The following is a 115343-nucleotide window of genomic DNA, read 5'->3' on the forward strand; positions in this document are numbered from 1 at the left end:
AGGGCCGCCCGGGACAGCGTCGACAGGGGGGCGCCGGGGCGGTGCCAGTCGATGACGGCGGCCTCGCGCTCCACCACCGTGATCCGTCCCCAGCGGGGGTCGGCCGCGGCGTGCGCCAGGCTGAAGCCGACGCCCAGGCCGCCGATCAGGAGGTGTCCGCCGTCCCGGTCCAGCGCCGCCGCGGCGGCGTCCACGAGCAGTCGCTCGGACCGGCCGTCCGAGGTGTCCATCAGGAAGCAGCCGTTGGCGATGATCTGGAGCAGGTCGCCGTGGCGGCGCAGGACCACCTCGCCGTGGGGGCCCGTGCGGCGGTCCAGGACCTCCGGCTCCTCCGTGGGGCGGTGCGGGGGAAGGCTGTAGTGGTGCGGCATGCAGGCCATTGTGGCCCGGTCGGCGCCGGGCGCGGCCGGATGTCGCCGAACGGGTTCCGCTCTCGGCGAACCCGTCGCCGTTCGCCCGGGGAACAAACGGCACCCCCCATGCATTGAGTCAACACAGCTCAACTTGAATGCCGAAGGGGAGATCATGGCTGCTGAGTCTGTTGGTTCCAAGGGCACCGCGCTGTCGCTGCCCGTGCTGCCCCTCGACGACGAGGTCGTGCTGCCCGGCATGGTCGTGCCGCTGGACCTGAACGACGCCGACGTGCGCGCCGCGGTGGAGGCCGCCCAGGCCGCCGCCCGCTCCGCGCCGGGCAAGCCGCGGGTCCTGCTGGTCCCGCGGATCGACGGCACCTACGCCGGCACCGGCGTCCTCGGCACCGTGGAGCAGGTCGGCCGGCTCGCGGACGGCGACCCCGGCGCCCTGATCCGCGGTCGCGAGCGGTTCCGCATCGGCGCCGGCACTACCGGACCGGGCGCCGCCCTGTGGGTCGAGGGCGTCCGCGTCGAGGAGTCCGTGCCCGAGCCGCTGCCCGGCGCCGTCACCGAGCTGATCACCGCGTACAAGGCGCTGGCCACCAGCTGGCTGCGCAAGCGCGGCGCCTGGCAGGTGGTGGACCGCGTCCAGCAGATCGAGGACGTGTCCCAGCTCGCCGACAACTCCGGCTACTCCCCGTTCCTCACCGTGCAGCAGAAGGTGGCGCTGCTGGAGACCGCCGACCCGGTGGCCCGGCTGAAGCTCGCCGCCGAACAGCTCCGCGAGCACCTCGCCGAGCAGGACGTGGCCGAATCCATTGCCAAGGACGTCCAGGAGGGCGTCGACAAGCAGCAGCGCGAGTTCCTGCTGCGCCGGCAGCTCGACGCGGTCCGCAAGGAGCTGCGCGAGCTGAACGGCGACGCCGACGGCGAGGCCGAGTCCGACGACTACCGGACCCGGGTGGAAGCCGCCGACCTGCCCGAGAAGGTCCGCGAGGCCGCCCTCAAGGAGGTCGACAAGCTGGAGCGGGCCAGTGACCAGTCCCCCGAGGGCGGCTGGATCCGCACCTGGCTGGACACCGTCCTCGAACTGCCGTGGAACGAGCGCAGCGAGGACCGGTACGACATCGAGGGCGCCCGGGCGGTGCTGGACGCCGAACACGCCGGCCTCGCCGACGTGAAGGAACGCATCACCGAGTACCTCGCGGTGCGCAAGCGGCGCCAGGACCGGGGCCTCGGGGTCGTGGGCGGTCGGCGCGGCGGTGCGGTGCTGGCCCTGGTCGGCCCGCCCGGCGTCGGCAAGACCTCGCTCGGCGAGAGCGTGGCGCACGCCATGGGCCGCGAGTTCGTCCGGGTCGCCCTCGGCGGCGTCCGGGACGAGGCCGAGATCCGCGGCCACCGGCGCACCTACGTCGGTGCGCTGCCCGGCCGGATCGTCCGGGCGATCAAGGAGGCCGGGTCGATGAACCCGGTGGTCCTGCTGGACGAGATCGACAAGGTGGGCTCCGACTTCCGGGGCGACCCGGCGGCGGCGCTGCTGGAGGTCCTGGACCCGGCGCAGAACCACACCTTCCGGGACCACTACCTGGAGGTCGAGCTGGACCTGAGTGACGTGGTGTTCCTCGCCACCGCCAACGTCCTGGAGGCCGTCCCGGAGGCGCTGCTGGACCGGATGGAGCTGGTCCGCCTGGACGGTTACACCGAGGACGAGAAGGTCGTCATCGCCCGGGACCACCTGCTGCCGCGCCAGCTGGAGCGGGCGGGCCTGAGCGCCGAGGAGGTCACCGTCGACGAGGGCGCCCTGCGCAAGCTCGCCGGCGAGTACACCCGCGAAGCGGGCGTGCGCACCCTGGAACGGGCGATCGCCCGCCTGCTGCGCAAGGTGACCGCCCAGCACGAGCTCGGCGAGCGGGAGCTGCCGTTCACCGTCACCGACGGGGAACTGCGCGGGCTGCTCGGACGGCCGCACCACGTGCCCGAGTCCGCCCAGGACCCGGCCGAGCGGCGGACCGCGGTGCCCGGGGTGGCCACCGGCCTGGCCGTGACCGGCGCCGGCGGCGACGTCCTCTACGTGGAGGCGTCCCTGGCCGACCCGGAGACGGGCGCGGCGGGGCTGACCCTCACCGGTCAACTGGGCGACGTGATGAAGGAGTCGGCGCAGATCGCGCTGAGCTTCCTGCGCTCGCGGGGCGCCGAACTGGAACTCCCGGTCGGCGACCTGAAGGAACGGGGCGTGCACATCCACTTCCCGGCGGGCGCGGTGCCCAAGGACGGGCCCAGTGCGGGCATCACCATGACCACCGCCCTGGCCTCGCTGCTCAGCGGACGGCAGGTGCGCACGGACGTGGCGATGACCGGCGAGGTCTCGCTGACCGGGCGGGTGCTGCCGATCGGCGGGGTGAAGCAGAAGCTCCTCGCCGCGCACCGGGCCGGCATCACCACCGTGGTGATCCCGAAGCGGAACGAACCCGACCTCGACGACGTGCCCGCCGAGGTCCTGGAGAAGCTGGACGTCCACCCGGTGACGGACGTCCGTCAGGTCCTGGAGCTGGCGCTCACCCCGGCGACCCGGACCGCCGCCGAGGGGGTCCCGGTCGCGGCGTGACGACGCGCCCGGCCCCCGAGGCGGCCGAACGGCCCCTTCCCCCGCGGGAAGGGGCCGTTCGGCCGTCCGGGGTCAGCCCGTGGCGAGGGCCTGCACCCGGTCGAGGGCGCCGTTGAACCGGTTGTGGTCGCCGACCGTGGGACCGGTGGAGGTGTACTGCCACATGGTCTGCACGGTCCAGCCCGCCGGGAGCGGCCCGATGGCCGCCGCGTACCGGGCGATCCACAGCGGGTTCACCGCCCCGAAGGCGGCGGAGTCGCCGGTGCACTGCACCCACCAGTTGGTCGCGGTGTAGATGACCGGGTCCCGGCCGGTGCGGTGGCGGTAGCGCTGGGTGAAGTCCCTGATCCAGGTCACCATCTGGGTGGGCGTCTTGTCGTAGCAGGCGTCGCCGTACGGGTTCCACTCGATGTCGAGGACGCCCGGTAGGGTCCGTCCGTCACGGGACCAGCCGCCCCCGTTGTCCACGAAGTAGTCGGCCTGGGTTGCGCCGTTCGTGGTGTCCGGGGTGGCGAAGTGGTAGGCCCCGCGGACCATGCCCACCGCGTACGAGCCGTTGTACTGCTGAGGGTGGTACGGGTTCTTGTAGTACGTGCCCTCCGTCGCCTTGACGTAGGCCCAGCGCACCCCGCTGTCCCACAGCGTCGACCAGGCCACGTTGCCCTGGTGACTGCTGACGTCCACCCCCTCCGTCTGGACCACCCGGCTCTCCGGCGGCGTCCCGTGCCGGCCGTCGTGCGCGAGGACGCCCATCCCCATGTACGCCGAGCCGCGCGGCGGCACGGCCGGTGCGACGGACTCCGCCGCGGGCTCCGGGTGCTCCGCGGGGCCGTCGGGTTCCGTGGGCGCGGCGGGGACGGGCTCTCCGGCGGCGGCCGGCGCGCCCGGCTCGTCGGCCGGCGGTCCGTCCGCCGCGCCCGCCGCCGGGGCGGGCAGCAGGACCCCCACCGTCAGCAGCAGGGCGGGCAGCGGACGCCGCACCCACCGGCGGGCGCGGGAACGGGAGCCGGAGCGGGGACGGAACGGGGTAACGGGTCGGTGCACGGCGGGGCCTCCAGTCGGACCGGGGAGAACGGGCTGGAGTTCCAGGAGTACGGCGCCGGCCGCCGGTCCGCGCGTCGAGCGCGGCGGGGGAGCGACCCCGGGAGCGGGACTGCGAAATACTGGGCGGGGCCGCGGCGTCGCGGCGCGGCCCGGGAGCGGGCACGAGCACGGACACCGGGAACGGGGACACGGGGCATGGGAACGGGTGTGGACGAGAAGCGGAAGGGCGCGCCTCCCGGGGACGCGGACGGCGCAGCCGCGACGGCGGGGGGTTCCCCCGGCGTCGCGGACGCCGCGGAGCGGGTGCGGGCGGAGTTCCCGGCGCTCGAACGGGAACTGACGGTGTTTCTGCGGCGGGCGCGGGCGGCCTCCGGGGAGATCGCCCGGGCCGTGCACCCGGAGCTGGAGCCGGGCGCGTACGGGCTGCTGGTCCGCCTCGACGAGAGCGGGGTGCTGCGGGCGACCGACCTCGCGGGGTACGTCGGGGTCGGCAAGGCGACCATGAGCCGACAGCTCAAGGCCCTGGAGTCGCTGGGCCTGGTGAGCCGGGAACCGGACCCCGCCGACGGTCGGGCGTCGTTGATCCGTTTGACTGACACCGGACGGACCCGGGTGCACCGGGTCCGCGAGGCGCGCCGCGCCCGGTACGTCAGCCAGCTGACCGACTGGTCCCCCGCCGAGGTCGCCGAGCTGGCCCGGCTGCTGCACCGGCTGAACGAGTCGACCGCGGGCTGAGAGCGGGCGGTCGGGGCGCCGCCGGGAGGTCGTCGACCTCCCGGAGGGGGACCGGTTGCTGCGGGCCGGGCAGCGGTACCCGTTCGCCACGGAGTACGACCCGGACCACCGCTTCCACACGGTGATCCCCGTCCACGGCGACCGGCTCGTTCCCGAAGGGGAAGCCCCGGCGCCGGGCGTCGCGGACGTGAACGGTGACGGGCGGTCCACGACGTCCGAGCGGTGGGAGATCGCGGTGCGGGACCAGACGGACCCGTCGGCGGCGCCCACCGAGCCGGACCCGACCCGGGAACCGTTTCCGGCCCCCTCCTGACCGGGACCGTCGAACGGCCTACAGCACCACGTACCCGGCGGTCGCGTCGTCGTGCTGCTTGCCCGCGGCGGGGCGGCCCCCGGCCGTCTCGGCGGCACGGACCTGTTCCAGCAGCACCCCGGGGCCCTGCTTGGCGAGCACGTCCAGGCACTCCGTCCAGTCCCCGAGCCCCAGTCGCTCCACCCAGCGGGAGGCCCCGTCGGTCAGCGCCGCGAGCGAGCGCACCGTGGCGCGGGGCCACTGGCCGGCGACGGCGCGCGCGGCCACCTCCGGGTCGGCGGCGGCGGTGAAGAAGCCGCCCTCCTTGTTGCGCAGCAGGGCGTCGGTGGCCTCGGCGGAGCGCAGCACCTCCCGCGGCGCGCGGTCGAGCCGGTCGTCCAGCACGGCCTGGACGACCCCGTCGACGCGTTCGGCGAGCAGCACGGAATCGGACAGCACCAGGTACTCGATCCGGGCCGTGTCCCACCGCGCGAGGACCACCGTGGCTTGCGGTGTTCGCACGTGAGAAAGGTCACAAGTCTGACCGTGCGCATTCGCAGTCCTACGGATTGCGTGCGAAAGGACCTCCCGCAGCGTCAGATCAGGGTGCAAAACGGACAGTTCGCCGAGCGCTCCGCCGAGCCGTGCGGTGAACCAGGGGACGCCGTGCACGCATCCGTCCTCACCGGATGGCGGAGTGACGCCGTCGAGGACGACCAGCGTGCCGCCTTGTCCGCAGGCGGGTGAAGCCGCAGAGACGAAGTCCTCGTTGGGGCGGTCGGGGTCACCGGGGAGGGTGGCGAATTCGATGCGCATCGGGCCAGTCTGCACGAGCCGCCATCGATGCCCACGAATCGGTGGCCGGGGTGACGCAGGGGTGAACGGGGGTCAACGGTGCGCCGGTAGTGATGCCGGAGGCGCTGCCGGATTTGTGGAAAAATGATCTGTTCCGTCGAAACGCGGTGGGGCATCCTGCCAAACCCTGCCGATCACGTCCAACCGGCGCACCACATCCCCCGGGTGACCCGTGCCAGGGGAACTTGCCGCTCAACTCCCGGTCGATGTTCACTCCTTCGGGTGGCGGGTCCGGCGATGCGCAACCACTCTTCACCGGCGCTGGAATGGTCGGGTCCGAATCCGGCGGACCCCGGTGGGCTGAAGGTCCGTCACCCGGAGCCATGCCTGCCGGAACCAGTGGGTAGTCGACTCAGAATGCGAGCACCGGTGCAGAAGATGCGGCCTCGGCGCAAAGGCGGGCGGACGGCCTCGGAGCGGGGCGCGGTTCCGTCCCCGTCCGGTCCACCCGGGGCGCCGCCGCGGGACCCCTCCGGCACGTCGGACCCCGCGCCCCCCGCGGGCAGCGGCGTCCCGACGGTGCCCGAGCCGCCTGACGGGGGCTCACCACCCGGTCCACCGGGCAAGCGGCGCGCCCGGGTCCGCAACCGACTCCTGATCTCGGTCACCGTCGTCGCCGCCGTCGTCGCGGGCGCCGGCGCGCCCGCGCTGCTCACCTCCGCGGGCGAGCTGCGCGAGGCGCAGTCCCTGGTCACCGACGCCGAACACGCCCGCCGGGGCAGCTCCCTGGCCCATGCGCTCGCCGAGGAGCGCGACGAGGTCGTCGCCTTCATCGCCGCGGGCCGCCCCGAGGGCAAGAGACTCTCCGAGCAGCGCAGCGCCCGGGTCGACCGCCGGGTGCAGGAGCTGCGCCCCGACGCCCCCGCCGCCCTGCGCGAACAGTTGGACGCGGTCGCCGCGGCCCGCCGTGCGGCCCTCACCGGCAAGGGCAGCGCCCTCAAGGCCCACGAGGCGTACGCGGAGGTCATCGCCGAGCTGCACCGGCTCGCCGAGGACGTCGCCGAGCGCACCCCGCCGTCCGCGGCCCCCGGCGCCCGGGCGCTGACCGACCTCGACCGCGCGGTCGAACAGGCCTCCGCGGCGCGCGGGCTGCTGGTCGCGGCCCTGAGGGTGCCCCGCTCGACCACCACCCAGATCAACCCCGTCACCGGGGCCGTCGAGACCGTCATCGAGGACACGGGCGCGGACGCCGCCAAGCGACTCGAACTCAGCACCGCGGGTCAGCTCGCCCACCACCGCTCCCGCGCCGCGCTCGCCGACTTCCGCGAGGTCGCACCGACCGCGGACCTCGCCTCCTACGACGCCACCGTCAACGGCGCCGAGGTGACCTCCGCCGAGCGCCACCTGGGCCGGCTCACCGACGAGGCCGCGTTCAGCGCCGCGGACGCCGCGCTCGATCCCGCCGAGGTGGCCGCCGCCCTCGCCTCGCGCGTCGACCTGATGCGGAGCGCCGAAGCCTCCCTTGCAGAGGCCCGCCTCGCCCGCCTGGAACGGCTGCGCGACGACGCCGTCACCGACCTGGAGATCCGGGTGGCCCTGCTCGGGGCGCTGTTGCTGGTCGCGGTGGGCGTCTCGATGGGCACGGCCCGGTCGCTGACCCGGCCGCTCGCGGTGCTGCGCCTGGGCTCCGCCCGGCTGGCCGCCGACCCGGCCGCCGAGGAACCCGTCGCCTTCACCGGGCGCAACGACGAGTTCGCCCAGGTGGTGCGCTCGGTCAACGCCCTGCACGCGCACGCCCTCGCCCTGCACGAGCGGCTGGTGACCCTGGAGGACGACCGCAAGCACCTCATCGGCGAGCGCACCACGATGGCCGACCGCACCGCACGGCTGCGCACCGAACTGGCCGAGGCCGCCGGCCAGCTCGAACGGGTCCGGCACAGCATCCAGGGCACCTTCGTGAACCTCGCGCTGCGCACCCTCGGCCTGGTCGAGCGCCAGCTCGCGGTCATCGAGGGTCTGGAGGAGCGCGAGCAGGACCCGGACCGGCTCGCCACCCTCTTCCGCCTGGACCACTTCGCCACCGTGATGCGCCGGCACAGCGAGAACCTGCTGGTGCTCGCCGGTGCCGACCACGGTCACCAGCACCCGGGGCCGGTGCCGCTGGTGGACGTGGCGCGGGCCGCGGTCAGCGAGATCGAGCGGTACGAACGGGTCCGCATCACCTCGCTGCCCCCGCACGCGCACATCGCCGGGTTCGCCGCCGACGACCTCAGCCACCTGCTCGCCGAGCTGATGGAGAACGCGACCTCCTTCTCCCCGCCGGAGACCTCCGTCGAGGTCTCCGGCTGGCTGCTGGAGAACGGCGAGGTAATGCTCTCCGTCCAGGACGAGGGCATCGGCATGGCCGCCGAACGGCTGCGGGAGCTGAACGTCCGCCTCTCCGAGGCCGACGCCCGGGACCGGATCACCGGGCCCGAGGCGGAGGAGGGCCTCGGCCTCGGGCTGTACGTCGTGGCCCGGCTCGCCCACCGCCACGGGGTGCGGGTCCAGCTGCGCGAGCAGAAGCAGGGCGGGGTCACCGCCGTCGTGGTGCTGCCCAAGGGGATGCTGGCCGCCGAGCCCGCCGCGGCGACGGCACTCCCGCCGCCGGTGCCGCGGACCACCGGGGCCGGGACGACGCTGCGGCTGCCCGGCTCGGAGGCCGAGGCCAACGCCAACGTGCTGGGGAGCCGGGCGGACCAGGGCGCCCCGGATCCGCTGATCACCGCGGCCGAGGAGGCCGTGCGCCGAGCCGGTGCGGCGGCGGAGCGGGCGATGGACGGACCGTCGACGCATCCCGAGGCTCCCCCCGGGACCGGCGACCGGCCCGTCGAGACACTCGCCGAGACGACGATGGAGCTGACGCTCCCTCCGGTTCCGCAGCCTCCCGGGGCGCACGGCTTGGGAGGCGACCCGGTGGGGCGCGCCGGTCGGGGCCCGGGACACCACACACGGGCCCGGGACGAAGCCCCCGGTGTGACGACGGCGCCCGATTCGCCGTCCACGCCGGCGCGCGATGCACGAACCGCGCCGGCGCACACACCGTCAGAACCGCCTGCCGCGCACCCCGTGCGCCCGGCCGACGGGACCACCGCGTCCGCCGTTCAGGGGGACGCGCCCGCGAGGACACGCCTGACCGACAAAGGGCTGCCCAAGCGGACACCTAGGATCAGTGAGCCCGTGACCGTGGCCCAGCCCAGAGGAGGGGGCGTCGACGCCGACGCCCTGCGGCGCAAGCTCGGGGGCTTTCACCAGGGGGCCGCAGCCGGTCGCCGGGACGTCGCCGCCGAGATCGGCGGGGCACCGGCGGGACCGTCCGGAGGCGGCGGAGGAACACAGGGGGACACAGTCGAGGAGGGAAGCAGTTGACTGCGCCCAGCACATCGTCCGGTACCACCACCACTTCGCCCCGCACCGCCCCGCCGGGCCGCACACGCCCCGGCGGCGGCGCCGCGGGGGACGGAACGGCCCGGGGGCACGGGCTGAGCCCCGAGGCCCGCAACCTGCACTGGCTGCTGGAGAACCTGGTCGAGGAGGTGCCCGGTCTGCTGTCGGTGGCGGTCGTCTCGTCGGACGGTCTGCTGTTGCTCTCCTCCGACCCCCGGCACGCCGAGGACGCCGGGCGGGCCGGAGCCGACCGACCCCAGGGGCCCCGGGGCTCCTCGGCCGACCTCGCCACCATCGTGTCCGGGCTCGGCAGCCTCACGCTCGGCGCCGCCAAGCTGATGGACGGCGGCGGGGTGAAGCAGACCGTCATCGCCATGAGCGGGGGCAGCCTGATGGTGATGTCCATCAGCGACGGCTCGCTGCTCGGGGTGCACGCCACCGCCGACTGCGACATGAGCATCGTGGCCTACCACATGGCCCTCTTCGTGGGCCGTGCCGGCCATGTGCTCACCCCCGAACTCCGCAGCGAACTGCGGCAGTCGATGGAGGCGCGGCCCGCGGTCGAGGAGTGCGCCGAGGTGCCCCGCCCGCGGGGCCCGCAGGACTTCGGCTCCCACACCGCCGGGAGCGCCCAGTGACCGCTGCCGGTCCCCCTCCCTCCGTGTCCTCCCACCCGGCGGACCCGGCCGGCCCGGGTGCCGGGCCCACCGGCAAGCTGCCGGTGCGGGGCGCCGACAAGCGTCCGGCGCGGGTGCGGCCGTACTCCCTGACCGGGGGGCGCACCCGGTTCGGGCACGTGCTGCTGGTGGAGACGTTCGTCGCCGCGCTGGAGGCGCCCGAGGAACGGCGGGAGCTGCCCAACGGCTCGCTGGAGACCCGGGTGATGCCCGAGATGCGGGCCATCGTCGAACTCTGCCGACGGATGCGGACGGTCGCCGAGATCGCCGCACTGCTGAAGATGCCGCTCGGCGTGGTGAGGGTGCTGCTGAGCGACCTGGCGGATCAGGGCAAGATCCGTGTATATGGAACCGGTCACGGCCCGGGACAGCCGGACCGCGCACTGCTGGAAAGGGTGTTGAGTGGACTCCGTCGCCTCTGAACCGTTGCCGTCCGCCGAGGTCGACGACGAGCCCCTCAAGGCGTGGCAGACGGACCGCACCCGGGCCCCGGTCGCCACGAAGATCGTCATCGCGGGCGGCTTCGGGGTCGGCAAGACCACCCTGGTCAAGGCCGTCTCGGAGATCGAACCCCTCCAGACGGAGGCGTTGATGACCGAGGCCAGCGCCGAGACCGACGACCTGTCGGCGACCCCGCAGAAGACCACCACCACGGTCGCCATGGACTACGGCCGCATCACCCTCGACGACGACCTCGTCCTGTACCTGTTCGGCACGCCCGGGCAACAGCGGTTCTGGTTCATGTGGGACGACCTGGTGCGCGGCGCGATCGGCGCGGTCGTCCTCGCGGACACCCGCCGGATAGCCGACTGCTTCCCCGCGCTCGACTACTTCGAGAGCTGCGGACTGCCCTACGTGGTCGCGGTCAACCACTTCGACGGCAGCGAACGCTTCGACGAGGAGGACGTGCGCGACGCGCTCACCGTCCCCGCGCACGTCCCCATCCTGATCATGGACGCTCGGCGCCGGATATCCGTCGTCGAAACGCTGCTGGCCCTGGTTCGCCAGGCCCTGGAGTACAGCCCCGCCTAAAGCCGCCGGTGCCGGAAGCGGGCAACCCCCGCTCCGTCCCCGGACGTTCCGTGGTCCAGAGGTTCAACAGGAGAACGCTCGTATGCGGAGAATACTGATAGTCGGAGCCGGCCAGTCCGGACTCCAGCTCGCCCTCGGCCTCCAGTCCCGGGGGTACGAAGTCACCCTCATGTCCAATCGCACGGCTGACGAGATCCGGTCCGGTCGGGTCATGTCCACGCAGTGCATGTTCCACACCGCGCTCCAACACGAGCGCGACCTCCAGCTCAACTTCTGGGAGTCCCAGGCCCCCCGCATCCAGGGCCTCGGCGTCTCCGTCGCCGGTCCCCCCGCGGACGGCACCGAGGACGGCCCCCGCTCCCGCGCCGTCGACTGGGTCGGCCGACTCGACGGACACGCCCAGTCCGTCGACCAGCGGATCAAGATGGCCGGCTGGATGGACACCTTCGCCCAGCGCGGCGGACAACTCGTGATCCACGGCGCCGCCGTCTCCGACCTCGACTACTTCGCCCGCACCTACGACCTCGTACTCGTGTCAGCGGGCAAGGGTGAACTGGTGTCGATGTTCGAACGGGACCCGGAGCGCTCCCCCTACGCCGAGCCCCAGCGGGCCCTGGCCGTGGCCTATGTGCACGGCCTCGGGGTGCGGCCCGAGCACCCCGACTACGACGCGGTGCGCTGCAACCTGGTGCCGGGGGTCGGCGAACTGTTCGTGATGCCCACGCTCACCCTCTCCGGGCGGGCCGACATCCTCTTCTGGGAAGGGCTGCCCGGCGGCCCCGCCGACGTCTTCCGGGGCGTCCGGGACCCCGCCGAACACCTGGCGCTCACCCTGGAACTGATGGAGCGCTACACCCCCTGGGAGTACGCCCGGGCCACCAAGGTGGAACTGACGGACGCCCACGCCACCCTCGCCGGCCGGTACGCGCCCACCGTACGCCGCCCGGTCGGCACGCTGCCGGGCGGCGGCCGGGTGCTCGGCGTCGCCGACGTGGTCGTCGCCAACGACCCCATCACCGGTCAGGGTTCCAACTCCGCCGCCAAGTGCGCCGCCTCCTACCTGGCGTCGATCGTCGAGCACGGGGACGCCGAGTTCGACGAGGCGTGGATGCAGTCCGCCTTCGACCGCTACTGGCAGACCGCGCACCACGTCACCCGGTGGACCAACGCGATGCTCGCGCCGCCGCCGGACCACGTGCTGGGCCTGATCGGCGCGGGCGGCCAGCTCCAGCCGGTGGCGGACCGGATCGCCAACGGGTTCAACGACCCGGCCGACTTCGACGACTTCTTCTTCGAGCCGGACAGGGCGGACGCCTACCTCGCCCAGGTGGCCGGCTGACCCCGCCGTCCGGCCGGTGCCGGGTCGCCGACGTCCTCGTTAGGGTCGGGGCGTGAGCAGACACGTTCCCTTCCGACGCCTGCACAACTTCCGCGACGCCGGCGGCCACCGCACCTCCGACGGCCGCACCGTGCGGCTGCGGACGCTGTGGCGGTCCGACTCGCTGGGCAAGCTGTCCGCCGACCCCCCGGGGTCGGCGGACCCGGACGGCGACTGGCAGCGGTTCCTCTCCCTGGGCGTGCGCACGGTCATCGACCTGCGGTACCCCTGGGAGGTCGAGGCCCGGGGACGGGTGCCCGCGCACCCGTCCCTGACCTACCTCAACCTGAGCGTCGAGCACCGCCCCTACGACCAGGAGGCCCAGGGCCCGGAGGTCGAGATCGGCCCCTACCTCGCCGAACGGTTCCTGGAGGTCGCCGAGGACGGGGTCGGGGAACTGCGCACCCTGCTGACGACCCTGCGCACCGGCGAGGGCCCGTTCGTCGTCCACTGCGCCGCGGGCAAGGACCGCACCGGACTCGTCACCGCGCTGGTCCTCGCCCTGCTCGACGTCCCCGAGGACCGGATCGTCGACGACTTCGCCCGCACCGGGCTCGCCACCGGGCGCCTCCTCGACGACTGGCGCGCCGAGCACCCCGGGCGCGAACCCCGCTGGCCCGGCTACGGCCGGGCGCCCGGCGAGGTCATGGCCCGCTTCCTCGCCGGACTCACCCGGCGGTACGGGTCGGCGCGGGGGTACGCGGAGCAGCGGCTCGGGGTGACCGAGGAGCACCGCGCGGCGCTGCGCAGCCGCTTCCTGGAACCGGTTCAGCTGGTCGCGGGGGCCGGGCCGGAAGCCCCGTAACCCGCGTCGGAGCCGTCCCGGGCCCCCGCCGGCAACGGCGGCGGCAGGTAGGCGGCCAGCGGTGCGGCCCCGGGGTCGGGCCGGACCGCGCCCAGCACCGGGTTGGCCGTCAGCGGCGAGACCTTCACCTTCGCGCCCGGCCGGGGGGCGTGCACCACCAGCCCCCCGCCCAGGTACAGCCCCACATGGGTGGCCCCGGGGAAGTACACGACGAGGTCACCGGGGCGCAGCCCGTCCAGCGGCACCCGCGACAGCCGGTCCCACTGCTCCTGACTGGTGCGCGGCAGCGTGCTGCCCGCCGCCTCCCAGGCCCGGGAGGTCAGCCCCGAGCAGTCGAAGGAGGCGGGCCCCTCGGCGCCCCAGGCGTACGGCTTGCCGATCTGCGCCACCGCGTACCGCAGGGCCACCGCCCCGCCCGCCGAGGGCGTGCGCTCCGCGGCGGGCGCTCCGGGTGCTCCGCCCGCGGGCGGAGCCTGGGTGGGAGCGGAGCCGGTGGCGGCGGTCGCCTCCAGCCGGCCGAGCGCCGCGAGTTGCTCCGGGGTGAGCGAGGCCAGCAACTCCTCGACCTCGTCCAGCCGTTCGCCGACCGCGTCCCGTTCCCGGGCGTGCCGGTCGGCCACCGTCTGCTGTGCGTCCAGCGCGGCCCGGGCCCGGCCGGCCAGCACCGCGGCGGACCGTTCGTCGGCGGTGAGCCGGGCGATGGCCGCCACCCAGTACCGGGCCGCCCGGTCCCTCAGCTGCCCCTCGGTGAGCAGCCGATCGGGGTCACGGGCCGTCAGCAGCCGGAGGTAGGGGGCGAACGGGTCGCCGCCCCGGTACTGGTCCCTGGCCAGCGATCCGGCGACGGTCCGGCTCCGGTGCAGCTCGCCGCGGGCCTCGGCGAGGCGGGCCTGGAGGGTGCCGACCTCCTGCTGGTGCCGTGCCAGCTCCGCCGCGGTGGCCCGCAACCGGTCGGCGGCGTCGTCCGCCTCCCGGAAGAGCCGTTGCAGGTCGGCCAGGAGCACGGAGACCGGCCGCTCGGGCGGCTCCGGCACCGCGGCGGCGGTGACCGGGCCGAGGGACGCGGTCAGCGTCCAGGCGGCGACCGTCGCCACCGCCGCCCTGACCGCCCGCACCGCACGCCTTCCTGACATCGCGTCACCTCCGGCCCGGGGGCGCCCCGTGCGCCCCGCAGGGGGAGCCTGCGGGCGTCCCTCGCCCCCCGCGCGCCGGACTGGGCGGAAAGGAGCAGTGCGGTCACCCGGAGTCGGTACCCGGCCCCCGGCGCCGGACGGCCGGCTTGCTCCAGGGCCACCGCGGGCCGACCGGGCCGCCGTCGGGGTCGTACTCGTACTTCCACCCCCGGTGCAGGACCAGGCGCCGGCCCCCCTGCACGGCGACCCGCCGGTAGACGAGGACCGTCGGCGGCTCGCCGTCCGCGCCCGGCACGGGCACCTGGTAGACCTTCGGGGGGTGGCCGGTCGGGCCCACCAGGACCGGGAGCACCCGGCCGTCGAGGGGGCCGCCGACGAACGGGGTGTCTTCGCTGCGCACGTCACGCAGTGTCGCATCCGCCCGGTCCGTCCCGGGCGACCGCCCGTTCCCGATCACCTCTTGTGACTGTTTGACCACTTGAGTTGCACATTTCCGATGAAGAAGGGCAAGAAACGGAAAACCGCTGACCAGGTGACGGCAAGGCTTGCGGAAAGCCGGGCAAAGGCCGGGAACCCGGGGGTGATCAACTGGCACCATGACGCGCATGAACGAAGCCGCCGCCTCCGCGGACCGCCGCGCAGCCGCCCGCGACAGCATCGACGCACTCGCCCTCGGCGACGCCTTCGGCGAGCGGTGGTCCCCGCTGCTCCGCGAGCGCCCGCAGGCCGTCGAGGAGATCCGCGGCCGTCGGATGCCGCGCGAGAAGGAATGGCCCTGGACCGACGACACCGCCATGGCCCTGGCGGTGCTGCGGGTCCTCGACGCGCACGACGCGATCGACCCGGTGGCCCTGGCCACCGCCTTCGGCAGCGCCTACGCGGCCGATCCCGACCGCGGCTACGGCGCCGGGATGAGGGAACTGCTGCCCCGCTACGTCGAGCACCCCGGGACCTGGCGCGAAGCGGCCGCCGCCCTCTTCGACGGCCGGGGCAGCCTCGGCAACGGGGCGGCGATGCGGGTGGCACCGCTCGGTGCCTGGTTCGGCGACGACCTCGACCGCGTCGTCGTCGAGGCCGAGCGGTCGGCCCTGGTCACCCACGCCCACCCCGAGGGCGTCGCGGGCGCCGTCGCCGTCGCGGTGGCCGCCGCCCTCGCCTCCCGGGCCCGACTGACCGTCGCCGCGGTCGCCGAGCGCACCCCGCCCGGCGCGGTCCGCGACGGGCTGCTCGCCGCCGACCGCCTGCCGTTCGCCACCGAACCCCGGCGGGCCGCCGAGGAACTCGGCAGCGGGGTCCTGGTCCGCGCCGACGACACGGTGCCGTTCGCCGTGTGGGCCGCCGCCCGCCACCCCGACGACCTGGTCGCAGCCCTGTGGGCCACCGCCGAGGGCCTCGGCGACTCCGACACCACCTGTGCGATCACCGCGGGCGTCGTGGGCGCCCGCACCGGCACCGTCAGCGTCTCCGAGGCATGGCGCAAACGGCGCGAGGCGCTCCCGGAGTGGGTCGGCGTGCCCACCGCGCCCTGACCCGGCGACCAGCCCCTACGCCTCCACCGGCATCCACCACGACAAGCTCGACCTCCCGGTGCCGTTCCCGGTGCACGTCGACCTCACCGCGCTCCACCCCCGCCGTCCCGGGACCGCCTGACCTCGGACGCCAGGGCCGCCGCCATCACGGCCCGGGCGATCGGGGCCGCGTCGCCGCCGCCGCTGATCTCCCCGCGGACCGCCGAGGCGTCCTCCACCACCACCGCGACCGCCACCGCCGGTCGCGGGCTGTCGTCGCCCTGCGCCCAGGAGACGAACCAGGCGTAGGGCACGCCCGCGTTGCCCACCCCGTGCTGTGCGGTGCCCGTCTTGCCGCCGACCGTCGCGCCCGGGATCGCGGCCCGCGTTCCGGTGCCCCCGGTGACCACCCCCTCCATCAGCTCCCGCAGCTGTGCGGCGGTGCGCGGGTCCATCGCCTGCCGGGCCGGGCGGGGCGGGGCCGTGCGGACGGTGCTGCCGTCCGCGGTGGTGGTGCGCTCCACCAGGTACGGGGTGCGGGCCGTGCCGCCGTTCGCCACCGCCGCCGCGACCACCGCCATCTGGAGCGGGGTCGCCCGGGTGTCGAACTGGCCCACCGAGGAGAGCGCCAACTGGGCGGTGTCCATGTGCCGGTCGAAGGTGCTGGGCGCCACCGCGAACGGGAGGCGCACCGCCGGCTCGTTGAAGCCGAAGTCCCGGGCCGCGCCGACCATCCCGGCCAGTCCCACCCGGGCCCCGAGCCCCGCCAGGACCGTGTTGCACGACCAGGTGAACGCGTAGCGCAGGGAGGCGCCCGCGCAGCCGTCCACCGCGTTGGTCAGCTCCTTCGTGGTGCCCGGCAGCCGGTACGGGTCGGGGACCGAGGTCGGCTCGTCCAGGTCCCGGACCACCCCCGACTCCAGCGCCGCCGCGGCGGTGACCACCTTGAAGGTGGAGCCCGGCGGATAGGTCTGCCGGACCGCCCGGTTGAGCATCGGCTGGTCCGGGTCGGCGTTCAGTTCGCGCCAGGCCCGGTCGACCGCCGGACCGTTGCCGGACAGCACTCCCGGGTCGTAGGAGGGCGAGGAGACCAGCGCCAGCACCCGGCCGCTGTCCGGTTCCACCGCGGCCACCGCGCCCTTGCGGCCGGCCAGCGCCCCGTACGCGGCCCGCTGCGCCGCGCCGTCCACGGTGGTGACGACCCGTCCGCCGGGGCTGCGCGAGCGGGTCAGCTCCGGCCAGAAGGGCAGCGGGGCGAGCAGCGGATCGGTGCCGGCGAGGGTGCGGTCCTCCGCGTGCTCCAGGAAGGTCGTCCCGTACGTCTGGGAGGAGAAGCCGGTCACCGGGGCGTAGAGCGGGCCGTTGCGGTAGGTGCGTTCGTGGCGCAGGTGCTCGTGGGTGTCCTTCGAGCCGGTGACCGGTTCGCCGTCCACCAGGATCGCGCCGCGCGGCTGGGCGTAGCGCTCGATGGCGCCGCGACGGTTGGCCGGGTCGTCGTCCAGCGCGCCGGCCTCGACGAGCTGCACCCGGACCGCGTTGACCAGCAGCGCGGCGAGCAGCAGCAGGCACACCACGCCGGCGTGCCGGGCGCAGCGCCGCAGGGTGCGCGGGGGGCGGCCCGGCGCGGTCACGGCGTCGGCTCCGCGGGGACCGGGCGGCGGGCGGAGTCGCTCAGCCGGATCAGCAGGGCCACGATGATCCAGTTGGTGACCACGGAGGAACCGCCCTGGGCGAGGAAGGGCATCACCATGCCGGTGAGCGGGATCAGCCCGGTGACGCCGCCGGCGATCACGAAGGACTGGAGGGCGAGGATGGTGGAGAGCCCCACCGCGAGCAGCAGCCCGAAGGGGTCCCGCAGGGCGAGGCCGGTGCGGAAGCCGCGCTCCACCACCAGGGCGTACAGCAGGATCAGCGCGGACAGTCCCGCGAACCCCAGCTCCTCGCCGGCGGTCGCCAGGATGAAGTCCGACTTGGCGGCGAAGCCGATGAGGACGGAGTCGCCGAGGCCGAGCCCGGTGCCGGTGAACCCGCCGGCGGCGAACGCGAAGAGCGACTGGGCGAGTTGACCCGGCCCTTCGCCGGCCTCGATGGAGGCGAAGGGGTGCAGCCAGTCCTGGACGCGGGTGTGCACGTGCGGTTCCAGCCAGCCCACCGCCACCGCGCCGGCCGCGGCGAGCAGCAGGCCCACCGCGATCCAGCCGGTGCGGCCGGTCGCCACGTACAGCAGGGTGACGAAGAGGAAGAAGAACAGCAGGGAGGTGCCCAGGTCCCGTTCGAGGACCAGGACGAGCACGCTCAGCGCCCAGACGGTGACGATGGGCCCCAGCACCCGCCCGGTGGGGAGCGGCAGCCGCCACGCCCGCCGTCCGGTGTACGCGAGGGCGTGTCGGTGGGCGGCGAGGTAGCCGGCGAAGAACAGTGCCAGCAACACCTTGGCGAACTCGCCGGGCTGGAAGGAGAGTTGGCCGACCCGGATCCAGATGCGGGCGCCGTTCACGGCGGGGAAGAAGATCGGGACGATCATGAGGAGGAGCGCCGCGGCCATGCTGAGGTACGCGTAGCGCTGGAGCACCCGGTGGTCGCGCAGGGCGAGGACGACCACCGTGAACAGGGTGACGCCCAGGGCCGACCAGACGAGCTGGGCGGGGGCCGCGCGGTCGCCGGGGGTCTCCAGGTCCAGGCGGTGGATGAGGACCAGCCCGATGCCGTTGAGGAGGACCGCGATCGGCAACAGCAGCGGATCGGCGTGGCGGGCGCGCCACCGGACCGCCAGGTGCGCCAGCAGGGCGAGGGCGCCGAGCCCGACGCCGTGGCCGAGGACGCCCGCGGGGACGGTGCCGGTCCGGCCGAGCCCGGCGGCACAGTGGCCGAGGACCGGCAGCAGGACCGCCGGGACCAGCAGGGCGAGTTCGGTGCCGCGCCCCCGCGGACGGACGACTGCGGGGGCCGCAACGGTCGGCGGGGCCTCGGCGGTCGTTCCGGTCATGCGGCGAACGTAGCAAGCCGTACGGTTGATGTCCCGTTATGTCGGCACTTGCGGGACGGTCGGCGGGGCGTCAGCAGAAGTGCGGCGCGGGGCCGATGTTGTCGATGTAGTGGGCCGCGCCCCAGGCCCAGGTGCCGTCGGTCAGCAGGTACCAGAGGCTGTTGCCCTCGACGTGCTCCCCGCGGGTCTTGCAGTAGATGTGGACGACCGCCCCGTACGGCTCCTTGCGCAGGACGCGGCTGCCGCGGGTGGGGGAGTCGCGCAGCAGCAGCCCGCCGTGGGCGACGACCCGGCCCTGGTAGTAGTGGTGCCGGCCGTCGTCACCGGTGGGGGCGGTCGGGGCGGCGGCTGCCACGGGGGCCGACACGGCGAGGGCCAGTGCGGTCGCGGCGGTGGCTATGGCGGCGGAGCGCAGCTTCACGGGAACTCCCGGAGTGGGGGGCGGCGGTCGGTTTCACCCTAGGAAGACGGGGTGCGGGCCGCGCGCTGCGTTCCGCCATCGGGTGGGCGCGGGGGTCAGTCGGTCCGGGGCGCCGGCAGGGTCAGCCGCGCCACCGCGCCCCGCTCGGCCGGGGCCGGCCCGTCGAGGTTGGCGAACGTCAACCGGGCGCCCAGCGCGGTGGCCTGACCGAGGGCGATCGTCAGGCCCAGGCCGTGGCCCTTGGTGCCGCCCTCGGTGCGGAAGCGCTGGGGCCCGTGCTGCACCAGGTAGGGGGGGAACCCGTCGCCGTGGTCCCGGACGGTGACCTCCGGGCCGTCGACGCTGACCGTCACCGGGGTCCGGCCGTGGGTGAGCGCGTTGGCCACCAGATTGCCCAGCACCCGCTCCAGTCGGCGACGGTCGGTCTCCACGCAGGAGTCCCGCACCACCCGCACCTCCACCTCGGCCCCGGCGCTCCGGGCGACCCGTTCGGCCAGCGGGCCCAACCGGTGTTCGGCCAGGTCGGGGCGCTCGCCGCCGGCGTCCAGGCGGGAGATCTCCAACAGGTCCTCGGTGAGCGTCCGCAGCGCGGCCACCCGGTTGCGCACCAGTTCGGTGGGGCGCCCGGGCGGCAGCAGTTCCGCCGCCGCGTGCAGCCCGGTGAGCGGGGTGCGCAACTCGTGCGCCACGTCGGCGGTGAACCGCCGCTCGCTCTCCAGCCTGCTCTGGAGCGAGGCCGCCATGGAGTCCAGCGCGGCGGCGACCGCGGCCACCTCGTCCTGGGCCCGCGCCGGGTCCCCGGTCCGCGGGTCGTCGACCCGGGCGTCGAGGTCGCCGGCGGTGATCCGGCGCGCCACCCGGGCCGTCGCGTGCAGCCGCCGGGTCACCCGGGTCACCGCGAACGCCCCGACCAGCAGGGTCGCCCCGATCGCCAGCGCCGAGGAGCCGAGGATGGCCCGGTCGAGCCCGGCGATGGTGCGCACCCCCTGCGAGTAGTCGACGGCCACCGCGATCACCCGGTCGCCGTCCGCCGGGCCGGCCGCCCACATGGTGGGGCGCGGCGAACGGTCGCCGACCATGGTGCCGCGCTCGCCGGCCAGGGCCAGCCGGCGCAGCGAGCCCGGCAGCTCCGGGGGGTCCAGCGCTGCGCCGTGGCCCAGCAGTTCGCCGCCCTCGAAGGCCCGGGTCGCGTCCGCCAGCCGGATCAGCGCGCGCTCCCGGGCCTGGTCCACCGTCTGGTGGGTCACCGACGCGTGCACCAGCACGCCCAGCAGCGCGGCCAGCGCACAGCACATCACGGTGATGAACACCGCAGCCTTCCACGGCAGCGACGCCGTCCACGAGGGCAGCCGTCGCAGCGCGCCCCGCCGGCGGGCGCCGCCGGGCGCCGCGGTCACGGGGCGAGCCCCGAGGACGAGGCGCCGGGCCGGGGCCGGGAGCCGGGGGACCGGCCGGTGCCGTCGACCCGGAGGAACTCGTCCTTCGTCGGCAGCATCGCCTGCTGGTGGCGGTCCCAGGACCACACGGTCCGGTACTCGTAGCCGGGGATGCCGGAGACGGCCCGGATCACCAGGTCCCGGCCGGCGACCTGCACCCCGGTCACCGCGTCGGAGGTCTCCATGACCTGGGTCAGCCCCCCCGCGGCCTCGCTGAACACCCGCACCGCCAACTGTCCGTCCGGCAGGCGGATGCCCACGATCAGCTCGGCCCGTTCGTCGCCGGTCAGGTCCCGGTGCTGCGGGGCGAGGACCGGGCAGGCGGGGGTGCCGACGCTCTTGCGGTCGCAGCGTTCGATCCGTTCGACGGTCTTCTCGTCCAGACCCGTCGGGCCGGCGAAGGTGTCCGGGTGCTCGGCCGCCTGGGCCCTCAGCACGGTCAGCGGATCGAGGCGGCGCAGGTCCCCGCCGGGCGCGACGAGCCCCGAGACGGCTTCGGTGGCGGCCTCGCCGTAGTCGAACGCGGGGGCGGAGGCCGGGGGGAGATCCGGCCACAGCCGGGCCGGAGCCACGGCGGTCGGCGTGGCCCCGGCGCTCTCCAACTCGCCGGGGTCGCCGCAGCCGCCCAGCAGCAGTGCGGACAGGACCAGGACCCCGCCGAGACGGACCGCACGAGGTCGGCGGGGTCTGCGGTGGGACACGAGGCACTCCTGCACGGGCGGGCGGGACGAGGATCGTTCAGCCCGCCACGGTACGGGAACGGGCCGGCAACCCCCTAAGCGAAGACCACCCGGTCCGTCCACGTGCCCGGGGGCGCCGCCACCCGCACGGGCGGACCGGACCCTCGGGCCTGGCCGGTTCCCCACCCCGCCGAGCGGGTCGCCTTGCGGCCCGCGGACCCCGCCTGGTCCCATGGGCAGCGGGGGTGGTGCCATGAGCGACCTGCGGGTCGTGCCGGTTCGTGAGCACGGCCGGGACCTCCTCCACGTCACCCTCCGCTCGGGGCGCACCCTCGCCTGGTACGACCACGAGCAGGCCCGGGTGACCGTGCTCAGCACCGGGGACGCGGACGCCGTGCTGGCCGCCCTCGCCCCGTACCTGAGCGGCCGGGTCACCGTCGGTCCGCCCGTGGTGCCGGGCGCCGCGGACCTCGCCCGGCTGGCCCTGCACCCCGACGACGACCTCGCCCCCAACCGCCCCGGCGAGGCCCTGCGGATCGACCTGGAGCGGGTCCCCGCCTCCCGGCACCGCTTCCGGGGCCGGGACGACCGGCCGGAGGCGCTCGCCGCCGAAGAGGCCACCGGCGCCGCGCTGGAGGCACTGGAACCCGGCGGGTGGCGCGTCCTGCACTCCGTCCCGCTGCCGGGCACGGCCCGGCTGGCGCACCTGACGATCGGGCCGGCCGGAAGCTTCGCGGTCTCGGTCGTCGCCGGACGGGGGCGCCGGGTCCGGATCGCCGACCCGCAGGTGACGGTCGGGCGGTCCGCGCCCGTTCCGCTGCTGCGGACCGCCCGCTCCCTCGCCGAACGCGCCTCCCACGCGTTGACCGCACCCGTCGCCCCGGTGCTGGTGGTGGTCGGCGCCGGCGCCCTCACCACCGGCGCGGCCCCGCGGGACCTCCGCGTCCTCGCGGCAACCGAACTGGCCGCGCTGGGGCGCACGGGCGGGGTACTGAAACCGGCCGAGGTGGAGACCCTGTACGCAACGGCGCGCGACCGGGGCACCTGGCGCCGGCTCTGAGCACCGGCACCGCCCCTTAGGGGGGCAACCGCGCCGCCCGCCCCGGGTCGTACAACGGCGCCAGCAGGTCCCCGTGGTGCGCCAACCGCCCCGCGAGGTCCTCGGCCCGCACCACCAGTTCCCCGGGGTCCCGGCACGCCTCCGCCTCCGCCCAGGTCAGCGGCGCCGACACGGTGGGTTCCGGTCCGGCGCGCAGCGTGTACGGGGCCGCGGTGGTCTTCGCGGCGGCGTTCTGACTGAAGTCGACGAAGACCTTGCCGGGACGAAGGCTCCGGGCCATCCGGTGCGTGACCAGCCCGGGCAGCTCCCGTTCGGCGGCCACGGCCAACCGCTTGGCGTACGCGCTGACCTCGGCGGACGGCGTCGGCTCCAGTCCGACGAGGAGGTGCAGGCCCTTGGCCCCCGAGGTCTTCACGTACGCGTCGAGCCGGTCCGCGGCGAGCCGTTCCCGCAGCCACAGGGCGACCTCGCAGCACTCCACGACGGTCGCCGGCGGCCCCGGGTCGAGATCGAGGACCAGCCGGTCGGCCCGCGCGTACGCCCCGTCCCGCCACTGCGGGGTGTGGAACTCCGTCACCAGGTTGGCCGCCCACATCAGCGACGGAAGGTCCTGGACCACCACCTGTCGCTGGCCGCCGCTCGAATGGGGGACCTCGGCGGTGCGCACCCAGGCCGGGGTGCCCGGCGGCACGTTCTTGGTGAAGAACCGCTGCCCCGTCGCCCCGTCCGGGTACCGCAGGAACGACACCGGACGGTCCCTGAGCTGGGCCAGCACCGGTTCCGCGGTGATCGCGTAGTAGTGCAGGAGCTGCCCCTTGGTGAATCCGCCCGCCGGGTACAGCACCTTGTCGAGGTTGCTGAGCGCGAGGCGCCGCCCCTCCACCTCGGTCATCGGCGTCATACCATGAGACTGCCACGGAATGGTGCATTTCGGTCAGGTGGTCCCGGCTCCCGGAAGGCGGCGGACGTGCGCTCGATCTGGAACGGCTCCCTCGCCTTCGGCCTGGTCAACATCCCCGTGAAGCTGATGAGCGCCACCGAGAGCCATGCGGTCTCCTTCCGCCAGATCCACACCGAGGACGGCGGCCGGGTCCGCTACCGCAAGGTCTGCGAGCTGGAGGACGAGGAGGTCGCCGCCGCCGACACGGTCCGCGGCTACGAGATGCCCGACGGCACGGTCGTCGCCGTCACCGACGAGGACCTCGCCGCCCTGCCGCTGCGCACCACCAAGACCATCGAGGTGGTCGCGGTGCTGCCGACCGACCGGATCGACCCCCTCCAGATGGACACCCCGTACTACCTCTCCGCCCGCGGCCCCGACGCTGCCAAGCCGTACCTCCTGCTGCGCGAGGCCCTGCGGCGCACCGACACCGTCGCCCTGACCAAGTTCGCCCTGCGGGGCCGCGAACGCCTGGCGATGCTGCGGACGGTCGACGAGGTCCTGTGCCTGCACTCGCTGCTCTGGCCCGACGAGATCCGCGCCACCGACCACATCGCCCCCGAGGGCCGGGTCACCGTGAAGGACGCCGAACTCGACCTCGCCGACGCCCTGATGGACACCCTGGGCGAGGTCGACCCGGACACGATGCACGACGAGTACCGCGCCGCACTGGACGAACTCATCACCGCCAAGCTCGCCGGCGAACTGCCCGCTCCCGGCCGCCCCGAGGAACCCGCCGGCGCCGAGGTCATCGACCTCGCCGCCATCCTGGAGCAGTCGGTGGCCGCGGCCAGGAAGAAGTCCCGGAGCGCCACGGGGAAGGGGGCGAGGGAGAGCGCCGCAAAGCCGCCCGCGAAGAAGGCGGCGAAGAAGACGGTCAAGGGGACCACGAAGAAGACGGCCGGGAAGACCGCCACCGGGACCACGGCGAAGGGGGCGACCAAGAAGGCCGCGAAGAAGACGGCGAAGAAGACCGCCGCGCCCCGCAGGCGCAGCGCGTAGGGCCTTCCGGTGCCGGTCGGCTCCCGCCCCGCAGGGTGCTGGACCTGACCCGTCCCCTGGTGCCCGCCGCATCGCCGCGCCGCTGCGTGCGGCGCTGCGGCCCGAGTCGGGGGACGGCCGTCAGCCCAACAGGGCCGCGGCGACGGACCGTGCCCGGCGGGCGGGGCCGGGGCCCCGTTCACGGAGGGCGGTGACGATCGCCCCGTCGACCAACAGCATGAACTGTGGCGCGAGTTCGGCGGGCCGGGGACTGCCGGCCGAGGCGAGCAGTCCGGTGAGGTACCGGACCACCTCGTCCTTGTGCGCGGCGGCCACCCGGTGCGCGGCGCTCTCGGGGTCGGCGCTCTCGATGATCGTGTTGATCGCCGTGCAGCCCCGGAAGTCGTCCTGGTCGAAGCGGTCGGCCAAGGCGTCGAAGACGGCGAGCGGATGTCCCCCGCGGGCGGCGACGTCCTGGGCGAGCCAGTCCAGGAACCGGGTGCCGTACGCCCGGAGCACGGCGAGCACCAGGTCGTCCTTGCCCGCGAAGTGCCGGTAGAACGAGGCCCGCCCCACCCCGGAGGTGGTCACCAACCGCTCCACTCCGACCGCGCGGATGCCTTCCGCATAGAAGAGTTCCTCGGCGGCGGCCAGGAGGCGGGCACGTGCTTGCGTCGGCATGTCCCGACTCTAGCCCCGCCCGGGGGCCCGGGGGTGCCGCTCGGCCGGACCCCGCTCCGCAGTGGGGTCAGCCGGTGGGGGCGGTGAAGTCGTCGAGTCCGTTCTCCCGGGTGTTGTGCGCCGCGCGGATCAGCCAGCGCCCGTCCGGGTGGCGCACCATGACCAGGGTGATGAGACCCCTGCGGTCCTCGGCGGCCTCGGCGCCGGGGAGTTGGTGGTCGGGCCAGCTCCAGGCGGTGTGCACCAGGGCGACGTCCGGAGCGAGGCCCCGGACGCGGAGGACCTCCTGGACGTAGCTCCGCTTCTGGGCGAGGACCGCGGCGGGGACGTCCAGGTGGCCCACCACGTTCTCGCGCCGCGAGGTCCACCAGATCCCGCGGTGGGTGATGAAGTCGCAGTCCTCGGTGAAGAGTTCTCCCCAGGCGTCCATCTCGTGGCGCCGCCACAGCTCGGTGTGGGCGGCCAGGGCACGCCTGATCTCCTGCTCGTCTTCCTCGTCCATGACGGCAGCCTGCGCCCTCGACCACGCTTGAGGTCAAGTCGGCCGGGGCCGGACGCGAAGGGGCGCCGGAGCCCCCATGGGCCAAGGGGGCTCCGGCGCGGGCCGGTCGGTCGGCGGTGTCCGACCGGCGGGAGGATGGTTCAGGTGAGCGGGTGGACCGCTCAGGCCCTTCGGGCCGCCGAGGCAGCGGCTTCCGCCGCGGCCCTGCGGGCCTCCAGTCGGGCGACGGCCCCGTCCCGGTCCCGCTGCGGCAGCGGCACCTGGTCGTGGCCCTCACCCGGCGGGGTGGCCGCCGGACCGGTGGCGGCCGGTCCGGCGGCAGTCGGGGCGGGGCTCCCGGCCGGGGAGCGCCCGGCGGCAGGCCCCGGGGGGTGGGGGTGGTCCGAGCGGGCCCGCCGGTGCTGGTCCGCATCGGCGGGATGGGCGTGCGCCGAGGGGGTGGTGGAGCGGGCGTACGCGTGGGAGTGGTCCGGACGCCGGGCGGGGGACGGGATGCCGTTCAGGGGGGCGGCTCCGCTGCCGACCTCCTTGGGCTGCGAGCGCAGCTCGGGGCAGGTCTCGTCCTCGCAGGCCGTCAGGAACGTGTGCAGCGAGCGCAGGAGCTGGAACAGGCCGTCTTCTTCGTCGGCCGTCAGCCTGATCTTCATCGTCGACTTCCCTCCCCATAGGACTGGCTGGCCCATTCATCCCCGTGGCCCCAGGTGTCGTGCGGGGCGGTGGGGTCGTACACCGGCTGCTGGCCGGTCGAGTCGTGCATCGGGTACGGCTGGGGCTGACCGGCGGCCTGCTGCGGCTGCTGGGTCGGGTAGCCGTACGGGGGCGTCGGGTACGGGTGCTGCGCCGGGTAGTGGTGGTGATGGTGGACCTGACCCGGGTGTCCGGCGTAGCCGGGCGTGCTGTGGCCGGGGTGCGTGTGGCCGGGGTGGTACTGGCCCGGGTGGGTGTGGTGCACGTGCTGGGTCGCGTGCTGCGGGTGCGGCCGGGCGTGCGAGCCGGTGTGGTGCTCGGCCTGGGCGTGGACCGGACCCATCTGCTGGTACGCGACCTCCTGGTAGGGCCGGGCATGCTCGTGGGTCGGGGGCAGGGTGTCCGTGAAGTCCGAGGCGGACGGGGCCTGCTGGGCGAAGGCGTTCTCGGCCGCGCCGGAGCCGGGCAGTTCCGCGGTGGTCTCGACCGGCGTCGGTCCGTCGACGCCCGTCGGCTCCGTCTCGTCGACGTCGCCGGGCCGGACCTTCGCATCGGGCAGTCGGATGTCGACGTGGAGCGCGCCGGCCTTCTTGCGCTGCTCGCCCCACTCCTCGATCTGGCTGCGGCAGGCGAGGTCGAGGTGGGACAGCTTGCTGGCGTCGACGTGGACCCGCGGCTTGTCGGAGATGGCCTCCAGCGCCTGGATCAGTCGGGGCAGCCGCAGGAAGGTCGCGTTGCCGCGCAGTTCCAGCCGGCCGGTGTCGCCCTTGACGGTCTCCTTGATGCTCATGTGCGACATCCGCAGCGCCAGCAGGACCACGGCGACCGCGAGGCCGGCGAGCACGCCTTCCAGCAGGTTGGCGAAGAAGATGGCCAGCGTCGTGATGATCATGACGATGCCCTCGCCGCGGTCCGTCTTCCACATCTTGACGAACGCCGGAGGGTTGAAGAGCTTCCAGCCCGCGTGCAGCAGCACGCCGGCCAGCACCGCGATGGGGATCAGGCCCAGCAGCCCCGGCAACAGCAGACCGAAGCCCAGCAGCCAGGCACCGTGCAGGATGCGGGACAGCTTGGTCTTGGCACCCGCGTTGAGGTTGGCGGCACTGCGCACGATCACTGCGGTCAGCGGCATGGCGCCGACCAGGCCGGAGGCCGCGTTGCCGACGCCCTGGGCGAAGAGTTCCTTGTTGTACTGCGTCCGTGCGCCGGTGTGCATGCGGTCCACAGCCGCCGCGCTGAACAGCGACTCCGCCGAGGCGATCACCGTGAAGGTGATGACCATGATGATGACGTCGGGGGCCAGCAGGTGGGTCAGCGAGGCCGGGGTGGTGAAGGAGATCGCGTCCAGCATGTTGCCGAACTCGACCTTCTTGACGTCGAATCCGGGCATCGCGCCCACGATGCAGCCCAGGATCACCGCGATCAGCGGGGCCGGCACCTTGTTGAGCGGTGCGGGGACCTTGTACCAGACGAAGCAGAGCAGTACCGCCATCAGACCCAGTGCCAGCGCCGCGACCTTCTGCGGGTTGCCCGCGACGGCCGTCACCAGGTCGCCGAGGCCGCCCACGTTCTTCAGCGGCGTGCCGAGCTGCTTGGAGTCCACCAGGGCGTAGATCTGGCTGAGGATCAGGGGCAGGCCGATGCCGGCCAGCATGCCCTGGACCACCGAGAGCGAGATGGACTGGAAGAGTCCGCCCGCCTTGAGTACGCCCAGCACCATCTGGATGAGACCGCTCATCAGCACGACCGGGCCGAGGAGTTCGACGCCGTGCGAGGTGGTGAACTCCAGGACCAGGACGGCCAGACCCGCAGCCGGACCGGACACCTGGAGGGTGCTGCCGGGCAGGAAGCCGACGACCAGACCACCGATGATGCCGGTGATGATGCCGAGGGCGGGAGCGACGCCCGAGGCCGCCGCGACGCCGATGCAGAGGGGGAGCGCCACCAGGAAGACCACGATCGACGCCATGAAGTCGGTGCCGATCGCCTCCTTCATGGACGGCTCGGCGTTCGCCTTCTTGAGCCCGCCACCGCCACTCGGGGAGGAGTCGGAGCCGGAGCCCCGCCGTGCGTGGCGGCCCGTACTTCCTTCTCTGGTTCTGTCAGTTGACACCGCGATCGTTCCTTTCGCCGCAGCCGTCCGCCGGGCGGTCGCGCCGTGGGGGAGCGCGGACCGGTGGGGGCGGGTGCGTCAGTGGGGGGTTGGGGTTGAGGGAACGGAACCCTGGGGGGCGGGTCCGGGGACCGGCTCGGTGCCGGTGCACAGGGGTGGCGTGCGGGGGGTGGGGGTTCCGGTACGGGACGGCACGTGCGCCGCACGCAAGTGCTGTCCGGGCCGTCCGTACGGGTGCTGGTCCGTCCCGTACCGGTGCGGGACGCCGCGTCAGCGCCCCGCCGGAGCCGGGCCGCCGTCCGCGCCCGCACGGACGGGCGGGGGCCTGAGCCCTGGCCCCTCGTCCGTCCGCGGGGCCCCGGACCGGCCCGGTTCCGCGCTCAGTGACAGTGGAACGTGCCGTCGTTCTCGTCGAGTTCGTGGATCTCGCAGGTGTCCACGCGGTAGAACCAGCCGTGCAGCCGCAGCCGTCCGTCCGCGATCGCCGCGTGCACCTCGGGGTAGCCGCGGAGCGTCTCCAACTGGGAGACGACGTGCTTCTGGACGTGGGACGAGAGGGTCGGGTCCTCGGGCGGGGTGCCCAGCATCGGGGCCAGCCCGGGACGGGCGAAGGAGACCCACTCCGCCACGCTCGGCAGCGCGGTGAGGTCCTGCTCCTTGGCGACCGCGGCGATGGCGCCGCAGTGCGAGTGCCCGCAGACGATGATGTCCTGCACCCGCAGCACGTCCACCGCGTACTGGAGGGTGGCCGCCTCGCCGGACTGCCGTCCGGGACGGTAGGGGGGGATGATGTTGCCCGCGTTGCGCAGCTCGAAGACCTCGCCCGGGGCGGAGCCCATGATGAGCGAGGGGACGATGCGCGAGTCGGAGCAGGTGATGAAGAGTGTGCCCGGGCTCTGACCGGCGGCGAACTGTCGGTAGGTCTCGCTCTCGGGGGCCACGCGCTGCTGGAAAGTGCGGGCGTTGTCGAGGAGTTTCTTCATGGCACGCTCCTGGCTGAACCAGCAGACCAGAGGCCGAAGGGCCGCGACTGCTGCGGGAGTTGGGACATCCGGGGGTAGATGTCTTGGCCCGGAAGCATGCGGGTAGGGGATGAGTCAGCCGTGAGATCGAGGTGAGAGACCTCTCACCCGTTTGATAACGATGTCAGAGCGCAGCCACGCCCATCTGAGCTGGTGCGGACATCCCCTGTCCGACCCTGGGCAATCCTGTCGGATTGATGACGTCGTGCCTGGTGGTCCCTGGGGTGAGGGGTGGGGACGGTGGGTCGGAACCATGGATTCCGGTGCCGTGGGCGGAGCCGGGGGAGCGGGCCGGCCGGGCGGCCGGGAACGCGGATGAGGGGCCGTCGGAACGAGGGTGAACCGCCGGACGAGGGGTGCCGGACGCCCGGGCCGGGGCCCCCAGCCGGTGGTGACCGGTGGGGGCCGCTCCGGTAGGCCGTGCGCGCGGAGGGACCGGGTGCACGGAGGGGCGGGGCACCGGACCCCGGTCGGTACCGGGATCGCGGTGGGGGAGGGAGGGGCAGGCCGCGGGTGGGGGTGGGGTTCGGTCGCTGCCGTCGGGTGGGGGGTAAGCAGTGGTGGGGGTCGGGGGGTGTCCTGTCGAGGGGGGTGAGGGGGTGTGTGTCGCGGGGCGGTCAGGCCCGGAGCCGGTAGCCGACGCCCCGGACCGTCTCCACCCGGTCGGGGCCCAGCTTGCGCCGCACGTAGCGGACGTACACGTCGACGATGTTGGATCCGGGGTCGTAGTCGAAGCCCCAGACCCGGCTGAGGAGTTGCTCACGCGTCAGCACCTGGTCGGGGTTGCGCATGAACACCTCCGTCAGGGCGAACTCCCGGGCGGAGAGCTCCGCGACCCGCCCGTTCACGTGGACCCGCCGGGTGCGCAGGTCCAGGACCAGGTCGCCGGCGCGCAGCAGCGAGCCCTCCGGACCGCCCTCGGCCCGCAGCCGCAGTCGGACCCGGGCGAGCAGCTCCTCGAAGGCGAACGGCTTGGACACGTAGTCGTCCGCACCGCCCTCCAGCCCCGCGACCACGTCGGAGACGCTGTCCCGGGCGGTGAGGATCACCACGGGCAGGGTGACCCGCAGTTCGCGCAGCTTGCGCAGCACGGTCAGTCCGTCCACCGCGGGCAACCCGAGGTCCAGGATCATCAGATCGCAGTTGCCGGCCCGGGCGTGCTCGTAGGCCGACAGTCCGTCACCCACCACCGAAGTGGCGAATCCATATCCCCTTAAGCCTCTTTCCACGAAAGAGGCGATTCCCGCCTCGTCCTCCGCTATGAGAATCCGGTGCATGGTGTCCTTCCTCCCAGGGGTAGTAGGCCGGCAGATCGAGCACGAAGCGCGCGCCACCGGTCTGGGCGTCCTCCACCCAGGCGGTGCCGCCGTGCGCCTCGGCGATCTCCCGGACGATGGCGAGTCCGAGCCCGATGCCCGTACCCGCCCGGCCGGAACCCGACTTGCCCGCCGCGCCGATGAGATTGGCCTGGGCGAACCTGTTGAAGATCCGTTCCTTGTCCATGGGGCCGACGCCGGGACCGGTGTCCCGGACCCACAGCAGCACCCGGCCGTCCCGGATGGTCGACCCCATTTCGACAAGATCACCGTCCAGAGTGTGCCGCACCGCGTTGGCGGCGAGCTGGATCAGGGCCTGGGTGAGGCGCTGCCCGTCCACCAGCACCGTCTCCTCCGAGACGGCGGCGACCCGCCAGTGGCGGTTGCCCAGCGCACGGGCCTTGGCGACGACGTCCACGATGAGATCGGTGAGGTTGGTCTCCCCGATGGTCAGGAAGTCGGGCCGTTCGGCCTTGGCGAGGGTGAGCAGGTCGTCCACGATCCGGCTCATCCGGTCGAGTTCGTCCAGCACCAGGGCCCGGGTGGCGGCCCGGTCCTCGGGACTGAGCTCCCGGGGGCCGCCGTTCCAGGGGGACCAGGCGTCCAGCACCGGGACCTGGCCCTCCCAGGCGGGCCCGCCGGGTCCGCCGCGGACCGGGCCGCCGGCGGCGACCCCGTCCATCAGCTCCAGGTGTCCGCGCACCACCGTGATGGGGGTGCGCAGTTCGTGGCCCACCTCGTCCAGGAAGCGGCGCTGCGCGGTGAACGCCTGCTCCAGCCGGTCCAACATCCGGTTGAAGGTGTGGGCGAGCGCGGCCACGTCGTCGTGCCCGGCCACGTTGAGCCGCTGGGTGAGGTCCGACTCGCTGATCCGGGCGGCGGTCTGGCGCACCAGGCGCACCGGGGCCAGCACCCGTCCGGCGACCATCCAGCTGGCCAGTCCGGCGAAGACGAGCGCGCCCAGCCCGGTGGCCAGCAGCATCTTCGCGAGCCGCTGCTGCTCGACCAGTTGGCGGTCGCGGAACTCGATGACGACGAACCGCACGTCCCGGGTGTCGCCCCTGACGTGGACCGGCACCACGCCGTAGCGGACCCGACCCTTCGCGGTGTCCAGCCAACCGGTCCGGGTCCGCTTCCCGTCGAGCGAGGCCAACTCGTGGACCACGTCGGGCTGGTTGTCGAGCCGGATCGGCGGATCGACGGGGCTGCGCCGGTCGGCCCGCCCGTCCACGATGCTGAAGAAGGTCTCCTCCCGGCTGGGGAGGTGGATCGTCATGAAGCGGGTGAGCAGGACGGCGGCATCGGTGTGGGGCCGGCCGTTGTTGTCCGAGTGCGCCGCGTAGTTCCGCAGGTTCTGGACCTCGCGCTGCAACTGGTGGTCCAACTTGGTGTCGAGTTGGGCCTGCCACACGACGATGAGCCCGACGGTGGGTGCCGCGATCGCGGCACCCACCAGGAGCATCATCCAGCCCACGATCCTCGACCGCGCGCTGGTGGTGTGGGTACGCACTCCTAGTCGTCCTCTCCCTCTTCCAGATCGCCGATGCTCACCTCGTCGTCCGGGTCGTGGGCATCGGATTCTTCGTGTTCGTCGTTCTCATACGGGTCGTACTCGTCTCCGTCGCGGGGGGTGGGGTGCGCGGTGCTGTAGGGCGGGATGGCCGGAGGCACGGGGGAGCCGCCGGGGGGTTCGGCGGACGTGGGGGCCGGGCCGGAGCGTTCCGGGGCCGGGGGGAGCAGGGGGCTGAGGGCGGGCGCGTCGGAGGCCGACGTCGTCCGGGTGCCGGTGGGGGTGGGCAGGGGGGTCTTCGGGCCCTGGGGGGAGATGGGGGGCGGCGAGACCGTCTGCGAAGGGGCGACATCGCTGGCTTCGGGTCCGCTCACGTCGATCGCGGGCCCCAGGTCGAGGGGCTCGCTCCCGTCCACGAGGGCCCGCCCGGCCACCATGCCGGCGCCCGCGAGGGCTGCCACCACGGTGATCGCCAGATTGGCCTTCCTGAGTCTCATAGGGAGAGTGTCCAGTCCAATCAAACAGGTGACGGAAAAGAGGAGAGGATTCTCATGTCGTTTGCGGCTGACGTGGACTTCGGGTCATTCGAGGAGAGAGTTTCGGTCGTTGTGGGAGATGTTTTCAGCTGACGAACTCCCTCGGTCGCGGTGGATATCACCTGGAGATACGTGGTGAGCGAGGTAACCGTTCAGTAGGGGCGCGCGGGGGCGCGCAAGAGATGCAGGGGGCGGATGAGCCTTTACTTCACGCCGGGGAAGTGGTGCGGAAGGCGGGGGTTTTTGTCTGGCTAAGGAGGGGTTTCCCATGGCGGGTGTGAGAGGCGGCTCACCCATTGTTCGATAGCGGAGGGAAACCCTCCGCGGACGGGGTCGTCCATCGGCGTCCACCGCGGCCCCCGGAGCACACCCGGCGACCGGTGCCGGCGGCGGCAGTGCCGACGTGTCCATGGCGAACAAGTCCGGTCAGTTGCCCCGATGGCGTCGGCCGCCGACCGCCGGCATGACGACAATGTGCGCATGGGCGATGACTGGAAGCGACAACTCGACCGGGTCCACGAGGGCTTGGTCCAACGGGACGACCCCGCCGAATGGGTCACCGAGGCCGATGCGGTGGAGGCGTCCTACCGCTACCCCCATCTCCTGCTGAGGGGGCCGGTCTTCGGGCTCGCCGTGGAGGAGCCCGAGCCGGGGGCCGACGAGGGGCCCGGGGACGGAGCCGCCCGCCGCTGGCGGATCGTCTCGCCGGTGGTCTCCGGGCGTCCGCAGGAGGCCCGGGACGAACTCAACTCCCATCTGTGGTTCAAGGCCAAGGACGAGACGGACGATCCCGCGCAGCGACGCGAACTCCTCGCCGCCGTCGCGGTGCTGGAGCGCGAACCCGTCAACGAGGTCGCCGCCCTCGGCCGCCGCTACCGGGTGGTCCGCGGGGACGAGTTCGCCCGCGGCGGCGACGACGGACTCGAACCGCCGCGCCCCACCGACCCCGAACCCGTCGAACGTTCCTGGGAGTTCCCCGGCGCCCTGGCCCCACCGCCCGAGACCGGAGTGGCCATCGACCCCGGTCAAGAGCGCGGACTCATGGCGGCCGCCCTGAAGCTGGCGCTGCGGGACTTCCACTACCAGGGCGCCGACCTCCCCGCGGACATGCGGGAGGACAGCGCCCGCGCGATGCGGACCCACCCCGACGTGGCGCTGCTCCCGGTGGGCTTCGGCGTGGCGGAGCGCAAGGGCGATCGCTGGAGGCCCCGGGGCATGCTGATGCCGACCCCGCACGACGCCCGCCGGATGCTCTTCGACGGGCTGACCGAGTTCTGGCCGAAGGCGTTCCGGCTCACCCCGCAGAAGAAGGCGGCCTACGCGCGGGCGGCCGAACGGTTCCGCACCGCGGGGCGGGCCGACGAGGTGCGGGTGGCCGGTGACCACTACCGGATCTGCCGGGTCGAGCGGATGATCCGCTGGGGCGCGGACGGCCCCGAGACCCCCCGGCGCTCCGACGTGGACCACTACGGGCCCGACCAGATGCACCCCCGCATGGACGAGGACGGCACCGTCCACTACTGAGGCGGGCACCGGACGCCCGTGCGAGCCGCTCACCGGGCTCCCGCTGCGGTGGCGCGACCCCGCGGCCGGCGGGGCCGTGGTGGCACCGCCGTACCTGCTCACCACCGCCGTGTTCGACGGCAGCGAGCCCACCGGCCCGGTGCAGTACGGGGTGCACACCCACGAGGACGCGCTCCTGGTGTGGCCGCACGCCGGCTCGATGACCCTGCATCCGTCGACGCGGTGCGCCGCCTCCTCCCCGGCCAGGACGTCTGGTGCCGCCCGGCACCCCGCGCGCCTCCGCGGCCGAGCCCGGCGGCGTCGGCTGCTACACCTACGTGACCCGCGCCGCCGCCCCCGCCGACTGGTCGGCCCCCCGCGCCCTGAGGGTGGAACGGGCGCTCCAGGAGATGCTGCTGCACCTCGACGTCACCCCCATGGCCGACGGACTGCGGCCGCGCACCCAACGAGCGGTCTCGGAGCGCCGGTGCCGCCCGCGCCAACTTTCCCGCGACCCTCTACGAGTACGAGGCGGCCCGGACCCAGGCCAAGGCCACCGCGTCCCTCCTGAGGAACGCCTTCTCCGAGTTCACCGAGTTGAAGAAGCAACTCGTGTCCGCCCGCGACGATGCCGTCAAGGCCGGGATGAACGTGTCCGCACGGGGCCAGGTCTCCTACGACTACGATCGACTCGGCGCCGAGGAGCGCAGCACCGCCCTCAACCATCCGGCCCACGCCCAGCAGATCCAGGCCGCCGTGCAGAGTTGGCGGGACCACCTGCAAGCCTGCGTCAAGCTCGTGGACGACGCCGACCGGGACCTCAAACGGGACCTGGAAGCCGTGGTGAAGGACAAGGGCGGCAACAAGAACGACGCCACCGTCGGCGGCTTCAACGGAGACGCCGACACCATCGCCGCTTCCGACGACCGCGCCCGCCAGATCCGGACCCGACTCGCCGCGGTCATGGAGATGAAGGACGACGAGACCCTCGACGACTACCTGAAGCGCCTCCAGCGCGAGGGCATCACCCGACTTACCGGCAGCGAGCAACTCGGCAAGACGATCACCTCGTTCCTCGCCGGGACGGCCAAGGCGTCGATGGTGGCGCAGGCGCTGTACACCAGCGGAATGTGGAGCTACAAGCTCAACAAGTACTTCACGGAATACAAGCCGATGAATGCTCCAGGTACCCTGGTCGCCAGCAAGGTCAACGCCCAGTTGGCGGCAGCCCGCCCTGGAAGCCTGCTGAGTAAGGTGCCGCCCGGATTGGCAAGGTTCATGTACGGCTCCGATATGGCTGCTGAATTCGGCGCTCACGTACGACCTCAGAACGGTTCCTACTTCATCCCGAAGGCGCACCAGGCGAATCTTGTGACGGTTGCCAAGAACGGTGGTCTGGGGCAGGCGGCCCAGGCTGCGGGTTGGGTGCGTGGTGCGGGCGGTGTCTTCAGCGCGGGGGCTACGGTGTACGGCGTGGCCAATCTGGCCACGTACAACACCGAGATGATCAAGGCGAATCCGGATAAGTTCGCCACCGATCTCACCAGTACGGCTTTCAATGCCTCCATGACGGCCCTGGTGGTGGCGCCGAACCCGGTCACCGCAGGCTTGGCCATTGGGACGGGCGTGGCCTATCTCGGTGCGACGGCGTGGGAGCACCGAGAAGCCATCGGGGACGCTGCAGAGTGGACGGGAAGGAAGGCAGTCGAAGTGGGAAAGGGTGTTTCCGAGGCGGTTGACGATGTCAAGGAAGGAATCGCGAGCGGAGTGAAGAAGATCTTCAGCAATCCGTTCGACTGATCCGCACCGTGAACCGACCCGGAACAGGAAAGAGACATGCAGTTCGCTACCACTGCCTTCCAGATGGATTCCTACCACCACAAGGTCCCGGGCGCGGCCTTCCCCGGTTGGCGAGGAAGTTCCCCGGAACTGGGAGACGTTTGGGTCAGTTACCCGTATCAACTGGGGCCCGAAGCGATTCGTTCCGTCGTTCGTGGTGAGAACATTCCCACCGTTCTCTACGACACCAAGGGTGCTCATGTCACCTCCGTCATGAGCATGCCGACATTGAATTTCGGGACGCTCAAGGTTGGCGAGGAAGAAGTTGCCATGAGCCGCAACAGGTTGGGGTTGAGTCAAAGGGGGCGTGCACTCCATATGACGTATCGGACGGATACGTACATGTTGTGGGCGATCGATACCAACTACTACGCTTTCGCGCGCAAGCCGTCGGGCGAGCGAACTGGCGTGACGATCGAGGTACGGCAACACGCCGGCAAGGGGCGATTGCCTCTGATGCGCAACCAGTGCCGCACCGTCACGATCGACGGATACGCCGAGCCGACCGATCTGGCCCTGGCCGTGATGTTCTCCGGGGTCGACTGTTCCACCCTCACCCCGGGCGGAGCCGTCAAAGCGCTCTTCGCCCGTGGCCGGGACCTGATCGTGGAGAACGGTTGACGGTCTGTTTCATCCAGTGGAACGCCTGACCGCACCGCACCACCCGCCCAGCCATATCGAAACGAGCCGTCCGCATGCCTTCGTTCGACCTCTCCCGCTACCGGTTCCGCCTCAGCGGCGATGACCTCGGAGCGCTCATCCTGATCGCCGCAGGGGAGGTGGTGCCCGACCAACTGGCCGATTCCGTCGCCGGCTTGCGCGATGCCGGTCTGATCTGGCCGGACGGCAGGCTGGCCGAGGCGCTCCAACCGCTGATCACCACGGTCCTCGACGCGTCGGCGGTCATCGGCATCGAGACCGCGGGCCCGGAGGGCGGGTTGGCGCACGGGGTGCTGGTCGGCGAGGACGGGAGCTTCTCCCACGAGGCGTGGCCCGGCGAGAGCGAGTCGGAGTACGTCCGGGTCGACCGCAACATGCTCGTCTGGGAGCTTGCCCGGATGGTGAACCTCCAACGGACCGAGCCCCCGACCAGCGGCCCCCGTACCGTCACCGCCACACTCGGCGCCCTGGACGGGGCCCTCGGGGCCATGGGAACCGCCACCGCCGAACGACCGTCGGCCGTCCGCGCGGCCCTGTCGGCGAACGGCGTCCCCGTCGGTCCGGAACTGGAGCGGCTCGCCGAACTGATCGTCCACCTGCGATGCAGTTGGCGCATCACCGCAGCCTGGCCCGGCGACGACGGCACCGAACCGGGCCTCACCGCCCGTGGCTTCGCCGTCTGGGACTGCGGCGGCTTCGGCTACTGGCACCGCGAACTGCCGGCGGAGCCCGTCATCGAGGGCACCACGGGCCCGTCCGTTCCGCTCCGGCTCGTTGCGATCCGTCCCCGGGACATCTGGGAGATGCTGGCCGAGCTCCTTCCCGATGCCCCGTCCCTCACCGCCGCCCGACTCCGCTCCAGGGCCGGCGGTCCGGCACTCCTCCGTTGATCCGCCGCCCTGCCCAGCGGCCCCCACCAGGCACCCGACGAGGTCGGCCGCAGAATGCTCGCCGTCCTGCCGGCGCTTGAGTGCATGGTGACGGAACCTCACAGCGGCGCTCACCGCGCGCAGATGGCTGTCGTCGCACCGGTATTCCGGACGGACCGCCCGGCCCGCCGGTGAACACCTGGACACCGGACTCCCCGAGCTCCGCGAGGCGAACCCGCAGGCCGTGAGGGGGCGTTCCGGTCGGGGGTCGCACTCGTGGGCGGGTCGGCGCCGTTAGCCTGTCGGCATGACGGAGCGTGTCGTGCCCGGCCGCGCGGACGACCTGATCACCCTGGGCGCCGCGGACGCACTGTGGGTCGGTCTGACGGCCGGCGGTGGAGTGCCGACGGCTGCCGGGGCCCTCACCCGCTCGCCCGCCCGCGCCGGGGCGGGGTACGTCCTGCTGGGGAGCCGAGTGGTGGCGACGGTCAGGGCGCACGGCGGTGCTCGGTGGGGCGTCGCGGAGCGCGAGGTGCGCCGGGCTGCCGAGGAGCTGAACGCGCTGGGGACCGACCGGCGGGACCTGGTCCGCGTCGGTCCGTTCCGCGCGACGCCGGAGCCGGAGCGCGACGGGGAGACGTCGCTGTGCTGGCGTCGGCAGGTCGCGGCGCAACTGCGGGAACCGTCCGCCCGCCCGCACCACGTGGCCGGCATCGACTGGCGACGGGTACTCGTGGAGCACACCCGGGACGGAAGCCGGCGGACGTGGTGGTTGCCGCGCACGGTGGTGAGGCTGCTCGACGCGGCGGAGCACGCCGAGACGCGGTGGCTGCGTGCCGCGGGGACCCGTGGAACGGTAACGGCCGCGGCCCGGCCGCCCGCCGCCCCTCCCCGGCCGGCCGGAGACGCCGACGGCAGGCGGTCGACGGGACCCGAGGACTCCGCCGACCCGCCGCGCCCGTACGGCAAGGAGCTCGAAGGCCAGCTGTACTCGGTGCTCAGCCGGAGGCCCGGCATCACCGGGAAGGTGGCCGGGTGGACGTGCGCCGTCTGCCACGGCACCCCCGCAGCGGTCCTGGACCACTGCCACGAGCACGGCTACGTCCGCGCCCCCGTCTGCCAGTCCTGCAACACGCGGGAACGCCCCGACCACTTGTACGCCCACGACGTCCGGGTGGCGAACCGCTACACCCGCCTCTTCCAGACCGACGCCGAGGACTGGCTCCGCCACTGGCACCGCTGCACCGGCTGCCGCGCCCGCACCGTCCTCCCGCTGCCGCACCTCGCCGCCTGGACCGCCTTCATCGCCTGCCGGCCCCTGCGCCCGACCCACCGGGCCCCGCGCGGGCGCGAGCCCTGCGGCGTGCTGCGCGTGTCCTGGACGGGCAGTCAGAACGCGCCCCGGTCCTGCCTGTTCACCGTCACGGTCGACTCCTGCCCCGCGGGCGAGCACCGCGTCCTGGCGCGGATCCCCTACCGCGAGGCCGCCGAGAGGTTCCGCGGCTGGCTGGCCGACACGGCTCCCGCCGTGGCCGCCGCGGCCGGACCCGACCGCCTGGACGGTCTTCCCGCACGCCCCCGACCGGTCGTCGCGGACACCAGCGGCGAGGGCCTGGCGCTCTTCTGAGCAGGACCCCGCCGGCCGCGCGGAGAGGGTCGCGACGAAGGTCTGCGCATCCGGCCCTTCGCTCACCGGCCGACGGACCGTGCGGGAGACCGGATCGACCGGAACGCACCACGTCCCCGGGGCGGTGGGGGCGATGCGACGAACGGGCGGGAGGGCGTCCGCTCAGGGGGCCGGCGGGGCGGGCCGGTCGACCGGGGGTCGGGTCCGGCTGCGGCGGCAGAAAGAAGAAGCCCCTGACTCGAATTCACCGAGTTCAGGGGCTTCTTTGGCACTTCTTGCGAAGTGCCCCCGGCAGGATTCGAACCTGCGCACACGGCTCCGGAGGCCGTTGCTCTATCCCCTGAGCTACGGGGGCGGCGTCGCCGGGCCCTGGTAGCGGCTGGCGACGGGTAGAACACTACCAGCTCAGGCGGGGTGGTCATGACCGGGTTTCGGCGAGCGGCCCGACGCCCGACGCAGCGGGTCGGGCACCGGGCCGGGGCCGGCGGTGCGGGCCGGCGGAGGGGGCGGGACGGGGGCGTGAGCCGGCCGGGTACCCCGGTGGGGTGGAAGTGGGGAAAAGCGGGACGCGGCCGTCCTTGCCCACCTACCCTCGACGTGTGCCAGGCGCCTCGGGCCGGGTGCTTGTTGTGGACGACAACAAGGTCATCCGGCAGCTGATCAGGGTCAATCTCGAACTGGAGGGCTTCGAGGTCGTGACCGCGGCCGATGGTGCCGAAGCCCTGGAGGTCGTGCACGAGGTGCGCCCCGACCTCGTCACCCTGGACGTGGTGATGCCCCGGCTGGACGGGCTGCGGACCGCCGCGCTGTTGCGTGCCGACCCCCGTACCGAGCACCTCCCCCTCATGATCGTCAGTGCCTGCACCCAGCACGAGGTGGAGAGCGGGCTGGACGTCGGTGTGGACGCGTTCCTGTCCAAGCCGTTCGAGCCCGGTGAGCTCGTCGGCACCGTGCGCACCCTGATCGGGCGCGGGGGCGGGCCCGGAGCGGACGGTGTTCCCGGGGAGCCGGCGTCCGCCCCGGTCGGCGGGGAGCACGAATAGCGGCGGAGGGAGCCAACGGGGGTCCCGTCGAAGGCCGCGGAAGGCACGGGCCGGAAGCCCGCCCCGGGGGTGCACTCCCGGTCGTCCCCGTTCGAGGGGCGCTGCCGTCCCCGTCCCACACCCCGAAACCCCCGCGCACCGCGGCGGCGGCCTCCCCTACCCTGGTGCCGTGACCCCCGTCGAGCTGTCCCGGACCGTGCTGCGCGCCGTGCGGTCCGCCGTGGACGCCGGGGAACTGACCGTCGCCGCGGAAGCGGTGCCCGGCCGGGTCGCCGTGGAGCCGCCGCGGCCCGGCGGGCTGGGCGACTACGCGACCAACGTCGCCCTCCGACTGGCCCGCCCCGCGGGCCGCCCGGCCCCGCAGGTCGCGGCGGTGCTGCGGCGACGGCTGCTGGCCGAGGACGGGATCGCCCGGGTGGACGTGACCGGGCCCGGGTTCCTGAACCTCACCCTCGACCGGGCCGTGCACGGGGACCGCGCACTCGTAGCCCGGGTGCTGGCGGAGGGGGAGCGGTACGGCGACGGGGACGCCCTCGCCGGACGGGACGTCGTGCTCGTGGTGGCACCGGAGCTGCGCGCGCGGACCGTCGCCGAGGCCGTGGTCGGCCTGCTGGCCGGGCAGGGCGCCCGGCCCTTGCTCCGCGACGAGCCGTCCGCGGGGGAGGGGGCCCGCCCGCTGCGGCCCGCGCCCGCCCGGGGCCTGCGGGAGCCGGCGGTCGACGACCGGCCCGCCGTGGACGCCCTGCGCTGGGCCCTGCTGCACCCCGCCGCGCACGACGCCCCCAAGGATCCGGCCGACCACCTGCCGCGACGGGAGACCAATCCGCTGTTCCGGGTCCAGTACGCCCACGCCCGGACCTGCGCCCTGCGCCGCAACGCCCGTGACCTGGGGTTCTCGGCTCTGCCCGGGGATCTCCCCGACGGGCCGGACCGTGCCGCCGGCGCCCTGGTGCGACAGCTGGCCGCCTACCCCCGGGTGCGTGCCGCCGCCGCCCAGCACCGGGCGCCCGACCGCCTCGCGCGGTACCTGGTGGACCTCGCCGACGAGGTGCTGCGGTTCACCGCCGCCTGCCCGGTGCTGCCGCTGGGCGACGAGAAACCCTCGGCCGCCCACCGCGCCCGGCTGGCGCTCGCCGAAGCCGCCGGGACGGTGCTGGCCGGTGGCCTGACCCTGCTCGGCATCGACGCACCCGAACACCTCTGAGAGAAGCGCACCAGACATGAGTCGTTCCGCCCACCCCGCCGGGCCCCGCCACGCCGACGTGCTGCCCGAGGGCCACTACACCGCCCCGCCCGCCGACCTCAACGCGCTCGACGGCAAGGTGTGGGCCCGTACCGTCGAGCGGGACGACGAAGGGGTGCTGAACGTCGGCGGGCTCCCGGTCACCCGGCTCGCCGAGGAGTTCGGGACCCCCGCGTACGTGATGGACGAGGGCGACTTCCGGGCCCGGGCGCGCGCCTGGCGCGACGCCTTCGGGACGGACGCCGACGTGTTCTACGCGGGCAAGGCGTTCCTGTCCCGGGCGGTCGTGCGCTGGCTGCACGAGGAGGGGTTGAACCTCGACGTCTGCTCCGGCGGGGAACTCGCCACCGCACTCTCCGCCGGGATGCCGGCCGAACGCATCGCCTTCCACGGCAACAACAAGTCGACCGCGGAGATCGAGCGGGCGATCACCGCGGGGGTGGGGCGGATCGTGCTCGACTCCTTCCAGGAGATCGTGCGGGTGGCGCACGCCGCGGAGCGGCTCGGGGTCCGCCAGCGGGTGCAGATCCGGGTCACGGTCGGCGTGGAGGCGCACACCCACGAGTTCATCGCGACCGCCCACGAGGACCAGAAGTTCGGCCTCGCCCTGGCCGGCGGCCAGGCCGCGGAGGCGGTGCGGCGGGCGCTGAAGCTCGACGGGCTCGAACTCGTCGGCATCCACTCGCACATCGGCTCGCAGATCTTCGACATGGCCGGGTTCGAGGTCGCGGCCCGCCGCGTGGTGGGGCTGCTCGCCGAGGTGCGCGACGAGCACGGCGTCGAGCTGCCCGAGATCGACCTCGGCGGCGGTCTGGGCATCGCGTACACCTCCGAGGACGACCCGCGCGAGCCGCAGGAGATCGCGGTGGCGCTGCGCGAGATCGTCGGGCGCGAGTGCGCGGCGGCCGGGCTGCGCACGCCGCGGATCTCCGTGGAGCCCGGACGGGCGGTCGTCGGCCCGACCACGTTCACGCTGTACGAGGTCGGCACCGTCAAGCCGTTGGAGGGGCTGCGCACCTACGTCTCCGTGGACGGCGGGATGTCGGACAACATCCGCACCGCCCTGTACGACGCCGAGTACAGCGTCTCGCTGGTGTCCCGGACCTCGGAGGCGGAGCCGGTGCTGGCGCGGGTGGTGGGCAAGCACTGCGAGAGCGGTGACATCGTGGTGCGGGACGCGTTCCTCCCCGGTGACCTGGCGCCCGGTGACCTGATCGCCGTGCCGGCCACCGGTGCCTACTGCCGGTCGATGGCCAGCAACTACAACCACGTGCTCCGTCCGCCGGTGGTCGCCGTCGCGGACGGCGCGGCGCGGGTGATCGTCCGCCGGGAGACGGAGGAGGACCTGCTGCGGCTCGACGTCGGCTGAGGGGCCGCCGCACGACGGGGCCGGCGGTGGGGTGACGTCCGTCACCACCGGCCCGACGCGGGCCCGGGGCGCCGAAAGATCTGCGCCCCGGATGCCCGTGCGTCATGAAATTGATGTCTCATGATGCGGACAATGGGCAGAAACTCCCGTCCGGTGAGTGAGACTGGACCAACCGTAGAAGTACGAGAAGCGAGGTCGGATGATGCGTACGCGTCCGCTGAAGGTGGCGCTGCTGGGCTGTGGGGTAGTCGGCTCAGAGGTGGCGCGCATCATGACGACGCACGCCGACGACCTCGCGGCGCGCATCGGGGCCCCCGTCGAACTCGCCGGGGTCGCCGTCCGCCGGCCCTCCAAGGTGCGGGCCGGGATCGACCCGGAGCTGATCACCACCGATGCCACCGCCTTGGTCAAACGGGGTGACATCGACGTCGCCATCGAGGTGATCGGCGGCATCGAGCCCGCCCGCACCCTGATCACGACGGCCTTCGAGCACGGGGCCTCCGTGGTGTCGGCGAACAAGGCGCTGCTGGCCCAGGACGGTGCCGCACTGCACGCCGCCGCCGAGGAGCACGGCCGCGACCTCTACTACGAGGCCGCCGTCGCCGGGGCGATCCCGCTGATCCGCCCGCTGCGCGAATCGCTCGCCGGGGACAAGGTGAACCGGGTCCTCGGCATCGTCAACGGCACCACCAACTTCATCCTCGACAAGATGGACTCCACCGGCGCCGGCTACCAGGAGTCCCTGGACGAGGCCACCGCGCTCGGCTACGCGGAGGCGGACCCGACCGCCGACGTGGAGGGCTTCGACGCCGCCGCCAAGGCCGCCATCCTCGCGGGCATCGCCTTCCACACCCGGGTGCGGCTGGACGACGTCTACCGCGAGGGGATGACCGAGGTCACCGCCGCGGACTTCGCCTCCGCGAAACAGATGGGCTGCACCATCAAGCTGCTCGCCATCTGCGAGCGGGCCGCGGACGGCGGGTCCGTCACCGCCCGGGTGCACCCCGCGATGATCCCGCTCAGCCATCCGCTGGCCTCGGTGCGCGGCGCCTACAACGCGGTCTTCGTGGAGTCCGACGCCGCCGGCCAGCTCATGTTCTACGGCCCCGGGGCGGGCGGCGCGCCCACCGCCTCGGCCGTCCTCGGTGACCTCGTCGCCGTCTGCCGCAACAAGCTCGGCGGGGCCACCGGCCCCGGCGAGTCCGCCTACACGCGCCTGCCGGTCAGCCCCATGGGCGAGGTGGTCACGCGGTACCACATCAGCCTCGACGTGGCCGACAAGCCGGGCGTCCTCGCCCAGGTCGCGACGGTCTTCGCCGAGCACGGTGTGTCCATCGACACCGTCCGTCAGCACGGACGGCCGGACGGGGACGGGGACGCCTCCCTCGTCGTCGTCACCCACCGCGCGCCCGACGCCGCCCTCACCGGCACCGTCGAAGCGCTGCGCCGACTCGACACCGTGCGGGGTGTCGCCAGCATCATGCGGGTTGAAGGAGAGTAACCAGCAATGACCCACCAGTGGCGCGGAATCATCGAGGAGTACCGGGACCGGCTGCCGGTCACCGAGGAAACGCCCGTCGTGACGCTCCGTGAGGGCGGTACGCCGCTCGTTCCCGCGCAGGTGCTCTCCGAGCGCACCGGGTGTGCGGTGCACCTCAAGGTCGAGGGCGCCAACCCGACCGGGTCCTTCAAGGACCGCGGCATGACCATGGCGATCACCCGGGCGAAGGAGGAGGGCGCGCAGGCCGTCATCTGCGCGTCCACCGGCAACACCTCCGCCTCCGCCGCCGCGTACGCGGTGCGGGCCGGGATGGTCAGCGCGGTGCTGGTGCCCCGCGGCAAGATCGCCCTGGGCAAGATGGGGCAGGCCCTGGTGCACGGGGCGAAGATCCTCCAGGTGGACGGGAACTTCGACGACTGCCTCACGCTGGCGCGCGGGCTCTCCGACAACTACCCGGTGGCCCTGGTGAATTCGGTCAACCCGGTGCGCATCGAGGGGCAGAAGACCGCCGCCTTCGAGATCGTCGACGCGCTCGGCGAGGCCCCCGACATCCATGTGCTGCCGGTCGGCAACGCTGGCAACATCACCGCCTATTGGAAGGGGTACGGCGAGTACCTCGCGGACGGCCCCGCCACCCGCACCCCCCGCATGTGGGGGTTCCAGGCTTCGGGCTCCGCGCCGATCGTGCGCGGCGAGGTCGTCAAGGACCCCTCGACCATCGCCACCGCCATCCGGATCGGGAACCCCGCCTCCTGGCAGTACGCGCTGGCCGCGCAGCAGGAGTCCGGCGGGTTCATCGACGAGGTGACGGACCGTGAGATCCTGCGCGCCTACAAGCTGTTGGCCTCCCGCGAGGGCGTGTTCGTGGAGCCCGCCTCCGCCGCCTCGGTGGCCGGCCTGCTGAAGGCCGCCGAGCAGGGCAAGGTCGACCCGGGGCAGACCATCGTCTGCACGGTGACCGGCAACGGTCTCAAGGACCCCGACTGGGCGGTCGCCGGCGCCCCGCAGCCGGAGACGGTTCCGGTGGACGCGGAGACCGCGGCCCGCCGCCTCGGCCTGGTCTGACCCGTCGGACTCCGTCCGCCCGGTCCTGCGCCCGTGCGCGCGGAACCGGGCGGACGTCCGCGGCTCCGCCGCGGGCATGTCCCCCCGACGTGCGAGGCGTTGGACCCCGTGCAGTGCCCCCGATGGGGTGGGGTGCGGGGTTTGCCGCGTTCTCCCCGCTTCCGGGGTGCGTGGGGGGCTTGCGACACGCTTCGTGCGCCTCCTGTGCGCCCTATGTCGCGCGAGAACCTTCCTTCGATAGGCTGTACCGAACCCGTCCGCCGCATATGCCGCGGTGCTGCCCCCGTGGGGCCCACGGGTCCCCCGCACATGGTGAGAACCCCGCAGTTCAAGGAGAGTCGTCGAGCGATGGCCGGTCCCGCCTTCCGAGCCGCCGCCGTCAGGGTGCGCGTCCCCGCCACCAGCGCCAATCTCGGCCCGGGCTTCGACGCCCTGGGCCTCTCGCTGGGGCTCTACGACGACGTGGTCGTCCGAGTGGCCGACTCCGGGCTGCACGTGGACATCGCCGGTGAGGGCAGCGAGACCCTGCCCCGCGACGAGAGCCACCTCCTGGTGCGCTCCCTGCGCACCGCGTTCGACCTGCTCGGCGGCCAGCCGCGGGGCCTGGAGGTGGTCTGCGCCAACCGCATCCCGCACGGTCGCGGGCTCGGCTCCTCCTCCGCCGCGATCTGCGCCGGCATCGTGGCCGCCCGGGCGGTGACCATCGGCGGCGACGCCCGCCTCGACGACGACGCCCTGCTGGAACTCGCCACCGAGATCGAGGGCCACCCCGACAACGTCGCCGCCTGCCTGCTCGGCGGGTTCACCCTCTCCTGGATGGACGCCGGCGCGGCCCGCGCCATCAGGATGGACGCCGCCGATTCCATCGTTCCGGTGGTTTTCGTCCCCGGGAAGCCGGTGCTGACCGAGACCGCCCGCGGGCTGCTGCCGCGTACCGTCCCGCACGTGGACGCTGCCGCCAACGCCGGCCGGGCGGCGCTCCTCGTCGAGGCCCTGACCCGGCGCCCCGAACTGCTGCTCCCCGCCACCGAGGACCGCCTCCACCAGGAGTACCGGGCCCCGGCCATGCCGGAGAGCGCCGCCCTGGTCGAACGGTTGCGCGCGGACGGCGTGCCCGCCGTGATCTCCGGCGCGGGACCCACCGTCCTCGCGCTGGCGGACGTGGCGACGGCCGACAAGGTCGCCCGCCTCGCGGGCGAGGGCTGGGCGGCGAACCGGCTCGCGCTGGACGGATCGGGAGCGAGCGTGCTGCCGCTTGCGCACTGAAGGCTTGCCGGATTTGGAGAGGGGGAATGTTTGTTGGGTCCGGTAGTGTTAATCTCAAGTCTGCACCCGACCCCACCATGACGAGGTGCTTTGTGTCCCCCTTCGGGACAACCATTCTTCCGGGAGCCTCCCGAACCGTTCGGTGCGTCGCACTGCACCGTCTGCGTTAAACGCTCCGGAACCGGCTCCACCCGACCGCGCGGCACAGCAACTCCGCGGCACGGCTCCGGGTAGGGCCACACCAGAAACCTCCTCCGCCGTCGTGGCGGACCACCGCACCGGCACGGCCCACCTCAGGGGCCACCCGTCGGGACAGCACAACCGGTCGCCGAGCCAGACAGGCCGACGTCCGCTCCAGGGAAGGACCCTTCGTGAGCGACACCACCGATCTGATGGGCGTGAGCGCCGACAGCACGGTCGACACCGCTGCCGCGCCCGCCACGGATGCCTCTGCCGCGCCCGCCACCGGTGCTTCCTCCGGCCGGCGCCGCCGCGGCACCGGCCTTGAGGGCATGGTGCTGGCGGAACTCCAGCAGGTCGCCTCGGGCCTCGGCATCAGGGGCACCGCGCGGATGCGCAAGAGCCAGCTGATCGAGGTCATCAAGGAGGCCCAGGCCGGTGGCGGTGCGCCCGCCAAGAGCGCGGACGCCCCCGCCGAGGCCAAGCCCAAGCGTCGCGCCACCTCCAAGGCCCGCACCGGCGAGGACGCCGCCGAGCCCCGGGCCGAGAAGGCCGCCGCCCGCCCGGCGGCCGAGTCCGCCGCTCCCGCGGAGGCCGCCGAGGCGCCCGCCGCCCGCAAGGCCGTCGCCCAGCAGCAGATCGAGATCCCCGGCCAGCCTGCCAGCGAGGACGCCCCCGTCGCCGAGCGCCGCCGGCGCCGGGTCACCGCCGAGGCGACCGGCGCCGAGACGGTCACCGCGGAGGTCCGCACCGAGGCCCCCGCCGACAAGGCCGCCGATGCCGAGGGCAACGCCGAGGGCCGCGGTCGTCGCGACCGTCGGGGCCGGGACCGCGACCGCCGGGGCGGCAAGGCCGACGACCAGGGCCAGCAGGGCGGCAACCAGCAGCGTCAGCAGCAGGGCGGCCGTCAGGACCGGGACCGCAACAACGGTCCGCAGGACGACTACGACGACGAGGCGGGCGGCCGTCGCGGCCGTCGCGGCCGGTACCGCGACCGTCGCGGCCGTCGCGGCCGTGACGAGGTGGGCGGCGTCGAGCCGCAGATCAACGAGGACGACGTCCTGATCCCCGTCGCGGGCATCCTGGACATCCTGGACAACTACGCGTTCATCCGGACCTCCGGCTACCTGCCCGGCCCGAACGACGTGTACGTGTCGCTGGCCCAGGTCCGCAAGAACGGGCTGCGCAAGGGCGACCACCTCACCGGTGCGGTGCGCCAGCCGAAGGACGGCGAGCGCCGCGAGAAGTTCAACGCGCTGGTCCGCCTCGACTCGGTCAACGGAATGGCGCCCGAACTCGGCCGCGGGCGACCCGAGTTCACCAAGCTGACTCCGCTGTACCCGCAGGACCGGCTCCGTCTGGAGACCGACCCGGGCGTGCTGACCACGCGGATCATCGACCTGGTGTCGCCGATCGGCAAGGGCCAGCGCGGTCTGATCGTGGCCCCGCCGAAGACCGGCAAGACCATGATCATGCAGGCGGTCGCCAACGCCATCACGCACAACAACCCCGAGTGCCACCTGATGGTCGTCCTGGTCGACGAGCGTCCGGAAGAGGTCACCGACATGCAACGGTCGGTGAAGGGCGAGGTCATCTCCTCGACCTTCGACCGCCCCGCCGAGGACCACACGACCGTCGCCGAGCTCGCCATCGAGCGGGCGAAGCGGCTGGTCGAACTCGGCCACGACGTGGTCGTGCTGCTCGACTCGATCACCCGTCTGGGCCGCGCCTACAACCTCGCCGCGCCCGCCTCCGGCCGCATCCTGTCCGGTGGTGTGGACTCCACCGCGCTGTACCCGCCGAAGCGGTTCTTCGGTGCGGCGCGCAACATCGAGGACGGCGGCTCGCTGACCATCCTGGCCACCGCGCTGGTCGACACCGGCTCCCGGATGGACGAGGTGATCTTCGAGGAGTTCAAGGGCACCGGCAACATGGAGCTCAAGCTCGACCGCAAGCTCGCCGACAAGCGGATCTTCCCGGCGGTGGACGTGGACGCCTCCGGCACCCGCAAGGAGGAGATCCTGCTCAGCGGCGAGGAGCTCGGAGTCGTCTGGAAGCTGCGCCGGGTGCTGCACGCCCTGGACCAGCAGCAGGCGATCGAACTGCTGCTGGACAAGATGAAGCAGACGAAGTCCAACGCGGAGTTCCTGCTCCAGATCCAGAAGACCACGCCGTCCTCCAACGACTGAGTCGTCCGGAGCCTCGGTCGAAGGGCCCCGCGCCCCCCCGCTACGGGGGTGCGGGGCCCTTCGGGGTTCCGCGGCGTTTCGGTGGATGTGTACGGGCTGGATAGGATCGACGCGGGCTGTGTGCGGAGAACGGACGGGCGGGAGCGGGCGTGTCGACGGAACGGGACGGGACTCGGCACCGGCGCCGTGCGGGACGGCTGCTGTCCGTGGCCGCGGTGGCGCTCGCCCTGCTCGGCGGCGGGGTCCTCGCCGTCACGTCCCAGGGGGGACCGCCCGAACCTCCGCCGCTGACCGGCGAGGTCGTCAAACCCCCGCCGGGCGCGGTCACCGCCGGCCCGACGCCCGCCCCGCCCTCCTCCTCGGCCGCCGGCGGCTCGCCCCGCGTCACCGCCGGCACCAACAGCACCGCCTCCTGGATGGTGCAACTGGTGTACGCCGACCCCGACTACGGCAAGCACTTCGTGTGCGGGGGCACCCTCGTCGCCCCCCACAAGGTGCTCACCGCCGCGCACTGCCTGGACGACCCCCGCACCGGCGAGCGGCGCGACTGGGAGGGGCGCGGCCAGGTGGCCGTGGGCACCCACCGCAGCGTCACCGTCGCCAATGACGCCGAGCGGGTGGACGTGGTCCGCACCTGGGTCCATCCCGGGTACGACCGCCGGGAGTTCGCGCACGACCTCGCCCTGCTGACGCTCGCCCGCCCGGTCGCCCAGACCACGCTGGACCTCGCCGGACCGGACGACGCGGGGCTGCACACCCCCGGGACCGGCGCCATCGCGTACGGCTGGGGAGTGACCACCGCGCAGCAGGAGTCGGCCACCATCGCGCCCGTCCTCCAGAAGGTCACCCTGCCGTTGCAGGCCGATCCGGAGTGCCGGGTCAACCTCGGACCGGGCTACCGCACCGACGGCAGCATGGTGTGCGCCGGCCAGCTCGGCACGGGGGACGACGTCCCGGGGCGGACCCGTTGCCCGGGCGACTCCGGCGGCCCCCTGATCACCGGCAACAAGGTCGTCGGCGTGGTCTCCTGGGGCATGAGCCGCGGTGCGCAACTGTGCAACGTGGCCGGCACCCACGAGGCGTTCAGCAGGGTCGCCGCGGACCAACCGCAGATCCGGCCGCGCGTCGACGACACCGACGTCGACGCGGTCGCCCCGAACGGTCGGGGCGACGGCCGGGCCGACCTCTTCGTGCGCGGCCGCACCGACGGCACCGCCCGGGTGCTGGCCTCCACGGGCACCGGCTTCGCCGCCCCCAGGGACCTGCCGGGCTCCTGGGCCGGGTACGACGTGGCCCTCCAGAGCGATCTGAACCGCGACGGGCGACAGGACTGGGTGCTGCGCCGCACGGCGGACGGCGCCGTCTTCTGGCGCCAGCGCACCGCCCCGGAGGGCCGCTGGGCGGACACCCCGATCGCGGTCGGTTGGGCGGACCGGAAGTTCCTGGTCGCCCCCGGCGACGTGACCGGGGACCGGATGCCGGACCTGCTCTCCGTCACCGGGGAGGGCGTGCTGCACGTGCACCCCGGCAACGGGGACGGCACCCTCGCCGACCCGGTGCGCGCCGGCGGGGGCTACCGGGGCTACAACTCGCTGCGCGGACGCGGCGACTTCACCGGCGACGGCCGTACCGATCTGTTCGCGCGCACCCGGGACGGTCGGCTCCACGTGCTGCGCGGCACCGGGAAGGCGGCGGAGCCGTTCGAGGCGCCGCGGCACGTCCGGGACTGGGTGGGCTACAACGCGCTGGCCGCCCCCGGTGACGTCACGGGTGACGGTCGGCCCGACTTCGTGGCCCGCTCCCGGGCCGGGAACCTCTTCCTCTACCCGGGCACCGGACGCACCTCCCGCGGCATCTTCGGCCCGCCCGTACGGATCGGTGGCGGCTTCCAGCAGTACGACCTCTTGAGCTGACCGCTTCCGCACGTACGGTGACCGTACGTGATCGGGTGGTGCGGGTGGGGTCCGTCGACTGGTGAGGGCCGGCCGTCGGGTCGACCCTGGGAGCAGGACCCCCGAACAGTCGAGGTACGGATGCCCGACGAGAGCGCCGACGACCGGGCCCCCGAGCCCCCGGCACCCGGCCGCGGTGCCCGCCGGCGGGGCGGGCGCCGCGCGTGGCGGATCGCCGCCTGGACGGCCGCCGGTCTGATCCTGCTCGGCGGCTCCGGTCTCGGGTACCTGTACCTGAGGCTGAACGGCAACATCACGGGCATCGACATCAACGCCGTCCTCGGCACCGACCGGCCCCGGGACCGGGACGACGGCTCGATGGACGTCCTGCTCCTCGGCTCCGACTCGCGGTCGGGGGCGAACGCGGCCTACGGCCGCCCGGACGGGCCGGGCCGTTCCGACACCGCCATGGTCCTGCACGTCAACCGGGGGCACCGGGCGGCGACCGTCGTCTCCATCCCCCGGGACACCCTGGTCGACCGCCCGGCCTGCGCGGACGGCCGCGGCGGCACCGTCCCCGCGGCCGCGGAGCAGATGTTCAACACCGCCTACGAGGCGGGCGGCCCGTCCTGCGCGGTCAAGACCGTCGAGGCGATGTCCGGGCTGCGCATGGACCACTACCTGGAAGTCGACTTCACCGGCTTCACCCGGCTCGTGGACACCCTCGGGGGGGTGCCCGTCACCCTCGCCCGGGCCATCGACGACCCCAGGAGCCACCTGCGGCTCGCCGCCGGCACCCACACCCTCGACGGCGAACAGGCCCTCGGGCTGGTCCGCACCCGGCACGGCGTGGGCGACGGCAGCGACCTGGGTCGCATCCAACTCCAGCAGGCGTTCCTGAAGGCGCTGGTCGAGAAGGTCGACGGGATCGGCCTGCTCTCCGACCCGGCCAAGCTGTTCGAGGTCGCCGACGCCGCCACCAGCGCCCTCACCACCGACTCCGACCTGGCCTCGGTCACGAAGCTCGCCGGGTTCGCCGGCGGCCTGAAGGACATCGGGGCCGGGGACGTCAGCCCGGTCACCCTGCCGGTCGCCTACGACCCGGCCGATCCCAACCGGGTGCTGCCGCTGGAGCGACAGGGCGCCGCCGTCTGGTCCGCACTGAAGGCCGACCGGCCGGTGCCCGCCTGGGCCACCGAGGGCACGGCGACGGGTGACGCCGGCCGGGTGCTCACCGGCCCCTGACCGCCCCGGCCGACCGCCCTGGCCGACCTCCGCGGTTCACATCCGGTCGCGTACCGCCATCGAACCGTCACACCTGGCTGTTTTCCGACCGCTCCGCAGGCGGTCGGCCGGGTTCGGGAATATGCGGCCCGACAGGCCGGTTTTGGGGGATGCGGCCAGTGCTGGCAGACTGGTCCGCCGGCCCCGGTTCACGCCCGCGCAGCAGGCGTCGGCGACCCGGTGCCCTCCCGAACCTAGGAGACACCTTGAAGCGCGACATCCACCCCGAGTACGTCGAGACGCAGGTCAGCTGCACCTGTGGCGCGTCGTTCACCACCCGCAGCACGATCTCCGGCGGCTCCATCCGCGCCGAGGTCTGCTCCGAGTGCCACCCGTTCTACACGGGCAAGCAGAAGATCCTCGACACCGGTGGCCGCGTGGCCCGCTTCGAGGCCCGCTTCGGCAAGGCCGCTGCCGCCAAGAAGTAGCGAGCACCCTGCGCCGGTCCACGGCCGCCCCCGGGCGGGCCGGGACCGGCGTTTTTTCCTGGCGCGGCCCGCCCCCGCCAACCGTCCGGCACCGGCCCGCCCGATGCCGCCCCCTGCCGCCGCACCCCCAGCCGTACCCAGATCAGGAGCCCGGAGATGTTCGAGGCCGTCGCGGAACTCGTCGACGAGCACACCCGCCTGGAGCACCAGCTCGCCGATCCCGGGGTGCACGCCAACCAGGCCAACGCGCGCAAGCTCAACAAGCGCTACGCCGAACTCACCCCGATCGTCGCCGCCTACCGCTCCTGGAAGGGCCTCGGCGAGGACGTCGTCACCGCCCGCGAGCTGGCCGCCGACGATCCCGACTTCGCCGCCGAGGTCAAGGACCTGGAGAGGGCGCGTGAGGAGCTGACCGAGAAGCTCCGGCTGCTGCTCGTCCCGCGCGACCCCAGCGACGACAAGGACGTCATCCTGGAGATCAAGGCGGGCGCCGGCGGCGACGAGTCCGCCCTGTTCGCCGGGGACCTGCTGCGCATGTACCTGCGCTACGCCGAACGGGTCGGCTGGAAGACCGAGGTCATCGACGCCACCGAGTCCGAGCTGGGCGGCTACAAGGACGTCCAGGTCGCCGTCAAGACCAAGGGCGGCCAGGGGGCCACCGAGCCCGGCCAGGGCGTGTGGGCCCGCCTCAAGTACGAGGGAGGCGTCCACCGGGTGCAGCGGGTGCCCGCCACCGAGTCCCAGGGCCGCATCCACACCTCTGCCGCCGGCGTGCTCGTCACCCCCGAGGCCGAGGAGGTCGACGTCGAGATCAACCCCAACGACCTGCGGATCGACGTCTACCGCTCCTCCGGACCCGGTGGGCAGTCCGTCAACACCACCGACTCCGCGGTGCGCATCACCCACCTGCCGACCGGTGTCGTCGCCTCCTGCCAGAACGAGAAGAGCCAGCTCCAGAACAAGGAGCAGGCCCTGCGCATCCTGCGCTCCCGACTGCTCGCCGCCGCCCAGGAGGAGGCCGAGCGGGAGGCCGCCGACGTCCGCCGCAGCCAGGTGCGCACCGTCGACCGCTCGGAGAAGATCCGCACCTACAACTTCCCCGAGAACCGCATCTCCGACCACCGCGTCGGTTTCAAGGCGTACAACTTGGACCAGGTGCTCGACGGAGAGCTCGACGCGGTCATCCAGGCGTGCGTCGACGCGGACTCCGCCGCCAAGCTCGCCGCCGCCTGACCCGCGGGCGCCGACCAGCCCGGCGCCCGACCACAGCCCAGCCCCGGAGGACCTCGCGTGCAGCCACCCATTGGGGGTCGACCCCCAGGCCCCCGCAGTCTGCTGCTCGCTGAAGTGGCCCAGGCCACCCAGCGGCTGGCCGACGCGGGCGTGCCCTCGCCGCGCAACGACGCCGAGGAACTGGCCGCCTTCGTCCACGGGGTGAAGCGCGGCGAACTGCACACCGTCGCCGACGCCGACGTGGACGCCCGCTACTGGGAGGCCATCAACCGCCGGGTCGCCCGCGAACCGCTCCAGCACATCACCGGCCGCGCCTACTTCCGGTACCTGGAGCTCGAAGTCGGACCCGGGGTCTTCGTGCCCCGCCCGGAGACCGAGTCGGTCGTCGGCTGGGCCATAGACGCGGTCCGCGCCCTGGACGTCGTCGAACCCCTCATCGTCGACCTGTGCACCGGCTCCGGCGCCATCGCCCTGGCCCTCGCCCAGGAGGTGCCCCGCTCCCGGGTGCACGCCGTCGAACTCTCCGAGGACGCCCTCGCCTACACCCTCAAGAACGCCGAGGGCTCCCGCGTCCACGTCCACCAGGGTGACGCCCTCACCGCGCTGCCCGAGCTGAACGGACAGGTCGACCTCGTCATCTCCAACCCCCCGTACATCCCGCTCACCGAGTGGGAGCACGTGGCGGTGGAGGCCCGCGAGTACGACCCGCAGATGGCGCTGTTCTCCGGCGACGACGGCCTCGACACCATCCGCGGCCTGGAACGCACCGCCCACCGGCTGCTGCGCCCCGGCGGCATCGTCGTCGTGGAGCACGCCGACACCCAGGGCGGACAGGTGCCGTGGATCTTCAGCGAAGAGTCCGGCTGGGCCGACGCCGCCGACCATCCCGACCTCAACAACCGGCCCCGATTCGCGACCGCGCGCAAGGCACGCCCGTGACATCCCGGCCCCCGAACCACAGCCCGAACGCGCACGAGGAGGCCCGCTAGATGGCACGGCGATACGACACCAACGACGCGACCGACCGCATCACCGGTCTGCGCGAGGCAGGGTCCGCCGTCCGCCGTGGCGAACTGGTCGTGCTGCCCACCGACACCGTGTACGGCATCGGCGCCGACGCCTTCAGCTCGGACGCCGTCGCCGACCTGCTGGAGGCCAAGGGCCGCGGGCGCAACATGCCGGTGCCCGTCCTCGTCGGCTCCCCGAACACCCTGCACGGCATCGTCACCGACTTCTCCGAACTCGCCTGGGAACTCGTGGACGCGTTCTGGCCCGGCGCCCTCACCCTGGTCGCCCGGCACCAGCCCACCCTGGCCTGGGACCTCGGCGACACCCGGGGCACGGTCGCGGTGCGGATGCCGCTGCACCCGGTGGCCATCGAACTGCTCACCGACGTCGGCCCGATGGCGGTGTCCTCCGCCAACCTCACCGGCCACCCCGCCCCCGAGGACTGCGACTCCGCCCGTGGGATGCTCGGCGACTCCGTCTCCGTCTACCTCGACGGCGGCCCCACCCCCGGCATCGTGCCCTCGTCCATCGTCGACGTCACCGGAGAGGTGCCCGTCCTGCTGCGCGCCGGTGCCCTCGACGCCGAGGAGCTGCGCAAGGTCGTACCCGGCCTTGAGGTGGCCAGTTGACGGCTTCCGAAGGGCGTGGCATAGGCACGTGGACCACCGGCACCGGGGACACGTTCCGCATCCTCCACGTCAGCACCGGCAACGTGTGCCGCTCGCCGATCACCGAGCGGCTGACCCGCCACGCCCTGGCCGGGCGGCTCGGTGACCCCGCGGGCTGCGGGGTCCTGGTGGAGAGCGCCGGCACCTGGGGCCACGAGGGCGCCCCCATGGAGGCCAACGCCGAGACGGTCCTCGCCGACTTCGGCGCCGACCCCAGCGGCTTCACCGGACGGGAACTCCTCGACGACCACGTGATCCGCGCGGACCTGGTGCTCACCGCCACCCGCGACCACCGGGCGCAGGTCATCTCGATGGGCCACTCCGCCGGGCTGCGCACCTTCACCCTGAAGGAGTTCACCCGGCTGGTGCGGGCCATCGACCCGGCCACCCTGCCGGACGCCCGGGCCGAGGGCGTCGTCGAACGGGCCCGGGCCCTGGTGCGGGCCGCCGCGGCGCTGCGCGGCTGGCTGCTGGCCCCGTCCCCGGACGCCGACGAGGTGTTCGACCCGTACGGGGCGCCGCTGCCGTTCTTCCGCTCCATCGGCGACGAGATCCACGAGGCCCTGGACCCGGTCGTCACCGCCCTGACCGGCGTCACCGAACACCGCTGAGCCGCCACCACCGCGGGCCCCGTGCCCCCACCGTGGAGGCGGGCGCCCGCCCCCTTCCGGAGGCTGCGATGACGGTCGTGGCGGGGGACCGGGACGCGCGCGCCGGCCCCGCCGACGTGTACGACGGACTGCTGTTCCAGGTCCCGGCGGCCGGGTCCCGGTCGCTGCCGGGACCGCCCTGGGCCCCGCTCCCGGGCGACCGCCCAGGGCGAGGGCGGACCGGAGACGGCACGGATCGCGGTACTGTGTGCCGCGGCACTGCGCGGCAAGATCATCGGAGCGTCCGTCCGCGACGAGGTGCGCGGACCCGTCCGCGCCTTCCCGTCGCAGCGCGGTCGGCCGGAGTGAGGGGCCGCCCGGACGGAGCACGGCTCCGGGCACTCCCACGGGAGCCCGCACGTTCCCGGTGCAACCGTGCTCGCTACCCGGAAGTCCCCTTCCCTATGCACCCGAAGCTAGGCTGTGGGGCTGAGCTGGCCGAAGACACTTGTGGGGAAGCCTGTGCGTGAATACCTCCTGACGCTCTGTATCACGGCCGCGGTGACCTACCTGCTGACGGGCCCGGTGCGCAAGTTCGCCATCGTGGCCGGAGCGATGCCGGAGATCCGCGCCCGTGACGTGCACCGGGAGCCCACCCCACGGCTCGGCGGCATCGCCATGTTCTTCGGGCTCTGCGCGGGCCTGCTGGCCGCCAGCCACCTCACCAACCTCGGTGAGGTCTTCGTCGACTCCAACGAGCCGCGGGCGCTGCTCTCGGGGGCTGCCCTGATCTGGGTCGTCGGGGTGCTGGACGACAAGTACGAACTCGACGCGCTGATCAAGCTGGGCGCCCAGATGATCGCCGCGGGCGTGATGGTCATGCAGGGCCTGGCGATCCTGTGGCTGCCCGTTCCGGGCGTCGGCATGGTCGCCCTCACCCAGTGGCAGTCCACCCTGCTCACCGTGGCGCTGGTGGTCATCACCATCAACGCGGTCAACTTCGTGGACGGCCTCGACGGGCTCGCCGCCGGCATGGTGTGCATCGCGGCGGTGGCGTTCTTCCTGTACGCCTACCGGCTCTGGTTCGGCTACGGGGTGGAGGCCGCGGCGCCGGCGACGCTGTTCGCGGCCCTGCTGGTCGGCATGTGCCTGGGCTTCCTGCCCCACAACATGCACCCGGCGCGGATCTTCATGGGCGACTCGGGGTCGATGCTGATCGGCCTGGTGCTCGCGGCCGGCGCCATCTCGATCACCGGTCAGGTCGACCCCGACAGCCTCTTCAGCGACCAGGGCGCCGGCCGGGTGCGGGAGGCCGTGCACGCCACGGTGCCGGTCTACATCCCCCTGCTGCTGCCGTTGACGATCATCGCGATTCCGGCGGCCGACCTGGTGCTGGCCGTGGTGCGCCGCACCTGGCGCGGACAGTCGCCGTTCGCCGCCGACCGGGGGCACCTGCACCACCGGCTGTTGGACATCGGCCACTCGCACAGCCGCTCGGTGCTGATCATGTACTTCTACACGGTGGTGATCTCCTTCGGGACCCTCGCCTACTCGGTGAACGCGGCCTCCATGTGGATCGTGCTGGTGGTCGCGGTGTTGAGCGCGGTGGGCTTCGTACTGCTGTTGTTGCCCAGGTTCACGCCGCGGGCGCCGCGCTGGGCGGAGAGCTTCGTCCCCCCGCGGTACCGGCGCCGGAAGGTGGCGCCGGAGGCGGCGTCCGGCCCCGCGGCCCCATCGTCGGCCCCGGGAGCGGCCATGGCGGCCCGTCCGTCGACCACGGGCGCCCGTACCCCGGACGGGGTCGGTGCGGGGCCCCACGGCAGCACCGCGCTCTCCGAGCTGGCGGAGCAGGCGACGGCCGGCGCCGCGGGCGCCCGCTCCCGCGAGCGCGGTTAGCAGCCGATTGCCCACGTCTCAACTTCCCATGGCCACAAGGCACTTCCTGGAGCCCCTCGCCGCCCGAAGCCTCCGGATGAGAAATGAACACCCGACGGATCCAGGCCGTCCGTGCGGTGAACCCAGGGTGTCCGGGAGGTGCCCGCGGCGGGGCGGGCGTGCCCCGAGCGGAGTCGAGGCATCACTTTGCGTTGACGATCGGGTAAGGATCTGGCCAAGGGCTTGCCAAGTCGGCGGGCGCGAAGTCGCCCAATACCAGACAGAGCGCCTGAGATCATGCGCACATGAGCGTATTCACTCTCAGGCGTGACAGTGGGCACACTTCACAGGTAAAGACCTCATCAAATAGTTTGTGATACCGTTCACGAGAACCCGGGACAACGCCGTGGGGCCGTAGTGCGACGGCCCTTCCAGGCCGACGCTCTGTCTCGATTCCCGGGTTTACGCTCGTCCATGACGACACCTGCCCCCATCCAGTAAGCGGAGTTGCCGCCATGCCGTCCCAAGACGCACGCACCGTCCTCCAGGTCGCCGTACCCACCGCCGCGGTGGGCGCCGTCGCCGCCGGCATCAGTGCCGTCGTCGCCGGGGGCAAGGGGGCGCTCGGTGCTGCTGTGGCGACCGTCGTCGTGATCCTCTTCATGGGCATCGGGCTCGTGGTGCTCCAGCGCACCGCGAGGTCGCTCCCGCAGCTCTTCCAGGCCATGGGTCTGATGCTCTACACGACCCAGATCCTGCTGCTCTTCGTGTTCATGGCCACGTTCAAGGACACCGATCTGTTCAACCCGAGGACGTTCGCGGCGACGCTCGTCGCGACCACGCTCGGCTGGATCGGAGCCCAGGCCCGTGCCCACATGAAGGCCAAGATTCTCTACGTGGAACCCGAGGATTCGAAGGCTGAGAAGCCCGCGAAGACCGGTTCCCCGTCGTGAGGGGTAGGGCCGGTATAAGGGCGGGTCGGACTTACTGCTATCGTCCGGTGCCAACTGCGGCATCGCGGGCGCGGGCAAACAAGCTGACGCCTGCTCTAGCGCGAGGCTTGATGCCCGACCGCCGCCCCCACACCCGTAACACCAGTCCAGTGCCGTACTGCGGCTGTGCGCCGCGCCGACACAACGAGGTTGCCGTACCTATGCGCCACGAAGGAGCCCGCGGTGAGTGCTGATCCGACGCAGGTGCTCGCCTTCGAGACCGACTGCCACATCTTCGACGGTTGTGGTTTCCCGGCTCCCGGCCTGCACTCGTTCCTGTTCAAGCCCATCTGGGGCGACGCGGACAGCAACCTGTACTTCAACAAGCCGATGCTCCTCGCCCTGCTCGGGTCGATCATCGTCATCGGTTTCTTCTGGGCCGCCTTCGCCAAGCCGAAGGTCGTCCCCGGCAAGCTCCAGATGGTCGCCGAGGCCGGCTACGACTTCATCCGCCGCGGCGTCGTCTACGAGACGCTCGGCAAGCGCGAGGGCGAGAAGTACGTCCCGCTGATGGTCTCGCTGTTCTTCTTCATCTGGATGATGAACCTCTGGGCCGTCATCCCGCTGGCGCAGTTCCCGGTGACCTCGGTCATCGCCTACCCGGCGGTCCTGGCCCTCATCGTCTACATCGTCTGGGTCTCGCTGACCTTCAAGCGCCACGGCTTCGTGGGCGCCTTCAAGAACTTCGCCGGCTACGACAAGTCGCTGGGTGCGGTGCTCCCGCTGTCGATGGCCATCGAGCTCTTCTCAAACCTGCTCGTCCGGCCCTTCACCCACGCCGTGCGACTCTTCGCGAACATGTTCGCGGGTCACACCCTGCTGGTCCTCTTCACCATCGCGTCCTGGTACCTGCTCAACGGCATCGGCATCGCCTACGCCGGCGTCTCCTTCCTCATGACGCTGGTCATGCTGGTCTTCGAGCTCTTCGTCCAGGCCCTCCAGGCGTACGTCTTCGTGCTCCTGGCCTGCAGCTTCATCCAGGGCGCGCTCGCAGAGCACCACTGAGCGCCCGCTCCCGCTCCGCACTCGTCCGGTGGCCAACCCCCACCGGTCCGCAAAGAAAAGGAAGAACTGGCATGTCCCAGACCCTTGCTGCTGTCACCGGCTCGCTCGGCTCCGTCGGTTACGGTCTCGCGGCCATCGGCCCCGGCGTCGGCGTCGGCATCATCTTCGGTAACGGCACCCAGGCGCTGGCCCGTCAGCCCGAGGCCGCCGGTCTGATCCGCGCCAACCAGATCCTCGGCTTCGCCTTCTGTGAGGCGCTCGCCCTCATCGGCCTGGTCATGCCGTTCGTCTACGGCCCGTGATCGCCTGACCACGACCAGCCCACTAGACGAAAGGCACTGATATGAGCCAGCTGCTCATTCTGGCGGCCACCGAGGAGCAGAACCCCCTCGTCCCGCCGATCCCTGAGCTCGTCATCGGCCTGATCGCCTTCGTCATCGTCTTCGGCATCCTCGCCAAGAAGCTCCTCCCGAACATCAACAAGGTTCTGGAAGAGCGCCGTGAGGCCATCGAGGGCGGCATGGAGAAGGCCGAGGCCGCCAAGACCGAAGCCGAAAGCGTGCTGGAGCAGTACAAGGCCCAGCTCGCCGAGGCCCGGCACGAGGCCGCGCGCCTGCGCCAGGACGCGCAGGAGCAGGGTGCCGCGCTCATCGCCGAGATGCGTGCGGAAGGCCAGCGGCAGCGCGAAGAGATCATCGCCGCCGGTCACACGCAGATCGAGGCCGACCGCAAGGCCGCTGCCCAGGCGCTGCGCCGTGACGTCGGCCAGCTCGCCACCGAACTGGCCGGGAAGCTCGTCGGCGAGTCCCTTGAGGACCACGCCCGACAGAGCCGCACCATCGACCGGTTCCTCGACGAGCTCGACGTGAAGGCCGAGGCCGCCCGGTGAGTGCGCTGCACGGAGCCAGCCGTGAGGCCCTCGCCACGGCACGTGAGCGGCTCGACGCGCTGACGGACAACACGTCCGTCGACGCGACGCGGCTCGCTGACGACCTGGCCGCGGTCACCGCGCTGCTCGACCGCGAGGTGTCCCTGCGCCGGGTCCTCACCGACCCGGCGCAGTCCGCGGACGCCAAGGCCGACCTCGTCGGCCGCCTCCTGGCCGGTCAGGTCGGCGGGGAGACGGTCGACCTGGTCTCCGGCCTGGTGCGCTCCCGCTGGTCGCGTTCGCGTGACCTGGTGGACGCCCTGGAGGTCCTGGCGGACGTCGCCGACCTCACCGCCGCGCAGCGGGCCGGCCGGCTCGACGACGTGGAGGACGAGCTGTTCCGGTTCGGCCGGATCACCTCCTCGAACACCGAGCTGCGCGCCGCGCTCACCGACCGTTCGGCGACCGTCGCCGCCAAGGAACAGCTGCTGAGCACCCTGCTCGGCACCCGTGCCCGGGCGGAGACCACCCGGTTGGTCACGCGACTGGTCACCCGGCCGCGTGGACGTAGCCTGGAAGCGGGACTGGAGTCCCTGTCCAAGCTCGCCGCGGAGCGCCGCGACCGCATGGTCGCCGTCGTCACCTCGGCCGTACCGCTGAGCGATCAGCAGAAGCAGCGCCTGGGTGCGTCCCTGGCGAAGCTGTACGGGCGCGAGATGCACCTGAACCTGGACGTGGACCCCGCGGTCCTCGGCGGCATCCGGGTGCAGGTCGGCGACGAGGTCATCAACGGCAGCATCGCCGACCGCATCGACGACGCCAGCCGCCGCATGGCCGGCTGAGCGACGCACACCACAGCAACAGAGAACACCGACGGCCCTGGTTGGGCCGTGCAGAGGATTCCTGGGGGTAGCCCCCAGACCCCCAAAGAACTTCGGGCCCAACAAGGAGAGCAGGGAACCCAGATGGCGGAGCTCACGATCCGGCCGGAGGAGATCCGGGACGCGCTGGAGAACTTTGTCCAGTCGTACAAGCCGGACGCGGCCTCGCGCGAGGAGGTCGGTACGGTCACCCTTGCCGGCGACGGCATCGCGAAGGTCGAGGGACTTCCCTCGGCCATGGCCAACGAACTGCTGAAGTTCGAGGACGGCACCCTCGGCCTCGCGCTCAACCTCGAAGAGCGCGAGATCGGTGCCATCGTCCTCGGCGAGTTCAGCGGCATCGAGGAGGGCCAGCCGGTGCAGCGCACCGGTGAGGTGCTCTCGGTGGCCGTCGGCGACGGCTACCTCGGCCGTGTCGTCGACCCGCTCGGCAACCCGATCGACGGCCTCGGCGACATCGAGACCATTGGCCGCCGCGCCCTCGAACTCCAGGCTCCCACGGTCATGCAGCGCAAGTCCGTGCACGAGCCGATGGAGACGGGCTACAAGGCCGTCGACGCGATGACCCCGATCGGCCGTGGCCAGCGCCAGCTGATCATCGGTGACCGCCAGACCGGCAAGACCGCCCTGGCCGTCGACACCATCATCAACCAGCGCGACAACTGGCGCTCCGGTGACGTGAACAAGCAGGTCCGCTGCATCTACGTCGCCATCGGCCAGAAGGGCTCCACCATCGCGTCCGTGCGACGCGCCCTGGACGAGGCCAACGCACTGGAGTACACGACCATCGTCGCCGCCCCGGCGTCCGACCCGGCCGGCTTCAAGTACCTGGCGCCGTACACCGGTTCGGCCATCGGCCAGCAGTGGATGTACGAGGGCAAGCACGTCCTCATCATCTTCGACGACCTCTCGAAGCAGGCCGACGCCTACCGCGCCGTGTCCCTGCTGCTGCGTCGTCCGCCGGGCCGCGAGGCGTACCCCGGTGACGTCTTCTACCTGCACTCCCGCCTGCTGGAGCGCTGCGCCAAGCTCTCCGACGCCGAGGGCGCGGGTTCGATGACCGGTCTGCCGATCGTCGAGACCAAGGCCAACGACGTGTCGGCGTTCATCCCGACCAACGTCATCTCCATCACCGACGGCCAGTGCTTCCTGGAGTCCGACCTGTTCAACGCCGGTCAGCGCCCGGCCCTGAACGTCGGCATCTCGGTCTCCCGCGTCGGTGGCTCGGCCCAGCACAAGGCCATGCGCCAGGTGTCCGGCCGACTGCGCGTGGACCTGGCCCAGTTCCGTGAGCTGGAGGCGTTCGCCGCCTTCGGTTCCGACCTGGACGCCGCGTCCAAGGCCCAGCTGGAGCGCGGTCAGCGGATGGTCGAGCTGCTGAAGCAGGCCCAGTACCAGCCGATGGCCACCGAGGACCAGGTCGTCTCCGTGTGGGCCGGCACCACGGGCCGCATGGACGACGTGCCGGTCGCGGACATCCGCCGCTTCGAGTCGGAGCTGCTCAGCTACCTGCACCGCGAGGAGCAGGGCCTGATGACCTCCATCAAGGAGGGCGCGAAGATGTCCGACGACACCATCACCGCCATCGGTGACGCGGTCGCGGCCTTCAAGAAGCAGTTCGAGACCTCGGACGGCAAGCTTCTCGGCGAGGACGCGCCTGCCGTCAACGTCTCCAAGTGACGTAAGGAAGGGACCTGACTCATGGGAGCCCAGCTCCGGGTCTACAAGCGTCGCATCCGATCCGTCACCGCGACCAAGAAGATCACCAAGGCGATGGAGATGATCGCCGCCTCGCGCGTCGTCAAGGCGCAGCGCAAGGTGGCGGCCTCCACTCCGTACGCGACCGAGCTGACGCGCGCGGTCACGGCGGTGGGCACGGGTTCGAACACCAAGCACCCGCTGACCACGGAGGCGGAGACGGCGCGCCGTTCCGCGGTACTGCTCCTCACGAGCGACCGCGGCCTGGCCGGCGCCTTCAACTCCAACGCGATCAAGGCTGCGGAGCAGCTGACGGCTCGCCTTGAGGCCGAGGGCAAGGAGGTCGACACGTACATCGTCGGCCGCCGCGGTGTGGCCCACTACAACTTCCGCGAGCGCAAGATCGCGGAGCAGTGGACCGGCTTCACCGACGAACCCACCTATGCGGACGCCAAGACGGTCGCCGGACCGCTCATCGCTGCGATCGAGCGGGACACGGCCGACGGCGGGGTCGACGAACTGCACATCATCTACACCGAGTTCGTGTCGATGATGACGCAGAACGCGGTCGACAGCCGGCTGCTGCCGCTGAGCCTCGACGAGGTCGCCGACGAGGCGGCCCCGAAGGGGCAGATCCTGCCGCTCTACGACTTCGAGCCGTCGGCGGAGGACGTCCTGGACGCCCTCCTCCCGCGGTACGTGGAGAGCCGGATCTACAACGCGATGCTCCAGTCGGCCGCTTCGAAGCACGCCGCCACGCGGCGCGCGATGAAGTCCGCGACCGACAACGCGGGTGAGCTGATCAACACGCTCTCCCGACTTGCCAACGCGGCCCGCCAGGCCGAAATCACCCAGGAAATCAGCGAGATCGTCGGCGGCTCGGCAGCCTTGTCCGACGCGACCGCGGGGAGTGACAGGTAATGACGACGACAGTTGAGACGGCCGTTGCCACGGGCCGCGTCGCCCGGGTCATCGGCCCGGTCGTCGACGTGGAGTTCCCCGTCGACGCGATGCCGGAGATCTACAACGCGCTGCACGTCCAGGTGGCCGACCCGGCCCAGGACGGCGCGCTGAAGACGCTGACCCTGGAGGTCGCCCAGCACCTGGGTGACGGCATGGTCCGCGCCATCTCGATGCAGCCCACCGACGGTCTGGTCCGCCAGGCCCCGGTGACCGACACCGGCGACGGCATCACCGTGCCGGTCGGTGACTTCACCAAGGGCAAGGTGTTCAACACCCTCGGCGAGGTGCTGAACGTTCCCGAGGAGAACGCCAACGTCGGCGAGCGCTGGTCCATCCACCGCAAGGCCCCGAACTTCGACGAGCTTGAGTCGAAGACCGAGATGTTCGAGACCGGCGTCAAGGTCATCGACCTGCTGACCCCGTACGTCAAGGGCGGCAAGATCGGTCTGTTCGGTGGTGCCGGTGTCGGCAAGACGGTGCTCATCCAGGAGATGATCTACCGCGTCGCCAACAACCACGACGGCGTGTCGGTCTTCGCCGGTGTCGGCGAGCGCACCCGTGAGGGCAACGACCTCATCGACGAGATGAGCGAGTCGGGCGTCATCGACAAGACCGCGCTGGTCTTCGGTCAGATGGACGAGCCCCCGGGCACCCGTCTGCGCGTGGCGCTGGCCGGTCTGACCATGGCGGAGTACTTCCGCGATGTGCAGAAGCAGGACGTGCTGTTCTTCATCGACAACATCTTCCGCTTCACCCAGGCCGGTTCCGAGGTGTCGACCCTGCTCGGCCGGATGCCCTCCGCGGTGGGCTACCAGCCGAACCTGGCCGACGAGATGGGTCTCCTCCAGGAGCGCATCACCTCGACCCGTGGTCACTCGATCACCTCGATGCAGGCGATCTACGTCCCCGCGGACGACCTGACCGACCCGGCGCCGGCCACCACCTTCGCCCACCTCGACGCGACGACGGTGCTCTCCCGTCCGATCTCCGAGAAGGGCATCTACCCGGCCGTGGACCCGCTGGACTCGACGTCCCGCATCCTGGACCCGCGGTACATCGCGCAGGACCACTACGACGCCGCCATGCGCGTCAAGACGATCCTGCAGAAGTACAAGGACCTCCAGGACATCATCGCGATCCTCGGCATCGACGAGCTCGGCGAGGAGGACAAGCTCGTCGTCCACCGGGCCCGTCGGGTGGAGCGCTTCCTCTCGCAGAACACCCACGTCGCCAAGCAGTTCACCGGCGTCGACGGGTCGGACGTGCCGCTGGACGAGTCCATCGCCGCGTTCAACGCGATCTGCGACGGCGAGTACGACCACTTCCCGGAGCAGGCGTTCTTCATGTGCGGCGGTCTCGAGGACCTGCGCAACAACGCCAAGGAGCTGGGCGTCTCCTGAGCCCCCGTGCTCGGGCGAGGGGGCCGTGGCCCGGTCCCCTCGCCCACGCCTCTACACTTTTGACCCAACACCCGGCACGACCGCCGGGTGGTGACCCGAGGAGCACCCTTGGCTGCTGAGCTGCACGTCGAGCTGGTCGCCGCGGACCGCAGTGTCTGGTCCGGCGAGGCCACCCTGGTCGTCGCGCGTACCACCTCCGGCGACATCGGCGTCATGCCCGGTCACCAGCCGCTGCTCGGTGTGCTGGAGTCGGGCCCGGTGACGATCCGGACCACCGACGGCGGGACCGTGGTCGCCGCCGTGCACGGCGGGTTCGTGTCGTTCGCCGACGACAAGCTGTCGCTGCTGGCCGAGATCGCCGAACTGTCGGACGAGATCGACGTCCAGCGTGCGGAGCGGGCGCTGGAGCGCGCGAAGGGCGAGGCCGACGCCTCCGCCGAGCGACGCGCCGACGTCCGCCTGCGTGCGGTGGCGGTGCGCTGACCTGGCGCACTGTGTGACATGACTCAGCCGCGGCCGGGTCCGGAGCCTCTCCGGATCCTGCCGCGGCTGAGGCGATGCTGGATCTGTTCCGCTGTTCCGATACTGATGAGGCGAGGAGGTCGATGCCGGTGCTCCTCGCTCTTCTCGTAGGCGGCGTCGCGCTGGTCGTACTGGTTGTGGCGGGGCTCTTCGCCTTCGGCGTGCGCCGCAGATTGATCCAGCGCTCCGGGGGGACCTTCGACTGCAGTCTGCGGTGGGACACGCCGGAGCCCGCGGACGAGGCGGCAGTCGACACCTCGGGCAAGGGGTGGGGGTACGGCATCGCGCGGTACAGCGGTGACCGGATCGAGTGGTTCCGGGTGTTCTCCTACGCCCATCGTCCCCGGCGGACGCTGGAGCGCTCCGCGATCGAGGTGATCGGCCGTCGGGACCCCGAGGGCGAGGAGGAGTTGGCCTTGCTCTCCGATGCGGTGGTCCTCGCCTGCGTGCACCAGGGCGTCCGGCTGGAGCTCGCGATGAGCGACGACGCCCTGACCGGGTTCCTGGCCTGGCTGGAGGCCGCGCCTCCCGGCCAGCGCGTCAACGTCGCCTGACCCGGCCGGGCTGACACGAATCACTCCGAGTGGCCCCGTGGCCCGCTCCCCGTGCGAGAACCGGGGGAGCGGGCCACGGGGCCACTCGCGTGCGCTGCCCGCTCCCTCGCCCCGGGGCACCAGGCCGGGGGCGGCCGGCGAAGGACGTGCGCCGGGCCCGTTCGCCCGGGTGCGGTGCGCTGCCCGCGCCGGGGTCACGGAGCGGGTGCGGGGACGGCCGCCCTCAGCGGGGGCGGCCGGTGGTGGGGGCATGAGAAGGCCCGGTACGCGCTGGGCGTACCGGGCGGGGAAACCGGGGAGGCGGGGGGCGATCCTGACTCCCCGGCTTCGTTCTCTGCCACCGGGGTGAACCGGTGGTGCGGACCGGGGGGCCGGTGTGGGCCGGCACCCCCGGAGCGCGGTTACTTCAGACCTGCGTCGAGCGCGGTGATGAGCTCGCCGTCGGCGGTGTCACCGTCGGCGGACCAGAAGAAGGCGCCGCCGAGCTTCTGGTTCTTGGCCCACGCCATCTTGGTCTTGATGGTGGCGGGGGTGTCGTAGCTCCACCAGTTGTTGCCGCACTTGGCGTACGCGGTGCCGGCGATGGTGCCGGTGGCGGGGCAGGTGTTCTTGAGGACCTTGTAGTCCTCGATGCCCTGCTCGTACGTGCCCTGGCCGGGCCCGGTGGCGGTGCCGCCCGGCGCGTCCTGGGTGACACCCGTCCAGCCGCGGCCGTAGAAGCCGATGCCGAGCAGGAGCTTCTTGTCCGGAACGCCCTGCGCCTTGAGCTTGGCGATGGCGTCGGCGGAGGTGAAGCCCTCCTTGGGGATGCCGTTGTACGTGGTGAGCGGCGAGTGCGGAGCCGTCGGACCCTTCGTGGCCCAGGAGCCGAAGAAGTCGTAGGTCATCACGTTGTACCAGTCGAACGACGCGGAGGCACCGGCGTAGTCGGTGGCGTCGATCTTGCCGCCGGGGGAACCGTCAGCGGTGATCGCAGCGGTGACCAGGTTGTTGGCGCCGAACTTGGCGCGGGTCGCCGCAGCCAGCTTCTTCAGCGCGTCCGGACCGCTGTTGTCGCAGGTCAGGCCACAGGCGTTCGGGTACTCCCAGTCCAGGTCGATGCCGTCGAAGACATCGGCCCAACGCGGGTCCTCGACCATGTCGTAGCAGGACTGCGCGAACGCGGCCGGGTTCTGCGCCGCCTGGGTGAAGCCGCCGGACCAGGTCCAGCCGCCGATGGAGAAGAGGATCTTGATGTGCGGGTACTTCGCCTTCAGCTTGCGCAGCTGGTTGAAGTTGCCGCGCAGCGGCTGGTCCCAGGTGTCCGCGACGCCGTCGACGGACTGGGCCGCGGTGTACGCCTTCTCGTAGTCCGCGTACGCGTCGCCGATGGTGCAGCGACCGTTCTGGACGTTGGCGAATGCGTAGTTGATGTGCGTGATCTTCGCCGCGGTCCCGGAGGTGACCAGGTCCTTGACGTGGTAGTTGCGCCCGTAGACGCCCCACTGGGTGAAGTAGCCCATCTTGATGGTGTCGCCGGGGCCGGGGCCACCGCTGCCACCGGGGGTGCGCACCGCGGTCGCGTCACTGACCGGACCGGTCTGGCCGGCGGTGTCGCGGGCCTGGACCGTGTACGAGTAGTCCGTACCGGCCGTCAGCTTGCTGTCGGTGAACGTGACGTTGCCGGTGGCCGGGTGGGCGACCGTGCCCACCGTGGCGCCGTCCCGGATGACGTCGTAGTCCTTGACGCCCTTGTCGTCCTCGGCCGGCGCCCAGCTCAGCTTGACCGAGGTCTCGGTGAGGTCCGAGGTGGTGGGCTTGCCCGGCTTGGTGGGGGGCTTGTCGCCGGGGACGACGCCGCCGTCACAGGAGCCGCCGTTCAGCAGACAGTTGCTGGGGGAACCGCTGCCGATGCCGTTGAAGCCGAAGGTCAGCGACTTGCCGGGCTCGATGCTCCCGTTCCAGCCGAGGTTCTTCGCGGTCCAACGGTTGCCGTTGTTGGTGACCGTGGCGTCCCAGGCCGAACCGACCTTGGTACCGGTGGGGAAGTCCCATTCCACGGTCCAGGAGCTGATCGTGGTGGTACCGGTGTTCTTGACGGTCCAGCTGCCGCCGAAACCGTTGCCCCAGTCCTGGGTCTTGGTGAAGGTGGCGGTGGCGTTGGTCGCAGCAGCAGCCGGCGTAGCCAGGCCGACCATTGCGGCGAAGGGCAGCGCCAGGGTCGCGAGCCCTGCCACAGCCTTGTTTCTGAAGCGCATTCTGCGCCTCCTCGGGTGAGTCCGATGTGGGGATGGTGGAACCCAACCTGCGCCGCCCGTGAGCACGTTCCGTCATGACTCATGGCCATGACACGCTCACCGCAGTGCCGCGAGAATAGAAAGGTCTGGACCATCGGTCAAGAGGTCTGGACCATCGAAGCGTGGGCATCCCAGGTCAGCGCCTCAGGAAGGTCAAGGACATCCCAACTGACGCATGCTCACCATCCGTCACGAGTGACGGCGATGCCCCCGAGCCGTTTCCCACTCGCGGCGTTCGCGACCCACTGTGACACCCCCGGCGACACCGTTCGGTCCACTCGCCGGTTTCGGACCCCGCGGCAGGGCGTCCCGGGCCCGTCGTCCCAGGTCCGGGCCCGGGGTGTTGCTCGTCACACCGGCCGGTTCCGGCCTGACTCCCCGTTGCGGTCGGCCCGTTGTGCGGGGAGGATCGGACCCGCCGGACGGCCCCGCCCTCCCGGGCTCAGCCGCACAGACCGAGTTCCCGGGCGAGGACCGCGGCCTGGACCCGGCTGCGCAGCTCCAACTTGCCCAACATGCGGCTGACGTGCGTCTTCACCGTCGCCTCGGCCATCTCCAGCCGGGCGGCGATCTCGGCGTTGGAGAGTCCGTCCCCGATGCACTGGAGGACCTCCCGCTCCCGCCGGGTCAGCGCCTCCAACACCGTGCGGTCGGCCGTGGAACGCGCCGCACCGTGCGTCGAGTGGGCGAACTCCGCTATCAACCGCCGGGTCACCGCGGGCGAGATCAGCCCCTCGCCGCGCCCCACCGTTCGCACCGCGGTCAACAGGTCCTTGGCGTCGGCGTTCTTCAACAGGAACCCGGCGGCACCGGCGCGCAGCGCCCCGAAGACGTACTCGTCCAGGTCGAACGTGGTCAGCACCAGGACGTCCGCCAGCGCCTCGGCCACCACCTCCCGGGTCGCCGACACCCCGTCGAGCACCGGCATCTGCACGTCCATCAGCACCAGGTCGGGCCGCAGCTCACGGGCCAGTTCGACCGCCCGTCGACCGTCCCCCGCCTCGCCCACCACCTCGATGTCCGGTGCGCTGTCGAGGATGAGCACGAGCCCCTGTCGGACGGCCGACTGGTCCTCGGCGACGAGTACGCGGATCACGGGGTGGTCCCTCCCTGGTCTGACGTGCCGACCGCCTCGATCGGCAGGCTGGCGTGAACTCGCCACATCGGGCGGCCCCCGGGGGCGTCGGGCAGCGGCTCGGGGCCCGCCTCGAAGGTGCCGTGCAGCAGCGTCGCCCGCTCCCGCATCCCCACCAGCCCCGCTCCGGAGCCGGGCGCCCGGGGCCCGTCACGGTCGCCGTGGGGGCTGGTGACCGTGACGGTCAGCTCGGGCGGGCGACCGCCTTGGTGCAGTTCCACGGTCACCGCGCCGGGCGCGGCGTGCTTGAGGGCATTGGTCAGCGACTCCTGCACGATCCGGTACGCGGCCAGCTCCACCGGCGCGGGCAGCCGGGGTCCCGCCGCGGGGCGGGCGTCCACCAGGGACACCTCCAGCCCGTTGACGCGTGCCGTGGCGACCAGCGCCTCCAAACCGTCGAGGGTCGGGGCCGCCGCGGGTTCCCGGTCGTCGGAGGAGTCCCGGAGCAGCCCGATCAGACGACGCATCTCGGCCAGCCCCGCGACGCTGTTCTCCCGGATGACGCCCAGGGCGGACCGGGTGGTCCCGGGATCGTCCAGGGACAGCGCCGCGGTGGAGTGGATCGCGATCGCCGACAGGTGGTTGGCCACCATGTCGTGCAGTTCGCGGGCCATCCGGGCGCGCTCGGCGGTCACCGCCTGGGTGCGGTCGATCTCGGCGAGCAGGGCGGTCTGCTCCGCCCGCAGCCGCTCCGCCGAGGCCATCTCCCGGTGGTTGCGCACCAGGACGCCGGTGGTGGAGGGCGCCACGCAGACCAGAGCCGTCGCCACCCCGATGAGGATCGCCTCGGGGGTGCGGAACCAGGCCAGGAACCCGAGGGTGACGGCGACCGAGACGAGCACGCACCGCACGGGGATGCGGCGGGCGGCGGTGGGACTGCCGTACAGGACCGCCGCGTAGACGATGTCGGTGAACATCACCACCGTGATCAGGCTGCCCAGGGTGAACTGGTCGGCGATCACGGCGACCGTGCCCACGGCCAGGGCCAGTGAGGGCCGGGTCCGGCGCTGGGTCTCCATGGCGGCCATCACCACCATGGGCACCAGCACCCAGGCCCCGTCGAGCAGCCGGAACGTGGTGGTGTTGAGCCCGATCGCCCACATCAGCAGCCCGAGCGACAACCCGGACAGGGCGATCACCAGATCGAGCCGCTGGGTCTCGGCGCCGAGGAAGGACGGCAGCCGGGGCCAGGGGCCGGGCGAAGGGGACGAGGGCCGCATACCCCCATCCAACACGCTCCGTGGCGCCCCCGCCGTCGCCGACCGGTCGGAGCCCGGGCGCGGTCACTACACAGAAGGATGCAGTACCGCTTCACCCGTGCAGAGGACGCTCCGGGCCCGGACGGGCGGAAGCATGGGGAGGGAGTCGAAGACGCGAAGACGTGGTGCGGGAGCCCACGGGGGAGAGAAGGGAAACCCGGTCGTGATCGTCACGCTGATCGTCCTGTGCGAAGTGGGCTTCTGGGTCCTGCTGGGACTCGGTCTGACCCTGCGCTACGTGGCCCGCAGGCCCCGGCTCGGAGCCGCCGTGCTGTTGTGCGAGCCGCTGCTCGAAGTGGTCCTGCTGGTGGTCACCGCCGTCGACCTGAAGAACGGCGCCGCACCGGACTGGAAGCACGGGCTCGCCGCCCTCTACATCGGCTTCACGGTCGGATACGGGCACTACATGATCACCCGGGCCGACGCGCGCTTCCGGCACCGGTTCGCCGGTGGGCCGCCGCCGGTCCCGGCTCCCCAGCACGGGGCCGCCCGGGCCCGCCACGAGTGGGCGCTGTGGCTGCGCACGGCGGTGACCGCGGGGATCGCCCTGGTCCTGCTCCAGGGCGCCGTCTGGTACGTGGGAGACAGCGGGGACGTCAGCTCCCTCCAGGGGTGGCAGGGCGTCGCCCTGAAGGCCGTCCTGATCCACGGGATCGTCGCCCTCGCCTACACCCTCTGGCCCCCGAAGGCGGGACCCGGCGAGGACGGGGAGAAGGATCCCGACGGCCGACCGGAGTCGGCCCGTGCCGGCTCCCGCACCCCCTGAGCGGCCCGTCCCACCGGGCCGTGCGCTGCCGTGCGATGGCCCGGCAGGCCAGCTTGGGCTCCCACCGGTACGGGAGGCCGGGTCCGGGTGGTCGCGACGGACGGTCTTCACCACCGCGTACGAGGCCATGTCCATGTCCTGACGGGGGTCCGTCGAGTGGGGCGAGTCGGGTGGGACGAACGTGCACACGGTGGAGGACCAGAGGCGCTCCCGGTCGAGGACGCGCAGCATGGTCGCCAGGTGCCCGGCCTGCTCCCGCTCGTCCCGCACCAGCCCCTCCTTGACGACCGGCCCCAGTCCGCCCGTTTCGGCCGTGCAGGTGGTCCTTTCGGCGGGCCGGGGTCGTCCTTCCGCCGCGGGGCACGCCTCAGCGTTCGCCGCCGGGCACCCACAGCACGTCGCCGTTCTCCGTGTTGGCGACCCGGGCCAGGATGAACAGCAGGTCCGAGAGGCGGTTGAGGTAGGTGGCGGTGAGCGGGTTCATGGTCTCGCCGTGCACCTCCAGCGCCGCCCAGGTGGACCGTTCGGCACGCCGCACCACCGTGCACGCCTGGTGGAGCAGGGCGGCGCCCGGCGTGCCCCCCGGCAGGATGAAGCTGCGCAGCTTGGTGAGCCGATCGTTGAACCGGTCGCAGTCCTCCTCCAGCCGGTCGACGTAGAACTGCTCGACCCGCAGGGGCGGGTACTTCGGGTCCTCGACGACGGGGGTCGAGAGGTCGGCGCCGACGTCGAAGAGGTCGTTCTGCACCCGGGTGAGGACGGCGACGACCTCCTCGTCGAGCCGGCCCAGGGCGAGGGCGGTGCCCAGTACGGCGTTGGCCTCGTTGGCGTCGGCGTAGGCGGAGATCCGCAGGTCGGTCTTGGCCGTGCGGCTCATGTCGCCGAGGTGGGTCGTGCCCTTGTCCCCGGTCCTGGTGTAGATGCGCGTCAGGTTCACCATGGGCCCAGCGTAGTTAGGCGCGGTCCTCCTGGAAGGCCCGTGTGCCCACGGTCACGGCCACCGCAGTGAACCCGAGGGCGACCAGTGCGCCGAGCAGCACGTCCCCGGTGGCGTAACGGCCCGCGTACGCGTCCCGCATCCCCTCCACCACGTGACGCAGGGGTATCGCCCGGGAGAGGGCGTCCAGCCAGCCGGGAGCGAGGGACATGGGGAGCACCAGGCCCGACAGCAGCATCACGGGCATGGTCACGGCGTTCACGGCGGGGCCGAACTGGTGGGCGCCGGGCAGGCGCATCGCCAGCGCGTAGGACGCGGCGCTCAGCGCCACCGTCAGCAGGGCCACGAAGGCGAACCCGATGAGGAGGCCCGGGAGAGGTGCGCGGAGCCCGAGGGCCAGCGCCACGAGCACCAGGAGCACCGACTGGGCGGTGAGCAGCGCGGCGTCCAGGAGCACCCGGCCGAGCAGTAGCGCGAGGCGGCTGACGGGGATGGCCCGCATCCGGTCGATCACCCCCTGCCCCTTCTCCAGCATGACGGTGATGCCGGCGAAGGACCCGCCGAAGAGGGCGAGTTGGAGGAGGAGGCCCGGAGCCAGCACCTGCCAGGAGTCGCCGTCCGCGCCCAAGGGCAGCTCGGTGAGCAGGGGCCCGAAGAAGACCAGGTAGAGCAGGGGCATCACCATTCCGAACAGCATCTGGAACCGGGATCGCAGCGTCTTGCGCGCATAGCGGCCGAAGACGATCGAGGTGTCGGAGAGCAGGGCGGACACGGGGCCTCCCGAGGAGCGGGGCGACGGTGGTGGGCGCGGGCTCCTGCCGTGGCGGCGCGGCCCGATGGGGTCGGTTGCGGGGAACGCGGGTGGTCGGTCGTGCGGTCATATGGCGAGGGGTGCGGTCCCGCGGGGGACGGGATCGCGGCCGGTGATGGCGAGGAAGGCCTCCTGGAGCGGGGCGTCGAGGGACCCGGTGTGCGCCAGCTTGAGTGCGGTCGGGGTGCCGTCCGCGACCACCACGCCCCCGTCGACGACGACCAGCCGGTCGGCGAGGGCGTCCGCCTCGTCGAGGTAGTGGGTGGTGAGCACGACGGTGGTGCCGTGGGTCTCCCGCACCCGGCGGATCAGGTCCCAGAGCAGGGCCCGGCCGGCTGGGTCGAGGCCGGTGGTCGGTTCGTCCAGGAAGAGCACCTCGGGCCGGTGGGTGAGCCCCATCGCGAGGTCGACGCGCCGGCGTTGGCCTCCGGAGAGCGCCGCCGTGGGCCGGTCGAGGAGCCCGTGCAGGCCCAGTTCGCCGGCGAGTTCCTCGGCTCGTGCCCGCGCCCGGGCGGCGTCGAGCCGGTACAGCCGGCCCTGGGTCACGAGTTCCTCGCGGACGGTCAGCGCGGGGTCGAGGCCGCCCGACTGGGCCACGTAGCCCGTGCGGGCACGGACTCCGGCCGGGTCGGTGGCGAGGTCGCGGCCCGCGACGGTCGCGGCGCCCGCGCTGGGGCGCAGCAGGGTGGTCAGCAGGCGCAGGATCGTGGTCTTCCCCGCCCCGTTGGGGCCGAGGAGGCCCACCACCTCGCTGCGCTGGACGGTGAGGTCGATGCCGCGGACGGCTTCGACGGGGCCGCGCGGGGTGGCGAAGGTCCGGGCGAGACCGGACGCGGTGATGGCGGTCATGGAACCAGGTAAGCAGAGTCCCTGAAATTTTGCAATCACTCCAAAGTTTGAGTGACTCGACGTTCCGGGCACAGGAAAGGGGGAGGGCGCCCTCAGGCTCGCTAGGCTGGCCCCATGGCGGATGCGCGGACGACGGGAACGGCGGGTGCACGGGGCGGTTCGACCCGCTCCGACCCGGGGGCGGCCCCGGCCGGGGCGGTCGGGCGCGAAGGGCTGCGGGAGCGGAAGAAGCGCCGGACCCGCCAGCACATCTCCGACACGGCCACCGGGCTCTTCCTGGAGCGGGGCTTCGACGCCGTCACCATCGCGGAGATCGCGGAGGCCGCCGAGGTTTCCGTCAACACCGTCTACAACTACTTCCCGACCAAGGAGGACCTGTTCCTCGACCGTGCGCCCGAACTCGTCGACCGGCTCGCCGGCTGGGTGCGCGGCAGGCTGCCCGGGGAGTCCGCCGCCCGGGCCGTCCTGCGTCAACTCCGGTCCGAGGTGGAAGCCGTCTCCCCCCGGGTGGGGCTCGCCGAGGGGTACGACCGCTTCCTGGTGGTCGTCGAGGACGCGGCCGGACTGCGCGCCCGTCTCCAGGAGGTGGACCAGGAGACCCTCACCAGCCTGGAGCGGACCCTGCGGGCGGAGACCGGCGCCGCTCCCGGCGACCGACTGCCCGGACTGATGGCCGGCCAGATCGACTGGGTCCACCGGACGGTGATGGCGGTCATCCGCAGCGGGCTGGTGGAGGGCGCCACCCCCGAGGCGGTCTCCCGCGAGGCCCTCGACGCGCTGGACGAGATGGAGGAACTGCTCGGCGAACGGGTCCTCAACTACGCCGTGCGCGCGCCGGAATGACCCCCCTCGCCCGGAACGGGCCGGGGTACGGGCCGGACATCGCGGACGACGCGCGGACTCGGGTGTGATCTGCGCCATTCGGGACGTGACACGCATCTCTTCCCGGTCCCGGGGGCGCGTTCGGCCGCTAGGGTCCGCCGCATAGGGTGCGGAAGAACCAACACGTCAACAGCGGTGAGGGGTGCAACGTGGCACGGAAGCTGGCCGTCATCGGCGCCGGTCTGATGGGTTCCGGAATCGCGCAGGTGTCCGCGCAGGCGGGCTGGGACGTCGTGCTGCGCGACGTCACGGACGCGGCGCTGACCCGCGGCACCGACGCCATCAGGGCGTCGTACGACAAGTTCGTCGCCAAGGGCAAGCTCGACGCCGCCGACGCCGAAGCGGCCCTCGCCCGGATCACCCCCACCACCGACCTGGACGCGGCGGCGGACGTCGACCTCGTGGTGGAGGCGGTCTTCGAGCGGTTGGAGGTCAAGCACGAGACCTTCCGCGCCCTGGATCGGATCGTCCGGGAGGACGCCGTCCTCGCCTCCAACACCTCCGCCATCCCGATCACGAAGATCGCGGCGGCCACCGAGCGCCCCGAACGCGTCGTCGGCACGCACTTCTTCTCCCCGGTCCCGATGATGCAGCTGTGCGAACTCGTCCGCGGCTACAAGACCAGCGACGAGACCCTCGCCACCGCCAGGGAGTTCGCCGAGTCCGTCGGCAAGACCTGCATCGTGGTCAACCGCGACGTGGCGGGCTTCGTCACCACCCGGCTCATCTCGGCCCTCGTGGTCGAGGCCGCGAAGCTCCGGGAGTCGGGCATCGCCAGCGCCGAGGACATCGACCTCGCCTGCAAGCTCGGCTTCGGCCACGCCATGGGGCCGCTCGCCACCGCCGACCTCACCGGTGTCGACGTCCTCCTGCACGCCACCGGCAACATCTACACCGAGACCCAGGACGAGAAGTTCGCCCCGCCGGAACTGATGCGCCGCATGGTGGACGCAGGCGACATCGGCCGCAAGAGCGGCCGGGGCTTCTACACCTACTGACGCCGGCGCGCACCCCCGCCACCCGCCACCCGACGGTCGGCACCCGGTCCCGGCACCGGGCGGGCACGCGGGGCGGGGGCGCCGGCCCGGCGCCGAACCGGACGAGGCACTCCCGGGCAGGGATCACCTCCCGGGGTGAATTCGATATCGGTTCGCTTACAACCAGCAACTACGGTCACCTGCCGGCAGTCAGTTGCAGTGACATGGCGGGACAGCCGGATCACCCATACGGACCACACGCCGTCCCACCGCTGTCACGGATGACGGTCACGGTCAGCCGCCACGAACACGGGGAGCGCATATGCACATCAGGGGCGACCACGCCGAGTTGGTCGTCGGGGGCCGCCTCGACGTCCGCAGCGCGGCGGACGCCCGTACGGCCCTGCACGCGGCGGTCGACGACGGCGCCGGCGACCTGGTGCTCAACCTGTCCGAACTCGAATCCTGGGACGCCACCGGACTCGGCGTGATCATGGGCGCGCACCGCCGCGCCGGTCGCTGCGGTCGGCGGCTCGTGCTCCGCGACGTGCCCCCGCAGATGCAACGACTGCTGGTCGCCACCCGGCTGCACCGCATCCTCGCCATCGAAGGCGGCATCGGCATCGAGTCGTTGCCGCGCGTGTGACCGCGGCGATTCTCATCGGACTGTGACGTCAAGGGCCCCCCGGGGGCCCGCCCGTTCGGGGATACTGGCGCCAGATCCAGTGCCCCGGCACCCGTTCCGTCCGGCCCGCGCGCGTACCCGCGGGGGAGGGGCCGCCACCGGCGGCGGCAGCGACGGACGCGGACCACGGGCGGGGTGCGGTACACAACGCTCTTGGGGGGCTTGAGAACCATGGACCCGATCGATCGGGAACCGGGGCCGCACGGCCAGGACGTCCGCGGAGGCCGGACGGCGCACGGCGGGGGAGCCGACCGCCGCGTTTCGGCCACATCCGCAGCGAGCGCCCACGGGTCCGCCGACCCGAAGGACGGTGCCGGGTCCGCCGTCCCCGGGGCGGGCGCGGCCCCGGGGTCCGGCAAGGCGGTCGGTAGCGCCTTCCTCCCCGTCGTCCGCGCCCGGGGCACCGTCGACATACCCGGGGCGGCCCGGACGCCCGAGCGCACCCCCCACCGCTCCCGGCCGCCCCGCGACCCGTTCGCCGCCGACCTCGGCACCCCGCACCCCGCCCGCCGCCCGGTGCGACTGGTCGCCGGCGACCTGCTGCTCACCGTCAACCCCGTCGACGGCAGCGAGATCGAGACCTGCCCGCCCACCGAACTCCCGGGCCCGCCCGCGCGCCACGCCCCCGAGGAGCGCCGGGAGGCCCGCCGGGCCGCCACCGCGCCGGTGCCCTCCGGCGTGGCCGTGGCCCGCCCTCCGCTGCTCGAACGCGACGAGGAACGCGAGCGTCTGGTCCGGCTGATCGCCCGGGGCGGTTCCGCCCGGGTCAGCGGCCCCGCCGGCTCCGGCCGGACCGCGCTGCTCGACGCCGTCGCCGAGGAATGCGCCGACCTCGCCCCGGACGGCGTGGTCCGCCTCACCGGCTACCGCAAGACCGCCACCGACCTGCTGTACGACCTGTTCGCCGCCGTCTTCGACGGCACCGGATACCGGCCGGACCGCGAGGCGCTCCTCGACCACGTCCGGGGCATCGGCGCCGTCGTGGTCGTCGACGACCTCGCCTTCGGCGGCAGCCCCCTGGACGAACTCCTCGACGCCACCCCCGAGTGCGCCTTCCTGCTCGCGGCGGCCCCCGACACCCCCGCCCCGTCCGCCGACGCCCCGGTCGACGAGGTGGTGCTGAACGGCCTGAGCCGGGCGGCCAGCACCGAACTGCTGGAGCGCGCCGCCGGACGGGACCTCACCGAGTCCGAGACCAACTGGGCCGGTGACCTGTGGTTCGAGTCCGAGGGGCTGCCCCTGCGGTTCGTCCAGGCCGGCGCGCTGCTGCGGCAGCGCGACGCCCGCCTCCCCGACGCCGACCCCGAGGGGGCGGACGAGTCCGCCGACGTCGGGGACGAGCGGCGCCCGCCGCTGCCCTCCCTGGGCGAAGGTGCGGCACCCGCCGCCCTGTTGGCCGCCGGGCTCAGCGAAGCGGCGCGCAGCACCCTGCGGTTCGCGGTGGTCCTCGACGGCGAGGTCCCGCACCAGGCGCACCTGCCCGCCTTGGTCGGCGACACCCATGCGGACGCCGCGCTCGCCGAACTCGTCGCCGTCGCACTGGTCACCCCGGTCGGCGCCCGCCACCGCCTCGCGGCCGGGGTCCGCACCCAGCTCCTCGCCGCCGGCTACCCCGACCGGGACGCCACCGACCCCGAGGCCGCTCCCGGGGCGCCCGCCCTGGTCGCCGCCCGGCACTACGCCTGGTGGACCGGCCACCCCTCGGTCGCCCCCCGGCGGGTCGCCGCCGAGGCGGACGCCGTGCTCGCCGCCCTGGCCGCGCTCGCCCCCGGCGGCGCGTTCGGCGGGGACGACAAGGAAACGATCCCGCTGGACCCGGCGGACGAGGGCGACGGCCCCAGCGTCCGGGTGGGACTGGCCCGTGCCGCCGCCCCCGTCCTCGCCGCGGGCGGCGACTGGAGCGCCTGGGAAGCCGTGCTGCGCCTGGGGGTCGAGGCCGCCCGGCACACCGGAGAGGTCGCCGACGAGGCGTACTTCCACCACGAGTTGGGCGTGCTCGCGCTGTGCGGGGCGCAGTACGGGCGGGCCCGCGCCGAGTTGGAGGCGTCGGTGGCGATGCGCGGTGCGGTCGCCGACCGCCGCGGAGCCGTCGCCGGACGTCGGGCGCTGGCCCTGCTGACCGACCGCTCCGGTGAACTGCCGCCCGTGCCGCTCGCCGTCGCCCCGCCGCCGGTGCCGCCGATCGCCGTGACCCGGGCGGTGCCGCTGGTTCCCGCCGCGGCCGGCACGCCCGGGGGCCCGGTGGGACGGCCGGTCCGGCCCCGTCCGGTCGGAGGGATGTCCGCACGGGTGCGTCGGGTGCGGCGCACGGTGCTGCACGGGACCCGCCGCAACCTGGCCGCCACGGGCGTCGGTGCGCTGCTGGCCGCGGTGCTCGGCACGGTCGTGACGCTCGGCATGATCTCCGGCGAGGGCACGCCCCCGGCCGAACGCGTGGGCCCCGGGCCCACGGTGAGCCGGGGGGGCGAGGACCGGAGCGCGACCGGCGACCCCAACGACACCAGCAGTACCGATCGCCCCGACGACACCCAGAAGGTGGCGGAGGTCGAGGAGCGCACCGGATCGCCCACCCGGCCGACCGCCGTCGGTACCCCGTCGCCCACGGCCACGCGGGCCCCCGGCGTGCCGACCTTCCCGCAACCGGGCACCGGCGCGCCGACCGGCCCGGCCGAACCGTCCGGGTCCACCGGTCCGCAGCCCACCGACAGCCCGTCCGAGCCGGAGCCCACCGACTCGGCCCCGCCGAGCGAGTCGCCCGACCCGGAGCCCTCGACCAGCCAGCCGCCGCCCACCACGCCCACGGGCGGGCCGTCCTCGCCCCCGGAGCCCTCGACCGAACCCTCCGAACCCGTGAACCCTTCACCGCCCGCCTCGCAGGACCGGCCGGTGGTGCCGCCCGAGGACACGCCGTCCACCCCGGCGGCGGGCGGCTGATCCGCTGCGGACGGACGCCGAGGGCCCGACCGGTGCCACCGGTCGGGCCCTCGTGCGCGCAGGGGTCAGAACAGACGGAGCTTGTCGTCCTCGATGCCGCGCAGCGCCTCGTAGTCGAGGACCGTGCAGCCGATGCCGCGGTCCGTCGCCAGCACCCGGGCCTGCGGCTTGATCTCCTGCGCGGCGAACACCCCGCGCACCGGCGCGAGGTGCGGATCACGGTTCAACAGGTCCAGGTAGCGGGTCAGCTGCTCGACGCCGTCGATCTCGCCCCGGCGCTTGATCTCCACCGCGACCGTGCCGCCCTCGGCGTCCCGGCACAGGATGTCCACCGGGCCGATGGCCGTGGGGTACTCGCGGCGGATCAGCGTGTACCCCTCGCCCAGTGTCTCGATGCGGTCCGCGAGGAGCTCCTGGAGGTGCGCCTCCACCCCGTCCTTGATCAGCCCGGGGTCGACGCCGAGTTCGTGGGAGGAGTCGTGCAGGACCTCCTCCATCGTGATGATGAGCTTCTCGCCCCCCTTGTTGATGACGGTCCAGACCCCGCTGTCGTCCCCCGTGCCCTCCTTGAGGGTGCAGGGCGGTGACATCCAGTTGAGGGGCTTGTAGGCACGGTCGTCCGCATGGATGGAGACGCTGCCGTCCGCCTTGATCAGGATGAGGCGGGGGGCTGACGGAAGGTGGGCGGTGAGCCGGCCCGCGTAGTCCACGGAGCAGCGGGCGATGACGAGACGCATGGTCGGCAACGCTACTGGACGCCGGGCGGTCCACGCGATTCGCCCTGGAAGCACCCCGTACGAGAGATGGCCGGTTGTGGCCGCGCTCTTCTGGTGCCGTCCGGCCGCGGTGCTTACCGTGGACGCGGGAGGTCGCGGAGCGTGCACGCTGCGTAGGCGGACTCCCGCCCTGTCCGTGAACCCCCGCTTCCGGGGGTGCGAGAGGAGAACCCATGTCGCTCGACGTCTCACCGGCCCTCCTGGAACAGGCCGAGCGAGGCGAGGTCGACGAAGCCGCCTTCGTCGACTGCGTCCGGACCTCCCTGCCCTTCGCCTGGGAGATGATCAGCTCCCTGGTGGCCCAGCTGAAGGTGGACGGCGGAGAGTTCGCCGACAACCAGACGCCGCCGCCCGACGAGCACGCGCGCGGCCAGCTGCTGCGCGCGCTCGCCAGCGATGCGATACGCGGCGCGCTTCAGCGGCACTTCGGGGTGCGACTGGCCTTCCAGAACTGCCACCGGGTGGCGGTCTTCCCGCTCGATCCGGCGGTGGACGACACGCTGGCCCGCTTCACCTCGATCCGCAACCAGCTCCTCAACCAGTCGCCGGAACTCCGGGACTGCTGACGGGCCGTGGGACCCGCCGTTCCGGACCGGGCGTCCGTCCACCGCGACGGGGCCGGAACGGCGGGCCGGCCGGTCACCGCAGTTGGGGCAGCACCTCCGCGCCCAGTCGACGGACGTTCTCCTCGGTGGACGCCAATTCGCCGGAGCCCTCGGTCAGCAGCGCGAACCGGGTGATGCCGGTCCGTTCGGCGGTGGCCGCGAGCACGTCGGCGCAGTGCTGCGGGGTGCCCACGGGGTGCAGGGAGCACAGCAGTTCGGTGTAGGCGAGGGGATCGCGCATGGAGCGGGTGCGCCCGTCGACCGTGACGTGTGCGTCCAGGCCCTGACGCAGCCAACCCGGCATGGCCTTGCGCAGCGCCTCGGACGCCTGCGCACCGCGGTCGGCGATCTGCACGACGCCCGCCGAGACGTGCTCGGCGGCGAGCACCTCGGCCGCGCTCCGTCCGCTGGCCCGGGCGTGGGAGCGCCACAGGCTCAGCATCCCGGCCTTCTCCTCGTCGTCGGCGTGCATGCCGAGCAGCATCGGCAGCCCCCGCTCGGCGGCGAGCCGCACCGAGGCCGGGGAGGTGCACGCGACGACGACCTCCGGTCCGTCCCCGTCGCAGGACGCCTGCGACGGCTGCGGCACGACGTCCACCGGCCGGAAGCGGAAACGGCCCGTCGAGGAGCCGACCCGGGGCTCCGTCAACCAGCGCAGCAGGAGGTCGAGGGAGTCCGCGAACCCCTCCTCGAACGCGGCCAGTCCCGTCCCGAAGACCTCCAGGTCGACCCAGGGCCCGCCCCGGCCGACGCCCAACGAGAAACGGCCCCCCGAGGCGTGATGGAGCAGGGCGGCCTGTTCGCCGAGCGCCACCGGGTGGACCGTCGACAGCACGCTGACCGCCGTGCCCACCCGCAGCGCACGGGTGCGCCCCAGCAGCAGTGCGGCCAGCGTGACGGCCGAGGGGCACGTGCCGTAGGGCACGAAGTGGTGCTCGGCCAGCCACACCGCGTCCAGCCCGGACTCCTCGGCGACCTCCGCCGTGCGCACCGCCCGGTGCAGCGCCTCCCCCTGGCCCTGTCCGGGGAACTGGGCCGCCAGGACGAAACTTCCCACGCGCATCCGTTGCCTCCTCCGCACCGCCTTCGGTGCTCCCCCTGCGCTCCGTCACCCGGCAACAACGTCCGAACGGGACCGAGGGCACGGGCGACCGGGAGATTGACGGATTGTCGGTGTATTGCGGGTGCATGGCGCGGTCGCCCGAGGTGTCCCGGGGGGCCGGCCGGCGCGTAGGCTTGATGCCCCCAAACGCCGTTCCCCGAGACCGTGAGGTGTGCCGTGTCCCCGCGTCGCAATCGTCCCAAGGGCGGAAAGGACTTCGCCGGAGCCGGGCCCGGCGGTGACCACGACCGGTACGGCGGCTTCGAGGCCGTCGAGTCGTGGCGCGGCGAGCAGTGGTCCGTACGTCACGTGGCGGGTGCCAGTACGGCCGGGAAGACGTACCGCTGCCCCGGGTGCGACCAGGTGATCGGCTCCGGGGTGCCCCATGTGGTGGCCTGGCCGCAGTACGCGGGAGTGGACGACCGGCGGCACTGGCACAAGGCGTGCTGGGCGGCCCGGGACCGCAGGGAGAGCCGGGTCCAGCGCGGCCGGGGGACTCCGCGGTACTGAGCCGGACGCGACCGTGCCCCGGTCCCTGCGGGGAGGGAACGGGGCACGGCGCCGGTACGGGGTCAGACGTCGCGGCGGTCCAGCAGGGCGAAGGCTCCGGCGACCGCGGCGGCGGTCAGCACGATCAGGAACACCAGCTGCGGGGTGCCGTCGCTGCTGGTGTTCAGCCCGAAGAGCATCGAGAGGGCGTTCGGTGCGGCGTAGTCCAGCATGACCTCCGCCATGGGCTCCAGGCTGGAGGAGGTCGCCATGAACGCGGGCAGGATCGAGGGGACGAGCACCAGCCCGAGCATGGTGGTGATCGCCCCCGCCGAGTGCCGCATCATCGCGCCCACGGCGACCGAGAGCACCCCGGTCAGCGAGGAGTAGAGGGCGCCCTTGAAGAGGCTCCCGAGCCAGGGTTCGGCGTCGGCGCCCCGGTGCATCTCGGCGGTCACCAGGCCGACGAAGCCGATCGCCAGGAACGACACCGTGAACGCCACCGCGAAGAAGATGATCAGCTTCGCCGCGAGCACCCGCCACCGGGCGGGCGAGGCGGTCAGCGTGGTGCGGATCATGCCGGTGCCGTACTCGGAGGAGATCACCAGCACCCCCAGCGTGATCAGGCAGATCTGCCCCAGGAGCAGCCCGAAGAACGCGGGGACCGTGTAGGGCGTGTCGACGTAGTCGGTCCGGCCGGTCTGCTGGGCGACGAGCAGGCCGATCCCGACGACCAGCACGAGGAAGACGCCGAGCGTCCACATCGTGGAGCGCACCGACTTGATCTTCGTCCACTCGGAGGCCAGGGCGTGCCCGAGGTGGGTGCGGGTGATCGGGATGGGGGAGGTGTACACGCCGGGGGGCTGCTGCCAGGGGGCGGCCGGGGGCGCCGTCGCCGGTACCTGCTGGGGCGGCGTGGGAGCGGTGCTCATCAGGGGGCCTCAGGGGGTGTGGGTCGGGTCGGACGGGGCGGCGGCGCCCGGCGGCGGCGCCGGGGTCGCGTACGGGTTGGCGTGCGCGGGCGCACCGGGCTGGGGCGGCGGCGGCGCGTACCAGCCGGGCTGGCCCTGCCCGGCGACCGGGGTGTCGGGCAGCGGCGGGAGCGCACCGGGCGGCGGCTGCTGGTGGAGGCCGGCCTTCTGGTCGACGGTGGAGCGGTAGTCGACCACGCCCTGCGTCATCCGCATGTACGCCTCCTCCAGGGACGCCTGGTGCGGGGACAGCTCCCAGAGGCGGACGTCGTGCCGGTGCGCGAGCTCGCTGATCGCCGGCAGCTTCAGCCCCGTCACCCGGAGCGCGCCGTCCGGCTCGGGCAGCACCCGGCCGCCCGCCTCGGTGAGCGCCGCCGTCAGCTTCTCGCGCTGCTCGGGCTCGTCGGAGGGGGTGCGGAGGCGGGCGAAGTCCGCGGAGTTGTGCGAGATGAAGTCCGAGACGCTCATGTCGGCGAGGAGCTGGCCGCGGCCGATGACGATGAGGTGGTCGGCGGTGAGCGCCATCTCGCTCATCAGGTGGGAGGAGACGAAGACGGTGCGGCCCTCCGCGGCCAGCGACTTCATCAGGTTCCGCACCCAGAGGATGCCCTCGGGGTCGAGGCCGTTGACCGGCTCGTCGAAGAGGAGGACCTGGGGGTCGCCGAGCAGGGCCGCGGCGATGCCGAGCCGCTGGCCCATGCCCAGCGAGAAGCCCTTGGAGCGCTTGCGGGCCACCTCCTGGAGGCCCACCACGCCGAGCACCTCGTCGACCCGGCGGGCCGGGATGCCGGAGAGCTGGGCCAGGCAGAGCAGGTGGTTGCGGGCGTGCCGGCCGCCGTGCACGGCCTTGGCGTCCAGCAGCGCCCCGACCTGACGGGGGGCGTTCGGGAGCTTGCGGTACGGGTAGCCGCCGATCGTCACCCGGCCCGAGGTCGGATTGTCCAGACCGAGGATCATGCGCATGGTCGTCGACTTGCCCGAGCCGTTCGGTCCGAGGAAGCCGGTCACCGCGCCGGGGCGCACCTGGAAGGAAAGGTCGTACACGGCCGTCTTGGCGCCGTAGCGCTTCGTCAGGCCGACTGCCTCGATCATGCTCCGCACCCATCCGCAGGCTCAGGACGTCGGGGCAGACGCCCCCGTAAGGAGTAGGAGGATATCCGGGCGCTGACGGTTCCGGCCAAAATAGACAGGTCGCGGGGGTTGGCCGGATTCCACCCCCGGTGCGCCCGGGGCCGGGCGTCGCACGGCCCCGGCCGGGCGTCGCCTCCCGCTCAGGCGTCCCGGCGGCGCAGCAGCACGTACCCGCCGACCAGGGCGGCCACCACCCAGGCGACCATGATCATCAGGCCGCCCCAGGGGCCGTACGGGGTGTCGTCGTGCACCGGGGGGACCACCTCCATGATCTTGCCGCCGGCCTGGTCGGGGAGGAACTGCCCGACCTTCTTCGTCGCCGACACGTTGCCGAGCACCGCGGAGATCAGGAAGAAGAACGGCATCAGGATGCCGAGCGACAGCATGGGGGAGCGCAGCATCGTCGCGACGCCCATGGAGAACACCGCGATCAGCGTCATGTACAGACCGCCGCCGATCACCGCACGCAGCACTCCGGGGGCGGAGAGCGAGGTGCTCAGGTCGCCCAGCGCCGCCTGCCCCAGGAAGAACGTGGTGAAGCTGGTGACCATCCCGACCACCAGGGCCAGCGCGGTGGCCACCGCCACCTTCCCGGCCAGGAACGCCCCCCGCTGCGGCACCGCGGCCAAGGAGGTGCGGATCATGCCCGTGCTGTACTCGTTCGACACCACCAGCACCCCGAACACGATCATCGCCAGTTGACCGAGACCGGTACCTGCGAAGCTGACCAGCGTCGGATCGAAGGCGAGCCGCTCCTCGATGCTCAGACGGTCGAACTCGTTCCGCGCGAGCACGCTGATCAGCACCCCCAGCGCCACCGTCACCACGAACGCCAGCGACAGCGTCCACACCGTGGAGGCCACCGACCTGATCTTGGTCCACTCGGAGCGGACCACCTGGGCCGACGCCATGTCACACCCCCTTCCCGCCCGGCCGCTGCCAGCCCTCGCCCCAGCCCTGCCGCGGCGGGGGTTGCGGGGGCGCACCCGCCGCCCCGGGATCATGCGCGTGGTACTCCACGGCACCGGCGGTGAGCTGCATGAACGCCTCCTCCAAGGACGCCTGCTGGGGACTCAGCTCGTGCAGCACCAGGCGGTGCTCGGCAGCCAGCTCCCCCAGCTCCTCCGCCCGGTGCCCGTCCACCTCCAGGGCGCCGTCCGCCGCCTCGACGGCGGTCAGCCCGCGCCGGTGCAGCACGTCGAGCAGCCGCTCCCGGTCCGGGGTGCGCAGCCGCACGTAGGAACGCGAGTTCTCAGCGATGAAGTCGGCCATCGAGGTGTCCGCCAACAGCCGCCCCTGACCGATGACGACGAGGTGGTCGGCGGTGAGCGCCATCTCGCTCATCAGGTGGGAGGAGACGAAGACCGTGCGCCCCTGTCCGGCCAGCGACTTCATCAGGTGCCGGATCCAGTGGATGCCCTCGGGGTCGAGCCCGTTGACCGGCTCGTCGAACATCAGCACCCGGGGGTCGCCGAGCAGCGCACCGGCGATGCCCAGGCGCTGGCCCATGCCCAGCGAGAAGCCCTTCGCCTTCTTCCGTGCCACCGCCGTCAACCCCACCACGTCCAACACCTCCGCCACCCGCGACCCCGGGATGCCGTTGGACTGCGCCAGCCACAACAGGTGGTGGTAGGCGCTGCGCCCGCCGTGCATCGCCTTGGCGTCCAGCAGTGCGCCGATCGCCCTGAGCGGGTCCGTCAACTCCTCGTAGCGGCGCCCGTCGATGCGCACCTCACCCGCGGTCGGATGGTCGAGGCCCAGCATCATCCGCATCGTGGTCGACTTCCCGGCCCCGTTCGGCCCCAGGAAACCCGTGACGATCCCCGGCCGCACGGTGAACGTGAGCCCGTCGACGGCCAGCTTGTCGCCGAACCTCTTCGTCAGCCCCGCAAGCTCGATCATCCCCCCACGCTAAGCCGTGCGGGTTGGCGCTGCCTGTTGTCGGCCGTCCGGCACGAGCCTGCGCACGACCGTGCCCGGCGCGGCCGTCGGGGGCCGTGCCGGGCACGGGTTGCGCGGGTCCGCGTGAGGGAACGCGGGGAGCGACCGGTCGAAGGACGACTACCGGCTCTGCTGAGCCGGGACACCACGGGACAGCGACTCGTCCTCGGCCGGGGAGCCGGCCGCCGCGACCGCCGCGCCGGTGAGCGTGGCGAGCATCTCGCGGACGTTGGTGAGCTGCGCGTTGATCGAGTCGCGGCGGTTGGTCAGCGCCGCGAGCTCGCGCTCGGATTCGCTGCGGATGCGGTCCGCCTTGGCGTTGGCGTCGGCCACGATGTCCTCGGCCTGACGCTGTGCCGTCTCCACGGTCTGACGGGCACGGCGCTCCGCGTCGGTGCGCAGCTTCTCGGCCTCCAGCCGCAGTTGCTCGGCGCGGTGCTCGATCTCGGCGAGGCGCTTCTCCGCCTTGGCCTGACGCGAGGCCAGGTCCCGCTCCGACTGCTCGCGGCGCTTGGCGAGGTTCGTCTCGAAGTCCGCCGCGGCCTGGGCGGCCTTGGCCCGGGTCTCCTCGAAGAGGGCGTCCGCCTCCTCGCGCTTCGACTGGGCGTCCTTCTGGGCCTCGGCACGCAGCGAGGACGCCTCGCCCTTGGCCTTCTCGACGATCCGCAGGCCCTCGTCCTCGGCCTTCGCCTTGCGGTCGGCGGCGAAGGTCTCGGCGTCGTTGCGCACCTGCTGGGCCGCCGACTCGGCCAGCTCCCGGTGCTGCTCGGCGGCGCGCCGGGCCTCCTCGCGCAGGTCCTTCGCCTCCTCCTCGGCGAGCCGGAGGATCTTCTCGACGCGGGCGCCGAGCCCGGCGTACGAGGGCTCCGCATCGGTGACCTGCGCCTGGGCGTTCTGCGTTTCGAGGTGGAGCTCCTCGATCCGCTTCTCCAGTGCGGTGATCCGGGTCAGGGCACTGTCGCGATCGGAGACGAGCTTGGAGATCCGTTCGTCCACCTGAGCGCGGTCGTACCCACGCCGCACAAGCTCGAAGCCGTAGGGGGAAGTGTCGCTCATGGGGTTCCTGTCGAATGAGACCGGTGAGGTGATAGGGGGAATCCTAGGGGGCGGAACGGCGTGTCATCGAGCGGATACAGTTTTGGTCCGGAGAATGGCACCCCTTTTGGGTGCCCCGACCCACGGGTGACGGGCCTAACCACCGTCAACACAGCAAACAAGCCCGGCGGTCACCCGGCAAGGGCCCCGACGCCACCGGACGGGAACCCGCTCGGCCGCCGTGGTCCGCGGGGCCGCACCGGGTGGCCGAGAACCCTCCCGTGCGGCCGTCCCCGCGGTGCCGTCAGCTCCCTGACGGCTTGCCACCCGATCGGGCGGAACCCGCCGTCGCACCGGCTTTGACCCCCGGACCGCCCGTGGCCTTGGCCCCGCTCGGCGGCGCCTCGAACGACTCCAGCGCCTCCAACACGTCCTGCACCCGGGAGATCTCGGCATTGATGTCCTGGCGACGGCGCACCAGCACGTCCAACTCCCGCTTGCCCTCGTCGACCAGGTCCTTGGCCCGCTGCTCGGCCTCGGCCTTGATCTGCTCGCCCTGCCGGGTGAGTTCGGCCTTCTTGGCCTCGGCCTCCTTCAGCAGGCCCTCGGCCTTCTTGACCGCCGCGATCCGGACCCGGCCGGCCTCCGAGTCGGCGTCCGACTTCACCTGCTCGGCCTTGGCCCGCGCCTCGGCGAGCTGCTCCTCGGCGGCCTTCACCAGGGCGTCGCACCGCTCGCCCGCGGAACGCATGGCCTCCGCCGACTCCCGCCGGGCCCGCTCGTGCAGCTCCTCGATCTCGCCGGTGATCCGCTCCCGCAGCTCCTCGGCCCGCTCCCGGATCGCCGTCGCGTCCCGGCGCGCACCGACCAGCAGTTCGTCCGCGTCGGTACGGGCCCGTTCCACCAGGGAGTTGCCCTCCACGGTGGCCTCCGCCACGATCCGCCCCGCCTCGCCCCGGGCCGCGCCGACCATCGTGTCGGCCTGCTCCTCGGCCTCCGCGGTGATCTGCTGCGCCTTCGCCTGGGCGTCGGTGCTCAGCTTGTCGGCCTCCGACACGGCCTCCGTGATCAGCGCGTCGACCTGCTCGGCCGCCTCCGAACGCCGCTTGTTGGCGTCCTTGCGGGCCTGGTCCATGGTCCGCTCCGCCGACTGACGGGCCTCGCCGAGCACCCGCTCGGCGTCGGTACGGGACTGGGTGCGCAACTGCTGGGACTCGTTGCGGATGCGCTCCGCGTGCTGGCGTGCCGAGCCGACCGTCTCCGCTGCCTGGGCGCGCAGCCGCTCCGCCTCCACGGTCGCCTCCGACACCAGCCGCTCCGCCTCGGCGACGGCCTCGGTCCGGGTCCGCTCGACCAGGGCCGCCGTCTCCGAGCGGAGCCGCTCCGCCTCCGTCGTCGCCTCGGTGACCAACCGGTCGGCCTGGCCGGCCGCCTCGGAACGGATGCGGTTGGCGTCCTCCCGGGCCTCCGCCCGGGTCCGCGAGGCGTTCTGCTCGGCCGTGGCGATGGTGTTCGAGGCTTCGGTACGGGCCCGCTGGGCGTGCTCGGAGGCGTCCGCGCGCACCCGCTCCGCCTCGGCGATCGCCTCGCCGACGGTGCGCTCCGCGAGCGCCTTCGCCGCCTCCGTCTCCTCCTGCGCCTCGCGTCGCACCCGGGTCGCGTCCTGGCCGGCGCGCTCCCGCTCCGCATAGGCGTCGGTGCGGACCCGGTCCGCCTCCTCCTGGGCCTCGGTCCGGATGCGCTCGGCCGCGTGCTCGGCGGCGCTGCGCAGCCCCGCGATCTCCTCCTGGGCCTGCTCCTGGAGCCCGGCCACCGCCTCCCGTACCGACTGCGCCTTCTGCTCGGCGCCGCCGACCAGCTCGGTGGCGCGGCGCCCGGCCTCCTCGACCAGCCGGGCCGCCTCGGCCTGGGCCTCCTCGACCCGGCCGCGCGCCGAGGCGAGGAGTTCCTCGCTGCGCTCGCGGGCACGCTCGCGCTCCTGGCCGGCCTCGGCGCGGGCGGAACCGATCAGCTCCTCGGCCTCGCGTCGACGACGGGCCGCCTCCTCCTGGGCCGCGGAGAGCGCCTCGGCCGCCTCCGCGGCGGTCCGCTCGGCCGCGGCGGCGGCCTCCGCACGCACCCGGTCGGCCTTCTCCCGGGTCTCGACCGTCAGCCGCTCCGCCTCCGCGGCGGCCTCCGACCGCAGTCGGACCGCGACGTTCTCGCCCTCCGCGCGGGACGCCGAGGCGTCCGCCGCGGCCTCGGTGCGCAGCCGCTCGGCCTCCGCCTCGGCCTGCGCCCGGACGGTACGGGCCCGCTCCGCGGCCTCGGTGCGCAGCCGCTCGCTCTCCTCACCGGTCTCCCGGCGGATCCGCTCGGCCTCGGCCCGGGCCTCGGTGAGCGCCTGCTCGGCGGCGGCGCGGCGCTCCTCGACCTCGGCGCGCAGCCGGGTCAGCTCCGCGTCGACCTCCGTGCGCTGGGCGGCGACGGCCCGTTCGGCCTCCTCGCGCAGCTCGTGCGCCGCCGCCTGGGCGGCGGTGGTGGTCTCCTCGGCATGCTCGGCGGCCTCGGTGCGCTTGCGCTCGGCCTCCTCGCGGGTGCGCTCCAGCGTCTCCTCGGCCTGCTTGCGCAGGGCGGTGGCCCGCTCGATCGCCTCGGTGCGCACCCGTTCCGCCTCGGTCTGCGCGGTGCTGCGCAGCTCGTCGGCGTCGGCCCGGGACTTCGCCAGGATCTCCTCGGCGGTCTTCGCCGCCTCCTCGATCTGCTGGACGGCCTCCCGCCGGGCCTCGCCGCGCAGCCGCTCGCCCTCCGCGACGGCGTCGGCGCGCAACTGCTCCGCCTCGCCGCGCAGCCGGCGGGCCTCCTCCTGGAGCTCGACCGTCTTGGCCCGGTACTCCTTGGTGTCGTCCTGGGCCGCGCCCTTGAGCTGCTCGGCGATGTCGTTGGCCTCGCCGCGCAGCCGCTCGGCCTCGGCCTCGGCCTCCTTGCGCAGCCGCTCGGCCTCCTCGGCGGCGGCCCTGGTGGTGGCCTTGGCGTCCTCGGCCGCCTTGGTCAGCACCTCCTCGGCGGTGCGGGCGGCCTTGCCGAGCTGGGAGGCGGTCTCCTCGGCCGTGGCCGTGCGGGCCTTCTCGGCGGCCTCCGCGACGATCTTCTCCGCCTCGGCGCGGGCGTCCTCGACCAGCTGCCGGGCCTCGGCCCTGGTCTCCTCGGCCTGCTTGGTGGCCTCGTCGACCAGCCGGGCCACCTGCTCCTTGGCCGTCCGGGTCCGCTGCTCGTTGGTGGACTCGGCGGTCGCCACCTGCTTCGCGGCGGCTTCCTTGGCCTGGGCGAGGACCTTCTCCGCCTCGGACCGGGCCTCGCGCAGCGCTCGGTCCGCCTCGGCCATCCGCTCCTCTGCGGCCCGGGCCAGCTCGGCGGCCTGGCGGCGGGCCCGCTCGGATTCGGTGGTGGTGGTGGTGCGCAGCTGCTCGGCGTGGTCGGTGGTCTCCTGGGCCTGCGCGGTGGCGGTGTTCAGCAGCCGTTCGGCGTCGGCGCGGGCCCTCCGCAGGAGCGTCTCCGCCTCGGCGCGGGCGGACTCCGCCTCGGCGCCGACGCGCTGCCGGGTCTCCTCGGCGACGCGGCCGGCCTCGGCGCGGGCGGCGGCGAGCGACTGCTCGGCCTCGGCGCGGGACTCGTCGAGGAGCCGGCGGGCCTGCTGCTCGGTACGGGCGCGCAGTTGCTCGGCCCAGGCGACGTTCTCGTTGACGTGCGACTCGACGGTGGCCCGGCGCTCCGCCAGCTCCTGGTCGAGCTGTTGCCGCCGGGACACGGCCTCGGCGTGCAGCTCGGACTGGAGTCGGGCCTGCTGTTCGGCGTGTTCCTGACGGGTGCGCTGGATCTGGGCGCGCGCCTCCCGCAGTTCGCGTTCGGCGTCCGCGCGCAACTGCTCCACCTGGAGCTGGGCGTTGCGCAGCATCTGCTCGGCCTGGTAGCCGAGGTCCCCGCCGTCGTAGGCGGGGCGCGTGGCGAGGGTGCGCCGTGCCTCGTGCAGCTTCGCCCGCAGCACCTCGACCTGGTAGCCGCGGTCCTCGGCGTGCTGAACGGCCTTCTCCCGCTCGGTCTTCAGCCGTTCCATCTCGGCCTCGAACCGAGAGAGGTGGTCGACGTCAGCCCGCTCTCGCTCCTGGCGTTCGTAGCCCCGCACTGCGCGGTCCCATCCGTCCCCTGGTCGTAACCCTCTCCAACGAGCACCGTCCGTCCGCCCGGACGGGCCCCCGGGGGAAATGGTGTCAGATCACCGGCGGACCCCGGGCTGCTGCCCCGACGCACGCCCCGACACCCGGACCCCGGCCATGGCCGCCCCAACGCGTGGCGGCCGTTGCCAACCCTACCGGCCCCCGTCTCCCCCGTGGCCTGGCCGACCACCTTTCCCGCCGGGACGGGGGTGCGACGACCGGGCGCGACACGGCGCCCGAGCCATGGTGGGAGGCGAAAAAGGGGCGGTCGGAGCACCGGGGCCGCGTGCCGCGGACCGGGCGCGCCGTCACCGCCCCGCCCGGGCGCGCCCGGGCGGGGCGGTGACCGGTCGCCGGGTGCGGCGGGGTCAGTGTCCGGCGTCCTCCTCGGCGGCCGGGGCGGAGGTCACCAGCTCGGTGAGGACGCCGTGGCAGTCCTTGGGGTGCAGGAACGTGATCCGCGAGTCCATCGAACCGCGTCGGGGCTGCTCGTACAGCACCCGCACGCCCTTGTCGCGGATCGCCTCGGCATCGCCGTCCACGTCGGCGGTGCCGAAGGCGACGTGGTGGACGCCCTCGCCGTTCTTGGCCAGCCACTTGCCGACCGCGGAGTCCTCGCGGATCGGTTCGAGCAGTTGGAGGTAGGTGGCGCCGCCGTCGTCGGTGCCGTTGATCCGGAGCATCGCCTCGCGCACCCCCTGCTCCTCGTTGACCTCGGAGTGGTGGACCTCGAAGCCGTAGGTGGCCCGGTAGAACTCGACCGTCGCGTCCAGGTCGAAACAGGCGATCCCGATGTGATCGATACGCGTCAGCATGGTTCCAGTGCACCGGGTGGCGGGCGGTCACGCAAGGTGCTCGCCGTCACACCGACCGGGCGGTGACCCCGCGCGGTCGCGCTCAGTACATTGGAAGTGAACCGCCGTTCACTAGGAACGTCGCACGCTGGAAGGGGATCGTCCGCCATGACGGGAACGTCCGGTACCACCTCGGTGATCGTCGCGGGGGCGCGCACCCCCATGGGACGGCTGCTCGGCTCGCTGAAGTCCTTCTCCGGCGCCGACCTCGGCGGTTTCGCCATCAGAGCGGCGCTGGAGCGGGCCGGCATCGGCGGCGACCGGGTCCAGTACGTGATCATGGGGCAGGTGCTCCAGGCCGGCGCCGGCCAGATCCCGGCGCGGCAGGCCGCCGTGAAGGCGGGCATCCCCATGGACGTCCCCGCGCTCAGCGTCAACAAGGTCTGCCTCTCCGGGCTCGACGCCATCGCCCTCGCCGACCAGCTGATCCGCGCCGGCGAGTTCGACGTGGTCGTCGCCGGTGGCCAGGAGTCCATGAGCAACGCCCCCCACCTGCTGCCGAAGTCCCGCGAGGGCTACAAGTACGGGGCGGTCGAGATGCTCGACGCCATGGCCCACGACGGGCTGACGGACCCCTTCGAGTCCATCGCCATGGGCGAGTCCACGGAACGGCACAACACCCGCCTCGGCATCGGCCGCGAGGAGCAGGACCGGCTCGCCGCGCTCTCGCACCAGCGGGCCGCCGCGGCCCAGAAGAACGGCCTCTTCGACGCCGAGATCACCCCCGTCGCGGTGCCGCAGCGCCGTGGCGAGCCGGTGCTCGTCGACCAGGACGAGGGCATCCGCGCGGAGACCACCGCCGAATCCCTCGGCAGGTTGCGCCCCGCCTTCGCCGCGGACGGCACGATCACCGCCGGCTCGGCCTCCCAGATCTCCGACGGGGCCGCCGCGGTCGTGGTGATGAGCAAGGCCAGGGCGGAGGAGCTCGGCCTCGACTGGATCGCCGAGATCGGCGCCCACGGAAACGTCGCCGGCCCCGACAACTCCCTGCACTCCCAGCCCTCCCACGCCATCCGCCACGCCCTGGCGAAGGAGGGCCTCCGGGTCGACGACCTCGACCTCATCGAGATCAACGAGGCGTTCGCCGCGGTCGCCCACCAGTCCATGCGGGACCTCGGGGTGTCCGAGGAGAAGGTGAACGTCAACGGGGGCGCCATCGCGCTCGGCCACCCGATCGGCATGTCCGGCGCCCGGCTGGTCCTGCACCTCGCGCTGGAGCTGAAGCGGCGCGGCGGCGGCGTCGGCGCGGCGGCGCTGTGCGGGGGCGGCGGCCAGGGCGACGCGCTGATCGTGCGGGTGCCCCGGGACTGACGACGGCCCGCTCGGGAACGCAGCGACCGCGGGCGAGGACCCCGGTCCGACGAAGGGAACCGTGCGCGTGAACAGGGACGTCGCCTCGCTGGTGGAGCAGGCCCGCGCAGGACGGGCACGGGCCGTCGCCCGGCTGATCACCCTGGTGGAGGGGGCGGCGCCGCAGTTGCGCGAGGTGATGGCAGCCCTCGCGCCGCTCACCGGCAACGCCTACGTCATCGGACTCACCGGCGCGCCCGGCGTCGGCAAGTCCACCACCACGTCCGCCCTGGTCACCGCCTACCGGCGGCAGGGCAAGCGGGTCGCGGTGCTGGCCGTCGACCCGTCCTCCCCCTTCTCCGGGGGCGCGCTGCTCGGCGACCGGGTGCGGATGTCCGACCACGCGGGCGACCCCGGTGTCTACATCCGCTCCATGGCCACCCGCGGCCACCTCGGCGGGCTGGCCTGGGCCGCGCCGCAGGCCGTCCGGGTGCTGGACGCCGCCGGCTACGACGTGGTCCTGGTCGAGACGGTCGGGGTGGGCCAGTCGGAGGTGGAGGTCGCCGCGCAGGCCGACACCTGCGCGGTGCTGCTCGCCCCGGGGATGGGGGACGGCATCCAGGCCGCCAAGGCCGGCATTCTGGAGATCGGCGACCTGTACGTGGTCAACAAGGCCGACCGGGACGGGGCCGACGCCGCCGTCCGGGAGCTCAACCACATGCTGGGCCTGGGGGAGGCCCGGGCGCCGGGGGACTGGCGCCCGCCGATCGTGAAGACGGTCGCCGCCCGGGCGGAGGGGATCGACGAGGTGGTCCAGGCACTGGAAAAGCACCGCGCCTGGATGGAGGAGTGGGGGGTTCTCCTCCATCGCAGGCGGGTGCGTGCGGCCCGTGAGGTCGAGACGATCGCCGTGACCGCGTTGCGGGAGCGGCTGGCCGACCTGCACGGGGACCGTCGGCTCCGGGGACTCGCCGAGGACGTCGCGGCGGGGCGCACGGACCCCTACACGGCGGCCGACGTGCTGACCCGGGAGCTGACGGGTGACTGACGCCCGGGCGGGGGGTCCCCGGGCGCCAGCGGATCAGGGACCCGTGGCTCAGTCGTCGGAGTCGTCGTCCGAGTCGTCGTCACGGTCCGCGGTGACCTTGGCGGTGTCGAGCGACACGTTCCAGTCGCGCTCCTGGGCGCCGCTGACGGTCTCCACGTCCCAGGTGGCTCCGGAGCGGTCGGTGTCGAGGTCCAGGGAGGTCACGGCGCCCTTGGCGGCAGCGGCTTTGGCGGCCCCGACCGCGTTCACGGAGGCGCCCTTCGCCGCGGCGAGTTCGGCCTTCACGTCGTCGAAGTCGTCGTCGTCCGCGTCGCGGTGGGTGCCCAGCACCTTGCCGGTGCCCGGGTCCACGATCACGGTGTAGACGTCGCGCTTGCCGTCGATGACCTCGATGTCCCAGGCGACTTTGCCGTCCTCGTCGTCGAGGTCGGCGGAGACCGCCGTGCCGGAGCGCTCGGCCAGGGCCTTGGCGATGGCGTCGGCCGCGGAGACCTTCACGCCGGCCGGCAGCCGGTCGTCGTCCCGGTCGTTGCGGTCGTCCCGGTCGTCCCGGTCGTCGCGACCGCGGTCGTCCCGGTCGTCCCGGTCGTCCCGCTCGTTGCGGTCGTCGGCGTCGTCCCGGTCGTGGTGCGTCAGCTGGACGCTCGACTCCCGCACGATGCGGTCCTCGTCCTTGCCTCCGTCGCCACCTGCGACCGCCACGGCCGTGGCCGCGCCTCCGCCCACCATCAGCGTGCCGGTGATGACGGCGATCAGGGCCTTGCGCTTCATGGGAACCCTCCCGAGTTCTCAGTCGGTTTCCGGCGTCTGTTCTCGCCGTGGTCACCAATGTGCGGCAGGCATGCTGAAGCGACCCTGAAACCGCCTGAAGGGATCTTCAGGTTCCGTTTGAAAAACTGGGTGCATGCGCCTTTTGATCGTGGAGGACGAGAAGCGGCTCGCCCTGTCCCTCGCCCGGGGACTGACGGCCGAGGGATACGCCGTGGACGTGGTCCACGACGGGCTGGAAGGGCTCCACCGGGCCAGTGAGGGCGTCTACGACCTGGTCGTCCTCGACATCATGCTGCCCGGCATGAACGGCTACCGGGTCTGCGCCTCCCTCCGCGCGGCGGGCCAGGACATGCCGATCCTGATGCTCACCGCCAAGGACGGCGAGTACGACGAGGCCGAGGGGCTGGACACCGGCGCCGACGACTACCTCACCAAGCCGTTCTCGTACGTGGTGCTGGTCGCCCGGGTGAAGGCCCTGTTGCGGCGCCGCGGACGGGCCGGCGGGTCACCGGTGCACGTGCTAGGCGACCTCGTCGTCGACACCGCCGCCCACCAGGTGCGCCGTGGCGAGGAGGAGGTCCCGCTCACCGCGAAGGAGTTCGCGGTGCTGGAACAACTCGTCCTGCGTTCCGGCGAAGTGGTCTCCAAGAGCGAGATCCTGGAACACGTCTGGGACTTCGCCTACGAGGGCGATCCGAACATCGTCGAGGTCTACATCAGCGCACTGCGCCGCAAGTTGGGCGCCTCCCTCATCCGGACCGTCCGCGGGGCCGGCTACCGCTTGGAGACCGGACGGTGAGACGGTACTTCGGCTCGGTCCGCGCCCAGGCCACCCTGGGCGCCACGCTCGTGGTGGCGGTGGCCCTGCTCGCCGCCGGCACCGGCGTGCTGATGGCACTGCGGATCAACCTCACCGACCAGGCGGGCAACCAGGCGGAGACCACGGCCAGCCGGGTCATCTCGCAACTGGCCTCCGGCACCGCCTACGCGGACCTGGACCTCCCGGACGCCGACGAGGGCAGGGTCGTCCAAGTGGTGGACGAGGCCGGCCGGGTGGTCGCCGCCAGCCAGGGCCTGGAGCGCATCAGCGGCACGGCCTCCCCGGAGGTGGGCCCGGGGCAGGGGCGGTCCGACGCGCCCGGGAACGGCGGGACCCCCGGGAACACCCGGCCCCCGGACGAGGGCGAGAACGACGGGGACGACGACGGGGACGGCGACGACGACGCCGAACACGACCGGGATCCGGTGGAACTCTCCGACGAGCCCGCGTTCAGCGACGGCTCGGCGACGGTGCACGGCGAGTCCGCCGAGTACCGGTTCGCGGAGCTGGCCGCGGAGTTGCCCCAGCGGGGCGAGGTGCGGGTGTTCGCCGGCGCCCCGCTGTCCGCCGAGCGCAGTGCCGTGGGGACGGCGACGACGGCGATGCTCATCGGCTTCCCGCTGCTGCTCGTGGTGGTGTCCGGGGTGACCTGGCTGGTGACCCGGCGGGCGCTGCGGCCGGTGGAGGACATCCGACAGGAGATGGAGGCGATCACCGCCTCCGAGGACCTGCGCCGACGCGTTCCGGTGCCCGGGACGCACGACGAGGTCGCCCGGTTGGCGCGCACCACCAACGCCACGCTGGCCGCGCTGGAGGAGTCGGTGGAGCGGCAGCGGCGGTTCGTCGCCGACGCCTCCCACGAACTGCGCAGTCCGATCGCCTCCTTGCGCACCCAGCTCGAAGTGGGCTCGGCGCACCCGGAGTTGTTGGACGTCGAAGGGGCCGTGGCGGACACCGTGCGGCTCCAACAGCTCGCTGCCGACCTGCTCTTGCTGGCCCGCTTGGACGCGGGGGAGCGGCCGGGGGGCACCCGGCTGGACCTCGCGGCGCTGGCCCGCGAGGAGTTGTCCCAGCGGGTGGGTGACCGGCATCCGGTCGCCGAGGACCTCGACCACGCCGAAGTCGTCGGTTCGCGGGGGCAGTTGGCCCGGGTGCTCGGCAATCTGGTGGACAATGCGCAGCGGCACGCCGCGGCCGGGGTGCGGGTGTCCGTGGGGGTGCGCGAGGGGATGGCGGTGCTGGCCGTGGGGGACGACGGGGCCGGGGTGCCCGAGGAGGAACGGCAGCGGATCTTCGAGCGGTTCGTCCGCCTCGACGACGCCCGGGCCCGGGACGACGGCGGGGCGGGGCTGGGGCTCGCGATCGCCCGGGACGTGGCCGTGCGGCACGGCGGCACCCTGACGGTGCGGGAGTCCGCCGAGGGCGGCGCCCTGTTCGAGCTGGTGCTCCCCCTCGCGGCGGCCTCCTGACGGAGCGGTGCCCCCGGGCCGTGGGCCCGGGGGCGGGGTTCGGGGGACCGGACCGCCGCGTCCGGTCGGCGGGTCAGATCCGGCCGCGCTGGACCCGGAGGTGCTCCGCGATCGGGGCGAGCGACTTGTGGAGGGTTTCCAGGTCCTCCGGCCCGATCAGGTCCATGAAGTGCCGCCGCACGGAGGCGACGTGGTGCGGTGCCACCTTGCGCATGGTCTTCAGGCCGTGCTCGGTGAGCACGGCGTACAACCCCCGGCGGTCGGACTCGCAGTGCTCGCGGCGCACCAGCTCCGCGTTCTCCATCCGAGTGATCTGGTGGGAGAGCCTGCTCTTGGACTGGAGCGTGGACGAGGCGAGGTCGCTCATGCGCATCCGGTGCTCGTCGGACTCCGAGAGGTTGACCAGGATCTCGTAGTCGTTGATCGTCAGGCCGAACGGCTGGAGGTCCTTCTCCAGCTGGTGCTGTAGCAGCCGGTTGACCTCCAGGTGGGTGCGCCAGGCGCTCTGCTCGGCGTCGGTCAGCCAGGGGGTAGCCGTCTCGGTCTCCATGAATCCTATTCTACCCTAAGAGGTTGAATTGTTAACGAAATATGGGGGTGTGACGCTGCGCACGCGTTCGATGTCACACTCCGCAGACTACCGCTCACAGCCCGAAGCGACGTTGTAGGTCTCCCAGCTGTCCGGGAAGGCGCGGTACGCCCTGACCGCCCCCACCGTGACCCGCGGGCACCCCCGTCTGGTGCGGAACCGCCCCCGCGTCCTGCTCCGCCATCACCCGCTCGCTGGACTGCAACAGCACCGTGCCCGCCCCCACGAACTCGAACTGGTGCTCCTCGCCGGACGCCCCGCCCAGGCCCGTCAGTGCACGTAGACCGCCCATCACGCCGGTCAGGTACCCGTGGTCGTAGTGGTGACAGGGCGACGGACAGTCCGCCCACCCCACCAACGCCTGCGGGTCCACCCGCAACGGCGGCTCCATGAACACCACCGGACCGTTGGAGGCGGCGACGAACTTCCCGGTGCCGATCAGGGTCAGGAAGCCCGGAACGATCGATTGCTTCAACGCGAGACTTGGCTGAAAAGCGAGCAGGTTCCCGGAGCGGATCGTCAGGTTCCCGTCCTCCAGGTCGAAGGAGTTGACGTCGAACGCCCGGTCCGCCAAGAGGAACTTGCCCGATCCCGAGGCCACCACCCAGTCGCCCGCGTGCAGCGGCGAGTGGAAGGAGGTGCGCACCAGCCGGTCCAGACGTCCGTGTCCGATCCCCTCGAACTGCATCGCCCCGTAGTAGGCGATCATCTTGCCCTTCTGCAAGAACCAGGGCTCGCCCGCGAGTTCCACGCAGAACGTGTAGCTGGTGACGTTGTCGTTCGACGGCAGCGTCGTCGGGTCGTGCACGACCGGGCCGCCCGGCTGTCCGTACGCGTGCGGTGTGGTCACAGCTTCTCCTCCGATGCCTGCACGTACACCACGCCCCGGCCGCTCAGTTCGAGTTGGAACGCCTCGCCCGAACCCCGGCCCACCATGTCCCGCCAACCGAGCGCGGTCGACAGCCTGTTGCGCAGGTCCCCGCGGTGCGCCACGTACGCCTGCGGGTCGACGTGCACCGGGCGCTCCGGGCTCACCGGCAGCTCGATCACCCCGCCGTGCGCCATCACGGCGACCGCCCCGCGGCCCTGGAGCGAGGTGGTGAACAGCCCCTGACCGGTCACCTGCCCGCGCACCAGCCCCATCACCCCGCCCTGTGCGCCCAGGAACACCGTGCCCTGGGTCAGCGTGCCGTCGAAGGCCAACAGCCGGTCCGCCTCCACGTACAGGGTGTCGCCGGTCAGGTCGACCAGGTGGACGTGGTGGCCGCCGTGCCCGAACATCACCGTGCCGTGGCCCTCCACGGTCATCAACGGCGTCGCCTCGCCCGCGACCCGGCGCCCGATCATCGAGGTGAGTCCGCCCTGTCCGCCCTGGGCGTTGGGGGTGAACGACACCTCGCCCCGGTAGGCCAGCATCGCGCCGCGCTGGCTGAACAGCCGCTGCCCGGGCGTCACCGTCGCCTCGACCACCTTCGCGTTGACCTCGCGGAACGGCATCAGAGGTCCCCTCCGACCGTGTTGCGCTCGCTGGGCTGCACGTACACCAAGCCCTCGCCCTCGAAGCGGATCTGGAACGCCTCCCCGCCGCCCTCCCCGATCAGGGTGCGGAAGGTCACCCCCGACTGGAAGGTCTGCCGCAGGTCCCCCTGGTGCGCCACGTACGCGCCCGGGTCCACCGAGAGCGGGTACTGGGGGGTCACCCGCAACAGCACCGCCGGCCCGTCCGAGGTGAGCGCCGCCTGGCCGGTGCCCTCCACCGTCGTGGTGAACAGCCCGCTGCCCTGGGTCGCGCCGCGCAGCCCGGTGAACGTCGTCCCGGTGCGCAGCCCGGCGTCGGTGGCCAGCAGGTTGCTCGCCTCCACGTACAACTTCTCGCCGTGCAGCCGCACCAGGTTGATCTCGCTCGCGCGGTCGGCGAACCAGCAGGTGCCCTGCCCCCGCGCCTCCATCACCGTGAGCTGCTCGCCGGTGAGGCGCCGGGCGACCATTCCGCGCAGTCCCTCGCCGCCGCCGCTCAGCTTCTTGAAGCTCATCTGGCCGTCGTAGGCGACCATCGAGCCGTTCTTCGCCCTGACCGAGTCGCCGGACATGTCGACGGCGAGCACTTTGCTCCCTTGGAGCCGGAAGGTTGCCACCCGAGCGACGGTAGTCCCATCCGCCCGCTTCGCGACAGGGACCCCCGCCCCGGCAACCCGCACCGTCCGGGGGAGCGGTGTGACGCGTCCCTCACCACCCCCGGTCGGGGCGGGAGGGCGCCCCGATGACACAATGGGACCGCTTGTGCATGCGTTCACAAAGCGTGCGCCCGTCGATCCGCCCCGCCCATCAGCACGAAGGTGACCCCCCCGTGGACATCAAGACCGCATCCGCACTCCGCCGTCTGCGCCTGGTCTCGGCGCCCGAGGCGATCTCGTACCTGTTGCTGCTCGTCTGCTCGGTGCTCAAGCGGACCACCGACTTCAACGCGGTGCCCGCGATGGGCGCGATCCACGGTGCGCTGTTCGTGCTCTACGTGATCTTCTGGCTGGACGCCTGGAACCGCACCAAGTGGCCGCTGGGCACCGCGGCCCTCTACTTCGTGCTCTCGGTGCTGCCGTTCGGTGGGATCGTGGCCGAGCGCCGCCTCAAGCGCGAGACCGAGGACCACGTCATCGCCGCCCGGGCCCGCCGCGAGGGGGTGGTCGAGGCGTGATCGTCGCCTTCTCCGTCACGCCGCTCGGCGTCGGCGAGGACGTGGGGGAGCACGTCGCCGACGCGGTGCGGGTCGTCCGCGAATCCGGACTCCCGAACCGCACGGACGCCATGTTCACCTCGATCGAGGGCGAGTGGGACGAGGTCATGGAGGTCGTCAAGCGCGCCGTCGCCGCGGTCGAGGCCCGCGCCCCCCGCGTCTCGCTGGTCCTCAAGGCGGACGTCCGCCCCGGGGTGACCGGCGGCCTGGACGCCAAGGTCGCCACCGTGGAGCGCCACCTCGCCGGAGGCTGAGCCCGCGCCGGCCCCCGCGCACCTGAAACGGCCACCCCATCGACGGGGGTGGCCGTTTCTCGTGCGCGGGAGCGGCTCCCCCCGGGTCCTGTCCGACCCGCGTGGTACACCGGACGGAGACCACGACCACCCCAGGGGGCCCCATGAGCGGTACGCACCGTGCGCCGTTGCCGCGCGGCACCAGGATCCTGTCCATCGGCCTGCACCCGAGGACGCTCGACTACGGCCGGATGCCCGAGGGCGTCGACGAAGCGGGGTTCACCACCCGGATCGAGGCGGTGAACACCGCACTGCGCGCCTCCGGGTTCACGGTGGTGCCCTGTCTGGTCGACGCCTCGCCGGAGGCGGCGGAGCGGACCGTCCGGGCCCTGCTCGCTGCGGACGACTTCGGCCTCGCCATGATCGGCGGGGGCGTGCGGATGATGCCGGAACACACCGTGCTCTTCGAGCGGTTGGTCAACGTGCTGGTCGAGGCGGCGCCCGGGATCCGGTTCTGCTTCACCACCTCGCCGGAGAACACCGTCGAGGTGCTGGGGCGTTGGGTCCGGAGGTAGCCGGTCAGCTCCTCGGGGTCACCGCCCGGACGATGGCGGCCTTGACCAGGCGGCCCGGGGTGCCGGTCAGCACGAGGGGGCGCATCGAGTCGTCGGCGCGGACCAGTTGCAGCAGCCCGTCGCGGCGGCCGAGGCTCAGGCACTGGGCCGCGTACGAGAAGGCGAAGGGGCGGGGCGCGCGCCCCCCGAGGACGCGCCCCAGGTAGGTGCCCATCGGCAGCGCGGTGGCGCAGCCCATGCGCAGGGCGCCCCGGCCGGGCAGGGTCACCGCGGCGGCGTCGCCGACCGCGTACACCTCGGGGTGCGAGACCGAGCGGAGGTGGTCGTCGACCACCACCTGCCCGCCGGCGGTGACGTCGAGTCCGGCCTCGGCGGCCAACGGGTGCGGTTCCATCGAAGCGGCCCAGACGACGGCGTCGGCCGGAACGGGGCCCCGGTCGGTCTCCAGGCCCCCGGGGGTGACGGCGGTGACGGTGCGCCCGTCGTCGATCGTCACGCCCAGCCGGTGCAGGGCCCGCCGCACGTGCCGTTGCCCCCGCGCCGAGAGCCAACCCCCGACCCGGCCGGCGGCGACCAGCCGCACCCGGCGCTCCGGGTGCGCCTCGGCGAGTTCGGCGGCCATCTCGATGCCCGTCGCGCCCCCGCCGACCACCGCCAGGGACGCGGGCCCGGGGGACGCGGCGAGCCGGCGGTGCAGTGCGGCGGCCCGCTCGGCGGGGTAGGAGTGCTCGGCGGCTCCCGGCACCCCGTGGAAGGCGGTGCGGCTGCCCAGGGCGTACACCAGCACGTCGTAGGGCACCGGTCCCGCGGTGTCGGTGTGCAGGGTCCGGGCGGCCAGGTCGATCGCGGTGACCTCGGCCGGCACCCGGGTCACCCGGCTCCCGCGGATTAGGTCGGCCAGCGCAGGGCGGTGCTCGGGGCGGCCGGCGGCGGTCTCGTGCTGTCGGACGCGGTGGAGGAACCGTTCCTCGGGTGCGACCAGGGTCACCTCCCGGTTCCGTCCGGCCCGGGTGGCCGTCGCCAGCCCCGCGTACCCCGCGCCGACCACCACGATGCGTTCGTCCGTCATTCGCTTCCTCCTCCTCGCGCGCTGCACTTGCGGAAGGGGGACGACGGAGCCACGGGGATCGTGACAGTGATGCCGGTCACACCAGATGGGCGAGCTTCTCGGGATTGACCACCGCGTACGCCTCGTGGATCCGGCCGTCGACCACGGTGAAGGCGAGCACCCCCCGCACCTGCCCCCCGACCGACCAGGCCAGTCCGGGTTCGCCGTCCACCGACACCGTCGCCACGGCGACGTCCGGGGTGATGAACCGCTCGACCAGGCCCAGCACCAGTCGGGCCACCTTGTCCGCGCCGTACACCGGGCGCATGCTCGCGGAGACCACGCCCCCGCCGTCCGAGTGCCAGACGACCTGCGGGTCGAGGACGGCGAGCAGGGCGCCGAGGTCGCCGCCGGCCGCAGCCTCGGTGAAGGCGCGGACGGCCGCACGGTGTTCGTCCGGTGCGATCCGGCCGCGGCGGCCCTCGGCCCGCAGCCGGCGGCGGGCCCGGGAGGCGAGTTGGCGGACGGCGGCGGGGGAGCGGTCCAGTACTCCGGCGATCTCGTCGAAGCCGAGGGCGAACAGGTCGTGCAGGACGAAGGCGGTCCGCTCGGCCGGGGTCAGCCGCTCCATCAGCGCCAGCACGGCGAACGAGACCGACTGGCCGAACTCCGCGAGCCGTGCGGGTCGGTCCTCGTCGGTCAGCCGCGGTTCGGGCAGCCACTCGCCGACGTAGGACTCCCGACGGGCCCGCGCCGAGCCGAGGTGGTCGTAGCAGAGGCGGGTGACGACGGTGGTCAGGAACGCGCGCGGGTCCGCCACCGCGGAGCGGTCCGTGCCCCGCCAGCGCAACCAGGCGTCCTGGAGCACGTCCTCGGCGTCCGTGACGGTGCCGAGCAACCGGTAGGCGACGGCGCCCAGATAACGCCGCTCCGCCTCGAAGGCGTCCGGGCCGGCCGACGGTTCCTCGTTCACCCGAGCACCCTAACCGGACGGCACCGCGCCAGAATTTTGAGCAGTCGCTCAAAACTTCTCCGGGGGTGGGCCGTGGACCCGTGCGGTGGTACGTCGATCGAGGCGGACGAGGACGTCGTGCGCCGATTCACCGAGGACCCGGTGCGCCGGGCGGCTTGGCACCTCGGGCCGGTGCCGGACCGGCTCGTCCTCCGCCACGTCCGCACCGCACGCGGGGTGCGGGTCACGGCACGGTCGGGCCCCGCGAGGGGAGGCCCGCTGCGGCGCGGGATCCGCTCCGCGGCGCTCGCCTGGTCGTTGGACCGGCTGCGGCTGTGGGTGGAGCGCGGCACCCGGCCCGGGTGGGCGGTCGCCCGTTGGGCGGGCGAGGTGGCGCTGCGGATCGCCGTGGCCGTCCTGTGGGTGCAGGGGGAACTCCTCCTCGCCCTCCTGGAGCCGCTCGCCCCGTACCCGGGGGGCACCCTGGTGTACGGCTACCTGGCACTGACCCCGGTGGTGGTGCTGCTGTGCCTGTTCGCGCCGATGCTGCCCGGCACGCCCTCGGCCCGCCGCGCCCCGCGCCACGAGGGGACGCGGACCGCCGTCGTGCCCCGGTTGCGGTGAGCGCCGGCGCGGACGGCGGGCGTCCGCTCACCCCCAAGGCCCTGCGCACCCGCCACGAGCTGCTGGAGGCGACCCTGCGCACGCTGACCCGGCACGGGGTGGTCGGGACCTCGGCGCGGACCGTCGCCGCCGAGGCGGGGGTCAACCAGGGGCTGGTCTTCTACCACTTCGGTTCGGTGGAGGACCTCCTCGCCGCGGCCTGCCGGCACGGGGCCGAACAGCGGGTGGCGGCCTTCCGGGAACGGTTGGACGCCGTTGGCACCCTCGGGGAACTGCTGGCCCTCGGCCGCGAGTTGCACCGCGACGAGCGCGGACGGGGCCGGGTCGCCGTCCTCGGGCAGTTCCTCGCCGGCGCCCAGGTCCAGCCCCGGTTGGCGGCGGCCGCCCGGGCCGGCCTCGACCTGTGGACCGCCGAGGTCGAGCGGGCGCTGACCCGGGTCCTCGCCGGCGGCCCGCTGGACGGGTGCGCCGATCCGCGCGGGCTGGCGCGTGCGGTGGCGGCCTCCTTCGTCGGCATCGAGCTGTACGAGGGGGTTGACCCGGAGGGGGCCGGTGCCGCCCTGGGGGCGCTGGAGCAACTCGCCGCCCTAACGGCCGTCCTGGACGGTCTGGGGCCGGTGGCCCGTCATGCGGTGCGGCAGCGGGTGCGCCGTGCCGTCCGGTCCGCCGGGCCGGAGCGGAGCGGACCGAAGGATGAGACGCCGCTGACCGGGATATGACCGATCGGTAGGGTCTGACCGTGCCGAAACCCCTGAGTCTCGCCTTCGACCCCATCGCCCGCGCCGACGAACTCTGGAAGCAGCGGTGGGGCAGCGTGCCGTCGATGGCCGCGATCACCTCGATCATGCGCGCGCACCAGATCCTGCTCGGCGAAGTGGACGCGGTCGTCAAGCCGTACGGACTGACCTTCGCCCGGTACGAGGCGCTGGTGCTGCTCACCTTCTCCAAGGCGGGCGAGCTGCCGATGTCGAAGATCGGCGAGCGGCTGATGGTCCACCCGACCTCGGTGACCAACACCGTCGACCGGTTGGTGCGCTCCGGGCTGGTCGAGAAGCGCCCCAACCCCAACGACGGGCGCGGCACGCTGGCCTCCATCACCGAGCGCGGGCGCGAGGTGGTCGAGGCGGCCACCCGGGACCTGATGGCCATGGACTTCGGGCTGGGCGCGTACGACGGCGAGCAGTGCGCGGAGATCTTCGCGATGCTGCGCCCGCTGCGGTCGGCGGCCGGCGACTTCGAGGGCTGAGGGCCCCGGCACCGGGGCCGATCGGTGCCCGGCCGGGGGGTGCCCCGCCGGAAGATCGGCCCCTCGCGGTCGTTACGCTCGGGCCATGAAACAAACCGTGCTGACGCGCTACCGGGTGATGGCGTACATCACCGCCATCTGGCTGCTGGTGTTCACCGCGGCCATCATCCTGAAGTACGGCTTCCAGACCGGTGACACCATGGTGATCTCGCAGATCCACGGTGTGCTGTTCATCGTGTACGTGATCTTCGCCTTCGACCTCGGCACCAAGGCGAAGTGGCCGTTCGGCAAGCTGCTGTGGGTGCTGCTGGTGGGGTGCATCCCGGTGGCCTCGTTCTTCGTCGAGCCGAAGATCAGCCGTGAGGTGCGTCCGCTGGTCACCGACGGCGCACGGCAGCCCGCCAAGGCCTGAGCGCTGCCTACCGAGCCCGTCCGGGCCCCGGTGACGGGGCTGTGACGGGCTCAGCCGTCGACATTTACTAGGACGTCCTAGTAAATTGTCCGCATGGACGCTGACGCCATCGAAGCGGGTCGCCGACGCTGGCAGGCCCGGTACGACGCCGCCCACAAGCGCGACGCCGACTTCACCACGCTCTCCGGTGACCCCGTGGAGCCCGTCTACGGCCCTCGCCCCGGCGATGCGTACGAGGGGTTCGAGCGGATCGGCTGGCCCGGTGAGTACCCCTTCACCCGCGGGCTGCACCCGACCGGCTACCGGGGCCGCACCTGGACCATCCGCCAGTTCGCCGGCTTCGGCAACGCCGAGCAGACCAACGAGCGGTACAAGATGATCCTCGCGGCCGGCGGTGGCGGGCTCTCCGTCGCCTTCGACATGCCCACCCTGATGGGCCGCGACTCCGACGACCCCCGCTCGCTGGGCGAGGTGGGCCACTGCGGGGTCGCCATCGACTCCGCCGCCGACATGGACGTCCTGTTCCGGGACATCCCGCTCGGCGACGTCACCACCTCCATGACCATCAGCGGGCCCGCCGTCCCCGCCTTCTGCATGTACCTGGTCGCCGCCGAGCGCCAGGGCGTCGACCCGGCCGCCCTCAACGGCACCCTCCAGACCGACATCTTCAAGGAGTACATCGCCCAGAAGGAGTGGCTCTTCCCGCCCGAGCCCCATCTGCGGCTGATCGGCGACCTGATGGAGCACTGCGCGCGGAAGATCCCCGCGTACAAGCCGCTCTCCGTCTCCGGCTACCACATCCGCGAGGCCGGTTCCACGGCCGCGCAGGAGCTGGCCTACACCCTGGCGGACGGCTTCGGATACGTGGAGCTGGGCCTCTCCCGGGGGCTCGACGTCGACGCCTTCGCCCCCGGGCTGTCCTTCTTCTTCGACGCGCACCTCGACTTCTTCGAGGAGATCGCCAAGTTCCGCGCCGCCCGCCGGATCTGGGCCCGCTGGATGCGCGACGTCTACGGGGCCCGCACCGCCAAGGCGCAGTGGCTGCGGTTCCACACCCAGACGGCCGGGGTGTCGCTCACCGCGCAGCAGCCGTACAACAACGTCGTCCGCACCGCGGTGGAGGCCCTGGCGGCGGTGCTCGGCGGCACCAACTCGCTGCACACCAACGCCCTCGACGAGACCCTGGCGCTCCCCTCCGCACAGGCCGCCGAGATCGCCCTGCGCACCCAGCAGGTGCTCATGGAGGAGACCGGCGTCGCCAACGTGGCCGACCCGCTCGGCGGCTCCTGGTACGTCGAGCAGCTCACCGACCGGATCGAGGCGGACGCCGAGCGGATCTTCGAGCAGATCCGGGAACGCGGTCGGCGCGCCCACCCGGACGGGCGGCACCCCATCGGTCCGATCACCTCCGGCATCCTGCGCGGCATCGAGGACGGCTGGTTCACCGGGGAGATCGCCGAGTCGGCCTTCCGCTACCAGCAGGCGGTGGAGAAGCGCGACAAGCGGGTCGTCGGCGTCAACGTCCACCACGGTTCGGTCACCGGCGACCTGGAGATCCTCCGGGTCAGCCACGAGGTGGAGCGCGAGCAGGTGCGGGCGCTCGCCGGCCGCAGGGCCGGCCGGGACGGGTCCCGGGTGAGCGCCGCGCTGGACGCCATGGTCGCCGCTGCGCGCCGCGGCGACAACATGATCGAACCCATGCTGGAGGCGGTGCGCGCCGAGGCGACGATGGGCGAGGTCTGCGACGTGCTGCGCGCCGAGTGGGGCGTCTACACCGAGCCGCCCGGGTTCTGAGGGCGCGGCCACCCGGCCCGCGGCACCGCTTTTCGTGCAGCAGCGGGCAGGGGGGAGAATGTAGCCATGCAGCCACGGAACATGTCCATGAGCGGGGTCGTCGACCTCGGCGCGGTGAAGGCCGCCCAAGAGGCCAAGGCGAAGGCGGAGCAGGCCCGGGCGGAAGCGGCCCGCACGGGCGGCGGCGGAGCCGTCGGCCCGTCCGCCCTCGTGATCGACGTCGACGAGGCCGGTTTCGAGAGCGAGGTGCTCCAGCGGTCCACCGAGGTCCCCGTCGTCATCGACTTCTGGGCCGAGTGGTGCGAGCCGTGCAAGCAGCTCGGCCCCCTGATGGAGCGGCTGGCGGTCGAGTACAACGGGCGCTTCCTCCTCGCGAAGATCGACGTCGACGCCAACCAGATGCTGATGCAGCAGTTCGGGATCCAGGGCATCCCGGCGGTCTTCGCCGTGGTCGCCGGGCAGGCGCTGCCGCTGTTCCAGGGGGCGGCCCCGGAGGCGCAGATCCGTCAGACGCTCGACCAGCTCGTGCAGGTCGCCGAGGAGCGCTTCGGGCTGACCGGGCTGACCGTCGACCCGGACGCCGCGGCGGGCGGCGCCGCCCCCGAGGCGGAGCCGGTGGGCCCCTACGACGCGACCCTGGAGGCCGCGGCGCGCGCCTTGGACGCGGGCGACCTCGACGGCGCGGTGCGGGCGTACCGCACCGTGCTCGCCGAGGACCCGGGGCACCCCGAGGCCGCGCTGGGGCTGGCCCAGGCGGAGTTGCTGGCGCGGGTGCAGGACCTGGACCCGCAGGCGGTACGGCGGGACGCGGCGGACCGTCCGGCCGATCCCGCGGCGCAGATCGCCGCCGCGGACCTGGACCTGGTCGGCGGTCATGTGGAGGACGCCTTCGGGCGGTTGGTCGACACCGTGCGCCGCACCGCGGGCGAGGACCGCGAGGCGGTGCGGCGGCGACTGCTGGAGCTGTTCGAGGTCGTCGGCGCCGACGACCCCCGGGTGGCCGCCGCGCGCCGGGCCCTGGCCCGCGCCCTGTTCTGACGGCGCCTCCGGCGCACCCCGCCCCGTCCCCGCTTTCGGCGGGGGCGGGGCTTTTCACACCCTTCTTTTCGAAAGAAGGTTCGCCTGCCGGGTGATCTTCACCGAATCTTGACAAGCGATTCGGCTCTCACTGCACGTGAGGGGCCCCCTCGTCATCCGTCCCGCTTCGCCCGTGATGGCGGGGTGAACGGCTTGTGATGCGGCAACCCTGCGTTGCGGAGCGGCTGCACCAGGTCGCGAATCGGCCGCGTTTGCATTACTGACGGGTAACGACGCTCTTGTGCAGACGGCTCCGATGGACGACGATCGGCGGCGCTCGGTCTTTTTCCCACCGCCCGGCAACCGGTCCGGAACCGGGGCGCAGGGGCGCCGGGCGACCGGCGCGCCCCCGAACGGCCGGGGGCCGGGGTCCGCGGTGCGCGCCCCGAGGACGGACGGCCCCCGAGGGGGCCGCGACGCGTTCTCCCTCCCGTCCGGTCGCTCCCGGAGCGCGGCCGGCCGATGCCGCAGACGAGTCGTGGCCCGAGAAGGCCGAGAAGGAGGAACACCCATGGAGTCGGTGACGCGTGGCGGTACCAGGTGGAGGCGGTTCGCCGTGGTCATGGTGCCCTGTGTCGCGGCGTCCGTCGCGATCGGCGTGGCCCTCTCCCAGGGGGCGTTGGCGGCGTCGTTCAGCGTCTCGGGCCAGCGGTTCACCCTGTCCGCGGCGGAGGTGGACGGCACCGGGTATGTCCAGTACGCCGCGGTCGACAGCAGCGGATCGGCGCAGCACCCGGTGGCCGTCATCGGCCTGGAGGACGCGCGCATCACCGATCTGTGTCAGTCAGTCGTCGTCCCGGTGGGGGTGTTCGGCGACCTCTCGGTGAAGCTCACCGCGGGCCGGCCCGGCACTCCGCAGGTGGTGGCCAACCGGCTCTACCTCGACGCCGAGGAGTTCCGGGCCGACGCCACCTTCCGCAAGGTGGACATCGGGGTCTCGGTCGACGGCACCACCAAGGGGCCCGGCCCGGCCCCCGGGGACCGCTACGAGCCCGGTTCCTTCGCCCAGCAGGCGGAGTCGGTGCTCTTCACCGACGTCAGGCAGCGCGCCCGGGCGGCCACCGCGGGCACCCTCAAGCTCTCGGGGATGGTCATGCGGGTGCAGCGGGGCGCGCACGAGTGCACCTGAGTTCCGGGCCGGCCCGCTCGGGCCCCGGATCCCGCCCCGCCCCCGTTCCGTTCCCCGAGGAGTCACCCGAGATGCGCGCCCACCCCTTCGCCGGCGCCGCCCACCGATTGCGCCGCTGGCGACGGTCCTTCTGGCTCTGGCGGGGTCGACGCCCTTTCTGGGCGGGGACGTTGACCCTGGTCGGCGGTCTGCCGATCATGTACTTCCCGTACGCCAACCCCTCGTTCGGCACGGTGACGATCACCCTGGCGACCACCGCGGGCGCCGGTTCGCTGATCATCGGCGGCCTGTTGATCGTGCTGGGCCTGACCATGTGGTTCCAACAGCACTCGCGGATCTTCGCGGGGGTCGCGGCCATCCTGTTGGCCCTGGTCTCGCTGGTGGTCTCCAACTTCGGGGGGATCCTCATGGGGTACGGACTCGCCCTGGTCGGCGGGGCGTTGGCGATCGCCTGGGTACCGGGCGGCCCCGTCGCCGCCCCGGAAGCGGGGGCGGACGGGGCGCACCGTGCCGGGTGAGGTGCCCGTGGTGCGGGGTGGGCCCCGGCACGCGGCCCCGCGCCGGCCCCTGTTGGCCCGGTGGAACCTTCCGGCGGGCAAGGTGATCGCGGTGGCCGCGATGCCGACCGCGGTCCTGATGGGCCTGGGTCTGACCCCGACGCTCGCCCAGGCCCGTCCGGCGGTGCCGGGCGACCCCTTCCCGGACGGGTTCCCGCCCGAGCGGGCGGAGGACGCCACGACGGGGGAGGACGGGGAGGAGGAACGATTCGCCGAGCAGTCGTGGCAGTGGGAGGCCGCCTGGCTGCTGCTGCGGGGGCTCGCGTACCACGGCGTCGTCACCGTGACCACGCCGGACGGACGGGTCAAACGGGCGCTGAAGTTCACGGTGGACGGCGGCATGGAGATCGGTGACCTGCACCAGCGCGTGACCGGACCGGACGGCCGCACGCACCACCTGCGCGCGGCCCGCGGCTCCACCTCGACGCTGGGCGGGGGCCGGGTGACCCTGTACACCGAGCGCCTCGAAGGCCGGTTGCTCGGGGCGCTGCCGGTGGTCTTCGACCCGGACCGCCCGCCCCCGCCGGGCCTGACCTTGACCTACTTCACCCGGGTGCGACTCGTCCAGGCGGGCCAGTTCGGCGGCGACCTGACGGTGCCCGGGCTGCACCAGTGGGTCGGTCCCGCCCGCGGCCCGGCCCCGTGAACGCCGTGGGGGCGCCCCGGCTCGAGGCGCCCCCACGGGCGGGTGCGGCGGTGGCGTCAGTCGCGTTCGCCGTTGCCCAGGTGGTGCACCCGCACCATGTTGGTGGTGCCGGGGACCCCGGGGGGCGAACCGGCGGTGATGACGACGGTGTCGCCGTCCTGGAAGCGGCCGAGCTTCACGATCTCGGTGTCGACCAGGCCGACCATCTCGTCGGTGCTGTTCACGTGCGGCACGACGTAGGCGTCCACGCCCCAGCTCAGGGAGAGCTGGTTGCGGGTGCCCTCGTCGGTGGTGAAGGCCACGATCGGCTGGGCGGCCCGGTAGCGGGACAGCCGGCGGGCGGTGTCACCGGACTGGGTGAAGGCGATCAGGCCCTTGCCGCCGAGGAAGTCGGCGATCTCGCAGGCCGCCCGGGCCACCGAACCGCCCTGGGTGCGCGGCTTCTTGCCCGGCACCAGCGGCTGGAGTCCCTTGGAGAGCAGTTCGCCCTCGGCCGCGACGACGATCTTCGACATCGTCTTGACGGTCTCGATCGGGTACGCGCCCACCGAGGACTCGGCGGACAGCATCACCGCGTCCGCGCCGTCCAGGATCGCGTTGGCGACGTCGGACGCCTCGGCGCGGGTGGGCCGCGAGTTGGTGATCATCGACTCCATCATCTGGGTCGCCACGACCACCGGTTTGGCGTTGCGGCGGCAGAGCTCGATCAGCCGCTTCTGCACCAGCGGGACCTTCTCCAGCGGGTACTCGACGGCCAGGTCGCCGCGGGCGACCATGACCCCGTCGAACGCCGCCACGACGTCCTCCATGTTCGCCACCGCCTGGGGCTTCTCCACCTTGGCGATGACGGGGACGCGGCGGCCCTCCTCGTCCATGACCTTGTGCACGTCGTTGACGTCGGAGGCGTCCCGCACGAAGGAGAGCGCGACCAGGTCGCAGCCCATCCGCAGGGCGAACCGCAGGTCCTCGATGTCCTTCTCGGAGAGCGCCGGGACGTTCACGGCCGCGCCGGGCAGGTTGATGCCCTTGTGGTCGGAGATGACGCCGCCCTCGACCACGATGGTGTGCACCTCGGGGCCCTCGACCCCGGTCACCCGCAGTTCGACGTTGCCGTCGTTGATCAGGATCGGGTCGCCGACGCTGCAGTCCCCGGGCAGGCCCTTGTAGGTGGTGCCGCAGATGGTCTGGTCGCCGGGGACGTCCTCGGTGGTGATGGTGAACGCGTCGCCCCGCACCAGCTCGACCGGTCCCTCGGCGAAGGTCTCCAGCCGGATCTTCGGCCCCTGGAGGTCCGCGAGCACGCCGACGGCCCGCCCGGTCTCCCGGGCGGCCTCGCGCAGCCGCTCGTAGCGGCCCCGGTGCTCCTCGTGGGTGCCGTGGCTCATGTTGAAGCGGGCCACGTTCATCCCGGCTTCGATGAGCGTCTTCAGTTGCTCGAACGAGTCGACGGCGGGGCCCAGGGTGCAGACGATCTTGGAACGGCGCATGAAGCTCATCCTATCGGTTTGTTTCAATGCGGAATTTTCCGCCTGGTGGAAGCTACAAATGGGCGGGGGTCTGCTCAGGCGTGTCTGCTGCGGAGCCCGGAGCCGGGACGGCCCCGGGCGCCAGCGGGAGCGTACGGCCCCGCCGCCCGCTCAGCCCCGCACCAGCGCGTAGGTCTGCGTGGCGATCTCCAGTTCCTCGTCCGTCGGGACCACCGCGACCGCCACCCGCCCGTGCGCCGGCGAGATGAGCCGCGGCCCGCCGCCGCGCACCGCGTTCAACTCCTCGTCCACCACCAGCCCCAGCCCGGCCAGGCCGTCCAGCGCCGCGGCCCGCACCGGCGCCGCGTTCTCGCCCACCCCGGCCGTGAACGCCACCGCGTCCACCCGGCCCAGCACCGCGTAGTAGGCGCCGACGTACTTCTTCAGCCGGTGCACGTAGACGTCGAAGGCGAGGCGCGCCGCCGCGTCGCCCCCGTCGATCCGCCGCCGGATCTCCCGCATGTCGTTGTCGCCGCACAGGCCCACCAGCCCGCTGCGCTTGTTCAGCAGTGCGTCGACCTCGTCGGTGTCCAGGCCAGCGACCCGCTTCAGGTGGAAGACCACCGCCGGGTCGACGTCCCCCGAGCGGGTACCCATGACCAGGCCCTCCAACGGGGTCAGCCCCATCGAGGTCTCCACGCACACCCCGCCGCGCACCGCCGAGGCCGAGGCGCCGTTGCCCAGGTGCAGCACGATCACGTTGACCTCGGACGGGTCCTTGCCCAACAGCTCGGCCGTCCGCCGCGAGACGTAGGCGTGCGAGGTGCCGTGGAAGCCGTAGCGGCGGATGCGGTGCGCGTCGGCGGTCGCCGCGTCGATCGCGTAGCGGGCCGCCGCCTCCGGCATGGTGGTGTGGAACGCGGTGTCGAACACCGCCACCTGCGGCAGGTCCGGGCGCAGCTCCCGGGCGGTGCGGATGCCGGTGAGGTTCGCCGGGTTGTGCAGCGGGGCCAGCGGGATCAGCCGCTCGATCTCCGCGAGGACCGCCTCGTCGATCACCGTGGGCTCGGTGAAGTGCTGCCCGCCGTGCACCACCCGGTGCCCGATCGCGGCCAGCTCCGGCGAGTCCAGGCCCCATCCGTCGGCGGCCAGTTCCCCGGCCACCGCCGTGAGGGCGGCGGCGTGGTCGGCGATCGGCGCCACCCGCTCCCGGGCCGGCGACCCCGTCGCGAGCGGGGTGTGCACCAGCCGTGAGGTGCGCTCGCCGATCCGCTCCACCAGCCCGGAGGCCAGCCGGGCGCCCCCGCGCATGTCGAGGAGCTGGTACTTCACCGACGAGGAGCCGGAGTTGAGGACGAGGACGTGGTGCGGGCCATCGGTGGCGGTCAC

General features: G+C 72.9%; 108 protein-coding genes and 1 tRNA gene (2 of these 109 only partly in view). 65 read left to right on the forward strand and 44 right to left on the reverse strand.

What is annotated here, in order from left to right; all coding sequences use genetic code 11:
* On the reverse strand, positions 1-371 hold the 5' portion of the coding sequence (locus ACSMX9_RS20915; RefSeq protein WP_445395960.1) for a spermidine synthase. 331 nt of this gene lie to the left of the window's left edge; only the first 371 of its 702 coding nucleotides appear in the window; the start codon lies at positions 369-371; its stop codon lies beyond the left edge, outside the window.
* A 154-nt stretch (positions 372-525) separates the two neighbouring features.
* Here ACSMX9_RS20915 and lon point away from each other — a divergent pair, with 154 nt between their 5' ends.
* Positions 526-2958 (forward strand): endopeptidase La, encoded by a 2433-nt coding sequence (gene lon, locus ACSMX9_RS20920; protein ID WP_445395962.1) that lies wholly within the window; start codon positions 526-528, stop codon positions 2956-2958.
* Positions 2959-3030: 72 nt separating this feature from the next.
* Here lon and ACSMX9_RS20925 read toward each other — a convergent pair whose 3' ends face one another.
* On the reverse strand, positions 3031-4002 hold the full coding sequence (locus tag ACSMX9_RS20925) for a lysozyme (RefSeq protein WP_445395964.1): 972 nt from the start codon (positions 4000-4002) through the stop codon (positions 3031-3033).
* A 195-nt stretch (positions 4003-4197) separates the two neighbouring features.
* Here ACSMX9_RS20925 and ACSMX9_RS20930 point away from each other — a divergent pair, with 195 nt between their 5' ends.
* Positions 4198-4737: a MarR family winged helix-turn-helix transcriptional regulator gene (locus tag ACSMX9_RS20930; protein WP_445395966.1), complete on the forward strand. Its 540-nt coding sequence runs from the start codon at positions 4198-4200 to the stop codon at positions 4735-4737.
* 55 nt (positions 4738-4792) lie between these two features.
* Positions 4793-5050, forward strand: a complete 258-nt coding sequence (locus tag ACSMX9_RS20935) for a hypothetical protein (RefSeq protein ID WP_445395968.1) — start codon at positions 4793-4795, stop codon at positions 5048-5050.
* A gap of 18 nt (positions 5051-5068) precedes the next feature.
* Here ACSMX9_RS20935 and ACSMX9_RS20940 read toward each other — a convergent pair whose 3' ends face one another.
* Positions 5069-5845, reverse strand: a complete 777-nt coding sequence (locus ACSMX9_RS20940; RefSeq protein ID WP_445395970.1) for a hypothetical protein — start codon at positions 5843-5845, stop codon at positions 5069-5071.
* 396 nt (positions 5846-6241) lie between these two features.
* Between ACSMX9_RS20940 and ACSMX9_RS20945 the strand changes: the two genes are divergently transcribed.
* The 6 genes from ACSMX9_RS20945 to ACSMX9_RS20970 all read left to right on the forward strand — a co-directional run bounded on the left by ACSMX9_RS20945 (position 6242) and on the right by ACSMX9_RS20970 (position 13142).
* On the forward strand, positions 6242-9232 hold the full coding sequence (locus ACSMX9_RS20945; protein WP_445395972.1) for a nitrate- and nitrite sensing domain-containing protein: 2991 nt from the start codon (positions 6242-6244) through the stop codon (positions 9230-9232).
* A gap of 113 nt (positions 9233-9345) precedes the next feature.
* Positions 9346-9888: a roadblock/LC7 domain-containing protein gene (locus ACSMX9_RS20950; RefSeq protein ID WP_445403052.1), complete on the forward strand. Its 543-nt coding sequence runs from the start codon at positions 9346-9348 to the stop codon at positions 9886-9888.
* A 23-nt stretch (positions 9889-9911) separates the two neighbouring features.
* Positions 9912-10349, forward strand: a complete 438-nt coding sequence (locus tag ACSMX9_RS20955; RefSeq protein ID WP_445395974.1) for a DUF742 domain-containing protein — start codon at positions 9912-9914, stop codon at positions 10347-10349.
* Positions 10330-10959 (forward strand): GTP-binding protein, encoded by a 630-nt coding sequence (locus tag ACSMX9_RS20960; protein WP_445395976.1) that lies wholly within the window; start codon positions 10330-10332, stop codon positions 10957-10959. Before ACSMX9_RS20955 ends, ACSMX9_RS20960 begins: the two co-directional genes overlap by 20 nt.
* Positions 10960-11041: 82 nt before the next feature.
* Complete coding sequence (locus ACSMX9_RS20965; protein WP_445395978.1) at positions 11042-12298, forward strand: styrene monooxygenase/indole monooxygenase family protein; 1257 nt, start codon at positions 11042-11044, stop codon at positions 12296-12298.
* A gap of 52 nt (positions 12299-12350) precedes the next feature.
* A complete protein-coding gene (locus tag ACSMX9_RS20970; protein ID WP_445395980.1) occupies positions 12351-13142 on the forward strand; it encodes a tyrosine-protein phosphatase in 792 nt (263 codons plus the stop codon).
* Here the strand turns inward: ACSMX9_RS20970 and ACSMX9_RS20975 are convergent.
* Positions 13106-14275, reverse strand: coding sequence for an NlpC/P60 family protein (locus ACSMX9_RS20975; protein ID WP_445395982.1), 1170 nt, complete (start codon positions 14273-14275; stop codon positions 13106-13108). The two genes, ACSMX9_RS20970 and ACSMX9_RS20975, sit on opposite strands and share 37 nt — an antisense overlap.
* A gap of 103 nt (positions 14276-14378) precedes the next feature.
* Complete coding sequence (locus ACSMX9_RS20980) at positions 14379-14675, reverse strand: hypothetical protein (protein WP_445395984.1); 297 nt, start codon at positions 14673-14675, stop codon at positions 14379-14381.
* Positions 14676-14880: 205 nt separating this feature from the next.
* On the opposite strand from ACSMX9_RS20980, the gene ACSMX9_RS20985 reads away from it, so the two are divergent.
* Positions 14881-15804, forward strand: a complete 924-nt coding sequence (locus tag ACSMX9_RS20985) for an ADP-ribosylglycohydrolase family protein (protein WP_445395986.1) — start codon at positions 14881-14883, stop codon at positions 15802-15804.
* A gap of 83 nt (positions 15805-15887) precedes the next feature.
* Here the strand turns inward: ACSMX9_RS20985 and ACSMX9_RS20990 are convergent, their stop codons facing one another.
* The 5 genes from ACSMX9_RS20990 to ACSMX9_RS21010 form a co-directional block, all read right to left on the reverse strand.
* Positions 15888-17414 (reverse strand): penicillin-binding transpeptidase domain-containing protein, encoded by a 1527-nt coding sequence (locus ACSMX9_RS20990; protein ID WP_445395988.1) that lies wholly within the window; start codon positions 17412-17414, stop codon positions 15888-15890.
* On the reverse strand, positions 17411-18769 hold the full coding sequence (locus ACSMX9_RS20995; RefSeq protein ID WP_445395990.1) for an FtsW/RodA/SpoVE family cell cycle protein: 1359 nt from the start codon (positions 18767-18769) through the stop codon (positions 17411-17413). Before ACSMX9_RS20995 ends, ACSMX9_RS20990 begins: the two co-directional genes overlap by 4 nt.
* Before the next feature lie 70 nt (positions 18770-18839).
* Entirely contained in the window at positions 18840-19190 is a 351-nt protein-coding gene (locus ACSMX9_RS21000) for an SH3 domain-containing protein (protein WP_445395992.1), read from the reverse strand.
* Between the two features lie 95 nt (positions 19191-19285).
* A complete protein-coding gene (locus tag ACSMX9_RS21005; protein WP_445395994.1) occupies positions 19286-20587 on the reverse strand; it encodes an ATP-binding protein in 1302 nt (433 codons plus the stop codon).
* Complete coding sequence (locus ACSMX9_RS21010; protein ID WP_445395996.1) at positions 20584-21327, reverse strand: hypothetical protein; 744 nt, start codon at positions 21325-21327, stop codon at positions 20584-20586. The genes ACSMX9_RS21005 and ACSMX9_RS21010 overlap by 4 nt, the downstream gene beginning before the upstream one ends.
* 232 nt (positions 21328-21559) lie before the next feature.
* On the opposite strand from ACSMX9_RS21010, the gene ACSMX9_RS21015 reads away from it, so the two are divergent.
* A complete protein-coding gene (locus ACSMX9_RS21015; RefSeq protein WP_445395998.1) occupies positions 21560-22366 on the forward strand; it encodes an NERD domain-containing protein in 807 nt (268 codons plus the stop codon).
* A gap of 16 nt (positions 22367-22382) precedes the next feature.
* Here the strand turns inward: ACSMX9_RS21015 and ligD are convergent, their stop codons facing one another.
* Positions 22383-23267 (reverse strand): non-homologous end-joining DNA ligase, encoded by an 885-nt coding sequence (gene ligD, locus ACSMX9_RS21020; protein WP_445396000.1) that lies wholly within the window; start codon positions 23265-23267, stop codon positions 22383-22385.
* A gap of 66 nt (positions 23268-23333) precedes the next feature.
* On the opposite strand from ligD, the gene ku reads away from it, so the two are divergent.
* The gene (gene ku, locus ACSMX9_RS21025) at positions 23334-24308 is read left to right on the forward strand and encodes a non-homologous end joining protein Ku (protein ID WP_445396002.1); all 975 of its coding nucleotides are present in this window, start codon (positions 23334-23336) and stop codon (positions 24306-24308) included.
* A gap of 120 nt (positions 24309-24428) precedes the next feature.
* Here the strand turns inward: ku and ACSMX9_RS21030 are convergent, their stop codons facing one another.
* The 8 genes from ACSMX9_RS21030 to ACSMX9_RS21065 form a co-directional block, all read right to left on the reverse strand.
* Complete coding sequence (locus ACSMX9_RS21030) at positions 24429-24968, reverse strand: TetR/AcrR family transcriptional regulator (protein WP_445396004.1); 540 nt, start codon at positions 24966-24968, stop codon at positions 24429-24431.
* A gap of 67 nt (positions 24969-25035) precedes the next feature.
* Complete coding sequence (locus ACSMX9_RS21035) at positions 25036-25470, reverse strand: SgcJ/EcaC family oxidoreductase (protein ID WP_445396006.1); 435 nt, start codon at positions 25468-25470, stop codon at positions 25036-25038.
* A 161-nt stretch (positions 25471-25631) separates the two neighbouring features.
* Positions 25632-26117: a hypothetical protein gene (locus ACSMX9_RS21040; protein WP_445396008.1), complete on the reverse strand. Its 486-nt coding sequence runs from the start codon at positions 26115-26117 to the stop codon at positions 25632-25634.
* Positions 26114-28270: a SulP family inorganic anion transporter gene (locus tag ACSMX9_RS21045; RefSeq protein ID WP_445396010.1), complete on the reverse strand. Its 2157-nt coding sequence runs from the start codon at positions 28268-28270 to the stop codon at positions 26114-26116. Before ACSMX9_RS21045 ends, ACSMX9_RS21040 begins: the two co-directional genes overlap by 4 nt.
* Positions 28271-28650: 380 nt before the next feature.
* Positions 28651-29253 (reverse strand): carbonic anhydrase, encoded by a 603-nt coding sequence (locus tag ACSMX9_RS21050; protein ID WP_351241078.1) that lies wholly within the window; start codon positions 29251-29253, stop codon positions 28651-28653.
* Positions 29254-29909: 656 nt separating this feature from the next.
* The gene (locus ACSMX9_RS21055; RefSeq protein WP_351241080.1) at positions 29910-30569 is read right to left on the reverse strand and encodes a response regulator transcription factor; all 660 of its coding nucleotides are present in this window, start codon (positions 30567-30569) and stop codon (positions 29910-29912) included.
* A complete protein-coding gene (locus ACSMX9_RS21060; protein WP_366113719.1) occupies positions 30472-32118 on the reverse strand; it encodes a sensor histidine kinase in 1647 nt (548 codons plus the stop codon). The genes ACSMX9_RS21055 and ACSMX9_RS21060 overlap by 98 nt, the downstream gene beginning before the upstream one ends.
* A 2-nt stretch (positions 32119-32120) precedes the next feature.
* Complete coding sequence (locus ACSMX9_RS21065; RefSeq protein WP_445396012.1) at positions 32121-32615, reverse strand: hypothetical protein; 495 nt, start codon at positions 32613-32615, stop codon at positions 32121-32123.
* A gap of 519 nt (positions 32616-33134) precedes the next feature.
* Here ACSMX9_RS21065 and ACSMX9_RS21070 point away from each other — a divergent pair.
* The 5 genes from ACSMX9_RS21070 to ACSMX9_RS21090 all read left to right on the forward strand — a co-directional run bounded on the left by ACSMX9_RS21070 (position 33135) and on the right by ACSMX9_RS21090 (position 39152).
* Positions 33135-34178, forward strand: coding sequence for a DUF5954 family protein (locus tag ACSMX9_RS21070; RefSeq protein ID WP_445396014.1), 1044 nt, complete (start codon positions 33135-33137; stop codon positions 34176-34178).
* 591 nt (positions 34179-34769) lie between these two features.
* Positions 34770-35957, forward strand: coding sequence for a hypothetical protein (locus ACSMX9_RS21075; RefSeq protein ID WP_445396016.1), 1188 nt, complete (start codon positions 34770-34772; stop codon positions 35955-35957).
* 36 nt (positions 35958-35993) lie between these two features.
* Positions 35994-36617, forward strand: a complete 624-nt coding sequence (locus tag ACSMX9_RS21080) for a hypothetical protein (protein ID WP_445396017.1) — start codon at positions 35994-35996, stop codon at positions 36615-36617.
* A gap of 74 nt (positions 36618-36691) precedes the next feature.
* Positions 36692-37546, forward strand: coding sequence for a histidine kinase (locus tag ACSMX9_RS21085; protein WP_445396019.1), 855 nt, complete (start codon positions 36692-36694; stop codon positions 37544-37546).
* Between the two features lie 286 nt (positions 37547-37832).
* Entirely contained in the window at positions 37833-39152 is a 1320-nt protein-coding gene (locus tag ACSMX9_RS21090; RefSeq protein ID WP_445396021.1) for an endonuclease domain-containing protein, read from the forward strand.
* Positions 39153-39435: 283 nt separating this feature from the next.
* Here the strand turns inward: ACSMX9_RS21090 and ACSMX9_RS21095 are convergent.
* Positions 39436-39507, reverse strand: a tRNA-Arg gene (locus ACSMX9_RS21095).
* Between the two features lie 190 nt (positions 39508-39697).
* Between ACSMX9_RS21095 and ACSMX9_RS21100 the strand changes: the two genes are divergently transcribed.
* The 25 genes from ACSMX9_RS21100 (at position 39698) to ACSMX9_RS21220 (ending at position 66869) form a co-directional block, all read left to right on the forward strand.
* A complete protein-coding gene (locus ACSMX9_RS21100; protein WP_445396023.1) occupies positions 39698-40195 on the forward strand; it encodes a response regulator in 498 nt (165 codons plus the stop codon).
* Between the two features lie 169 nt (positions 40196-40364).
* Positions 40365-41399 carry an ArgS-related anticodon-binding protein NrtL gene (gene nrtL / locus ACSMX9_RS21105; protein ID WP_445396025.1) on the forward strand — a complete coding sequence of 345 codons (1035 nt, stop codon included), beginning with the start codon at positions 40365-40367 and terminating at the stop codon, positions 41397-41399.
* Positions 41400-41415: 16 nt separating this feature from the next.
* The gene (lysA, locus tag ACSMX9_RS21110) at positions 41416-42807 is read left to right on the forward strand and encodes a diaminopimelate decarboxylase (RefSeq protein WP_445396027.1); all 1392 of its coding nucleotides are present in this window, start codon (positions 41416-41418) and stop codon (positions 42805-42807) included.
* Between the two features lie 202 nt (positions 42808-43009).
* Positions 43010-44308 carry a homoserine dehydrogenase gene (locus tag ACSMX9_RS21115; protein ID WP_445403053.1) on the forward strand — a complete coding sequence of 433 codons (1299 nt, stop codon included), beginning with the start codon at positions 43010-43012 and terminating at the stop codon, positions 44306-44308.
* Positions 44309-44314: 6 nt separating this feature from the next.
* Positions 44315-45373 (forward strand): threonine synthase, encoded by a 1059-nt coding sequence (thrC, locus tag ACSMX9_RS21120; RefSeq protein WP_445396029.1) that lies wholly within the window; start codon positions 44315-44317, stop codon positions 45371-45373.
* A gap of 348 nt (positions 45374-45721) precedes the next feature.
* On the forward strand, positions 45722-46639 hold the full coding sequence (thrB, locus tag ACSMX9_RS21125; RefSeq protein ID WP_351241120.1) for a homoserine kinase: 918 nt from the start codon (positions 45722-45724) through the stop codon (positions 46637-46639).
* Positions 46640-47010: 371 nt separating this feature from the next.
* Positions 47011-49008 (forward strand): transcription termination factor Rho, encoded by a 1998-nt coding sequence (gene rho / locus ACSMX9_RS21130; RefSeq protein WP_445396031.1) that lies wholly within the window; start codon positions 47011-47013, stop codon positions 49006-49008.
* Positions 49009-49157: 149 nt separating this feature from the next.
* Complete coding sequence (locus ACSMX9_RS21135; protein ID WP_445396033.1) at positions 49158-50921, forward strand: trypsin-like serine protease; 1764 nt, start codon at positions 49158-49160, stop codon at positions 50919-50921.
* Between the two features lie 120 nt (positions 50922-51041).
* Positions 51042-52145, forward strand: coding sequence for an LCP family protein (locus tag ACSMX9_RS21140; protein WP_445396034.1), 1104 nt, complete (start codon positions 51042-51044; stop codon positions 52143-52145).
* Positions 52146-52390: 245 nt separating this feature from the next.
* Complete coding sequence (rpmE, locus tag ACSMX9_RS21145; protein ID WP_351241128.1) at positions 52391-52612, forward strand: 50S ribosomal protein L31; 222 nt, start codon at positions 52391-52393, stop codon at positions 52610-52612.
* Between the two features lie 156 nt (positions 52613-52768).
* Positions 52769-53845, forward strand: a complete 1077-nt coding sequence (gene prfA / locus ACSMX9_RS21150; RefSeq protein WP_445396036.1) for a peptide chain release factor 1 — start codon at positions 52769-52771, stop codon at positions 53843-53845.
* A gap of 57 nt (positions 53846-53902) precedes the next feature.
* Positions 53903-54784, forward strand: a complete 882-nt coding sequence (gene prmC, locus ACSMX9_RS21155; protein ID WP_351241130.1) for a peptide chain release factor N(5)-glutamine methyltransferase — start codon at positions 53903-53905, stop codon at positions 54782-54784.
* A 50-nt stretch (positions 54785-54834) separates the two neighbouring features.
* Entirely contained in the window at positions 54835-55482 is a 648-nt protein-coding gene (locus ACSMX9_RS21160; RefSeq protein WP_351241131.1) for an L-threonylcarbamoyladenylate synthase, read from the forward strand.
* A complete protein-coding gene (locus ACSMX9_RS21165; protein ID WP_445396038.1) occupies positions 55479-56132 on the forward strand; it encodes an arsenate reductase/protein-tyrosine-phosphatase family protein in 654 nt (217 codons plus the stop codon). The genes ACSMX9_RS21160 and ACSMX9_RS21165 overlap by 4 nt, the downstream gene beginning before the upstream one ends.
* A gap of 501 nt (positions 56133-56633) precedes the next feature.
* Positions 56634-58007, forward strand: coding sequence for an MraY family glycosyltransferase (locus ACSMX9_RS21170; protein WP_445396040.1), 1374 nt, complete (start codon positions 56634-56636; stop codon positions 58005-58007).
* Positions 58008-58501: 494 nt separating this feature from the next.
* The gene (locus tag ACSMX9_RS21175; protein ID WP_445396042.1) at positions 58502-58939 is read left to right on the forward strand and encodes a hypothetical protein; all 438 of its coding nucleotides are present in this window, start codon (positions 58502-58504) and stop codon (positions 58937-58939) included.
* 222 nt (positions 58940-59161) lie between these two features.
* A complete protein-coding gene (atpB, locus tag ACSMX9_RS21180) occupies positions 59162-59983 on the forward strand; it encodes a F0F1 ATP synthase subunit A (RefSeq protein ID WP_445396044.1) in 822 nt (273 codons plus the stop codon).
* A gap of 71 nt (positions 59984-60054) precedes the next feature.
* Positions 60055-60285 carry an ATP synthase F0 subunit C gene (atpE, locus tag ACSMX9_RS21185; RefSeq protein ID WP_351241139.1) on the forward strand — a complete coding sequence of 77 codons (231 nt, stop codon included), beginning with the start codon at positions 60055-60057 and terminating at the stop codon, positions 60283-60285.
* A 41-nt stretch (positions 60286-60326) separates the two neighbouring features.
* Positions 60327-60872, forward strand: a complete 546-nt coding sequence (locus tag ACSMX9_RS21190) for a F0F1 ATP synthase subunit B (protein ID WP_351241141.1) — start codon at positions 60327-60329, stop codon at positions 60870-60872.
* 5 nt (positions 60873-60877) lie between these two features.
* Positions 60878-61693 carry a F0F1 ATP synthase subunit delta gene (locus tag ACSMX9_RS21195; protein WP_445403054.1) on the forward strand — a complete coding sequence of 272 codons (816 nt, stop codon included), beginning with the start codon at positions 60878-60880 and terminating at the stop codon, positions 61691-61693.
* A gap of 123 nt (positions 61694-61816) precedes the next feature.
* Positions 61817-63412, forward strand: a complete 1596-nt coding sequence (atpA, locus tag ACSMX9_RS21200; protein WP_351241143.1) for a F0F1 ATP synthase subunit alpha — start codon at positions 61817-61819, stop codon at positions 63410-63412.
* A 21-nt stretch (positions 63413-63433) separates the two neighbouring features.
* On the forward strand, positions 63434-64351 hold the full coding sequence (locus ACSMX9_RS21205; RefSeq protein ID WP_445396046.1) for a F0F1 ATP synthase subunit gamma: 918 nt from the start codon (positions 63434-63436) through the stop codon (positions 64349-64351).
* Positions 64351-65793: a F0F1 ATP synthase subunit beta gene (gene atpD, locus ACSMX9_RS21210; RefSeq protein WP_366113688.1), complete on the forward strand. Its 1443-nt coding sequence runs from the start codon at positions 64351-64353 to the stop codon at positions 65791-65793. The genes ACSMX9_RS21205 and atpD overlap by 1 nt, the downstream gene beginning before the upstream one ends.
* 108 nt (positions 65794-65901) lie before the next feature.
* Entirely contained in the window at positions 65902-66276 is a 375-nt protein-coding gene (locus ACSMX9_RS21215; RefSeq protein ID WP_351241149.1) for a F0F1 ATP synthase subunit epsilon, read from the forward strand.
* A gap of 128 nt (positions 66277-66404) precedes the next feature.
* Positions 66405-66869, forward strand: coding sequence for a DUF2550 domain-containing protein (locus tag ACSMX9_RS21220; RefSeq protein ID WP_351241151.1), 465 nt, complete (start codon positions 66405-66407; stop codon positions 66867-66869).
* A 401-nt stretch (positions 66870-67270) separates the two neighbouring features.
* Here ACSMX9_RS21220 and ACSMX9_RS21225 read toward each other — a convergent pair whose 3' ends face one another.
* The 3 genes from ACSMX9_RS21225 to ACSMX9_RS21235 form a co-directional block, all read right to left on the reverse strand.
* On the reverse strand, positions 67271-69106 hold the full coding sequence (locus ACSMX9_RS21225) for a glycosyl hydrolase family 18 protein (protein WP_445396048.1): 1836 nt from the start codon (positions 69104-69106) through the stop codon (positions 67271-67273).
* A gap of 481 nt (positions 69107-69587) precedes the next feature.
* Positions 69588-70241 (reverse strand): response regulator, encoded by a 654-nt coding sequence (locus tag ACSMX9_RS21230; RefSeq protein ID WP_445396050.1) that lies wholly within the window; start codon positions 70239-70241, stop codon positions 69588-69590.
* Positions 70238-71500, reverse strand: coding sequence for a sensor histidine kinase (locus ACSMX9_RS21235; RefSeq protein ID WP_445396052.1), 1263 nt, complete (start codon positions 71498-71500; stop codon positions 70238-70240). The genes ACSMX9_RS21230 and ACSMX9_RS21235 overlap by 4 nt, the downstream gene beginning before the upstream one ends.
* Positions 71501-71702: 202 nt before the next feature.
* Between ACSMX9_RS21235 and ACSMX9_RS21240 the strand changes: the two genes are divergently transcribed.
* The gene (locus ACSMX9_RS21240) at positions 71703-72305 is read left to right on the forward strand and encodes a hypothetical protein (protein WP_445396054.1); all 603 of its coding nucleotides are present in this window, start codon (positions 71703-71705) and stop codon (positions 72303-72305) included.
* A gap of 367 nt (positions 72306-72672) precedes the next feature.
* On the opposite strand, the gene ACSMX9_RS21245 is transcribed toward ACSMX9_RS21240, so the two are convergent.
* The 3 genes from ACSMX9_RS21245 to ACSMX9_RS21255 all read right to left on the reverse strand — a co-directional run bounded on the left by ACSMX9_RS21245 (position 72673) and on the right by ACSMX9_RS21255 (position 74902).
* Positions 72673-73245, reverse strand: coding sequence for a cob(I)yrinic acid a,c-diamide adenosyltransferase (locus ACSMX9_RS21245; RefSeq protein WP_445396056.1), 573 nt, complete (start codon positions 73243-73245; stop codon positions 72673-72675).
* Between the two features lie 13 nt (positions 73246-73258).
* Positions 73259-74014, reverse strand: a complete 756-nt coding sequence (locus ACSMX9_RS21250; protein ID WP_445396058.1) for an ABC transporter permease — start codon at positions 74012-74014, stop codon at positions 73259-73261.
* A 105-nt stretch (positions 74015-74119) separates the two neighbouring features.
* Positions 74120-74902, reverse strand: coding sequence for an ABC transporter ATP-binding protein (locus ACSMX9_RS21255; RefSeq protein ID WP_445396060.1), 783 nt, complete (start codon positions 74900-74902; stop codon positions 74120-74122).
* A 114-nt stretch (positions 74903-75016) separates the two neighbouring features.
* Between ACSMX9_RS21255 and ACSMX9_RS21260 the strand changes: the two genes are divergently transcribed.
* From ACSMX9_RS21260 to ACSMX9_RS21275, 4 genes are all read left to right on the forward strand, one after another.
* Positions 75017-75745 (forward strand): TetR/AcrR family transcriptional regulator, encoded by a 729-nt coding sequence (locus ACSMX9_RS21260; RefSeq protein WP_445396062.1) that lies wholly within the window; start codon positions 75017-75019, stop codon positions 75743-75745.
* 188 nt (positions 75746-75933) lie between these two features.
* On the forward strand, positions 75934-76782 hold the full coding sequence (locus tag ACSMX9_RS21265; RefSeq protein ID WP_351241169.1) for a 3-hydroxyacyl-CoA dehydrogenase family protein: 849 nt from the start codon (positions 75934-75936) through the stop codon (positions 76780-76782).
* A gap of 301 nt (positions 76783-77083) precedes the next feature.
* Entirely contained in the window at positions 77084-77407 is a 324-nt protein-coding gene (locus ACSMX9_RS21270) for an STAS domain-containing protein (protein WP_351241171.1), read from the forward strand.
* Between the two features lie 210 nt (positions 77408-77617).
* Positions 77618-80380 carry an ATP-binding protein gene (locus ACSMX9_RS21275; protein WP_445396064.1) on the forward strand — a complete coding sequence of 921 codons (2763 nt, stop codon included), beginning with the start codon at positions 77618-77620 and terminating at the stop codon, positions 80378-80380.
* 65 nt (positions 80381-80445) lie between these two features.
* On the opposite strand, the gene nucS is transcribed toward ACSMX9_RS21275, so the two are convergent.
* Positions 80446-81117 carry an endonuclease NucS gene (gene nucS / locus ACSMX9_RS21280; protein WP_445396066.1) on the reverse strand — a complete coding sequence of 224 codons (672 nt, stop codon included), beginning with the start codon at positions 81115-81117 and terminating at the stop codon, positions 80446-80448.
* Positions 81118-81329: 212 nt separating this feature from the next.
* Between nucS and ACSMX9_RS21285 the strand changes: the two genes are divergently transcribed.
* Positions 81330-81722: an SCO5389 family protein gene (locus tag ACSMX9_RS21285; protein WP_351241177.1), complete on the forward strand. Its 393-nt coding sequence runs from the start codon at positions 81330-81332 to the stop codon at positions 81720-81722.
* 73 nt (positions 81723-81795) lie between these two features.
* Here ACSMX9_RS21285 and ACSMX9_RS21290 read toward each other — a convergent pair whose 3' ends face one another.
* A complete protein-coding gene (locus ACSMX9_RS21290; protein ID WP_445396068.1) occupies positions 81796-82824 on the reverse strand; it encodes an LLM class flavin-dependent oxidoreductase in 1029 nt (342 codons plus the stop codon).
* A 216-nt stretch (positions 82825-83040) separates the two neighbouring features.
* Between ACSMX9_RS21290 and ACSMX9_RS21295 the strand changes: the two genes are divergently transcribed.
* Positions 83041-83373 (forward strand): ATP/GTP-binding protein, encoded by a 333-nt coding sequence (locus ACSMX9_RS21295; RefSeq protein WP_445396070.1) that lies wholly within the window; start codon positions 83041-83043, stop codon positions 83371-83373.
* Between the two features lie 62 nt (positions 83374-83435).
* Here ACSMX9_RS21295 and ACSMX9_RS21300 read toward each other — a convergent pair whose 3' ends face one another.
* The 7 genes from ACSMX9_RS21300 to mce all read right to left on the reverse strand — a co-directional run bounded on the left by ACSMX9_RS21300 (position 83436) and on the right by mce (position 93438).
* Complete coding sequence (locus ACSMX9_RS21300) at positions 83436-84284, reverse strand: ABC transporter permease (RefSeq protein WP_445396072.1); 849 nt, start codon at positions 84282-84284, stop codon at positions 83436-83438.
* A 9-nt stretch (positions 84285-84293) separates the two neighbouring features.
* Positions 84294-85415 (reverse strand): ABC transporter ATP-binding protein, encoded by a 1122-nt coding sequence (locus ACSMX9_RS21305; protein WP_351241185.1) that lies wholly within the window; start codon positions 85413-85415, stop codon positions 84294-84296.
* Between the two features lie 179 nt (positions 85416-85594).
* Positions 85595-86365, reverse strand: a complete 771-nt coding sequence (locus tag ACSMX9_RS21310; RefSeq protein WP_351241186.1) for an ABC transporter permease — start codon at positions 86363-86365, stop codon at positions 85595-85597.
* Position 86366: 1 nt separating this feature from the next.
* The gene (locus ACSMX9_RS21315; RefSeq protein WP_445396074.1) at positions 86367-87356 is read right to left on the reverse strand and encodes an ATP-binding cassette domain-containing protein; all 990 of its coding nucleotides are present in this window, start codon (positions 87354-87356) and stop codon (positions 86367-86369) included.
* Positions 87357-87515: 159 nt separating this feature from the next.
* Positions 87516-88451 (reverse strand): cellulose-binding protein, encoded by a 936-nt coding sequence (locus tag ACSMX9_RS21320; protein WP_445396076.1) that lies wholly within the window; start codon positions 88449-88451, stop codon positions 87516-87518.
* Between the two features lie 283 nt (positions 88452-88734).
* Positions 88735-92592 carry a polarized growth protein Scy gene (gene scy, locus ACSMX9_RS21325; RefSeq protein ID WP_445396078.1) on the reverse strand — a complete coding sequence of 1286 codons (3858 nt, stop codon included), beginning with the start codon at positions 92590-92592 and terminating at the stop codon, positions 88735-88737.
* A gap of 399 nt (positions 92593-92991) precedes the next feature.
* Positions 92992-93438, reverse strand: coding sequence for a methylmalonyl-CoA epimerase (gene mce, locus ACSMX9_RS21330; protein WP_445396080.1), 447 nt, complete (start codon positions 93436-93438; stop codon positions 92992-92994).
* Between the two features lie 147 nt (positions 93439-93585).
* On the opposite strand from mce, the gene ACSMX9_RS21335 reads away from it, so the two are divergent.
* Positions 93586-94788 (forward strand): acetyl-CoA C-acetyltransferase, encoded by a 1203-nt coding sequence (locus ACSMX9_RS21335; protein ID WP_445396082.1) that lies wholly within the window; start codon positions 93586-93588, stop codon positions 94786-94788.
* A gap of 67 nt (positions 94789-94855) precedes the next feature.
* Entirely contained in the window at positions 94856-95815 is a 960-nt protein-coding gene (gene meaB, locus ACSMX9_RS21340; RefSeq protein ID WP_445396084.1) for a methylmalonyl Co-A mutase-associated GTPase MeaB, read from the forward strand.
* A gap of 48 nt (positions 95816-95863) precedes the next feature.
* On the opposite strand, the gene ACSMX9_RS21345 is transcribed toward meaB, so the two are convergent.
* On the reverse strand, positions 95864-96586 hold the full coding sequence (locus ACSMX9_RS21345) for a PepSY domain-containing protein (protein ID WP_445396086.1): 723 nt from the start codon (positions 96584-96586) through the stop codon (positions 95864-95866).
* A gap of 133 nt (positions 96587-96719) precedes the next feature.
* On the opposite strand from ACSMX9_RS21345, the gene ACSMX9_RS21350 reads away from it, so the two are divergent.
* Together ACSMX9_RS21350 and ACSMX9_RS21355 are read left to right on the forward strand one after the other, a co-directional pair.
* Positions 96720-97385 carry a response regulator transcription factor gene (locus ACSMX9_RS21350; protein WP_445396088.1) on the forward strand — a complete coding sequence of 222 codons (666 nt, stop codon included), beginning with the start codon at positions 96720-96722 and terminating at the stop codon, positions 97383-97385.
* Positions 97382-98875: an ATP-binding protein gene (locus tag ACSMX9_RS21355; RefSeq protein ID WP_445396090.1), complete on the forward strand. Its 1494-nt coding sequence runs from the start codon at positions 97382-97384 to the stop codon at positions 98873-98875. The genes ACSMX9_RS21350 and ACSMX9_RS21355 overlap by 4 nt, the downstream gene beginning before the upstream one ends.
* Before the next feature lie 73 nt (positions 98876-98948).
* Here the strand turns inward: ACSMX9_RS21355 and ACSMX9_RS21360 are convergent, their stop codons facing one another.
* The 4 genes from ACSMX9_RS21360 to ACSMX9_RS21375 all read right to left on the reverse strand — a co-directional run bounded on the left by ACSMX9_RS21360 (position 98949) and on the right by ACSMX9_RS21375 (position 101599).
* Complete coding sequence (locus tag ACSMX9_RS21360) at positions 98949-99425, reverse strand: MarR family winged helix-turn-helix transcriptional regulator (protein WP_351241206.1); 477 nt, start codon at positions 99423-99425, stop codon at positions 98949-98951.
* Between the two features lie 94 nt (positions 99426-99519).
* Positions 99520-100314 carry an AIM24 family protein gene (locus ACSMX9_RS21365; protein WP_445396092.1) on the reverse strand — a complete coding sequence of 265 codons (795 nt, stop codon included), beginning with the start codon at positions 100312-100314 and terminating at the stop codon, positions 99520-99522.
* A complete protein-coding gene (locus ACSMX9_RS21370; RefSeq protein WP_445396094.1) occupies positions 100311-100961 on the reverse strand; it encodes an AIM24 family protein in 651 nt (216 codons plus the stop codon). The genes ACSMX9_RS21365 and ACSMX9_RS21370 overlap by 4 nt, the downstream gene beginning before the upstream one ends.
* Positions 100961-101599, reverse strand: coding sequence for an AIM24 family protein (locus ACSMX9_RS21375; protein WP_445396096.1), 639 nt, complete (start codon positions 101597-101599; stop codon positions 100961-100963). The genes ACSMX9_RS21370 and ACSMX9_RS21375 overlap by 1 nt, the downstream gene beginning before the upstream one ends.
* A gap of 212 nt (positions 101600-101811) precedes the next feature.
* Here ACSMX9_RS21375 and ACSMX9_RS21380 point away from each other — a divergent pair, with 212 nt between their 5' ends.
* The 3 genes from ACSMX9_RS21380 (at position 101812) to ACSMX9_RS21390 (ending at position 103003) form a co-directional block, all read left to right on the forward strand.
* On the forward strand, positions 101812-102156 hold the full coding sequence (locus ACSMX9_RS21380; RefSeq protein WP_351241214.1) for a DUF3817 domain-containing protein: 345 nt from the start codon (positions 101812-101814) through the stop codon (positions 102154-102156).
* Complete coding sequence (locus tag ACSMX9_RS21385) at positions 102153-102449, forward strand: MTH1187 family thiamine-binding protein (protein ID WP_445396098.1); 297 nt, start codon at positions 102153-102155, stop codon at positions 102447-102449. Before ACSMX9_RS21380 ends, ACSMX9_RS21385 begins: the two co-directional genes overlap by 4 nt.
* A 143-nt stretch (positions 102450-102592) precedes the next feature.
* Positions 102593-103003, forward strand: coding sequence for a hypothetical protein (locus ACSMX9_RS21390; protein ID WP_445396100.1), 411 nt, complete (start codon positions 102593-102595; stop codon positions 103001-103003).
* A gap of 4 nt (positions 103004-103007) precedes the next feature.
* Here the strand turns inward: ACSMX9_RS21390 and ACSMX9_RS21395 are convergent, their stop codons facing one another.
* Positions 103008-104072: an NAD(P)/FAD-dependent oxidoreductase gene (locus ACSMX9_RS21395; protein ID WP_445396102.1), complete on the reverse strand. Its 1065-nt coding sequence runs from the start codon at positions 104070-104072 to the stop codon at positions 103008-103010.
* A gap of 76 nt (positions 104073-104148) precedes the next feature.
* Entirely contained in the window at positions 104149-105024 is an 876-nt protein-coding gene (gene sigJ, locus ACSMX9_RS21400; protein WP_445396104.1) for an RNA polymerase sigma factor SigJ, read from the reverse strand.
* Between the two features lie 117 nt (positions 105025-105141).
* Here sigJ and ACSMX9_RS21405 point away from each other — a divergent pair, with 117 nt between their 5' ends.
* From ACSMX9_RS21405 to ACSMX9_RS21445, 9 genes are all read left to right on the forward strand, one after another.
* A complete protein-coding gene (locus ACSMX9_RS21405) occupies positions 105142-105627 on the forward strand; it encodes a hypothetical protein (RefSeq protein ID WP_445396106.1) in 486 nt (161 codons plus the stop codon).
* On the forward strand, positions 105624-106346 hold the full coding sequence (locus ACSMX9_RS21410; protein WP_445396108.1) for a TetR/AcrR family transcriptional regulator: 723 nt from the start codon (positions 105624-105626) through the stop codon (positions 106344-106346). Before ACSMX9_RS21405 ends, ACSMX9_RS21410 begins: the two co-directional genes overlap by 4 nt.
* A 20-nt stretch (positions 106347-106366) precedes the next feature.
* Positions 106367-106873 (forward strand): MarR family winged helix-turn-helix transcriptional regulator, encoded by a 507-nt coding sequence (locus ACSMX9_RS21415; RefSeq protein ID WP_445396110.1) that lies wholly within the window; start codon positions 106367-106369, stop codon positions 106871-106873.
* Between the two features lie 85 nt (positions 106874-106958).
* Positions 106959-107285 carry a DUF3817 domain-containing protein gene (locus ACSMX9_RS21420; RefSeq protein WP_351241230.1) on the forward strand — a complete coding sequence of 109 codons (327 nt, stop codon included), beginning with the start codon at positions 106959-106961 and terminating at the stop codon, positions 107283-107285.
* A 93-nt stretch (positions 107286-107378) separates the two neighbouring features.
* Positions 107379-109079, forward strand: a complete 1701-nt coding sequence (locus ACSMX9_RS21425) for an acyl-CoA mutase large subunit family protein (protein WP_445396112.1) — start codon at positions 107379-107381, stop codon at positions 109077-109079.
* 66 nt (positions 109080-109145) lie between these two features.
* Positions 109146-110117 carry a tetratricopeptide repeat protein gene (locus tag ACSMX9_RS21430; RefSeq protein WP_445396114.1) on the forward strand — a complete coding sequence of 324 codons (972 nt, stop codon included), beginning with the start codon at positions 109146-109148 and terminating at the stop codon, positions 110115-110117.
* 550 nt (positions 110118-110667) lie between these two features.
* On the forward strand, positions 110668-111285 hold the full coding sequence (locus ACSMX9_RS21435) for a DUF6230 family protein (RefSeq protein ID WP_351241236.1): 618 nt from the start codon (positions 110668-110670) through the stop codon (positions 111283-111285).
* A gap of 71 nt (positions 111286-111356) precedes the next feature.
* Entirely contained in the window at positions 111357-111803 is a 447-nt protein-coding gene (locus tag ACSMX9_RS21440) for a DUF6114 domain-containing protein (RefSeq protein ID WP_445396115.1), read from the forward strand.
* Positions 111804-111813: 10 nt separating this feature from the next.
* Positions 111814-112488 carry a hypothetical protein gene (locus ACSMX9_RS21445; RefSeq protein ID WP_445396117.1) on the forward strand — a complete coding sequence of 225 codons (675 nt, stop codon included), beginning with the start codon at positions 111814-111816 and terminating at the stop codon, positions 112486-112488.
* Between the two features lie 56 nt (positions 112489-112544).
* Here ACSMX9_RS21445 and pyk read toward each other — a convergent pair whose 3' ends face one another.
* Both pyk and ACSMX9_RS21455 read right to left on the reverse strand, forming a co-directional pair.
* The gene (pyk, locus tag ACSMX9_RS21450) at positions 112545-113975 is read right to left on the reverse strand and encodes a pyruvate kinase (protein WP_351241242.1); all 1431 of its coding nucleotides are present in this window, start codon (positions 113973-113975) and stop codon (positions 112545-112547) included.
* 150 nt (positions 113976-114125) lie between these two features.
* On the reverse strand, positions 114126-115343 hold the 3' portion of the coding sequence (locus ACSMX9_RS21455; protein ID WP_445396119.1) for an acetate kinase. It continues 39 nt past the right edge of the window; only the last 1218 of its 1257 coding nucleotides appear in the window; its start codon lies off the right edge, out of view; its stop codon occupies positions 114126-114128.

This window comes from Streptomyces sp. LE64 (genome assembly GCF_052606915.1).

Coding starts and splice junctions, on each gene's coding strand:
- ACSMX9_RS20965 (WP_445395978.1), top strand. CDS start 11,042: ATGCGGAGAATACTGATAGTCGGAGCCGGCCAGTCCGGACTCCAGCTC.
- ACSMX9_RS21425 (WP_445396112.1), top strand. CDS start 107,379: ATGGACGCTGACGCCATCGAAGCGGGTCGCCGACGCTGGCAGGCCCGG.
- prfA (WP_445396036.1), top strand. CDS start 52,769: ATGTTCGAGGCCGTCGCGGAACTCGTCGACGAGCACACCCGCCTGGAG.
- ACSMX9_RS21035 (WP_445396006.1), bottom strand. CDS start 25,470: ATGGACGAGGAAGACGAGCAGGAGATCAGGCGTGCCCTGGCCGCCCAC.
- atpA (WP_351241143.1), top strand. CDS start 61,817: ATGGCGGAGCTCACGATCCGGCCGGAGGAGATCCGGGACGCGCTGGAG.
- ACSMX9_RS21040 (WP_445396008.1), bottom strand. CDS start 26,117: ATGAAGATCAGGCTGACGGCCGACGAAGAAGACGGCCTGTTCCAGCTC.
- ACSMX9_RS21360 (WP_351241206.1), bottom strand. CDS start 99,425: ATGGAGACCGAGACGGCTACCCCCTGGCTGACCGACGCCGAGCAGAGC.
- ACSMX9_RS20930 (WP_445395966.1), top strand. CDS start 4,198: ATGGGAACGGGTGTGGACGAGAAGCGGAAGGGCGCGCCTCCCGGGGAC.
- ACSMX9_RS21320 (WP_445396076.1), bottom strand. CDS start 88,451: ATGAGCGACACTTCCCCCTACGGCTTCGAGCTTGTGCGGCGTGGGTAC.
- ACSMX9_RS21050 (WP_351241078.1), bottom strand. CDS start 29,253: ATGAAGAAACTCCTCGACAACGCCCGCACTTTCCAGCAGCGCGTGGCC.
- ACSMX9_RS20975 (WP_445395982.1), bottom strand. CDS start 14,275: ATGTCAGGAAGGCGTGCGGTGCGGGCGGTCAGGGCGGCGGTGGCGACG.
- ACSMX9_RS21435 (WP_351241236.1), top strand. CDS start 110,668: ATGGAGTCGGTGACGCGTGGCGGTACCAGGTGGAGGCGGTTCGCCGTG.
- ACSMX9_RS21420 (WP_351241230.1), top strand. CDS start 106,959: ATGAAACAAACCGTGCTGACGCGCTACCGGGTGATGGCGTACATCACC.
- ACSMX9_RS21345 (WP_445396086.1), bottom strand. CDS start 96,586: ATGAAGCGCAAGGCCCTGATCGCCGTCATCACCGGCACGCTGATGGTG.
- ACSMX9_RS21115 (WP_445403053.1), top strand. CDS start 43,010: ATGCGTACGCGTCCGCTGAAGGTGGCGCTGCTGGGCTGTGGGGTAGTC.
- pyk (WP_351241242.1), bottom strand. CDS start 113,975: ATGCGCCGTTCCAAGATCGTCTGCACCCTGGGCCCCGCCGTCGACTCG.
- ligD (WP_445396000.1), bottom strand. CDS start 23,267: ATGACGCCGATGACCGAGGTGGAGGGGCGGCGCCTCGCGCTCAGCAAC.
- ACSMX9_RS21270 (WP_351241171.1), top strand. CDS start 77,084: ATGCACATCAGGGGCGACCACGCCGAGTTGGTCGTCGGGGGCCGCCTC.
- ACSMX9_RS20940 (WP_445395970.1), bottom strand. CDS start 5,845: ATGCGCATCGAATTCGCCACCCTCCCCGGTGACCCCGACCGCCCCAAC.
- ACSMX9_RS21290 (WP_445396068.1), bottom strand. CDS start 82,824: ATGCGCGTGGGAAGTTTCGTCCTGGCGGCCCAGTTCCCCGGACAGGGC.
- ACSMX9_RS21070 (WP_445396014.1), top strand. CDS start 33,135: ATGGGCGATGACTGGAAGCGACAACTCGACCGGGTCCACGAGGGCTTG.
- ACSMX9_RS21285 (WP_351241177.1), top strand. CDS start 81,330: ATGTCGCTCGACGTCTCACCGGCCCTCCTGGAACAGGCCGAGCGAGGC.
- atpE (WP_351241139.1), top strand. CDS start 60,055: ATGTCCCAGACCCTTGCTGCTGTCACCGGCTCGCTCGGCTCCGTCGGT.
- ACSMX9_RS21080 (WP_445396017.1), top strand. CDS start 35,994: ATGCAGTTCGCTACCACTGCCTTCCAGATGGATTCCTACCACCACAAG.
- ACSMX9_RS21175 (WP_445396042.1), top strand. CDS start 58,502: ATGCCGTCCCAAGACGCACGCACCGTCCTCCAGGTCGCCGTACCCACC.
- ACSMX9_RS21085 (WP_445396019.1), top strand. CDS start 36,692: ATGCCTTCGTTCGACCTCTCCCGCTACCGGTTCCGCCTCAGCGGCGAT.
- ACSMX9_RS21305 (WP_351241185.1), bottom strand. CDS start 85,415: ATGATCGAGGCAGTCGGCCTGACGAAGCGCTACGGCGCCAAGACGGCC.
- ACSMX9_RS21395 (WP_445396102.1), bottom strand. CDS start 104,072: ATGACGGACGAACGCATCGTGGTGGTCGGCGCGGGGTACGCGGGGCTG.
- ACSMX9_RS21255 (WP_445396060.1), bottom strand. CDS start 74,902: ATGACCGCCATCACCGCGTCCGGTCTCGCCCGGACCTTCGCCACCCCG.
- ACSMX9_RS21160 (WP_351241131.1), top strand. CDS start 54,835: ATGGCACGGCGATACGACACCAACGACGCGACCGACCGCATCACCGGT.
- lysA (WP_445396027.1), top strand. CDS start 41,416: ATGAGTCGTTCCGCCCACCCCGCCGGGCCCCGCCACGCCGACGTGCTG.
- lon (WP_445395962.1), top strand. CDS start 526: ATGGCTGCTGAGTCTGTTGGTTCCAAGGGCACCGCGCTGTCGCTGCCC.
- ACSMX9_RS21090 (WP_445396021.1), top strand. CDS start 37,833: ATGACGGAGCGTGTCGTGCCCGGCCGCGCGGACGACCTGATCACCCTG.
- ACSMX9_RS21310 (WP_351241186.1), bottom strand. CDS start 86,365: ATGGCGTCGGCCCAGGTGGTCCGCTCCGAGTGGACCAAGATCAGGTCG.
- thrB (WP_351241120.1), top strand. CDS start 45,722: ATGGCCGGTCCCGCCTTCCGAGCCGCCGCCGTCAGGGTGCGCGTCCCC.
- ACSMX9_RS21030 (WP_445396004.1), bottom strand. CDS start 24,968: ATGCCGACGCAAGCACGTGCCCGCCTCCTGGCCGCCGCCGAGGAACTC.
- ACSMX9_RS21300 (WP_445396072.1), bottom strand. CDS start 84,284: ATGAGCACCGCTCCCACGCCGCCCCAGCAGGTACCGGCGACGGCGCCC.
- ACSMX9_RS21275 (WP_445396064.1), top strand. CDS start 77,618: ATGGACCCGATCGATCGGGAACCGGGGCCGCACGGCCAGGACGTCCGC.
- ACSMX9_RS21370 (WP_445396094.1), bottom strand. CDS start 100,961: ATGCCGTTCCGCGAGGTCAACGCGAAGGTGGTCGAGGCGACGGTGACG.
- ACSMX9_RS21065 (WP_445396012.1), bottom strand. CDS start 32,615: ATGAGACTCAGGAAGGCCAATCTGGCGATCACCGTGGTGGCAGCCCTC.
- ACSMX9_RS21430 (WP_445396114.1), top strand. CDS start 109,146: ATGCAGCCACGGAACATGTCCATGAGCGGGGTCGTCGACCTCGGCGCG.
- ACSMX9_RS20985 (WP_445395986.1), top strand. CDS start 14,881: ATGAACGAAGCCGCCGCCTCCGCGGACCGCCGCGCAGCCGCCCGCGAC.
- ACSMX9_RS21350 (WP_445396088.1), top strand. CDS start 96,720: ATGCGCCTTTTGATCGTGGAGGACGAGAAGCGGCTCGCCCTGTCCCTC.
- ACSMX9_RS21055 (WP_351241080.1), bottom strand. CDS start 30,569: ATGCACCGGATTCTCATAGCGGAGGACGAGGCGGGAATCGCCTCTTTC.
- ACSMX9_RS21190 (WP_351241141.1), top strand. CDS start 60,327: ATGAGCCAGCTGCTCATTCTGGCGGCCACCGAGGAGCAGAACCCCCTC.
- nucS (WP_445396066.1), bottom strand. CDS start 81,117: ATGCGTCTCGTCATCGCCCGCTGCTCCGTGGACTACGCGGGCCGGCTC.
- ACSMX9_RS21245 (WP_445396056.1), bottom strand. CDS start 73,245: ATGGTGAACCTGACGCGCATCTACACCAGGACCGGGGACAAGGGCACG.
- mce (WP_445396080.1), bottom strand. CDS start 93,438: ATGCTGACGCGTATCGATCACATCGGGATCGCCTGTTTCGACCTGGAC.
- ACSMX9_RS21315 (WP_445396074.1), bottom strand. CDS start 87,356: ATGATCGAGCTTGCGGGGCTGACGAAGAGGTTCGGCGACAAGCTGGCC.
- ACSMX9_RS21225 (WP_445396048.1), bottom strand. CDS start 69,106: ATGCGCTTCAGAAACAAGGCTGTGGCAGGGCTCGCGACCCTGGCGCTG.
- ACSMX9_RS21235 (WP_445396052.1), bottom strand. CDS start 71,500: ATGCGGCCCTCGTCCCCTTCGCCCGGCCCCTGGCCCCGGCTGCCGTCC.
- ACSMX9_RS21390 (WP_445396100.1), top strand. CDS start 102,593: ATGAGCGGTACGCACCGTGCGCCGTTGCCGCGCGGCACCAGGATCCTG.
- atpD (WP_366113688.1), top strand. CDS start 64,351: ATGACGACGACAGTTGAGACGGCCGTTGCCACGGGCCGCGTCGCCCGG.
- ACSMX9_RS21205 (WP_445396046.1), top strand. CDS start 63,434: ATGGGAGCCCAGCTCCGGGTCTACAAGCGTCGCATCCGATCCGTCACC.
- ACSMX9_RS21440 (WP_445396115.1), top strand. CDS start 111,357: ATGCGCGCCCACCCCTTCGCCGGCGCCGCCCACCGATTGCGCCGCTGG.
- ACSMX9_RS20945 (WP_445395972.1), top strand. CDS start 6,242: ATGCGAGCACCGGTGCAGAAGATGCGGCCTCGGCGCAAAGGCGGGCGG.
- ACSMX9_RS21260 (WP_445396062.1), top strand. CDS start 75,017: ATGGCGGATGCGCGGACGACGGGAACGGCGGGTGCACGGGGCGGTTCG.
- thrC (WP_445396029.1), top strand. CDS start 44,315: ATGACCCACCAGTGGCGCGGAATCATCGAGGAGTACCGGGACCGGCTG.
- ACSMX9_RS20995 (WP_445395990.1), bottom strand. CDS start 18,769: ATGACCGGAACGACCGCCGAGGCCCCGCCGACCGTTGCGGCCCCCGCA.
- ACSMX9_RS21015 (WP_445395998.1), top strand. CDS start 21,560: ATGAGCGACCTGCGGGTCGTGCCGGTTCGTGAGCACGGCCGGGACCTC.
- ACSMX9_RS21140 (WP_445396034.1), top strand. CDS start 51,042: ATGCCCGACGAGAGCGCCGACGACCGGGCCCCCGAGCCCCCGGCACCC.
- ACSMX9_RS21335 (WP_445396082.1), top strand. CDS start 93,586: ATGACGGGAACGTCCGGTACCACCTCGGTGATCGTCGCGGGGGCGCGC.